Raw genomic sequence first — 113,758 nt, forward strand, 5'->3', positions numbered from 1 at the left:
AGAGCCGGCGCGGTCTTCCGCCCCGCCTCCGGCCGCGAAGTCCGCTCCGGGTTCGGTCCCGGTCCCGGGCTCGGACCCGGCGACGGGATCCGCGCCGGGGGCGTCTGACGGACCGGATGGGCCGGGGGCGAAGGCGCCCGCACCGGCCGGGGCCGGTGCGGATGCCGACGGGCAGGACGCCCAGTCCGCAGACGCGCCGAAGTAGCGAACCACCCCCTTCCCCTTCCCTCTCCCAGGAGTTCCCGCCATGTCGTCCATCCGCCGCCCGATCTCCCTCGCGGCCGCCGTCCTGACCGCCGCCGCACTCGGCGCCACCGCCTCCGCACTGCCGGCCACCGCCGCGGGCCGCCCCCCGACCGGGCCGGTGAAGATCGTCGGAGGTTCCCTCGACTGGGGCGTCCTCGCCAGCTACCGCGCCTACGTGACCGGCATGGCCAAGGGCACCATCACCGTCGCCGACGGCGCCCGGCAGAACGCGGACGGCACCCTGCGGTTCGTCGAGCCGACCGGCCAGTACGACCCGGCCGGCGGCCACGTGGTGAAGGCGGCCTTCAAGGGCAGCGTCACCTTCTCCTCGCCCGCCCCGCCGACCGGCCACGGTTTCGAGGTCAAGCTCTCCGACATCCGGATCGACACCGGTACCCAGAAGCTGACCGCGGACGTCACCAAGTCCGGCGCCACGGCCCAGGACGTGCCGCTGGCCACGGTGGCCTTCGCCGGCCAGTCGATGACAGGCCTCGCGACGACCCTCACCAAGGAGGCCGCGGACGCACTCGGTTCCCCGGGCTACGAGGGCAGGGCCGGCGACCCGCTCACCGCGAGCCTGAAGTTCGAGGAGCCCCCGGCCCCCGAGCCGACCCCGACGAAGCCGACCCCCACCAAGGACCCCGCCCCGCCGGCCGACGGGACGCAGAAGGCCCTCAACGGCAAGCTGACGTGGGGCGTGAAGGAGTCCTTCCGCCGGTACGTGCTGGGCGCGGGCTCGATCACCCCCGCCGGCGGCGCCGCCAAGAACGGCGACCTCTTCGACTTCGCCTTCGGCAAGGGCGAGCTGGACGTGGCGAAGCAGAAGCTGAACGCCTCCTTCGAGGGCAACCTCCGCTTCCAGTACGCAGCCCACGGCATCGACATGACCTTCGCCAACCCCCGCGTCGACACCACCGGAAGGACCGGCACCCTCTACGTCGACGTCAAGAACTCCGCCGGCAGCAGGACGGGCGTCGCCTTCGCCACGCTCGACCTGTCGAAGACCGACTACAAGACCAAGAACGGCGTGCTGTCGCTGAACGCCGTACCCGCGGCCTTCACCGCCGACGGCGCGGCCGCCTTCGCCAACGACACCACCGGCTCCATGTACAAGGCCGGCGACGCGATCGACCCGCTCACCTTCGCGGTGGCGGTGGACAAGGACGCGACCCTGCCGTCCACGGGCGGCAGCATCAACGGCGGGGCCACGGGCGGCAGCGCCGGCGGCAGCTCCGGCGCAACCGCCGGAGGGAGCGCCGGCGGTACGGGCGGCACCGCGGGCGGCGGTTCGGGCGGCGGTTCGGCCGGGGGCGGCTCCGTCGGCGGCAACCTCGCCGACACCGGGGCCGAGATCCCGGCCGGGGCCCTGCTCACCACCTCCGGTGTCGTGATCGCGGCCGGCGCGGGCGCGCTCCACCTCGCACGCAGGCGGCGTACGGCCCACGTCTGAACCGTGCTTGAATTTCCGCGTGAACGATCTCGATGTGCTGAGGGTCTTCTGCGCGGGTGACGGCCGGTACGGCAACCTGCTCGGTGTCGTGCGCGACGGCCGGACCTGCCCCGACGACGAGTCCCGGCAGGCGCTGGCCGCCGAACTCGGCTACAGCGAGACGGTGTTCGTCGACGACCCCGAGCGAGGGGTCGTCGACATCCGCACCCCCGGCACGCGGATGTCCTTCGCGGGACACCCGCTGGTCGGGGTCGCGTGGCTGCTGGACATCGAGGAGCTCCAGCCGCCCGTCGGCTCCGTATGGGCCCGTGACGACGGCGAGTTCACCTGGATCACGGCCCGGCCCGAATGGGTCGAGGGCAAGCGCACCCGGCAGTACGACAGCGTCGCCGAGGTCGAGGCGCTCCCGGCGCCGCCGCAGGGCGAGGGCTGGCTGTACGCCTGGGCGTGGGAGGACGAGGCCGCGGGCCGGGTACGGGCCCGGGGCTTCCCGCGGCGCCCCGACGGGGTCATCGCCGAGGACGAGGCCACCGGTTCGGCGGCGATCCTGCTGACGGCCGAGCTCGACCGCGCCCTGAACATCACCCAGGGCGCCGGTTCCCAGATCCTCACCGCCCCCGGTGCGGACGGCACCATCGAGGTCGGCGGCCGCGTCCGCTTCGCCCCGCCCGCGACCCCCTAGGGCTGTCCGGTAATCCCCGGCGGGCGCACGACGTACGGCACCTCGCCGCGTTGGCGGACGCCCGGATACGGCCCAGTATCAGGACGCTCCTCCGCCTGGCGGTGCACCGCATCCGACGCGGCGCGCCGACCCACCGGGGTCGAGGGGACAGCCTTCTGGTACCCCGTTGCGTACCCCGTCCGGGAGAAATGAGTACGCGGGCCCTGACGCGGGCGCCGGTCGGCGTCGTGCAATGGCGTCATGACGACGCCGACGCCCCCGACGACCCCGACGATCCCGACGACCCCGACGACCCCGACGCCCGCGCACCCCGACGAGCGGCGGCCGTGGCTGCCGGTGGCGGTGATGTTCACCGTGCTGGCGCCGGCCGCCGCGTGGCTCGGCCAGGCGCTCTCGTACGGGCCGGGTGCCCCGGGCCCCTACGCCCTGTTCTACGTCGTGCCGTTGGCGCTGGTGGCCGCCACCTGGATCCCGCCGCGGACCGGCGCGCAGCGCAGGCGGCGCCTCGCGCTGGGGAGCGCCGGCTGCCTCATGGCCCTCTTCTACCCGAACGTCCTGCTCGTCACCTGGCTCGTCCTCTGGGCGCTCACGGCGGGACCCTGAAACAGCCGCGGGGCCGGGCCAGGTGCACTGCGCACCCGTCCCGTACCCGTTCCCGTTCCCCTCCCCGGGGTCACGCGCTGAGGGGGAACTCCTCGCCCAGCTCGCGGAAGACCGCGCCGTTGAAGTCGAAGGCGCGCTTGCACTCGTCGATGATGCGCTGCTTCTCCAGGTCGTCCGCGGCGATCGCGTCCAGCAGCTCGCGGTAGGTCCGCTTGAAGGCCGCCGGGTTGGAGATGTCCGCGAAGACGTAGAAGCGGACGCCGTCGCCCTTGCGCTCGAAGCCCCACGTCCGCTCCGCCTTGTCGCGGATGATCTGTCCGCCGGAGAGGTCGCCCAGGTAACGGGTGTAGTGGTGGGCGACGTACCCGCCCGGCCACTCGGCCGCGCACTGGGCCACCCGTGCGGCGTAGGCCTCGGTAGCGGGCAGCGCCACCACGGTCTCGCGCCACCGCGGGCCCAGCAGGTGCGCGAGGTCCCGCTCTATCTCCGCGACGCGCATCAGCTCGGGCCGGATGAACGGGCCCGCCACGGGGTCGTCCTTGAGGGACTCGGCCGCCTCCTCCAGGGCCCGGTACACGAACCACAGCTGCTCGGTGTACCGCGTGTACGCGTCCACGCCGAGCCGTCCGCCCAGCAGGTCGCTCATGAAGGTCGACGTCTCGGCCTCGGTGTGCTGCTCGTGCGACGCGACGCGGATGACCGTAGAGAAGGCGTCCAAGGCGGACCTCCAGAAAGAGGAAACAGGCGCGGCGGCAGTGCCGCCACGCCCGATACTCCTACTTAGGCATGCCTAAGTCAATGAGTTCCCGACGCGGTGTCGGTAAAAAATCCGGTCGGGTAACCGGCTAGGGAAGGGTCAGGATGTCCGCCCCGGAGTCCGTCACCACCAGGGTGTGCTCGAACTGTGCGGTGCGCTTGCGGTCCTTCGTGACGACCGTCCAGCCGTCGTCCCACATGTCGTAGTCGTGGGTGCCCAGGGTCAGCATCGGCTCGATCGTGAAGGTCATCCCCGGCTCGATGACCGTGGTCGCGTGCGGGCTGTCGTAGTGCGGGATGATCAGGCCGGAGTGGAAGGACGAGTTGATGCCGTGGCCGGTGAAGTCCCGGACCACGCCGTAGCCGAAGCGCTTCGCGTACGACTCGATGACCCGGCCGATGACGTTGATCTGGCGGCCCGGCTTGACGGCCTTGATCGCCCGGTTCAGTGCCTCGCGCGTGCGCTCCACCAGCAGGCGCGACTCCTCGTCCACGTCCCCGCACAGGTAGGTGGCGTTGTTGTCGCCGTGCACCCCGCCGATGTACGCCGTCACGTCGAGGTTCACGATGTCGCCGTCGCGCAGGACGGTGGAATCGGGGATGCCGTGACAGATGACCTCGTTCACGGAGGCGCAGAGCGACTTCGGGAAGCCCCGGTAGCCGAGCGTCGAGGGGTAGGCGCCGTGGTCGCACATGTAGGCGTGGGCGACCCGGTCGAGCTCGTCGGTGGTCACCCCCGGCGCGATCAGCTTGGCGGCCTCTTCCATCGCCTGGGCGGCGATCCGGCCGGCGATGCGCATGGCCTCGATGGTCTCGGGCGTCTGCACCTCCGGTCCGGTGTACGGAGTGGGCGCGGGCTTGCCGACGTACTCGGGTCGGCGGATGTTTCCGGGAACGGAACGGGCGGGAGAGAGCTCGCCTGGTACGAGCAGCGACTGACCGGACATGCAAGCGAGTGTATCCAGCGGTGATGGGGCAGCATGGCGGGATAGAGCGGCACACAGCGGCTTGCGGAGGCATCGAGAGGAGCCCGGACGGCGATGGCCCTGTTCAAGAAGCGCCAGGTGGGCAAACCCGGCGAGTGGTACTACTGCCTGGTCCACCACAAGGTCGAGGAAGGCCCCGAGTGCCCGGCCAAGGACCGGTTCGGCCCTTACGGAACGCCCGAGGAGGCCGCCCACGCCATGGAGACGGCGCAGGAACGCAACCTGGAGTGGCAGAACGACCCCAACTGGAACGACAAGACCCGCGAGGAAGAAGAGGGCACGGGCACCGCCGGCTGACGGGCCCGTAGGCGGCTACCAGCGGCTGGGCGGCGGCGCGGTCAGCCGGTCGACGAGCCCCGCCAGCCGGTCCCGCAGTCGGCGGGACCCGCGCGGCGCCGGCGGGCCGTTCTCCCCGGCCGCCGCGCTGACCAGGTGCTGCACGGTGTCCAGGTCCAGCTCGGCGCCGCCCTCCGGCACCGACAGGGCGTCGTGCGCGAGCGCGGCCAGGTCCCGGTCCCCGCCGTCCAGGGACAGTACGGTCGCCCCCGCGCGCCGCGCGTCGTGCACGCGCTCCAGCAGCCCTTCGCCGGGGTCCCGGGGCGCCACCACCAGCACCGTGTGCCCGCGCCCGGCCGCCGCCAGCCGGCCCAGTCCCACCGACAGGTGCGGCGGCTCCCCGGGCCGTACCCGGTGGCGCACGAGCGTCGGCGACAGCTCCGGGCTGCCCGACCAGGCGGCCTCGTCCACGAGGTGCGCCGCCAGGTGCCACGGCTCGTAGCCCTCGGTCCCCACGAGCAGCAGGTTCCCGCCGGCCGGAACGACGGACCGGCGCAGCGAGCCGGCGAAGCGGCGGGCGTCGCCCGGCCACTGCGTACCGGCGAGCACCTCGCGCAGCAGGGCGACCCTGACGGCATCCATGGCGGCATCCTGCCGCATCACGCCGACACGGGGGGCGCTTCCCCGCTCTTCGACCGTGGGCTACCCGGCAGTACCCTCGCCCCCATGACTTCCTCAGACAGCACGCAGAAGCCGCCGGCCAAGGACCCCTGGGACCTGCCGGACGTGTCCGGCCTCGTCGTCGGCGTCCTCGGCGGCACCGGCGACCAGGGCCGGGGCCTCGCCTACCGGCTCGCCCGCGCCGGCCAGAAGGTGATCATCGGCTCCCGTGCCGCCGACCGCGCCCGGAGCGCCGCCGACGAACTGGGGCTCGGAGTGGAGGGCGCCGACAACGCCGAGTGCGCGCGCCGCAGCGACATCGTCATCGTCGCGGTGCCGTGGGAGGGCCACGCCAAGACCCTCGAAGCGCTGAGCGAGGACCTCGCGGGCAAACTCGTCGTGGACTGCGTCAACCCGCTCGGCTTCGACAAGCAGGGCGCCTACGCCCTCCAGGTCGAAGAGGGCAGCGCCGCCCAGCAGGCCGCCGCCCTGCTTCCGGACTCCCGCGTCACCGCGGCCTTCCACCACCTCTCGGCGGTCCTCCTCCAGGACGAGTCGATCGACGAGATCGACACCGATGTCATGGTCCTCGGCGAATCCCGCGCCGACACCGACGTCGTCCAGGCCCTGGCCGCCCGCATCCCGGGCATGCGCGGCATCTTCGCGGGCCGCCTGCGCAACGCCCACCAGGTCGAGGCCCTCGTGGCGAACCTGATCTCCACCAACCGCCGCTACAAGGCCCACGCGGGCCTCCGCACGACGGACGTCTGACCGGTCCGTACCCGGCCGGGTCCTTTACGGCACCACTGCGGGGCATGGGGGACACTGGAGGGGCTCGACCCCCTTACGTGTTCCCGAGGAGCTCTTCCCATGCCCCGCCTTGCCGTCTTCGCCGTTGTCGTCTGCGCCCTTGCCGTGGCCGCGGCCGTCGTCGCCTTCGTGGAGGGCAGCTTCCTCGGGATCGTGTGGGTGCTGCTGGCGGGCCTCACGTCCAACATGGCCTGGTACTACATGCGCAAGGCCAAGGCCGAGAAGGCCGCCACCGCCCGCAACGTCTGAGCCGCGGCGGCCGCCGCCGCTCAGTGCAGCCAGAAGAAGACGGTGTCCTCGGTGCGGCCCGCCTTCTTCGTCCGCTCCCACTCCTCGGCCTCGACCCGCATGGGCCCCAGGAGCACTTCCGCCGTCTCGCGCACCTCGGGGTCGAGGCGGTCCAGGACCGCCTGGTACGCCCGGACCAGCTCCGCGGCCCGGGAGGCCGGGAAGGTGCCCATGGACGGGAGGACGTCGCCCGGGTGCGGGAGGCGGATCGGCGGGCCGGAGAAGAGGAGCGCGGCGGGCGCCAGGTCGGCCGGGACCCCGTGGCGGGTCATCTCCTCGTCGACGGTGTGGAACCAGGAGGGCCGCCGCCAGTGGCCGAGGTCGTAGGTGTCGGAGAAGTTCACCGCCACCAGCGCCTGGAAGGCGTACCTGTAGCCGGGCTCCATGTCCGTGCTGGGGCCGTCGGCCAGCAGTTCCTCCAGCGCCTGGGCGACCGGCACGCCCAGTGTGATGCCGTGGCCGTCGAGGCGGGCGTCGATCCGGGCGCACCGCTCCCGCGCGACGGCCAGGACGCGGTCCTGTTCGGGCGTCCGCTCCACCGCCGTCAGCAGCCGGATGACGACCCGCATGTCGCCGGTGCTCATCTCCAGGTTTCCCATGGCTCCATTCCCTCCGTATGTCGGCGACGTTCATGATCGCCGACTGTTGAGGTCCGCCGCCCTCAGTCCTGCGGGACCTCGCACAGGCCGGTGCCCTCCTGCCAGAAGCGGTAGAGGTCGCGGCCGCAGTAGGTCTCCAGGTCCGACACGCCCAGCGCCGACAGCACGCCGTCCACCGCGTCGAAGAAGACGGCGTTGACCGCCGGGATCCACAGCAGCGCGAAGACGGCGATCAGGCCGAACGGCGCCAGCGGCTCCACCTCGCGCCGCACCCGGTACGACAGCCAGGGCTCGATCACCCCGTAGCCGTCGAGGCCCGGCACCGGCAGGAAGTTCAGGATCGCCGCCGTCACCTGGAGCATCGCGAGAAAGCCCAGGGCGTAGCGGAAGGCGAGCGGTACCCCGTCCAGCGCGTCCAGCCAGAACGGCGCCGTGCAGACGACCGCGAAGACCACGTTCGTGAGCGGGCCCGCCGCCGAGATCAGGCTGTGCTTCCAGCGGCCCTGGATCCGGTCCCGCTCGATGAAGACGGCGCCGCCCGGCAGACCGATCCCGCCCAGGATCACGAAGACCACCGGCAGGACGATGCTGAGCAGCGCGTGCGTGTACTTGAGCGGGTTCAGCGTCAGGTAGCCCTTGGCGCCGACCGTGAGGTCGCCGCCGTGCAGGGCGGTCCGGGCGTGCGCGTACTCGTGCAGGCAGAGGGAGACGATCCACGCCGACGTCACGAAGAGGAACACCGCGAGCCCGGTGCTCGTCGAGTACCCCGTCCACACCGCCCAGCCCGTGACGGCCATGACGGCGAAGATGCCGAGGAATACCGAACTGATCCGCCGCTCGTGGCGGGCACCCTGATGACCCATGCGGGGAAACCTATCCCGGGCCGCGTACGGAAAACGGTTCGGGGCCGGGCCGGGGTCCGGGGACAATGGGCCGGTGCGTTATGCGATTCTCGGCTCCGCCCAGGCCCACCGCGACGACGGGACCCCCGTAACCGTCGGCGGGGCACGCCTGCGTGCGCTCCTGACGGCGCTCGCGCTGCGCCCGGGGCGGGTGGTGCCGGTGCGGCTGCTGGTCGACGAGGTGTGGGACGCCGACCCGCCGGCGGACGCCGTGGCCGCCCTGCAGGCACTGGTCGGCCGGCTGCGCCGGGCGCTGGGGCACACGGCCGTACTGTCCGCCGAGGGCGGCTACCAGCTGGCCGCCGAGCGGGAGGACGTCGACCTGTACCGCTTCGAGCGGCTGGCCCGGGCCGGCGCCGAGGCGCGGGACCCGGCCGAGGCCGCCGCCCTGTACGAGGAGGCCCTCGCCCTGTGGCGCGGCCCGGCCCTCGCGGACCTGCCCGACCCGGCCGCGGAGGCGGCGCGCTGGGAGGCCGTACGGATGGACGCGCGCCGGGGCCGGCTCACGGCGGCCCTGGCCCTGGGCCGGCCCGAGCAGTGCCTGCCGGAGCTGACCGCGCTGTGTGCGCGGCAGCCGCTGGACGAGCCGCTCCAGGCACTGCGGATCCGGGCCCTGCGCGACGCGGGCCGCCCGGCGGAGGCCCTGTCCGCCTACGACGAGGTACGCCGGGACCTGGCCGACCGGCTCGGCACGGACCCCGGACCGGCCCTGCGCGCCCTCCACGCCGAACTCCTGGACCCGGCGGATCCCGCCCCGATGACCTGGTCGGCGGCTGCGGGGCCGGGGTTCGCACCCGCCGGCCCGGAACACCCGGCCGACGCCCCGGGCCGCTCCCCGGCCCCGGGCCGTGCCTCGGCCCCGGCCCACGGCATGGCCCGGGGCCGAGGCACGGCCCAGGGTCAGGCCCATGCCCAGGGCCAGGGTCAGGCCCCGGCCCCGAGCCACGGCACGGACCCGGCCCAGGCCCATGGCCCGGCCCCGGCCCATGGCCCGGCCATGGCCCACGGCACGGCCCCGGCCCCGGCCCACGGGGCGGCCGGCGGCCGCGGTCCCGCCTCCCCGGCCCCCGGCCCGCAGACCGGGCCCGGTGCGGGCAGGGGCACCGGATCCGCGCCCGCCCCCGCAACCGCCCCGCCCGGCCAGGGCAACGGCAACGGCAACCTGCGGGCGCGGCTGACCACCTTCGTCGGCCGGGAGGACGACATCCGCGTCATCGGGGACGACCTCGCGCGGGCGCGGCTCGTCACGCTCCTCGGACCCGGCGGCGCCGGCAAGACCCGGCTCTCGCAGGAGGCCGCCGAGGCGCACGCGGCACGCGGCGGCTGGCCCGACGGCGTGTGGCTCGTCGAGCTGGCCCCCGTCGACGACCCGGAGGACGTCGCCGAGGCCACCCTCGCCGCGGTCGGCGCACGGGAGACCAAGCTGCGCGGCGCCGCCGCCGAGGAACTGCGGGCGCTGACCGACCGCAAGGGCGACGACCCCACCACCCGCCTCGTCGAGCACTGCGCCCACCGCAGCCTGCTGCTCGTGCTCGACAACTGCGAGCACGTCGTCGAAGCCGCCGCCGAGCTCACCGAACGCCTCCTCACCCACTGCCCGGGCGTCCAGATCCTGGCCACCAGCCGCGAACCCCTCGGAGTGCCCGGGGAGTCCCTGCGCCCCGTCGAACCGCTGCCCGACCCGATAGCGCTGCGCCTGCTCGGCGACCGCGGGGCGGCGGCCCGCGCCGGATTCACCGTGGACGAGGACCCGGCCGCCGCCGCGGAGATCTGCCGCCGTCTCGACGGGCTGCCGCTCGCCATCGAGCTGGCCGCGGCCCGGCTGCGGTTGCTGACCCCGCGGCAGATCGCGGACCGGCTCGACGACCGTTTCCGGCTGCTGACCAGCGGCGCCCGTACCGTCCTGCCGCGCCAGCAGACCCTGCGGGCCGTCGTCGACTGGTCCTGGGACCTCCTCGACGAGGCCGAGCGGACCGTCCTGCGCCGCCTGTCCGTCTTCGCCGGCGGCTGCGACCTCGCCGCCGCCGAAGCCGTCTGCGCCGACGGGGACGCCGACCGTGACGCCGCCTTCGACGTCGCCGACACCCTCGGCTCCCTCGTCGACAAGTCCCTCGTCGTCGCCGCCCCCGGCCCCGGCGCCTCCGGCATGCGCTACCGCCTCCTGGAGACGGTCGGCGAGTACGCCGCCGAGCGCCTCGGCGAAGCCGGCGGCGACCGCGAGGAAACCGCCCACCGCCACCTCGTCCACTACCGCGAGCTCGCCCGGACCAGCGACCCCCTGCTCCGCGGTCGCCGCCAGCGCGAGGCGGCGGAGTTGCTCGCCACCGAGTACGAGAACCTCCGTACGGCCCTGCGCCGGGCCGTCACCACCCGCGACGCGGACGAGGCGCTGTGCCTGGTCCACTCCCTGGGCTGGTACTGGCACCTGCACGACCAGCGGACCGAGTCCCGGCACTGGGCGGAGGCGGTCGCCACGCTCGGACCCAACCCCTTCGCGGCTCCGGTCGTCCCCGCCGAGCCGGTGTACGGGCAGCTCGTGGACGCGCCGCCGCCCTACACCGGTGAGGTGCTCGCCGAGGCCTGGCGCGCCCTGCACCTGGTCCGGCTGGCGGCCCGGGACCAGACCAACAAGGACTGGGACGACCCCGAGGTCCGGGCCCTGGTCGACGGGGTGATCGCCACCTACCGGCCCGGACTCCCGCAGACCTGCCGCACGCCGGCCTCCCTGTGGATCTACGCCGTCATGATCGCGGGCGACGCCGGGCTGCTCAAACAGGTCGTCGACGCGACCGTGGCCACCACCCGCGCGCTCGGCTACCGCTGGGAGCTCGCCTCCGCGCTCCAGCTGCGCGCCAACATCCTCGCCAACCGTGCCGACTGGGCGGGCGACGCCTCCCGCGACGCCGACGAGAGCCTGGAGCTCTTCCGGGAACTGGGCGACGACTGGGGCTGCGCGGAGGCGCTGTCCGCCCGCGCCGAGTCCCGGGAGCGGCGCGGCGAGCACGCCCTGGCCGCCCGCGACTACCGCGAGGCGATCGCCTACGCCGAACGCCTCGGTGCGAAGGCGCAGGTGACGGTGTTGCGCGTCCGGATGGCCGGGACGCTCACCGAGACCGGCGAGATGGCGGAGGCCGAGCGGATCCTCAACGAGATCACCGCCACGGTGCAGCGGTTCGGCAACGAGGCGATGCCCGCGGCCCGGATGTTCCTCGCGGGCATCCTCGGACGTACCGGCCGGATCGCCGAGGCCCGCGTCCAGATCCAGGTGCTGCGCGAGGAGTTCGCCTACGGCGCCTACGCCATCTTCGACGTGTTCCTGCTGGCCACGTCGGCCTGGCTGGACAACCAGGACGGCCGCTACGAGGACGCCCTACAGGGCATCCGGGACGCCGCGGCGGCCTTCCGGCACCCGCTGGCGCTGATGGTCGCCCCGCACCTGCCCGCCACCTTCCTGCTGACGGCGGCCGTCTCCCTCGTGTCGCCCGGCGGCCCGCGGCGGGAGTACGACGGCGCCCGGCTGCTCGGCGCCTACCGCGCCCTGCTGCCGCCCGACCACTTCCCGGTGACCACGGAACGCGAGGACTTCGCCCTCGCCGAGAAGCTGGCGCGGTCGGTGCTCGGCGACACCGCCTGCGAGGCGGCGTACGCCGAAGGCGGCGGCCTCACCCTGGAGGAAGCCACCGCCCTCATCTGACCCGGCCCCCGGCCGGTGCCCGTCCGGGACGCGATCCGGAGTGGACCGGTCCGCGGGTCAGGTCTTCTGGCGGAACTTGCGCACCGCGAGCGGCATGGTGACCGCCGTGATGGCCAGTGACCAGGCCAGCGTCATCCACACCGAGTCGCCCACGGGCGTCCCGTTGATCAGGGCCCGGGCCGCGTCGGCCAGGTTCGACAGCGGGTTGTAGTCCGTGAAGGACTGCAGCCAGCCCGGCATCGTGGACGGCGGGGCGAAGATCGAGCTGCCGAACTGCAGCGGCATCAGGACCAGCATGGCCATGCCCTGGACGGCCTGCGCGCTCTGCATGGTGAGACCGAGCAAGATGAAGATCCACATCAGGGCGCTGCCGAAGACCGCGGACAGTCCGATGGCGAGGAACAGGTCGAGCACCGAGGACTTGATCGACAGGCCGAGGATGAAGCCCACCGCGAGCAGGATGGCGATGGCCACCATCATGCGGCCGAGCTCGACGACGATCTTGGCGAGGAGCACGGACGACCGGGCGATCGGCATGGACCGGAACCGGTCCATCACGCCCTTCTTGAAGTCGTCGTTGACCCCGGTGCCCACCGCCATGGCGATGTTCATGCCCATCATGGCCATGAGGCCCGGCACCACGTAGTTGACGTAGTCAGCCTGGTTGCCCTTGCCGGAGATCGCGCCGCCGAAGACGAACACGAACAGCAGCGTGAAGATGATCGGCATGAACAGGACGTCGAACATCGACTCCGGGTCCTGCTTGATCTGCAGGGCGTTGCGGCGCACCAGGGCGCCGATGTGCCGCAGGTTGGCCCGCAGGCCGATCCGGCCCTCCCCGCGCGGGGCGGCCACCGAGGGCCGACCGGGCGCTGTGGGCGCGGGCTTCGTCGTGGTTACGGTGCTCATGCCGCGACCTCCTCGGTCTTCTCGGTGGGGACGGTGTCCCCGACGAGGGTGGGCTTCTGGCCGGTGATGGCCAGGAAGACCTCGTCGAGGCTGGGCAGGTAGGTGCCGAGGTCGGCGATCGCGTACCCGCGGGCGGCCAGCAGGCCGACCACGGCGGTCAGCTGCTCGTCGCTCAGGATCGGTACGAGGAGCACGCCCTCGTCCGGCACGGCCTGGGAGCCGGCCACGCCGTCCAGTCCGGCCTCGGCCAGCGAGCGGGCCATGCCCGGCAGGTCCGAGGAGGACACGGGACGGACCTTCAGGGTGCGGCCGCCGACGCGGGCCTTCAGCTCGTCGACCTTGCCACTGGCGATGACCTTGCCGCGGTCGATGACCGTCAGCTCGCTCGCGAGCTGCTCGGCCTCCTCCATGTACTGCGTGGTGAGCAGCACGGTGGCGCCCTCCGCGACCAGGCGCTGGACCTCGTCCCACACCTCGTTGCGGGTGCGCGGGTCGAGACCGGTGGTCGGCTCGTCCAGGTAGATCACGGCCGGGCGGCCGATCAGGGAGGCGGCCAGGTCGAGCCGGCGGCGCATGCCGCCGGAGTAGTTCATGGCGGCCTTCTTCGCCGCCTCGGTCAGGGAGAAGCGCTCCAGCATCTCGTCCGCGCGCAGGCGGGCGTCCTTGCGGGAGAGGTCGAGCAGCCGCCCGATCATGTAGAGGTTCTCCCAGCCGGAGAGCTTCTCGTCGACCGAGGCGTACTGGCCGGTCAGGCCGATCGTGCGGCGCAGCTGCCGCGGCTGGCGGACCACGTCGAAGCCGGCGACGGTCGCCGTCCCCGCGTCGGGGACGACCAGGGTGGAGAGGCAGCGCACCAGCGTGGTCTTGCCGGCGCCGTTGGGCCCGAGGACCCCGAGGACCGTGCCCTCACGGACATCCAGGTCGACACCGTCGAGGGCCTTGGTCTCGCCGTAGTGCTTGACCAGCCCCCGCACCTCCACGGCGTTGGGGTTCTTGTCGTTTCGCGTCATGCCCACCATGGGACCAGGCGCCACTGACAAAGCACCGACAGGCGACCGACAAACGTACGACAGACATACGACAGCCCGCCGACGCGCGGTCGGCGGGCTGTCGGAGCGGTTCACCCCACGTCAGCGGGGCGCTTCACGGGGCGCTTCAGTGGAACGCGTGCTGCTCCTGCGGGAAGGTTCCGCCGACGACGTCCTCGGCGAAGGCCTTCGCCGCGTCGGTCATCGTCTCCCGCAGCTTCGCGTACTGCTTGACGAACTTGGGCATCTTCCCGCCGGTCAGGCCCATCATGTCGGTCCACACCAGGACCTGCGCGTCGCACTCCGCGCCGGCGCCGATGCCGACCGTCGGGATGTGCAGGGACCGGGTGACCTCGGCGGCCAGCTCGGCCGGGACGAGCTCCAGCACCACCGCGAAGGCGCCCGCGTCCTGCGCGGCCTTCGCGTCGCGCAGCAGCTGGTGCGCGGCCTCGTCGCCGCGGCCCTGCACCCGGTACCCCATGGCGTTGACCGACTGCGGGGTCAGACCCAGGTGGGACATGACGGGGATGCCCGACTGCACGATCAGCTCGGTCTGGGCCAGCGAACGCTCGCCGCCCTCCAGCTTCACGGCGCCCACTCCGGCCTCCTTGACCAGGCGGGTCGCGCTGCGCAGCGCCTGCACGGGGCCTTCCTGGTACGAGCCGAACGGCATGTCGCCGATGACCAGCGCACGGCTGGTGCCGCGCACGACGGCCGCCGACAGCATGGTCATGTGGTCCATCGTCACCGGGACGGTGGAGTCGAAACCGAGGTGGCAATTGCCCATCGAGTCGCCGACGAGGATGACCGGGATGCCGGACTCGTCGAAGACGGAAGCGGTCATCGCGTCGTAGGCGGTGAGCATGGGCCACTTCTCGCCGCGTTCCTTGGCGAGGGCCAGGTCGCGGACGGTGATGCGCCGGGTGCCCTTGCCTCCGTACAGGGTGGGGGAGGCGGCGGCTGCGGGTTCGCGGGCAGGCGAAACGGCGTGCGTCATTGCAACTGCTCCTTGTGTCATCTCGAGGCACCCTCACGGTGTCCCCGGACTCACCCACCATGGTGGCATCCCCGGGGGCGTGGGCGGAAGTGGTCCGCAGGGCCCGCCGGTCCGGTGGCGCCAATGTGCGCGTTTCGTGACAAGCGGAACCCCTTGCGTTCAGCCGTTCGTCCTCCCGTACGTGCGACCGTGACGGACGGTCGTGACATACGGCACGGAAGGCTCCGCTTCATCGCCTAGGGTCAAGGGGCGGGGACGGAGCGCGAGCACGGCAGTGAGGGCAGTGGCATGGCACAGGCGTACAGGACGGAACCGGGGAACGGCGGCTCGGAGCCCGAGCCCTCCGAGCCCCGCTTCGTGCGCCGGTTGGCCGAACTGCGCGGGGACCCCGGGATCTGGCGGCGCGGATGGGTGCTGGCGTCGATCGCGGCACTGCTGTCGCTGATCATGATCTTCCACGCCGAGCTGCCCAACGACGTCGGCAACCTCGGCAGTCTCACCGAGACCTTCCTGCCCTGGCTGGGCCTGGCCGTCCCGGTCCTGCTGGGCGGCGCAGTCCTGCGGCGGTCGGCCACCGCGCTGATCGCGGTCGTGCTGGCCGCGGTGGTCTGGCTGAACCTCTTCGGCGGTCTGGTCTTCGACAAGTCGGGCACCGGCGGCAACCTCGTCGTCGCCACCCACAACGTCGACGCCGACAACCCCGACCCGCGCGGCACCGCCGCCTCGGTCGCCCGCTCCGGGGCCGACGTCCTGGCCCTCACCGAGCTCAAGGGCGGGGTCGTCCCCGTCTACGAGAAGGCCCTGGCGAGCACGTACAAGTACCACTCGGTCGAGGGCACCGTCGGGCTGTGGAGCAAGTACCCGCTGAGCGGCAGCGCGCCCGTCGACATCCGGATGGGCTGGACCCGGGCCATGCGGGCCACCGTCGCCACCCCCCAGGGCGACGTCGCGGCCTTCGTCGCCCACCTGCCCTCGGTCCGCGTCAAGCTGAATGCCGGCTTCACCGCCAACCAGCGCGACGACAGCGCCGACGCGCTGGGCGCCGCGCTCGCCGCCGAGCCCCTGAAGAAGGTCGTCCTCCTCGGCGACCTGAACGGCACCATGAACGACCGCGCCCTGTCCGAGGTCACCTCGCAGATGCGCTCCACCCAGGGCGCGGCCGGCGACGGCTTCGGCTTCAGCTGGCCCGCGCAGTTCCCGATGGCCCGCATCGACCAGATCATGGTCCGCGGGATCCGGCCCGAGGCGTCCTGGACCCTGCCCCGCACGGGCAGCGACCACCTGCCGGTCGCCGCGCGGCTGACGGTCCACAAGTAGCGGCGCACCCGGAACGCGCCAGGGGCCTCACCACGACGGTGGTGAGGCCCCTTCCTGCTCCTGCCGCGGTTCCTGCCTGCCCGCGGTTCTTACGCCTGCTCGCGCCAGCCGTTCGTGATCGGCAGCCGGCGGTCCTTGCCGAAGCCCTTCGCGGAGATCTTCGTACCCGGCGGGTACTGGCGGCGCTTGTACTCGGCCGTGTCGACCATCCGCAGGGTCTTCGCGACCAGCTCGGCGTCGAAGCCGGCGGCCACGATCTCGTCCAGCCCGTGGTCCCGGTCCACGTACAGGGCGAGGATGGCGTCGAGCACCGGATAGTCCGGCAGCGAGTCGGTGTCCACCTGCCCCGGGCGCAGCTCGGCGCTCGGCGGCTTCACGATCGAGTTCTCCGGGATCGGCGGGGTCTCGCCGCGCTCGGCGGCGGCCCGGTTGCGGTACCGGGCGAGCCGGAATACGTCGCTCTTGTAGACGTCCTTGATCGGGCCGTACGCGCCCGCCGAGTCGCCGTACAGGGTGGAGTAGCCGACGGCCAGCTCCGACTTGTTGCCGGGGGCCAGCACGATGTGGCCCTCCTGGTTGGAGACCGCCATCAGCATGGTGCCGCGCAGCCGGGACTGGAGGTTCTCCTCGGCCAGGCCGGTGAGGCCCAGCGAGCCCATGTAGGCGTCGAACATCGGCTCGATCGGCGTGGTGCGGAAGTTCAGGCCGGTGCGCTCCGCCAGGTCGGCCGCGTCGCCCTTGGAGTGCTCCGAGGAGTACTTCGAGGGCATCGAGACGCCGTACACGTTCTGTGCGCCGATCGCGTCGCAGGCGATGGCGGCGACGAGCGCGGAGTCGATGCCCCCGGAGAGCCCGATCAGGACCGAGCGGAACCCGTTCTTCTTCACGTACGCGCGCAGGCCGACGACCAGCGCGTCGTAGACCTCCTCGTCATCGTCGAGCCGGTCGGCGTAGCCGCCGGGCACGACCGGCTCGTACGGTTCCACCGGCTCCGCGGACAGCACGACGCGGTCGATGCGCAGCCCGTCGTCGACCACGCCCTCGGGGGCGTCGGCCCGGGCGGCCGGCAGGTCGAGGTCGACCAGGACGCAGCCCTCGGAGAACTGCGGGGCGCGCGCGATGACCTCGCCGTCGGCGCCGACGACGATCGAGTCGCCGTCGAAGACCAGCTCGTCCTGGCCGCCGATCATCGCCACGTACGCGAGGGTGCAGCCGGCCTCCTGGGCGCGCTTGCGCACCAGTTCGAGGCGTACGTCGTCCTTGTCCCGCTCGTACGGGGAGGCGTTGATCGAGACCAGCAGCCCGGCCCCGGCGGAGCGGGTGGCCGGGACGCGGCCGCCCTCCTGCCAGAGGTCCTCGCAGATGGCCAGGGCCACGTCGACGCCGCGCACGCGGATCACCGGCTGCGTGTTGCCCGGCACGAAGTACCGGAACTCGTCGAACACGCCGTAGTTGGGCAGGTGGTGCTTGGCGAAGCGGAGCACCACCCGGCCGCCGTGCAGGACGGCCGCCGCGTTCTCCGGGGAGCCGGCCGGGCGCCCGAGGCGGGGCGCGGCCTTCTCGCTCCGGTCGAGGTAGCCGACGACGACCGGCAGCTCGCCGAGCCCCTCGGCGGCCAGCCGCTCCGCGAGTTCGCGCAGTGCGCTGCGGGAGGCCTCGACGAAGGAGCCGCGCAGGGCGAGGTCCTCGACGGGGTACCCGGTCAGCACCATCTCCGGGAACGCCACCAGGTGGGCGCCCTGCTCGGCGGAGTGCCGGGTCCAGTGGACGACCGAGTCGGCGTTGGCGGCGATGTTGCCGACGTGCGAGTCGATCTGATTCAGAGCGAGGCGTAGTTGAGGCACGGGGCCCAGTCTAATCGTCTTTCTGACGCGATGTCCTGGGCCCCGCGTGTTTCCGGGGTTTCCGGCGTGCCGCCCGGGCCCGCCGTACGGCTGTGTCAGCCGATCGGGCCGACGTACTTCACGTCGTCGAGCAGTGTCCCGGCGGAGATGTCCGCGGTGATGCTCTTGGTGCCCTCGGGGATCTCGAACGCCACGACGCCGCTGGCGGATTCGCCCGGCAGGATCGATCCCTTCACCATCTTCGGGACGCTGCTCCCGCCGCCGCTGTCGAAGACCATCTCGGCCGTCATGCCCTTGTCGTCGCGGACGTTGGGCACGGCGTAGATCACCTCGTGCGGTGCGTTCGAGCCGTTGGTGATGGTGATCGTGAGCTGGATCGCGTTCTTGACCTGCTCGCGGGCGATGATGCCCTTCGGCTCGTACTTCTTCGGCGTCGACAGGCTCACCTTGACGCCGTTCGGGTACGTGAAGGTCTCGCCGAACAGCAGTGCGCTGGTCAGGCCGGGGACCTGGGAGGGCGAGGGAGACGCCGAGGGCCGGGGCCCCCCGCTGGGGTACAGGCCGTCCAGGTCCGGCTCGTTGTCCTCGATGCCCGCCTCGACGCGGTCGGCGGCCCGCTCGAAGACGGCGACGGTCAGGAAGAAGCCGCCGATGGAGGCGAGGATGCCCGCCCCGGCGAGAACGGTGCCGACGATGGCCATCGTCTTGTTCGGGGCGCCCTTGTTGGCGCGCGCGATGGCGCCGATGCCGAGGCCCACGCCGATCAGGGCGAGGATGCCGCCGAGCCAGAACAGCAACGGTACGAAGCCGAAGACGATGCCGAAGCCGCCGACGATCAGGGCGGCGACGGCCAGGCCGTTGGTGGCCGGGGTGGCGGCCTGCGGGTAGCCGGGGTACGGGGCGGCGCCGAAGCCGGCGGCCGGCTGTCCCCACGGACTCACGGGGCCGCCGGGGCCGGGAGCCCCCGGAGCGGTGGGCGCGCCGAACGGCGCGGCCGGGGTCGCGAAGGCAGGGGCGGGGGCGGGGGCGGAGGCGGGCGGGGCGAACGCCGAGGGGGCCGCAGCCGGTTCGGCGGCGGGGCCCGCGGGGGCGGCGGGCCGGGCCGCTTCCGGCTCGGGGGTCGGTTCGGAGGTCCGCCCGGCCGGCTCCGCGGCAGGTTCGGCGGCAGGTTCGGCGGGTTCCTCGGCAGGTTCGACGGCGGGGGTCTTTTCGAGCGAGAGCGGCTGCGCGGGCGCCGGTATCGGGGCCGCCCCGGAAACGGGCGTGCCCGCCGGTTCCGTCGGCGGGCCGGTGGGGGAGCTGGGCGTGTTCGGCGGGGTGGTCATACCGGCGGAAGCGTCCTTTGTCGCGGCTGTCGTGATCAGAGCAAGGGTGCCATGCCGGTGGCGAACGCCCTTCCGAATTCGCGTGCGGCTCCCAGGTCGCTCCCGGGCCGCCCCTACGGCTGGTAGCCGATCAGACGTCGTGGCAGTGCGGCAGTGCGCCGTCCGCAGCCCCGGGTTGTCGGCGTCGAACACTCCTTGTCGTAGGAGAGCGGCTCCTTCGGGTCCTCGACGATCACGGGGCGTACGGGCCGCGGTCCCGCTGGACCCCGGTGTGCGGGCCGCATCGGCCCCGGACGGCGCCGCCCGGGCGGCCCTCGCCGGCTCCGGAGCCGGTTCCCGGGCAGGTCCCCGCATCTGCGGCAGGGCGGCCGGACTGTGGTGAGCACCACCGCGCACGGCAGCACCGGGAGCCCCGGCCGAGGCAACGCAGCGGGTCGCGGACACGTCCTCCATGGCGTGGGACTCAGTCGGACGGCCCGGGGACAGCATGGTGACGGTGCCCAGCAGCAGCGCGGCGAGCAGCAGCAGCTTCAAGCCCCGGGGCGACTCGCTGAGCCCTGCGCGTCATGGCCGGAACCCTACCCGGGGTGGGTATCCGATCGGAGGATCGCCCCCGGGCCTGCCTAGGATCAGTCACACTATGTCCCCACATGGGCTCACTGAGCGCACCGCCTGGCCGGTCGCCCTCCTGATCGGCCTCGCCGGCGCGGCCTACACCGCGTGGGTGCTCGAAGTCGTCCTCTCCACGGGCCTCAACCCCATCGAGACGTACGTCAGCGAACTCGCCGCCCAGGACCAGCCGCTCGGCGGCCTCTTCCGGGCCACCGACTTCACCGCCGGGCTGTTCGCCTTCGCCGGAGGCCTGCTGGCCCTGATCCGGCTGCTGAAGTACGCCGAGTCCCGCCGCATCTGGGCCGTCGTGGGCTGGGCCGGTGTGACCCTCTTCGGCGCGGCCACCGCGGCCGACGCCTGGCTCCCGCTGAGCTGCACGCCCACCGCGGACCCCGAATGCGCCGCCCGCGAGACCGCCGGGCTCGTCCCCGCCACCCATCAGGCCCACGCCGTGAGCAGCACCCTCGCCATGACCGGGGCCCTCGTGGGGCTGGTGGCCCTGACCGTCGCCGCCCGCCGCTACGGCTGGTTCACCCCGCTCGCCCGCTACGGCCCCGCGCTGGTCGCCCTGGAGCTGCTCGCCACCGCCTGGACCCTGTCCTCCATCGCGATGTTCACCGCCGGACGCGGCACCTGGGCCCTGGGCGCCGGTCAGCGGTTGCAGGTCCTGCTCGTGGCGATCTGGCTGGGCCTGCTCGCCCACTCCGTCCACAAGGAACGCCGCACATGACCGCGCCCGAGCCGCCGAACCCGCGAAGCGCAGGAACGGGCCGAACGGGCCGAACAGGCCGAACGGGGCTTTTCGTGCGCGTCGACGGAACTGCGCTGCACGTCCTCGTCGAGGGCCGGGGCCCCGTCTGCGTCCTGAGCGCCGGACTGGCCATGGCCTGGTTCGACTGGGACGCGGTCGCCGCGCTGCTCGCCGCCGAGGGCCGCACCGTCGTCCGCTTCGACCGCCCCGGCCACGGCCTCAGCGGCCCGGCCACCGCACCGCCCACCACCGCCGGGGAAGCCCACCGGATCGCCGGCCTGCTCGACGCGCTGGGGTACGGCGGGCCCGCCGCCGACCCGGTCACCGTCGTCGGGCATTCGATCGCCGCCTTCCACGCCGAGGGATTCGCCCGCCTGTACCCGCGCCGCACCGCCGGCCTCGTCCTCGTCGACGCCAGCGTCGAGGAGGACCCCCGTACGTTCCTGCCGGCCGCGCTGCGCACCGCCGCGGCCCGCGCCCTCGGCCGGGCCGTGACCGCCGCGGGGCTGCCGGCCGCGCTGGGCCCCGCGGCCCGCCGGGCCGCCGTACGGGCCTCACGCACGGGCGGCGGCGACCCGGCCGCGCGGGACCTCGTACGCCGCTGCTACCGCACCGGCCGCGTCTGGCGCGGCGCCCTGCTGGAGAACTCCCGATACCTGGACATGGCCGCCGAACTGGCGGCGCTGCGCCGGACCCGCCCGCTGACCGCCCCCGCCACCGTCCTCGCCGGTCACGACGGATCGGCCGGCCGCGGCGCACTGCGCTGGCTGGGCCGCCAGGCGGACCTCGCCGACGGGCTCGGCGCCCGCTTCGAGGTCGCCGAGCCCGCCGGCCACCTGGTCATGCACGACCGCCCGGACCAGGTGGCCCGGGCGGTCGTGGAGACGAGTGAGCGGAAGCGGCGGGCCGGCCGGCCGGCCGGTCCTGGGCCGGGCCCTGGTCCTCGTCCTGGTCCGGATGCCGGTCCCGGTCAGCGCCGGGCGTAGACCTTCTCGACGAAGCCGGCCAACTGGTCCTCGGACAGGTGCTGGGCCAGATCGGCCTCACTGATCATCCCGACCAGCTTCTTGTCCTTGATCACGGGCAGCCGCTTGATCTGGTGGCTCTCCATCTCGTCGAGCACCGCGGTCACGTCCGCGTCGGCGTCGATCCAGCGCGGAGTGCCCCGGGCCATGTCCCCGCACGTCATCTTCGACGGGTCCAGGCCCTTCGCCACGCAGTTCACGACGATGTCGCGGTCGGTGACGATCCCGCACAACCGCTCTTCGGTGTCGCTGATGGGCAGCGCACCCACATTGAGCCGGGCCATCAGCTCGGCGGCCCGGTCGACCGTCTCGTGCGCCGGTATCCACTGGGCCCCGGGGTGCATGATCTCTGCGGCGGTGGTCATGACCGAACCTCCTGAGCGCGCCGTTCACGGCCGGGTGCGGGCGCGCCCGGCCCGGCGCCCCCACCGGAGTGCGGCCGTTCGGCCCACCCGACCGCCCCAGGACGGGAACCCGGACGGTGCCCCGGGCGGGGCCCCGAACGGCGGAGCACACGCCCGTAGGGGTGAGAGGGCGCCTCCCCCCACCGTACGAGCGTGTCCCGTCACCCGCGCGGTGTGGCTCCGCGCTGCTTCAGCATGTCCGCCATCAGCGTGAGCTCCGAGCGCTGCCCGTCGACCATCCCCTGCGCCAGCTCCCGCTCGACGGGGGTCCCGCACTGCTGGGCGCACCCCTCGGCCATCGTCACGCCGCCCTTGTGGTGGTCGGTCATCAGCTGGAGGAAGAGCACTTCCGCGTCCCGCCCGGAGGCGGCGCCGAGCTGCTCCAGCTCCTCCTTGGTGGCCATGCCGGGCATCAGCGCGCCGGGCTTGGCGGGGCCGTGCCCGGCGTGTCCGCCGTGGCCCGCGGAGCTCCCCATCCACGACATCGGCGGCTCGTCGGCCACCACCTTCGGCAGTCCCCACAGGTCCAGCCAGCCGAGCAGCATGCCCCGCTGATTGGCCTGCGTGTTGGCGATGTCGTAGGCGAGGGTGCGCACCGCCTCGTCCTGGGTGCGGTCCCGCACGATGAAGGACATCTCCACCGCCTGCTGGTGATGGACCGCCATGTCCCGGGCGAAGCCGGCGTCGGGGGAGTGCAGTCCCGGCGTCCGGGGCGCGGCCGCGGGCGGGGCCGCCGATCCGCCGTTCGCCGCGGCGACCGTGGCCGCCGCCGCGAACAGCAGCGCCAGCAGCACGGCCGTGCCCGCGACCCAGTACGTACGGGGGACCGCGCGGCTCACTTGGCCGCCAACCCGTTCGTGCAGGCCGCGCCCGGCTCCGGGGTCTGCTCGCCCTGCACGTACTTGGTGAAGAACTGCTTGACCCGGGGGTCGTCCGCGCTGTCCACCGTGAGCTGCTTGCCCCACGCGCTCAGCATGATCGAGCCGCTCTGCTCCTTGACCGGGCTCATCAGCGTGTACGGGGTCTTGCCGACGGTCGCGGCGAGCTTGTCCACGTCGGCCGGGGCGGCCTTCTCGTTGTACGTCACCCAGACGGCGCCGTGCTCCAGCGAGTGGACGGCGTTCACCTCGGGCAGCGGGGTCTTGTAGACGTCGCCGTTGCAGTTCATCCAGCGGGGGTGGTGGTCACCGCCGACCGGCGGGTTCATCTCGTACTTCACCGGCGTCTCGACGTGGTTGCGGCCGAGCTTCTTCGCGTCCCAGAGCTGCTCGCCCTCGACCGGCTTCTTGCGGATCTCCTCGGCCTCCTTGCGGAGCTGCTCCGCGGCCTCCTGCTTGCGCTGCTCGGCCTGCTTCTGGTCGATCAGCACCCAGGCGCCGAAACCGACGAGACCGACGACGACGGCCGACGAGACGGTGATCGCGACGGCCTTGTTGCGACGCTCCCGGGCCTTCTCGGCGCGGCGCATCTCGGCTATGCGCGCCTGGCGGGAGTTCGGGTCGGTGTGCTGGGGGGTACTGCCGGACTTGCTGGCCATGTGCCCTGGTTCCTTCTTCTGATGAGGGGGGTGGACGGAACGCAAAACCGGACCCGTCAGGTCCGCAGCACCTGGAGAACATGCAGGTCGGGGGCGCGCGCCAGCGGCTCGGGCGGCCGGATCCGCCCCGCGGCCCTCGTGGGGGCGCAGGGCAGCGGCCCGCCGCCGCCCGTCACGGTCACGGCGGGCGGCGGCACGGGCAGCACGGCCGGGGTCACGTGCGCGAGGGGGGAGCAGCCGGGCAGGTCGTACGGGGCCACGCAGACGGCGCGCTCCGCACCGTGCGTCGCACGGTATGCCGCACCCGGAGCCCGGGCCTCGGAGGATACGTCCGGATCACCGGATCGCGCGCAGAGGAACAGCGCGCCGGTCAGCGCTGCGAGCACGGTCAGCACGGCGGCGCGGCGGAGCACGGAACGTCCCCGACGCCTCCGCTGCGTGTACTGCCGGCCCCCCATGGGCGCAGATGGTAATGCTCATGACCGGGCCGAGGTCAGTGCGGGGGTGCCGTGAGCTTTCCCGGGTGCGTAATGTGGCGGAAACCACCACTGGCGATACTGGGTCGACCCGACTGTGCCGCGGCCCTTCAGGCGGTGGTGCACAGGCCGTCTGAACTGCGAGGATGAAGGCATGGACAAGCAGCAGGAATTCGTCCTCCGGACGCTTGAGGAGCGCGACATCCGCTTCGTGCGCCTGTGGTTCACCGACGTACTGGGCTTCCTCAAGTCCGTCGCGGTCGCCCCCGCGGAGCTGGAGCAGGCCTTCGACGAGGGCATCGGCTTCGACGGCTCCGCCATCGAGGGCTTCGCACGGGTCTACGAGTCCGACATGATCGCCAAGCCGGACCCGAGCACGTTCCAGATACTGCCGTGGCGCGCCGAGGCACCCGGCACCGCCCGCATGTTCTGCGACATCCTCATGCCGGACGGCTCCCCGTCCTTCGCGGACCCGCGCTACGTCCTCAAGCGCATCCTCGCCAAGACCTCCGACCTGGGCTTCACCTTCTACACCCACCCGGAGATCGAGTTCTTCCTGCTGAAGGACAAGCCGCTGGACGGGACCCGCCCGGTCCCGGCCGACAACTCCGGCTACTTCGACCACACCCCGCAGAACGTGGGCATGGACTTCCGCCGCCAGGCGATCACCATGCTCGAATCGATGGGCATCTCGGTGGAGTTCAGCCACCACGAGGGCGCCCCGGGCCAGCAGGAGATCGACCTGCGCTACGCCGACGCCCTCTCCACGGCCGACAACATCATGACCTTCCGCCTGGTCATGAAGCAGGTCGCCCTCGAACAGGGCGTCCAGGCCACCTTCATGCCGAAGCCGTTCTCGGAGTACCCGGGTTCGGGCATGCACACCCACCTCTCCCTCTTCGAGGGCGACCGCAACGCCTTCTACGAGTCGGGCGCCGAGTACCAGCTCTCGAAGGTCGGCCGCTCCTTCATCGCGGGCCTGCTCAAGCACGCCGCCGAGACGGCCGCGGTCACCAACCAGTGGGTCAACTCCTACAAGCGCATCTGGGGCGGCTCCTCGCGCAGCGCCGGCGCGGGCGGCGAGGCCCCGTCGTACATCTGCTGGGGCCACAACAACCGCTCGGCCCTGATCCGCGTCCCGATGTACAAGCCGGGCAAGATGGGCTCCTCCCGCATCGAGGTCCGCTCGATCGACTCGGGTGCCAATCCGTACCTCACGTACGCGGTCCTCCTGGCGGCCGGCCTCAAGGGCATCGAGGAGGGCTACGAACTCCCGGCGGGCGCCGACGACGACGTCTGGGCCCTCTCCGACGCCGAACGCCGCGCGATGGGCATCGAACCCCTCCCGCAGAACCTCGGCGAGGCCATCTCCCTGATGGAACGCAGCGAACTGGTCGCCGAAACCCTCGGCGAACACGTCTTCGACTTCTTCCTCCGCAACAAGAAGCAGGAGTGGGAGGAATACCGCTCGGAGGTCACGGCCTTCGAACTCCGCAAGAACCTCCCGGTCCTGTAACCCCAGAGCACCCAGCACTCCGGGCCGGTGGTCGACGACCACCGGCCGGTGACGGCTGCCCGTGGCACTCCATCCCCGGCGCTAGGGGTGCACAAGGGGGACGCATAGGGGGCGGGAGTTGGTGAAACGATACTGCCGCGGGCATTGGAGTGAACTGCCGTTCCCGGCGGTGTCCCCAGGCGTTGGACCGGCCGACGCGCACATCGACCAGCGCGTCGTCGTTCCACTGATCCTTAGGGGAGTCATGCGTATTCGTTCTGCTGTCACCGCGTCCGTCCTGGCCGCCGGCATCCTGCTGGGCGGGGCCGGTGCGGCTCTGGCCAACGACGGGGTCGACATCGACTACTTCTCCGGCGGTCGTGCGGGCCTCTCGTCGAAGTGCTCCTCGCTCGCCGCGGTGCCCGCCACCAAGCCCGGCTTCACGGGCCCGATCTACACCTCCACCTGCCTCACGGACGGCGAGCGGGAGTGGGCGAAGGGTCACCACCTGGGTGCCTGATCCGGCGGCCCGCGCCGCGGGGGGCGGACCGACGGCGACGTCGGTCCGCCCCCGCAGCGTTCCCGGCCCCGCACGGGCGGGACCACCGGCGGGACCACCGGCCGGACCACCGGCGGCTTGGTCGCTTGGTGGCTTGGGCAGAACTTTGCCCGACAAGCCGCATACGTTCCGCCCGGCACGTGCAGGCGCACTGGTGGAACCCGCGTCGCTCAGCCCCGAGGACCCGTGCATGGCCGTACACACCGTTCGTCCGCTCACCCGGACGATCCCCGCCCCCCAGCGCGTCTGGTACGCCTCCTACGGCTCCAACATGCACACGGACCGCCTCGCCGCGTACATCGCCGGCGGCGCCCCGCCGGGAGCGACGCGCGCCCACCCGGGCTGCCGCGACCGGCGGGCGCCCGAGCGCTCGGTCCCGGTCGAGCTCGACGGCCGCCTGTACTTCGCCACCGAGTCCCTGGTGTGGACCGGCGGACGGGGCTACTACGACCCCACCGCCCCCGGCCGGATCCGCGGGCGGGCACACCTGGTGACCACCGGCCAGCTGTCCGACATCGCCGCGCAGGAGATGGCCCGGGAACCGTGCGCGGACCTCGACCTCACGAGCGTCCTGCGGGACGGCCGCCACGCCCTGGGCCCCGGCCGGTACGAGACACTCGTCTGCCCGGGCACGATCGAAGGGATCCCCGTGGTGACCTTCACCGCGCCGTGGACCCTCCGCGACGTCGAACTGCGCACCCCGGCCGCCGCGTACCTGCGCCACCTGGCCACCGGCCTCCTGGATTCCGGCCCCTGGACGCAACAGGACACCGCCGAATACCTCTCCACCTGCCCCGGCGCCGCCGGCACCTGGACCCCCGACCGAATCCACGCCCTCCTGCCCGCCGTCCCCTGACGCCCGCCGCCCGCCCCACGGGGCTGAGGCCGGCCCTTCAGCGGACTGCGCGGTGCCAGGTGGGGCGGGTGGGGGGCGCGGGGGTGGTGGAGGTGTGGAGTTCGGCGTCCAGGCCGAGGACCGTCGTGGTGGTGGTGCCGTCGGGTTCCTGGACGGCCGCCGGGGCGCCCGCGAAGAGCATGCGGGACTCCGCCCAGGCCGGCGGCCCGCCGAGGCCCGAGGTGCTGACCGTGCCGCTGTCCGCGCGGCCCGCCACGTGGCGGCCCGCCGCGCCGACCGCGCCGTAGCCGGCCCGGCCGCCCGCCTCCGTGACGCTGGAGACCTGGGGCCGGGTCGCCGGCCCCGCGGTGACCACGGCGGTGCGCACCACCCCCGAGTCGGGCCGCCGGAAGTACAGGCGGACGCCCCCGCCGTCCGGGGACGCCGTCAGCGGGACCGTCGTGGCCGGCAGGCCCGTCGGCGAGGGCCCGCGCAGTGGGCCGTCCGGGTCGGCCTGGGTCCAGGCCAGCACTGACGTCGTGGTCGTCGCGTACACGTGCCGCCGCCCGGCGGAGTCGACCGCCGTGACCGGGTCGCTCTGCAGGTCCTCGCCGCCCAGCCGCTGCCAGGGCGAGAACCCGCCGTCCGGCTGCTGAACGACGGCGCGCAGCGTGCGGCGGGAGTCGCGGAGGTAGACCGTGAGCAGGCCCCGCCCGTCCACGCCGACCGCGGGCGCGCTGATCGCCGAGGTGCCGTCGTCGTCGCTCTTCTCGGGGGTGCCGAGCGACTGCCACGCGCCGAACGCCCCGTCGGGCGCGACCTGGACGGCGTACACGACCTCGCGCCGGTAGTCCGCAGGGGCGGGGCCGAGGACGGTGCGGGTGGCGAGGACGGCGACGCGGCCGTCGGGCAGCCGGGCGGCGGTCGCGCCCGGGTCGATGCCCGTGCCCGCCAGGAAGACCGGCTTCTCCCAGGCGCCGCCTGCGGCGCGCGTCCAGTAGGCCATGCGGCCGTCCAGCACCGTGAACGCCCAGAGGCGGCCGGGCGTCCCCTCCGTCAGCCAGGACGCGTTGTCGGCGCGGGTGTAGCGCAGCGACTGGGCCCAGTTGCGCCCGGTCGGGTTGCCCGCGACCTTGCGGTCGCCGCATCCCGAGGGGCTGCCGCAGTAGTCCTGGTGGTCCTGCCAGGCGTAGGTCCGCAGGTAGCCGGTCTTCGTCTCGGCCGTCTGCGGGTCCAGCGAGTGCGGGAGCGTGCTGTTGTGGTAGCCGAGGTAGCTCTGCACCGAGAAGTGCGGGCGCCGCTGCACCTGTTGGGCGTAGGCGGCGGTGGCGGCCTGCACGAAGCGGGCGCCGTACATGTGGTCCTGGTGGTCGGTGTAGCGGCCGTTCTCGCCGTACCGGCCGGGCGTCGGGTCCTGCATCCGTACCGTCGTGGGCCGGTACTGCTCCAGGACCCCGGCTATCGCCTGTATCAGCTGGTCCTTCGTGTACGAGAAGCCCTGCTTGACCGGGGTCCCGGTGGTCAGCTGGGACTCCAGCGCGGGTATCCGGCCGTTCCACAGGCCGCGCAGGCTCTCGGGGGTGTCCTCGCCGGTGCTGCGGGCCTCGCGCAGCATCAGCCACACCAGGTTGACCTGCGGCTTCGCTATGAGGACGTCGACCTCGGCGCGGCCTCCGCCGGCCGTGGGCACGACCGTACGCCGCCACGCGCTGGTGCGGTCGCCGGTGGCCATCTGGGCGTAGGCGGAGCGTATGCCGTTCTGCCGGGCCTCCGCGTAGTGGGCGCGGTCGGCGGGCTGTTCGGGGTCCTTGGCGGCGTTGCCGTGCGCCTCGTTGCGGCCGTCGGACTCGCCGGACGTGAGGTACGCGGTGGTGACCTGGGTGCCGGAGACCAGGGAGCGGCTGAGGTCGGGGTTCATGAAGAACAGGTCGTCGTCGGGGTGCGCGACGAGCTGGACGACCGACCCGGAGGTGACGCTCGCGGGCTGGACGACGGTCGGGTTCTTCTCCTGTGCGGTCCCGGCGGCGGTCTGCTGGCCGGAGGCCACGGAGAGTACGGAGAGCACGCCGGTGGTGCCGGCTGTCAGCACGGTGAGCAGGGCCGCGAAGCGGCGACGGGTCACGGGCATCGGGCACGCCTTGGGGTCGTTCCGGGCAGGAGAAAACACTGAGCAGTCAGAGAGAGTCCGAATCGGCGAACTTGGTTCACCGAAGCGGCCGATGACTCCTGCTTTCCGGAGAAGACCGGGTAAGTGCCGCCAAAGTGGAGGCAATTCGTCCGGTCCGGGCGTGGCGAGGGTGTGGAGTGCTATGGGGTGATATGGGGTCGCGTGGCGGAAGTCGGTCCGGGCTGCGGAGATCGCGCCGCGCTACGGAGATCGCGCGGCGGGGAACGCGCCGCGCTACGGAGAACGCGCCGGGCTGGGGCCTGTCCGACGGATCATGTGACCTGTCCCGGATTCAAGTCGTTGGCATGTTCACGGGGCGGGGAGATCTCACGAATGAGGAATCGTCGCGGCTGAAGCGGCATCTGCCGAAGTGCGGCCAGCGGGGGGGGGGGGGGGGAGATTCATCGCAGGGTGATCAACGGGATTCTCTTCCGACAGCGCGCACAGGGGTGCCGTGGCGGGATCTGCCTGCGCGTTTCGGCAAGTGGAAGACTGTCTACGAGCGGCACAGGCGCTGGTCTGCGGACGGCACGTGGGACAGGATCTGCAAGGCCGTCCTGGCCGACGCGGACGCGACGGGCTGCATCGACTGGTCGATGGTGAGCGTGGATTCAACGTCCTGCCGCGCTCACGAGAACGCCGCCGGAGCACGCAAGAAGCCACCCCGGGTTCCGGGAAGACGGACGCCCCGGCAGCACCGCCCCCGATGAGGGGCTCGGACGCTCCGGGGTGGGCTGACATGCAAGATTCATCTGCTTGGTGAGGGGGTCGCCGGCCTCTCGCCTTCCTCGTCACGCCGGGTCAGTGGGGCGGCGCACCGCAGCTCGTTCCCGTGATGGAGCGTGTCCGTGTCGCCCGCCCGGACGGTGGGCGCCCCCGGACCCGGCCCGATCATCTCGGCGGTGACAAGGCGTACTCATCCCGGCGGAACCGCCGCTACCTGCGCCGACGCCAGATCAAGCACACCATCCCCGAACCGAAGAACCAGCGGGCCAACCGCCAGCGCGGCGGCAGCAGGGGCGGCCGGCCCACCGGCTTCGACACGACGATCTACCAGCGCAGGAACGAAGTGGAACGCACCATCAACGCGCTCAAGAACTCCCGGGCGGTCGCGGCGAGATACGACAAGAGGGCCTACATCTTTCACGGCACCGTCACCGTCGCAGCCGTTCGGCCCTGGCTCCGGTCCCTATCGGAGCGAAGGAGCTGGCACCCGTCACGAGAAAATGGCGTGCACCTGATCGACCGCCTCGGGTCCGTAGCCGACCGCGCCCACGGGGACTGCGCCGTTGATCGCCTCGATCACACGCCCGGCCCATACCGGCCCGAACCCCCCGCACAGTTCAATCAGCTGCACACCCTCGTCCACCAGGCGGCGCGCGGCCTCGATGCCCTCCTCGGGCTTCTCCACCCCGACGAACACACTGCGGCACGTACCCGTGTCCACGACGCTGACATCGCCACCTGCCGCGCTGCCGTCCGCCGTGTAGATGAACCCCCAGTGTGTGAGCGCCATACGTATCGACCTCCTGTGATCGTCAGAGCCACCAGCCAAGCAGAGCCAGGGCGGGAATGGCCTGGAACGGAGACAAGCCGTGAGTGATCTACGCCGCACTCCGGATGCCCGCACCGTCCGAGTACAGCAACACGGCCCGCTAGCGCATGATCCGCCGGACAGCACCTAGGGGAGAACGCGCCGCGCTACGGAGCCGCGTTGCGCGGGCCCACCGGCTGCCACGGCGCCAGGTACGCGTCCGGGGCGTCCGCCGAAGAGGTCACGTACAGGCGGGCGTCGAGCCCCACCACCGCCAGGCTGACCATGTTCCTCCCGGTCATCGTCGACGACGGCGCGCCGACGAACATCAGCGGGGACCGCCCCCACGGACGTCCCGGCCCGACCTCCGAGCCCAGCTGTCCGCCCGCCGCGCGGCCCGCCAGCACGTGCCCGCTCGCCGTGACCGAGCCGAAGCCGTTCAGCCCGCCGAGGTCGGTCATGTGGTTGACCTTCAGCCCGCCGTCGGCCGTCAACAGAGCCGTACGGACGTTGCCCGAGCCGGGCTTGCGGAACCACAGCCGTACCCCGCCCTCGCGGCCCTCCGCCGTCAGCGGGAGCGTGGTGTCGGGCAGCCCGGTGGCCGTGGCCCGGCCCAGCGGGGCACCCGGCTTCGGCTGCGCCCAGCCGACGACCGTCTTCGACGTCGCGGACAGCACCATGCGCCGCCCCGCGCCGTCGGTCGCGGTGACCGGAGCGCCGTGCAGGTCCTCGCCGCCGTGCTTCTCCCAGGGGCCCCAGCCGCCGTCGGCCTGCTGCACCCGGCCGCGCAGGCCGTACGCGCCGTCGCGGACGTACGCCGCCAGCAGGCCGGTGCCGTCGACCGAGACGGCCGGCGCGCTGATGTCGGAGGTCCACGTCTCGTCCGCGGTCTCGGGAGTGCCGAGCGACTGCCACTCCCCGAACCCGTCCGCCCCGGGCTCCTTCTGCACCGCGTGGACGACCTCGCGCTTGTAGTCGGCGGGCCGCGCCCCGAAGGAGGTACGGGTGCCGAAGACCGCGATGCGGCCGTCCTTCAGCGTCACGGCGGACACACCGGGGTCCATTCCGGTGCCGGGCAGCAGGTCGGGGCCGCGCCAGGCGCCGACCGGGCCGGGCCGGTGCCAGACGGCGACCTGGCCGTCGAGCACCTTGAAGGCCCACAGGCCGTGGTCCTTGTCGGAGGTCAGCCAGTTGGTGCCGGTGCCGCGGGCGTAGTTGATGGAGTCCGTCCAGCGGTTGCCCGCCGGGTGGTCGGAGACCTTGAGGTCGCCGCAGCCCGCGTCGCTGCCGCAGTGGTTCTGCCGGTCGAGCCAGGCGTAGGTGTCGAGGCTGTCGAGCTTCTCCTTCGCCTCCTGCGGGTCCAGTGCGCTGGGGAGGGAGCCGTTGAAGTACCCGACGTAGTTCTGCACCGCGAAGTGCGGACGGTCCTTGACGTCCTTGGCGTAGGCGGCCGTGGCCATCTGCACGAAGCGGGCGCCGTAGAAGTGGTCCTGATGGTCGGCGTACTGCTTGGTGTCCGGGTACCGGCCGGGGGTCGGGTCCTGGAAGCGGACGGTGGTCGGCGTGTACTGCTCCAGCACGCCGACGAGGGTCTGGACGACCTGGTCCTTCGAGTACGCGAACCGCTGCTTGACCGGGGTGCCGGAGGAGAGCATCGACTCCAGACGGGCGACCTTGCCGTCCCAGAGGCCGTGCAGGCTGTCGGGCACGTCGGCGTAGCCGTGGCCGGCCTCGCGCAGCTGCAGCCAGACCAGGTTGACCCGGGGGTTGGCGACGAGGACGTCGACCTCCGCGTGGCCGCCGCCCTTCGTCGGGACGACGGTGCGCTTCCAGGCGCTGCTGCGGTCGCCGGTGGCCATCTTGGCGTAGGCGGCGCGGATGCCGTTCTGGCGGGCCTCGGCGTAGGCGGGCTTGTTGGGTGCGGTGGTCGCTCCCTTGGCGGGGGCGGCGTTGACGCCGTCGGCCTCGCCCGCGGTGAGGTAGACGGAGGTCACGGGGTGGCCGGCGGATATGGAGTAACGCAGGTCGGGATTCATGAAGTACAGGTCGTCGTCGGGGTGCGCGACGATCTGGACCACGCGGCCGGGGTCGGGTACGGCGCCGGCCGCCAAGGGTGCGGGGTCCGGACCGTGCGGGGCTGCGGGGGAGCCGCCGCCCAGGCCCTCGACGGCTGTGCCGGCCCGGAGTACGAGCATGCCGGCGGCGGCGACGGCGGCGCAGAGTGCGACGGCCTTGACGAGGCCGGCCCACCGGTGGTTCCGCTGCGGGCCCTGCCCGGCCGCGCCCCCGCCGCCCCGCCGCCGCTGCGCCCGCGGCACGGCCCCGCCTCCGCGAGCCGCCCTGCGGCTGCCGCCGCGGCCTGGGGCCGAGGCGGACGCCTCTGCGCGCCCGCGAGCCTGGTCGGTGGCCCGGGCTTCGCGGGCCAGCCGTGCGGCCTTGCGGCCGGCCGCTGTGCCCTTGCGGCCGTCGGCCGCGCGTGCGGGGCCGTCCGGTGCCCCGGCTTCGCCGGCCAGCCGTGCGGCCCGGCGGCCGCCGGCCGGATCCGGGGCAGCGGTGGTTGTCCGGGCGGGGCCGGGAGTGCCGTCGGCGGCTGCGGCCGTGCCGGCTTCGCGGGCCAGCCGTGCGGCCTTGCGGCCTCGCGGGGCGCGCGGCGCCTCCGCTTCGCGGGCGAGCCGTGCGGCCCGGCGGCCGCCCGCCGGATCCGGGGCAGCGGTGGTTGTCCGGGCGGGGCCGGGAGTGCCGTCGGCGGCCGCGGCCGTGCCGGCTTCGCGGCCGTCGGCAGGCGCCCGGGAGGCGGTGGGCGGTCCGGCGGTTTCGGCGTCGGCCGGGTGGCGGGGTTCGGGGAACCCCGGGTGCTGGAACTCGTAGGCCTGCTGCGGCAGGACGGGAGCGTCTGTCCGCTGGAATCCGTCGGTCTGCTGAGGCAGGAAGCGCGCGTGGGGCTCGTGGAACTGCTGCGGCTGGTGGGGCCGGTCGTCCGCCCCGCCGGTCCAGCCGCTCCACCCGGCCTGCGGGGCATGGTGAAACTCACGTACGGGCTCGGGGTGTTGATGCTGGTGGGGCAGGTGGGCTTGGTGGTACTGCTGGGACTGCGACTGCGACTGCGACTGCGACTGGGAATCCTGGTTCCACGCGTACTGCCCGTACTGCCCGAACGGCTCGTACTGCACGGCCTGTCCGTACCGGTGCGTCGGATCAGGGTCCGGGCCCGGGGCTCCGCCCGCCGGGGGGCCGGGGCGGGGGTGTCCGTCGGACATGGGGCTCCTCGTGGCCGGTCGGCGGGGAGCGGGCCCCATCACGCGATAAGTATTCAGATAATCCGATAATCCACGCCATGGTACGTCCCGGTGAGTCGAACGCCTGCTCCGGCTAGGCTCGACCCAGGCAGGTCAGGGCAGTGCAACGAGAGCCAAGGCAGTGGCAGCGACGACCGCGGGAGGCGGCGGGATGACGGTCCCGGGACGCAGGAGCAGCACCTTCATCCGGCTGCTCCGCAGCGGTTTCACCGACCCCTCCGCAGCCGCCCGGCTGCTCGACGCCGGCGCGCTCGCCGCCGTCCGCGCCGATCCCGTGCTGCTCGACGCCCTCGGGGCGACCGCCGATCCCGACCTGGCCCTGCGCGGGCTGGTCCGGCTCGCCGAGGCCCAGCCCTCCGGCGAGCTCCCCGGGCTCCTCGACACCCTCGTCAGCGCCAAACCCCTCCGCGACCGCCTCCTCGGCGTGCTCGGCGCCTCCGAGGCCCTCGGCGACCACCTCGCCCGCCACCCCCGCGACTGGATCGGCCTCGTCACGTACGAGGCCGCCGACCTGCACCCCGGACTCCCCGAGTTCGAGCGCGGCCTCGCGGACGCCCACGACCCCGTCGCCCTGCGCGTCGCCTACCGCCGCTGCCTGCTCTCCATCGCGGCCCGCGACGTCTGCGGCACCATCGACGTCGCCCAGACCGCCGCCGAGCTCGCCGACCTCGCCACCGCCACCCTCCGCGCGGCCCTGCGGATCGCCACCGCCGCCGCCCCCGAGGACGCGGCGCTCTGCCGCCTCGCCGTCATCGCGATGGGCAAGTGCGGCGGCAACGAGCTCAACTACGTCTCCGACGTCGACGTGATCTTCGTCGGGGACGCCGTCAACGGCACGGACGAGGCCAAGGCCCTCCAGGCCGCCACCCGCCTCGCCTCCCACCTGATGCGGATCTGCTCCGAGACCACCGTCGAGGGCACCATCTGGCCCGTCGACGCCAACCTCCGCCCCGAGGGCCGCAACGGACCCCTCGTCCGCACCCTCGCCTCCCACATGGCCTACTACCAGCGCTGGGCCAAGACCTGGGAGTTCCAGGCGCTCCTCAAGGCCCGCGCCGTCGCCGGCGACGAAGCCCTGGGCGCCGCCTACATCGACGCCATAACGCCCCTGGTCTGGCAGGCGGCCGAACGCGAGAACTTCGTCCCCGACGTCCAGAAGATGCGCCGCCGCGTCGTCGACAACATCCCCGCCGCCCAGGTCGACCGCGAACTCAAGCTCGGCCCCGGCGGCCTGCGCGACGTCGAGTTCGCCGTCCAGCTCCTCCAGCTCGTCCACGGCCGCAGCGACGCCACCCTGCACTCCCGCACCACCCTCGACGCCCTCCACGCGCTCGCCGCCGGCGGCTACGTCGGCCGCGCCGACGCCGCCCAGCTGAACGACGCGTACCGCTTCCTGCGCTCCATGGAGCACCGCATCCAGCTCTACCGGTTGCGCCGCACCCACCTCGTCCCCGAGGACGAGAACGACCTGCGGCGCCTGGGCCGCTCCATGGGCCTGCGCACCGAACCCGTCGCCGAGCTCAACAAGGCCTGGCGCCGGCACGCCTCCGTGGTGCGCCGCCTCCACGAGAAGCTCTTCTACCGGCCGCTGCTCGACGCCGTCGCCCAGCTCACCCCCGGCGAGACCCGGCTCTCCCCGCGCGCCGCCGGCCAGCGCCTCGAAGCCCTCGGCTACGCCGACCCGGCCTCCGCCCTGCGCCACCTCGAAGCCCTCGCCTCCGGCGTCACCCGCAAGGCCGCCATCCAGCGCACCCTGCTGCCGGTGATGCTGGGCTGGTTCGCCGACTCCGCCGACCCGGACGCCGGCCTGCTGAACTTCCGCAAGGTCTCCGACGCCCTCGGCAAGACCCCCTGGTACCTGCGCCTGCTGCGCGACGAGGGCGCCGCCGCCGAGAACCTCGCCCGCGTACTGTCCGCCGGTCGCCTCGCCCCCGACCTGCTGATGCGGGCCCCGGAGGCGGTGGCCCTGCTCGGCGACCCCGAAGGCCTGGCGCCACGTACGCACGAGGCCCTGGTCCAGGAAGTCCTCGCCGCCGTCGGCCGCGCCGAGAACCCGGAGACCGCCGTCGCCGCCGCCCGCGGGGTGCGCCGCCGCGAGCTGTTCCGCACCGCCGCGGCCGACATCATCGGCTCCTACGGTACGGAGGACAGCCCGGCCGAGGAGGACCACGGAGCCCTGGTCGACCGGGTGGGCGGGGCCGTCTCCGAGATCACCGCGGCGACCATCGCGGGCGCCCTGCGCGCCGCCGTGCAGTCGCAATTCGGCGACACCCTGCCCACCCGCTTCGCCGTCATCGGCGTCGGCCGCTTCGGCGGCCACGAACTCGGCTACGGATCCGACGCCGACGTCCTCTTCGTCCACGAACCCCGCGAGGGCGTCGACGAGCAGGAGGCCGCCAAGGCCGCCCAGACCGTCATCGCCGAGATGCGCAGGCTGCTCCAGCTGCCCACCGCGGACCCGCCGCTGCTCATCGACGCCGACCTGCGCCCCGAGGGCCGTTCCGGCCCGCTGGTGCGCACCCTGGCCTCCTACGCCGCCTACTACCGGCGCTGGTCGCTGACCTGGGAGAGCCAGGCGCTGCTGCGGGCCGAGCCGGTGGCGGGCGAGGAGGAGCTGGGACGCCGCTTCATCGAGCTGATCGACCCGCTGCGCTACCCCGCCGAGGGACTCGGCGACGACGCGGTGCGCGAGATCCGCCGGCTGAAGGCCCGTATGGAGTCGGAGCGGATGCCGCGCGGCGCCGACCCGACCCTGCACACCAAGCTGGGCCGCGGCGGTCTCAGCGACGTCGAGTGGACCGTGCAGCTGATGCAGATGCGGCACGCCCATGCCGAGCCGGGCCTGCGGACCACCCGGACCCGCGAGGCCCTCGCGGCCGCCCACGCGGCCGGGCTGATCCCGACCGACGAGGCGCAGATCCTGGACGAGGCCTGGGTGCTGGCGACCAGGGTCCGCAACGCGGTGATGCTGGTGCGGGGCCGCGCCGGGGACACCTTCCCGTCCGAGGCCCGGGAACTGGGGGCGGTGGGCCGCTACCTCGGCTACGCCGAAGGCACGGTCGGCGAGCTGCTGGACGACTACCGCCGCATCACGCGCCGCGCCCGCGCGGTGGTCGAGGAACTCTTCTACGGAGGCTGACCAGCCTTCTGCCGCCCGGCGGCCGGGGGCCGTGGGCCGTGGACACGGAACAGCGGAGCGCGGACCCGGGGAAGGGTCCGCGCTCCGCTGTTCCGTAGTGGCGCGGGCGTCAGCGGGCCGTGCCGAAGTCCTGGGTCCAGTAGTGGTTCGGCTGGGCGAGGCCGATGCCGATCTCCTTGAAGGAGCAGTTCAGGATGTTCTCGCGGTGGCCGGGGCTGTTCATCCAGCCCTCCATGACCTTCTCGGGCGTGCTGTAGCCGTAGGCGACGTTCTCGCCGTACGTGCTCCACGCGTAGCCGGCGCGGGTGATGCGGGCGCCGGGGTCCGAGCCGTCGGAGCCCGTGTGGGACATGTTGCTGTTGGCGGCCATGTCCGCGCTGTGGTCCTGGGCGGCCTTCGTGAGCTTCGCGTTCAGGGTGACGGCCTGGCATCCGGCAGCGGCGCGCTCCTGGTTGACCAGGGCGAGGACGGCGGCGACGGAGCCGGAGGCGGCCGGCGCGGGCGAGGTCTTCGGCGGCTGGGGCGCCTGAGGCTTCCTGGGGAGCGGCGGCTTCGCGGGCTGCGGCGCGGCCTGCGGCGGCTGCGCCTGCGAGGGCGGCGCCTGCGGCGGCTGCGCGGGCTGGGAGGTCTCCGCGACCGGCTGCTCGGGCGCCGGTGAGCTGCTCGGCGCCGTCGGGACGTCCACCGGAACCGTGGTGTTCGGGACGGCCGTGGGCACGTACTGCCACGGGCGCTGCGCCTGGTGGCTCACCGTGCGCGTCCGGCCGGTGTCGTCGCCGCCGGTGTCGAAGCAGGCCATGGCGGCCGTGGGGACACCCACGATTCCGAGAGCGCTGACGCCGATGATTATCTTCCGGTACTGCTTCTTCTTCCGATGCTTCTGCATGCGTGACCTCATTCGGTGATCGCGAAGCTTCCGGCGCCGGAACTGCGGGACGCCGGAATGGTCGACATTCTTAGAAGCCCGCCATTGGCCTGGCAAGTTTCCGTTTCGCGCTCACGCGGAGGATTCGGCACGCCGCTTGAAACGGGCCGTTGATCGTGCATGGTCACGATCAGGTCACTTGCACAACCATGTGATGTGTCTTCAGGAGCGGCCGTGACCAGGGAAGTAGGGGGCAGGTCAGGCGGCAGCCGGGATTCCGTTCCCGTAGGTGAGGGGAATGTCGAATCCAAAACGGACAAATATCGAAATGTCGATGGGCTGGCGCGCCGGGGAAGCCCTCCGGCGCTGGGGTTCGTGTCGTGACGCATGTCACGCAACCAGGTGCCGGACCGCGGCGTCGGGGCCCGTGCCCTGACGGGGGCGGTCCAGGGCGCGGCCCAAGGCGAGGTCCTGGCTGCGGGGGAAAGGGCCCGGCGGAGGGTGCCGGAACAACCTGCCCGCATTCTCCGCGGACCATTCGGAGGAATTGACGGGGCCCGGAAAAGATCAGGACGACGGTCGGCATGATCGGCCCGTAGCAATTCCTTCGCGCGACTGTGCGTGTTCGTGCCTACAGGTGGTTGCAGGCGCCGAGCCGGTCCGGCCGCGGTAGGGGTACTGCCGTGACGCAGAAGAAGGACAGGGCCGGTGACCAGACGAGCGAACGTCCGAGACAGCGGAGCGCCGTGACCGCCACGACCGCCGCGCTCGCCGGAGCGCTGATCGGCGCCCTGGCCGGTCTGACGGGAAGCACGCTCGCCTACTTCGAGGCCAAGGACACGCGCCGGGAGGAGGCCCACGCCCGCCGTTCGGACATCCGCCGGGCGGCCTACGTGGAACTCGCGGCGGCCGTGAACGAGTACCTGCAGCAGGCCACCCAACTGCTGAGCGTGAGCCTCGACCCCACCAAGACCCCGCAGGAGAGGCGGCGCCAGTTCGAGGGCGGATACGCGCCGGCCAACACGGACCTCTCCCGGGCCCTCACGACGGCGCGCCTCGTGGCACCGTCCGAAGGGCGGCGGGACCTGGCGGCGATCGACACCCGCTCCGCGCGCGTGGGGGAGCTGGCGACGGACCGGTACGCCAAGGGCCCCGAAGGTGTCGACCTGGCGAAAGCCGACGCCGAATTCGCCGAGGCGGTGAAGGCGCAGCTCGCCGCACTGCAGTCGTTCATGGACCGGGCCGCCGACGAATCGCTGTAGCGCGCGGGCACCGCACCGCAGGGTTCAGGCGACGGCGGTGGCCGTCCCGCCCGTCGGCGGCGCGTAGCTCCGGCAGCGGCCGGGGGTGGGGGAGCGGAAGGCGAGTTCGCAGCCGTCGCATGTGCGGAGGGGGTGGACGGTACGGTCCGGGCCGGCCGGGTGGGGTGTCCAGGGGTGGTCCGGCAGGCGGGGCGGCAGCAGTTCCCGCAGGCGGTGGGCGAGCAGCGCGGCGGGGGAGTGGATCGGCGGCGTCGGCAGCGAGCGCGTGAGAGCCGCGGTCACGGCGCTCGGGGTCAGTCCGCGCTCCAGCCAGACGGCCGCGGCGGGCGCCAGCCGTACGGTGTCGCGCTCGGACAGCAGCAGCCGCGGATCGCGCAGGCGCAGCCGGGCCAGCAGTTCCCGCGCCGCCAACTCGACCTCGGACGGAATGGGTTCGGGCGCGAGTGCGCCTGCGGGCGCGGGCTCCGGGCCGGGCTCGGGCTCCGCTTCGGGCTCCGGATCCGGGTCCCGTCGGGGGACGGGCTTCGGCTCGGACCGCTGGGACGGGATCCGCCGCTCGCGGGTGGCGTCGGCCATCGCGGGCGGGTTGTTGTACGACACCGTGCAGGTCACGACGCGGCCCGTGGGAAGCCGCTCCTGGAAGCGGGCCAGGTAGCCGTGCCGCTCCAGCTCGCGCAGGGCGGTGGCGATACGGACCTCGCCCTCCGGGAAGCGTTCGGCGAGGGCCTTGATGGTCACCTTGGAGCCTGTCGGGAGCGACTGGATGTGCGTGGCCAGGCCGATCGCCGCCATGCTCAGCTCGCGGTGCTGGGCGAGATGGTTGCCGATCTTGACGTAGCCGCGGCGGTGGTCGTGGTTGACGTGTCGGATCCCCGACGGGACGCGCACAGGCGCGCTAAGCTGCTGGTCAGCCATGGGGAAGGTGCTTCTTCCGCTGTGGTCAGGCCCTCGACCGGGATTGCCGTCCCGGCCGGGGGCCGAATGCGTTTTGGGGTTGTCGGGATTCAGAGTGCCCGGCGAATTGCCCTGCCCGCCAGCTCGGTTGGGGTGATTCACCCGACCGGGTGAGAGGGGAGGGGGAGGTATGGAAGGTCATTTCCCCCGGTTATTGGTCTTTAGGCGTCGTGCGGCACCGGATATTGATCCACCGGGTCGTGGAAACCTCGATCCGGTGAAATCGGACTCGCCAGATCCATTTCCGCCCACACCGTCTTCAGCGGTGCCGGCCCTAAGGGCTGTCCCGTAATCCCCGGTGGATCAGCGCGCGGCGTCAGACGCGGTGCATCGCAAGGCGGAGGAGCGTGCTGATACTGGGCGTATCCGGGCGTTCCGACAACGCGGCGAGGTGCCGTGACTGTCGTCGTGCGCCCGCCGGGGATTACGGGACAGCCCTTAGATCCGTCCCCCACCGCACGGCGAGCGCGGACACCAGCACCAGTCCCCGCCCCGACTCCGCCTCGGCGTCCGGTGCGCCGCCGGTTGCGAGCGGCCCGAACTCCCTGCGAGTGTCGGACACTTCGATACGCAGCGTAGGCCCCGGCGCGAGGCGCAGCGCGAGCCGGAAGTCCCGCCCGCTCACCCTGCCGTGGGTCACGGCGTTCGCGGCGAGCTCGGCGACGACCTGTGCCGCATCCTCGAACGGAAGCTTTCGCTCCGTGAGTTGGTCCACCCCGAGCGCGCGTGCGGCGCGGGCTCCGCGCGGGGTGGAAGGGAGCGTGGCGACGAGGGAGATTTCCTGATTCACGTGACTCAGCGTGGCCATCCGTGCGTACGCTGAACAGAGTTGAGGGCGCTGTGTACGACGGCTGTCCAGGGCGGTCCGGTGGTGTCCTCGCGGTCCAAGGGGAGGCGGATGTGAACACGGACGGCGCCGACGAGTCGAGCTGGGAACTCGACCCGGAGGACGAGTCGGGGGCGGTCATCGCCACGGTGGGACGCCAGCTGAAGATGTGGCGCGAGGCGGCAGGGCTCGACCGGGCGAAGTTCGGTGAGGGGATGGGATACGGGGCGAACCTGATCTACAAGATCGAACGCGGAGCCCGTATTCCGCGCCCGGAGTTCCTGGACAAGGCGGACGAGGTCCTTGGGGCGGGCGGGAAAATCGCCGCGATGAAGGCCGACATCGAAAGGGCCCGCTATCCCAAGAAGGTCCGGGATCTGGCCAAGTTGGAATCCGAGACGGTCGAGATCGGCGCGTACGCCAACATCGTCGCGCATGGGCTCCTGCAGACGGAGGAGTACGCCTGTGCCCTGTACGGGCTCCGGCGTCCCGCCTACCCCGAGGAGGTGGTCGAACGCCTCGTCGCCGCTCGCATGGACCGTCAGAAGGTTCTCCGCCAAACCGCGGCCCCGTTGCTCACCGTTGTGCAGGAAGAAGCGGTGCTTCGACGGCCCATCGGGGGCAGGATGGTGTTGCGCCGCCAACTGGAGCACCTGCTTGAGGTGGGCAGGCTGCGGCACGTCGAAATCCAGGTGATGCCCACGGCCGTCGAGGAGCACGCCGGTCTCGCCGGATCGCTCCAGCTGATGCGTCTCAGGGATGGAACGACGGTAGGACACAACGAAGTTCAGCTGGTCAGCCGTTTGATCACTGACCCCAAAGAGGTCCAGGTCCTGGACATGCGCTATGGCATGATCCGAGCACAGGCTCTGACGCCTCGGGAATCGCTGGCGTACATCGAGAAGGTACTGGGGGAGACATGAGCATCAAGCCGTCGGGCGAGGGCCTCTCCGCACTGAAGTGGGTGAAGAGCAGCTACAGCACCAACGACGGGCCTGAGTGCATCGAGGTCGCCTGGACCAAGAGCAGCTACAGCGCCAGCGACAGCAACGAGTGCATCGAGGTCGCCCACACCCCCGGCACGGTCCTCGTCCGGGACTCCAAGCGTCCCGAGGGCGCGCGCCTCGCCGTCGGTCCGGACGCCTGGAACGGGTTCGTCGCTCACGCCGCCGCGTGATCCGACTCGCGGAAGCCATCAAGGCTGTCTTCCGCCACCGGCGGCCCGAGCCGTGGTGCTGGGCGGTCGTGGTCGAGGCCGCCTGCGACGGCACGCACACCAGCCGGGACGCCGATCAGGCGGTGTCGCAGGCCGGCCCTGCCGTCTCCGCGCACGCCGACCTGATCGCCGAGTCCCTCGGCCGGGGCTCCGTGTACCGCGACAACGTGCTCGCGCTCGCCCTTGCCGGGATGGGTGACGTCCGGGCGCTGCCCGCCCTGCGGCGCCTCGCCGACGACAACCGCCTCCCGGGGGACCGTCCCCGCGTACGCATCCTGGCCGCGTTGCCCGCCGCGGAGCTGCTCCCCGTGGTGCGGCCCGCCCTGCGGCGCGAGCCGGAACGCACCGCCCTCCTGGAACTCCTCGCACTGTGGGGACCTGCCGCCGCGCCCGCCGTGCCCGAGGTGATGCGGAGCCTGGATACCCCGTACGCCTACGACGCCCTGCGCGCCCTCGGGCGGATCGGCCCCCCGGCCGCGGTCGCCGCCGACCGGCTGGCCGCGTACGCCACCGGTCGTGACCCGGGAGCCGGCCGCCCCCACACACGCCTGGCCGCCTGGGCGCACTGGAAGGTGACCGGCGACCCGACCCTCGCCCTCGACGTGTGCGCGGCGGTCGTGCGGTCGGGGACGGCGAGCCACGGCCTGCCCTTCCTCGCCGACCTCGGCCCCCTGGCCGCGGCGCACGCGGACCCCGTTCTCCGCATGACGGAATCGGCCGGCGCGTGGACGCGGGTCGCCGCCGCGCACGCGTACTGGCGCATCACCGGGGACCCCGCGCCCGCGATACCGGTTCTGCTCGCGGAGGTGGACCCGGCATGGACGGGCAGCCCGGCCATGCCGGTGCGGGAAGCCGTCCACCGCCTCGGAGGGATGGGAGCCCCGGCCGGTTCGGCGGCGTCCCTGCTGCGAGGGCTCCTGGCGCGGGAAGAACGGCTCAGCCGGCCCTTCGCCGGGGTAAGGATCCTCGCCGACCAGGCATATGTCCGCACGCTCACCGAGGCCCTGGAGAGGATCGCCCCGGGCGATGAGGCGGCCCCGCTCAGAAGGTGGTGGAAATGAAGTTCACGGTTCGTCGCGCTCGCCCATACGACGGGGACGTCCTCGGCGAGATCCACGCCGCCGCCTGGGAGGCGGCGTACGCGCCCTTCTTCGATCCTGGGTTCGCCGCGGACGGGGTCGCGAGCAGGCGTACCCGCTGGCACGCACGGCTCGCGCAGCAGGACTCCGCGATCCTGTTGGCCGAAGGGGACGGCCGTCCGGTGGCCATGTCCGCCTACCGCTCGTCCCCGACCCGGCCGGGCCTGGCCGAGATCCTCTCCTTCTACAGCCACCCCGACAGCTGGGGCAGCGGCGCCGCGGCCGCGCTCATGGCGGGAACGCTGGAGGAGCTGAGCGGCGCGGGGTTCGCCCGGGCGCACCTGTGGACGCTGCGCGACACCCACCAGTCCCGGCGCTTCTACACCAAGGCCGGCTTCACCGAGAGCGGCGCCACCCGTAGCCACGACTTCGGTGACGGGCGGCCACTGACCCAGGTCGAATACGAGCGCACGACCTAGGCGCGGGTGCGGAAGCGGTTCAGCATCTGCGCCGCGGGGTGCGGGCCCGTGTGCTCGGGGTGGCGGGGCAGGCGGTGCGGCATCGCGCCGTACCAGGTGCGCGAGACGGTGTAGCCGAAGGCCAGACAGATCATGCCGCCCACGGCGTCGAGCCAGAAGTGGTTGGCGGTGGCGACGATGACGACGAGGGTCGCCGTGGGGTAGAGCAGGCCCAGGATCCGGGCCCAGGGGGCCGAGGCGACCGCGAAGATCGTCAGGCCGCACCACAGCGACCACCCTATGTGCATGGACGGCATCGCAGCGTACTGGTTCGACATGTGCTTGAGGTTCCCGGAGGCCATGGAGCCCCAGGTGTGGTGCACCAGCACGGTGTCGATGAAGTCCTGCCCGTTCATCAGCCGGGGCGGCGCGAGCGGGTAGAAGTAGTAGCCGACCAGGGCGACGCCGGTGGTGGCGAAGAGGACCAGGCGCGTGGCGGCGTACCGCCCCGGATGGAAGCGGTAGATCCACACCAGCACGCCGATGGTCACGACGAAGTGGAGCGTGGCGTAGTAGTAGTTCATGCCCACGATCAGCCACGTCACGGAATTGACGGCGTGGTTGACCGACTGCTCGACGGCGATGCCGAGGGTCCGCTCGACACTCCAGATCCAGTCGGCGTTGGCGAGGGCGATCGACTTCTGCTCGGGCACCGCGTTGCGGATCAGCGAGTAGGTCCAGTAGCTGACCAGAATCAGCACGATCTCGAACCAGATCCGCGGTCGGCGCGGGGCGCGCAGCCGGGAGAGCAGGGCGCGGTCGGACTCCGGGCGGGTCTCGGTCTCGACCACTTCGGGTGAGGAGACGTCCGTCCGGGTTTCCAGTGTCTTCACGCTCGATTCACCCATGGGGAGAGAGTCTGCCAGATGAGCTCTCGCCTCCGATCATCCCCCGGGACGGTCTTCGGCGCAGCCGGTCCGCCTCAGGTACGAGACGGGCCGCGCCGCTGACCGGGGCCCGAGGCCGTGGAGCCGCGCACCACCAGTTCCGGCAGGAACACGAATTCACTGTGCGGGGCCGGCGTACCGCCGATCTCCTCCAGCAGGGTCCGCACCGCCGCCTGCCCCATCGCCTGCACGGGCTGGCGGATGGTGGTCAGCGGCGGGTCGGTGAACGCTATGAGCGGGGAGTCGTCGAAACCGACGACGGAGACGTCCTGCGGCACCCGCAGTCCCTGCTGGCGGGCCGCACGGATCGCACCGAGCGCCATCATGTCGCTCGCGCACACCACTGCCGTGCAGCCGCGCGAGATCAACGCGGAAGCGGCGGCCTGGCCGCCTTCGAGCGAGTAGAGGGAGTGCTGGATCAGTTCCTCGGTCTCGGCCTCGTCCAGGCCGAGACGCTCCTTCATCCCGGCCCGGAAGCCCTCGATCTTGCGCAGCACCGGCACGAACCGCTTCGGTCCGACCGCGAGGCCGATCCGGGTGTGGCCGAGCGCGGCGAGGTGCGTGACGGCGAGGTGCATTGCCGCACGGTCGTCGGGGGAGACGAAGGGGGCCTGCACCTTGTCGGAGAAGCCGTTGATCAGGACGTAGGGGACGCCTTGGCCACGGAGTTGGTCATAGCGCCCCATATCGGCCGTGGTGTCGGCGTGCAGGCCGGAGACGAAGATGATCCCGGAGACGCCGCGGTCGACGAGCATCTCGGTCAGCTCGTCCTCGGTGGACCCGCCGGGCGTCTGCGTGGCCAGCACCGGCGTGTATCCCTGGCGGGTCAGCGCCTGGCCGATGACCTGGGCGAGCGCCGGGAAGATGGGATTGTCCAGCTCGGGTGTGATCAGTCCGACGAGGCCGGCGCTGCGCTGGCGCAGCCGTACGGGGCGTTCGTAGCCGAGCACGTCGAGCGCGGCCAGCACGGATTCGCGGGTGCCCGCGGCCACACCGGGCTTGCCGTTGAGCACGCGGCTGACTGTGGCTTCGCTGACCCCCGCCTGGGCTGCGATGTCGGCTAGCCGTGCGGTCACGGGATTGGACTGTACCGGCCGCCACGTCAAAATGCCCACCACGTGCACGAATCCGGGGGAAGACGGACGGTGCGGCCGTCGGTCTCGACGGGGGCGCTGGAGAGTACGGGGCGACCGGGCGCGGGGAGTTCGACGGGCTCCGGGCGGGTGTTGAGGGTGCAGGCGAAGCCGGGGCGGGTGAAGAGGAGGACCCCGTCGGGGGAGGGGAGCCAGTGCATCCCGCGGGGGTCGGGGGACGCGCCGGCCTCGGGGGCGCCCAGTCCCGGCATGGCGCGGCGCAGTTCCAGGGCGGCGCGGTAGAGCTCCAGCGTGGAGTGGGGGTCGCCGGTCTGGGCGGCGACGCTGAGGCCGGCCCACTCGGGGGGCTGCGGCAGCCAGCTGCCGCCGGGCCCGAACCCGTACGGGGGCTCGGCCCCCGCCCACGGGAGGGGTACGCGACAGCCGTCACGCAACCCGTCCTGCCCGTCCGCCTCCGGCGCGGTCGGCAGGTCGGGCGCGGGCGCGGTCCCGGTCGCGGCCTGCGGACCGGCGGCGGTTTCGGCCTCCGGCCGGGTGGGGGTGTGGGCCTGTGGTGCGGGGTGGTCGCCGGCGCGCGGGGCGATGACGGTCGGGCGGCGGACGCGGCGGAAGGCCGGGTCCTGGCGGCATTCCGGGGGGAGGGCGGTGACCTCCGGGAGGCCCAGTTCCTCGCCCTGGTAGAGGTAGGCCGAGCCGGGCAGGGACAGCATCAGCATGGCCGCGGCCCGGGCTCGGGCCAGGCCCTGCGCCCCGCCGCCGTAGCGGGTGACATGGCGGACGACGTCGTGGTTGGACAGCACCCACGTGGTCGGGGCGCCGACCGAGGTGGTGGCGGCCAGGGACTCGTCGATCACGGTCCGCATCGCCGCCGGGTCCCAGGGGCAGTTCAGGAAGCGGAAGTTGAAGGCCTGGTGGAGCTCGTCCGGGCGGACGTACAGGGCGAGCCGCTCCGAGGACGGGGCCCACGCCTCGGCGACCCCGATGCGCGCCCCTTCGTAGGAGTCGAGCAGCCGGCGCCACGAGCGGTGGATCTCGTGGACCCCGTCCTGGTCGAAGAACGGCAGCGGCTCGGTGCCGATCAGCGTGGCCTGGGCGCCGCGGCCGATGTCCGGCAGGCCGTCGGCCTTGACCATGCCGTGGGCGACGTCGATGCGGAAGCCGTCGACGCCGAGGTCGAGCCAGAAGCGCAGGACGGAGTCGAACTCGGCGGCGACTTCCGGACGGCTCCAGTCGAGGTCCGGCTGCTCGGGCGCGAAGAGGTGCAGATACCACTCGCCGTCCGCGACGCGGGTCCAGGCAGGGCCGCCGAAGACCGACTCCCAGTCGTTCGGCGGGAGGCTCCCGTCCGCGCCACGCCCGCGGCGGAAGAGGTAGCGCTCCCGAGCCCGCGGCTCCCCGGCGAGCGCGGCCCGGAACCACGGGTGCTGTTCGGAGGTGTGGTTCGGCACCACGTCGACGATGACCCGCAGCCCCAGCCCATGGGCCGCCCGGAGGAGGTCCTCGGCGTCGGCGAGGTCGCCGAAGAGCGGGTCGACGGCCCGGTAGTCGGCGACGTCGTAGCCGCCGTCCGCCTGCGGGGAGGCGTAGAACGGGGTGAGCCACACGGCATCGACCCCGAGGCGGGCGAGGTGGGGGAGGCGGGATCGGACGCCGCGCAGGTCGCCGATCCCGTCACCGTCGCTGTCGGCGAAGGAGCGTACGTACACCTGGTAAATGACGGCATCGCGCCACCAGTCACCGCTCGCAGCCGCGGCGTTGCTGTAAGCGCTTGCAAGGCCGACGGCCGTCGACTCGTGGGTCATATCGGGGTCAACGCGGCTACTACCCCCCTGGTTGCGGGCTCGGACAGTCGAACGTGCCTCGAACTAACAGCAAGCTGCGGACACCGTCCGGACACACGGATGTAACGATCGCCTCCGCTTGCAGAAAGTTTGCGCAAGCCCTTTCGGTCCTCTTTCAGTCTTGTTACGTTCCTGGCAACTCGGGACCGCGAGGGCGCGGCCGGGATCATCGAAGGAGTTCATATGCGGCGTGGCATAGCGGCCACCGCGCTGGTCGCGGCCCTGGCGCTCGCGGCGACGGCTTGCGGCGGTGACGACAAGGGCAACGGCGGGACCGACGCCGGCGGCGAGCTTTCCGGCACGGTCACGTGGTGGGACACCGCGAACGACGCCGAGAAGGCCAGCTTCCAGAAGATCGCCGAGGGGTTCACGGCGAAGCACCCGAAGGTCACAGTCAAGTACGTCAACGTCCCGTACGGCGACGCGCAGAACAAGGTCAAGAACGCCTTCAGCAGCGGCTCCGACGCTCCTGACGTGATCCGCGCCGACGTCGGCTGGGTCGCGGACTTCGCCTCCCTCGGCTACCTCGACGAGGTCCCGGCGGACATGGCGAAGAAGGTCGACAGCGAGTTCCTGCCGCAGGCCGCGGCCAGCGGCAAGTACGAGGGCAAGACCTACGCCGTGCCGCAGGTCATCGACACCCTCGGCCTCTTCTACAACAAGAAGATGCTCGCCGACGCCGGCGTCCAGCCCCCCAAGACGCTGGCGGAGCTGAAGACCGCCGCCGAGGCGATCAAGGCGAAGACCGGCAAGGCCGCCCTCTACCTGCGCGGCGACGACTCCTACTGGTTCCTCCCGCTGATCTACGGCGAGGGCGGCGACCTCGTCGACGCGAAGAACAAGACGGTCACCGTCGACAACGAGGCGGGCGTCAAGGCCTTCAAGACCGCCCGCGACCTGGTCGCCTCCGGTGCCGCGGTCACCAACGCCACCGACGGCTACGCCAACATGCAGACGGCCTTCAAGACCGGCGAGGCCGCCATGATGATCAACGGTCCGTGGGCCGTCGCCGACACCTACGCCGGCGACCAGTTCAAGGACAAGGCCAACCTCGGCATCGCCGCCGTCCCGGCCGGCTCGGCCAAGGCCGGCGCCCCGCAGGGCGGCCACGACCTCGGCGTCTACGCCGGCTCGAAGAACCGCGCCGCCGCCCACGCCTTCGTCGAGTACATGACCTCCCAGGAGGTCCAGGTCCAGTCCGCCAAGGAGCTGAGCCTGCTGCCGACCCGTACCGCCGCCTACGAGCAGCCGGACGTCAAGAGCAGCGAGATGGTCCAGTTCTTCAAGCCGGCCGTCGACAAGGCCGTCGAGCGCGCCTGGATCCCGGAGAACGGCTCCCTCTTCGAGCCGCTGAAGGTCGAGTACACCAAGGCGATCACCGGGGCGTCGAGCCCGGAGGACGCGGCCAAGGCGGCCGGCATCGAGTTCCGCAAGATCCTCAAGGGCTGGAAGTAACGAAACGATGGCTGCTGACACCAGCCAGTCTGTGGTGAAGGCCGCGGACGACGGAGTCGGGAACGACTCCGCCGTCCGCGGCCGGAGCCGCTGGACTGACAGCGGGAACACAGGGAACACACGCAACACAGGTGGCCTGAGGCGCGCCCTCGCCACCCACTGGTACGCCTGGGCCATGGTCGCCCCGGTCGTGCTCGTCCTCGGCGTGATCATCGGCTGGCCGCTCGTCCGCGGCATCTACCTGTCGCTGACCGACGCCAACGAGCGCAACGTCGCCCGTGACATCGGCGCCCGCCACATCGACGCCACGTACGAGTTCATCGGACTCGACAACTACACGGCGGTGCTCGGCGACCCGGTGTTCCTGCAGCGGCTGGTGTGGACGGTGGTCTGGACCGTCGCGTGCGTGTCCATCACGTTCGTGCTCGGACTGACCCTCGCCAACATGCTGAACCGGCAGTTCCGGGGCCGCGCCGCCTACCGCATGGCGCTCATCCTGCCCTGGGCCGTGCCCGGCTTCGTCTCCGTCTTCGCCTGGCGGTTCCTCTTCAACCGCGACAACGGCATCCTCAACAAGGTCCTCGACGGCGGCGGCATCGCCGCCGTGCCGTGGCTCGACGACCCGACCTGGGCCAAGTTCTCGGTCATCGCCGTCAACGTCTGGCTGGGCATCCCCTTCATGATGGTCGCCCTCCTCGGCGGCCTGCAGTCGATCCCCGGCGAGCTGTACGAGGCGGCCGAGATGGACGGCGCCAGCGCCTGGCAGCGCTTCCGGCACATCACCCTGCCCGGGCTGCGCGCGGTGAGCATGACCGTGATCCTGCTCTCCACCATCTGGACCTTCAACATGTTCCCGGTGATCTTCCTGCTCACCCGCGGCGGACCGGGAGACTCCACCGAGATCCTGGTGACCCAGGCCTTCCGGGAGGCCTTCATCACGAGCCCGCGCGACTTCGCCGTATCCGCGACGTGGGGCGTACTGATCCTCCTGCTGCTCATGATCTTCGCGCTGGTCTACCGGCGCTCGCTGCGCAAGCAGGGAGAGGTGTGGTGACCATGACCAGCACGCGTACCCGGGGCAGCCGCTCCCCGCTCGCCTCCGTCGGCCTGCACGCGACGCTCGTCGTCGCGTCCGTCATCGCCGTCTTCCCGGTCCTGTGGATCCTGCTGACCTCGCTCAAGCCCGCGCAGCACGCGATCACCACGGACTTCGTCAAGGAACCCACCCTCAGCAACTACGAGTACCTGCTGGAGTCGAGCCACTTCCTCGACTGGTTCCTCAACTCCGTGCTGGTCGCCGGCGTCACCACCGTCCTCGGTGTCTTCATCGCCGCCACCACCGGATACGCGGTCAGCCGCTTCAAGTTCCCCGGCATGAAGCCGCTCATGTGGACCCTGCTCATCACGCAGATGTTCCCCATGGCCATCCTGATCGTCCCGCTCTACAACCTGATGGGACAGCTCGGGCTGCTCAACCAGCCCGTCGGCCTGATCATCACCTACCTCACCATCGCCGTGCCGTTCTGCGCATGGATGATGAAGGGCTTCTTCGACACCATCCCCGTCGAGATCGACGAATCCGGCCGCGTCGACGGACTCAACCCCTTCGGCACCTTCTGGCGGCTGATCCTCCCGCTCGCCAAGCCCGGCCTCGCCGTCACCGGCTTCTACGCCTTCATCACCGCCTGGGGCGAGGTCGCCTACGCCTCCGCCTTCATGGTCGGCGACGAGAACCTCACCCTGGCCGGCGGCCTGCAGACCTTCGTCACCCAGTACACCTCCAACTGGGGTGCCATGAGCGCCGCCTCGGTCCTCATCGCCATCCCCGCGGCGATCTTCTTCGTATTCGCCCAGCGTCACCTCGTCGCCGGGATGACGGCAGGCGCCACCAAGGGCTGACCACCCGAGCCTGCCCGTTCCACCTCCCGGCCCGACCTCTTCAAGGACGACATGACCCAGCACCTCGCCGACGCACTTCCCACCACCACCGGCACCCTGCCCGGCTGGTGGAGAGACGCGGTGATCTACCAGGTCTATCCGCGCAGCTTCGCCGACTCCAACGGAGACGGCATGGGCGACCTCGAAGGCATCCGCAGCCGCCTGCCCTACCTCAAGGACCTGGGCGTCGACGCCGTCTGGCTCAGCCCCTTCTACGCCTCCCCGCAGGCCGACGCCGGCTACGACGTCGCCGACTACCGGGCCATCGACCCCATGTTCGGCACCCTGCACGACGCCGACGCCGTGATCCGCGAAGCCCACGGACTCGGCCTGCGCATCATCGTCGACCTCGTCCCGAACCACTGCTCCGACCAGCACGAGTGGTTCAAGCAGGCGCTGCGCGAAGGCCCCGGTTCCCGACTGCGCGAGCGCTTCCACTTCCGTCCCGGCAAGGGTGAGGACGGCGAACTGCCGCCCAACGACTGGGAGTCGATCTTCGGCGGCCCGGCCTGGACCCGGGTCGCGGACGGCGAGTGGTACCTGCACCTCTTCGCGCCCGAGCAGCCCGACTTCAACTGGGACCACCCCGCCGTCCAGGACGAGTTCCGCTCCATCCTGCGCTTCTGGCTCGACCTCGGCGCCGACGGCTTCCGCGTCGACGTCGCCCACGGCCTGGTCAAGGCCCCCGGGCTGCCCGACCTCGGCGCCAGGGACCAGCTCAAGCTGCTCGGCAACGACGTCATGCCCTTCTTCGACCAGGACGGCGTCCACGAGATATACCGCTCCTGGCGCCGCATCCTCGACGAGTACGAGGGCGACCGCGTCCTGGTCGCAGAGGCATGGACCCCGACCGTCGAGCGCACGGCCCGCTACGTCCGCCCCGACGAGATGCAGCAGGCCTTCAACTTCCAGTACCTGACGAGCGATTGGGAGGCGACCGCGCTCCGCGAGGTCATCGACGGCTCGCTCGCCGCGATGCGCCCCGTCGGCGCCCCCACCACCTGGGTGCTGTCCAACCACGACGTGACCCGGCACGCCACCCGCTTCGCCAACCCCGCCGGCCTCGGCACCCAGCTGCGCGAGCCCGGAGACCGCGAGCTCGGTCTGCGGCGGGCCCGCGCGGCGAGCCTGCTGATGCTGGCGCTGCCCGGTTCGGCATACGTCTACCAGGGCGAGGAACTCGGCCTGCCCGACGTCACCGACCTGCCGGACGAGGTCCGCCAGGACCCGTCGTTCTTCCGCGCGGCCGGACAGGACGGCTTCCGCGACGGCTGCCGGGTCCCCATCCCGTGGTCGGGCACCGAGGCCCCGTACGGCTTCGGCACCGGCGGCAGCTGGCTCCCGCAGCCGGACTCCTGGGCGGAGCTGAGCGTCGAGGCGCAGACCGGCGACGCGTCCTCCACCCTGGAGCTGTACCGGGCCGCCCTGCGGCTGCGCCGCGAGCACCCGGACCTGGGCGCGGGCGAGTCCGTGGACTGGCAGGAGGCTCCCGACGGCGTCCTGGTCTTCCGCCGCGGCGACTTCCTCTGCACCGCCAACACCACCGGCACGGCGGTACGGTTCCCCGTCGCGGGCAAGGCCCTGCTGTCCAGCGGTGCGACGGTGGAGGACGGCGTGCTGCCGGCCGACACCACGGTGTGGTGGCAGGTGACGGCGGGGTGACGTCCCCCCTCCGGCTGACGGACATCGCCGCGCAGGCCCAGGTCAGCGAGGCGACGGTCAGCCGCGTGCTCAACGGCAAGGCGGGCGTCGCGGCCGGCACCCGGCACAAGGTGCTGGCCGCGATGGACCTGCTCGGCTACGAGCGGCCCGTCCGGCTCAAGCGCCGCAGCAACGGCCTGGTCGGACTGCTCATCCCGGAGCTGACCAACCCGATCTTCCCGGCGTTCGCCCAGGTCATCGAACAGGCCCTGGCCGGGCACGGCTACACCCCGGTGCTGTGCACGCAGACACCGGGCGGGGCCACCGAGGACGAACTGGTGGAGCAGCTGGAGGAGCGGGGGGTCACCGGCATCGTCTTCCTGTCGGGGCTGCACGCCGACTCCCACGCCGACCCCGCCCGCTACCAGCGCCTCGCCTCCCGCGGGCTGCCGTTCGTGATGATCAACGGCTTCAACGAGCACGTGAACGCCCCCTTCATCTCCCCGGACGACCGGGCGGCCGCCGAGATGGCCGTACGGCACCTGCAGGACCTCGGGCACGAACGGATCGGACTGGCCATCGGGCCGACCCGCTACGTGCCCTCGGCCCGCAAGGAGCAGGGCTTCCGGTCCGTCGTACCGGACGCGCAGGACGAGGGGCGGATCCAGCGCACCCTCTTCACGGTCGAGGGCGGGCACGCCGCGGGCGGCGCCCTCCTCGACCGCGGCTGCACCGGCATCGTGTGCGGCAGCGACCCGATGGCGCTCGGGGTGATAAGGGCCGCGCGCGAGCGCGGCCTGCGGGTGCCGCAGGACGTGTCGGTGGTCGGCTTCGACGACTCGCCGCTGATCGCCTTCACGGACCCGCCGCTGACCACGGTCCGCCAGCCGGTACGGGCGATGGCGACGGCCGCGGTCGGCGCCCTCCTGGAGGCGGTCTCCGGAACCCCGGTCCAGCGCACGGAGTACGTCTTCCAGCCGGAACTGGTGGTGCGCGGCTCGACGGGCCAGGTGCCGGTGTAGGGGGGGCGGGTCGGGGGTGCGGCGGGGTCGGGGGTGCGGGCGGGGCCGGGGGTGCGGGGCCACGGGGGCGGGGCCTTCACCCCCGCGGCCCCACCGCCCCGGGTCGGCGGTTTCCCACCCACCTCCCGGCGCGGGGTGGTGTGGGAGGAGCGGGATCCGCTCGGGCGGGATCAGGGACGTGCTGCGGGTTTCCCGTCAGTCCCATCGTCTCTCCGTGTCGGGCCGGCCCGTCAAGGGCGCTCCTTCGTCGCGTCACTTCGTGATGGCCTTCGGCCACCCTTGACCGACCGTCCCGCCCCGGAAATCCGAAAGACTGCCGGGAAGCCCCCAGAGGAACGGGCCGGGACCAGTTTTCAGGGACGGGGCGTCGGATGCGTCCGGGCGGAGCCCGGGGCGCGTCAAATCGCTACGCGCTCCTGCCGGACGGCGTCTGCGAGCCCCGTGGGCTGGGCATAGGCCGCCATCGATCGCTACGCGCTTCTCGACGACCGCGTCCGCCCCTCATCTCGGGTCGTTAGGGGCCCTATCGCGGGGCGGAGGGGCGATCCATCGGCTCAGCCGAACCCAACCCCCATCAAGACCACCATGAGATCCCAGCCGCCGGTACAGACGGGTGCAATTGGGGCGAATTGACGGCTCTTTGAGGCGCACACCCGCCCAGACATGGATTGGCATCGCTCCAGCCGTCATCTGACGCTTTTCCGCCCCACGCAGGGGCCGGACGCCGACCACGAAGAGTCGGAGAAGGTTTCTGCGGCCCGCGACCAGCCCCAGACGGATCGCAGACGCCTGATCGAGCAGCGTGCATCGATCTGCGGCGGCTTATGTCCGGCCCAAATGGCTCGCTGACGCCGTCTCGCAGGAGCGCGTAGCGATCTGTCGCGCCTATGACCAGCCCATATGGCTCGCTGACGCCGTCAGGCAGGAGCGCGTAGCGGTTGGTGGCGGCTTATGCCCAACCCGCGGGGCTCGCGGACGCCGTCTTGCAGGAGCGCGTAGCGGTTGGTGGCGGCTTATGCCCAGCCCAGGGGGCTCGCAGGCGCCGTCAGGCAGGAGCGCGTAGCGATCTGACGCGCTCCTGGCTTTGCCCGGGCATGCCACCGCCCTCGTCCCTGAAATTCCGTCCCGGCCCGTTCCTTTGGGGGTTTCCCGGCTGTCCTCGTATTTCCGTGGCGGGACGGTCGGTCAAGGGTGGAGCGCAGCGACATCGCGAAGCGACGCGACGAAGGAGCGCCCTTGAGGGACCGGCCCGACACGGAGAGACGATGGGACTGACGGGAAACCCCCAGGACGTCACTGACCGCCGAGTTCTCGGTTCCCGCTCCCCGGAGCCGCCGCGGGCTTTCGGTTTCCGTCCGTTCGGTTCCCGCTCCCCGGGGCTGCCCCCGGCTTTCGGTCTCCGTCCGTTCGGTTCCCGCTCCCCGGAGCTGCCCCGGCTTTCGGTTTCCGTCCGTTCGGTTCCCGCTCCCCGGAGCCGCCCCCGGCCTTCGGCCTCCGAATGACCGGCCCCGCCCCACCCGGAGCCCCCCCGCGCCTTGGTCCTCGCCTCCGGCCGCTTTCGGTGCGCGGCACGGGGTGTCGTGTGGGTTCCTGAGGGGTGAACTCGCCTCTGGGGGGCCCTAGTCGAGGTGTCTGTCCAGCAGGACACGCCTCGGAAACAATTCTGCAATCTCTTGCGCAAACTCTTGCAGGGCTCCTACCTGGGACCTACGGTCGCTCCAATCCCCACCTCTCCCCCCAGGAGGACCCCGCATGCCTGCCAGGGCCGTCAGAGCTGCAACCCTTTTCAGTACCGCCACCGCACTCGCCGCCGCCGCCGCGCTCACCGCCGTCGCGCCGCAGGCAGCCGCCACGCCCCCGGGCGACAAGGACGTCACGGCCGTTCTCTTCGAGTGGCGCTTCGACTCCGTGGCCAAGGCCTGCACCGGCAGCCTCGGCCCCGCCGGGTACGGGTACGTCCAGGTGTCGCCCCCGCAGGAGCACGTGCAGGGCAGCCAGTGGTGGACCTCGTACCAGCCCGTCAGCTACAGGATCGCCGGCCGGCTGGGCGACCGTACGGCCTTCAAGGCCATGGTCGACACCTGTCACGCCGCGGGTGTGAAGGTCGTCGTCGACTCGGTCATCAACCACATGGCGGGCCCGGCGGACGCGGGCGCCACCCTCACCGGGACGGGCGGGAGTTCGTACACGAAGTACAACTACCCGGGGATCTACTCCGGCTCGGACCTGGACGACTGCCGGGCGACGATCTCCAACTACCAGGACCGCGGCAACGTCCAGAACTGCGAGCTCGTGCAGCTCGCGGACCTGGACACGGGCCAGGACCACGTGCGGGGCCGGATCGCCGGCTACCTCAACGACCTGCTGTCGCTGGGCGTCGACGGCTTCCGCATCGACGCCGCCAAGCACATGCCCGCCGCGGACCTCGCCGACATCAAGTCCCGGCTGACGAACCCCGGGGTCTACTGGAAGCAGGAGGCGATATACGGCGCCGGGGAAGCCGTCCAGCCGAGCGAGTACCTCGGCAGCGGTGACGTGCAGGAGTTCCGGTACGCCCGGGACCTCAAGCGCGTCTTCCAGAACGAGAACCTGGCCCACCTGAAGAACTTCGGCGAGGCCTGGGGCTACATGCCGTCCGCCCAGAGCGGCGTCTTCGTCGACAACCACGACACCGAGCGCGTCGGGGACACGCTGACGTACAAGGACGGGTCCGCCTACACCCTCGCCACGGTCTTCACGCTGGCCTGGCCCTACGGCTCCCCGGACGTGCACTCCGGCTACGAGTGGACCGACAAGGACGCCGGCCCGCCGAACGGCGGCACGGTCAACGCCTGCTACTCGGACGGATGGAAGTGCCAGCACGCCTGGCGGGAGATCTCCTCCATGGTCGGCTTCCGGAACGCGGCGCGCGGTCAGGGCGTCGTGAACTGGTGGGACAACGGCGGTGACCAGATCGCCTTCGGGCGCGGCTCCAAGGCCTACGTGGCGATCAACCACGAGGGTTCGGCCCTGACCCGGACGTTCCAGACCTCGCTCCCCGCCGGCGACTACTGCGACGTGCAGAGCGGACGCACCGTCACCGTCGGCTCCGGCGGCCAGTTCACCGCCACGCTCGGCGCCGGGACCGCCCTCGCCCTGCACGTCAACGCCCGTACCTGCGCCGGCACCCCCGCGGGCCCCGGCGGCGCGGCGTTCGCCGTCAACGCCACCACCGTGCCGGGCCAGAACATCTACGTCACCGGCGACCGCGCCGAGCTCGGGAACTGGAACACCGGCGCCGCGCTCAAGCTGGACCCGGCCGCCTACCCCGTGTGGAAGCTCGACGTCACGCTCCCGGCCGGCACGTCCTTCGCGTACAAGTACATCCGCAAGGACGCCTCCGGGAACGTCACCTGGGAGAGCGGCGCCAACCGGACGGCCACCGTCCCCGCGAGCGGCAAGGTCACGCTGACCGACACCTGGCGCAACTGAACCCGCCCCACAGACCAGGGCCGCCCGGCACCACCTTCCCCGCCCCCGCCGGGCGGCCCTCATCCATGCGACACGTACACAAGGAGACCCGCCTTGATACGCCCTGCCGCAGGAGTGCTCGCCGCCGCCCTGGCCGTGACGCTCCTGCCCGCCCTCCCCGCCGCGGCCGCCGAGGCCAAGGCGCCCGCTCCGCCCTCGGACGCGAAACTGGCCGCCGAACCGGCCCGCAACGACCTGACCCGCGAGCAGTTCTACTTCGTGCTCCCGGACCGGTTCGCGAACGGTGATCCGCGCAACGACCGGGGCGGACTGACCGGCTCCCGCCTGGAGACCGGCCTGGACCCCACCGACAAGGGCTTCTACCAGGGCGGCGACCTCAAGGGGCTCACCGACCGGCTCGACTACATCAAGGGGCTCGGCACCACGGCCATCTGGATGGCGCCGATCTTCAAGAACCAGCCGGTGCAGGGCAAGGGGAACGACGTCTCCGCCGGCTACCACGGCTACTGGATCACCGACTTCACCCAGGTCGACCCGCACTTCGGGACCAACGCGGACCTGGAACGGCTGATCGACAAGGCGCACGCCAAGGGGATGAAGGTCTTCTTCGACGTCATCACCAACCACACCGCCGACGTCGTGGACTACAGGGAGGCCTCCTACTCGTACCTGTCGAAGGGTGCGTTCCCGTACCTGACCAAGGACGGCGTGCCGTTCGACGACAAGGACTATGCCGACGGGAAGCGGAAGTTCCCGAAGGCCGACGGGGAGTCCTTCCCGAGGACCCCGTTCGTGCCGGACGCGAAGAAGAACCTCAAGGTGCCCGGCTGGCTCAACGACCCGACGATGTACCACAACCGGGGCGACTCCACCTTCGCCGGCGAGTCCTCCGAGCAGGGCGACTTCTTCGGCCTCGACGACCTGTGGACCGAGCGTCCCGAGGTCGTCAGCGGGATGGAGAAGATCTACGAGAAGTGGGTCAAGGACTTCGACATCGACGGCTTCCGCATCGACACGGTCAAGCACGTCAACACGGAGTTCTGGACCCAGTGGGCGACCGCCCTCGACGAGTACGCGGCCGAGCGCGGACGCGACGACTTCTTCATGTTCGGCGAGGTCTACTCCGCCGACACCGCCGTCACCTCCCCGTACGTGACGCGCGGCCGCCTGGACGCCACCCTGGACTTCCCGCTCCAGGACGCGATCCGCGCGTACGCCTCCCAGGGCGCGGCGGCCTCGCGGCTGGGCTCCGTCCTCGCCGACGACTACCGCTACACCTCGGGCAAGGCCAACGCCTACGAGCAGGTGACCTTCCTCGGCAACCACGACATGGGCCGCTTCGGCGCCTTCCTGAAGCAGGACCGGCCGGGCGCCGCCGAGCAGGAGCTGCTGGGCCGCTACCGGCTCGCCAACGAGCTGATGTTCTTCTCCCGGGGCAACCCGGTGGTCTACTCCGGTGACGAGCAGGGCTACACGGGCGCGGGCGGCGACAAGGACTCGCGCCAGCCGCTGTTCGCCTCGAAGGTCGCCGACTACCTGGACGACGACCAGCTCGGAACGGCTCGCACGCACGCGAGCGACGCTTACGATCCGGAGCACCCCCTCTACAAGGAGATCAGTGCTCTCGCGAAGCTGACCAAGGCCCACCCGGCCCTGCGCGACGGCATCCAGAGCGAGCGCCTCGCCGACGGCAGCGTGTACGCCTTCGCGCGCACCGACGCCCGTACCCGTACCGAGTACCTGGTCGCCGCCAACAACGGCGCCGAGTCCCGCACCGTCGAGATCGACGCCCCGGCGGGCGCCCAGTACCGCACCCTGTACGGCGGCACCGCCCTGATCCGCGCCTCCGCCGCGGGCAAGCTCACCGTCGTCGTCCCCGCCCTCGGCTCGGTGGTCCTCCAGGCCGTCGCCCCCCTCGCCGCCCCCACCGCCAAGCCCGTCCTGACCCTCAAGGCCCCGGCCCCCGGCGCCGCCGGCACCGTCGAGCTGTCCGCCGACGTCAGCGGCGGTGGCCTGAACCGGGTCGTCTTCGCCGCGCAGACCGGCAACGAGAAGTGGCAGGTCCTCGGCTCCGCCGACCACGCCCCCTACAAGGTCACCCAGCACGTCACCGCGCCCGCCGGGACCCCGCTGCGCTACAAGGCCGTCGTCGTCGACTCGGCCGGCCGTACCGCGAGTGCCCTCGCCGCGTCCGCCGCCGGACAGGCCCCGCCCGTCGAGGTCCCCACCGCCACGCAGCGCGACTACGCGGTCGTCCACTACAACCGGCCCGACGGCGACTACACCGACTGGCGGCTGTACGCCTGGGGCGACATCGCGGACGGCGAGGCCACCCCGTGGCCGGCCGGCCACGGCTTCACCGGCCGTGACGCCTACGGCGCCTTCGCGTACGTCAGGCTCAAGCCGGGCGCCTCCTCAGTCGGTTACCTCGTCATCGACAAGGACGGCAACAAGGACGTCGCCGCCGACCGCACCATCGACGTGACGAAGACCGGCGAGATCTGGTTGGAGCAGGGCAAGGAGCCCGCCCGCACCGACCGCCCGGCCCATCCGCCGCAGGACCAGGGCAAGGCCGTACTGCACTACCAGCGCCCCGACGGCGCCTACGACGGCTGGGGCCTGCACGTCTGGACCGGGGCCGCGACACCGACCGACTGGTCCAAGCCGCTGCTCCCCGCCCGTACCGACTCCTACGGCGCGGTCTACGAGGTCCCGCTCGCCGCCGGCGCCACCAGCCTCAGCTACATCCTTCACAAGGGCGACGAGAAGGACCTGCCCACCGACCAGTCCCTGGACCTGAAGGCCACCGGCCACGAGGTGTGGATGCTGGGCGGCCGGCAGAAGTACCTCCTGCCGCAGCCCGCCGGCTCCTCCGCCGCCCTCGACCTCACCAAGTCGCAGGCGGTCTGGATCGACCGCGACACCATCGCCTGGAACGCCCCCGCGACGGCCGCGTCCGTCCAGCTCCTCGCCTCACGTGACGGCGCCGTGAAGGCGGAGAACGGCGCGCTGACCGGCCCGGCCCAATGGCTGCGGCTGGCCCGCGCCGAACTCACCGCCGCCCAGAAGCAGAAGTTCCCGCACCTCTCGGCGTACTCCGCGTTCAGCGTGGACCCGCGCGACCGGGACCGCGTACGGGAGGCCCTGCGCGGGCAGCTCGTCGCCTCCGCCCGCGCCGCGAACGGCGCCGTCCTCGCCGCCACCGGCGTCCAGCTCGCCGGGGTCCTCGACGACCTGTACGCGACGACCGCGGCCCTCGGCCCGGTCTTCAAGGACGGCCGCCCCACCCTGTCCGTGTGGGCGCCCACCGCCCAGCAGGTGTCGCTCGAACTCGACGGGCGTACCGTCGCCATGCGCCGCGACGACGCCACCGGCGTCTGGTCGGTGCGCGGCGAGCGCTCCTGGACCGGGAAGCCGTACCGCTACGCGGTGACCGTGTGGGCCCCCAGCACCCGCCAGGTGGTCCGCAACCTCGTCACCGACCCCTACTCCACCGCCCTGACCGCCGACTCCACCCACAGCCTGGCCGTCGACCTCGCCGACCCCAAGCTCGCGCCGCCCGGCTGGAAGTCCCTGCGCAAGCCCGCGGCCGTGCCCTTCACCTCCGCTCAGATCCAGGAGCTGCACATCCGCGACTTCTCCGTCGCGGACCGCACCAGCGGCCACCCCGGCCAGTACCTCGCCTTCACCGACACCGGCTCGGCGGGCATGCTCCACCTGCGCGACCTGGCCACCGCCGGCACCTCCTACGTCCACCTGCTGCCCGCCTTCGACATCGGCACCATCCCCGAGAAGGCCGCGGACCGCACCCAGCCCGCCTGCGACCTCGCGGTGTACGCGCCGGACTCGCAGGAGCAGCAGGCGTGCGTGGCGGCGGCCGCCGCGAAGGACTCCTACAACTGGGGCTACGACCCGCTGCACTACACCGTTCCCGAGGGCAGCTACGCCAGTGACCCCAACGGCACGGCCCGTACCGTCGAGTTCCGCAGGATGGTCCAGTCCCTGAACGGGTCCGGGCTGCGCACGGTGATGGACGTCGTCTACAACCACACCGTCGCCGCCGGTCAGTCGGACAAGTCTGTCCTCGACCGCATCGTCCCCGGCTACTACCAGCGCCTGCTGGCCGACGGCAGCGTCGCGACCTCCACCTGCTGCGCGAACACCGCTCCCGAGAACGCCATGATGGGCCGCCTGGTCGTCGACTCGGTCGTCACCTGGGCGAAGGAGTACAAGGTCGACGGCTTCCGCTTCGACCTGATGGGCCACCACCCGAAGGCCAACATCCTGGCCGTCCGGGCCGCGCTGGACGCGCTGACGCCCGCCAAGGACGGCGTCGACGGCAAGAAGATCATCCTCTACGGGGAGGGCTGGAACTTCGGCGAGATCGCCGACGACGCCCGCTTCGTGCAGGCCACGCAGAAGAACATGGCCGGGACCGGCATCGCCACCTTCTCCGACCGGGCGCGCGACGCGGTCCGCGGCGGCGGCCCCTTCGACGAGGACCCGCGCGTCCAGGGCTTCGCGTCGGGCCTGTTCACCGCCCCGAACGGCTCGCCCGCCAACGGCACCCCCGAGCAGCAGAAGGCCCGCCTCCTGCACTCCCAGGACCTGATCAAGGTCGGCCTCTCCGGCAACCTCGCCTCGTACGCCTTCACCGACACCTCCGGGCGCCGCGTGAAGGGCTCCGAGGTGGACTACAACGGCGCCCCGGCCGGCTACGCGGCCGCGCCCGGCGACGCCCTCGCCTACGCGGACGCCCACGACAACGAGACCCTCGCCGACGCCCTGACCTTCAAGCTCCCGCCCGCCACCGGCAACGCCGACAAGGCCCGCATGCAGGTCCTGGCCATGGCGACGGCCACCCTCTCCCAGGGCCCGGCCCTCTCCCAGGCCGGCACGGACCTGCTGCGCTCGAAGTCCCTGGACCGCAACTCCTACGACAGCGGCGACTGGTTCAACGCCATCCAGTGGGACTGCCGCGCCGGCAACGGCTTCGGCCGCGGCCTGCCCCCGGCCGCCGACAACGCCCCGAAGTGGCCCTACGCGAAGCCGCTGCTGACGGGGCCGGCGCCCACCTGCACCGACATCAACGCCACCGCGGCGGCCCACCGCGACCTGCTGAAGATCCGCACCACCGAGCCGGACTTCTCCCTCGCCACGGCGGAGGCCGTCCGGTCCCGGCTGGCGTTCCCGCTCTCGGGCCGGGAGGAGACCCCGGGCGTGATCACCATGACCCTGGGAGACCTGGTGGTGGTCTTCAACGCCACCCCCACCGCCCAGCCCCAGCGCGTCACCGCCCTCGCGGGCACCGGCTACCGCCTGCACCCGGTGCAGGCGGCGGGCTCCGACGCCACCGTCAAGCAGTCCGCCTACGACGTACGGACAGGAGAGTTCACCGTCCCGGCGCGCACGGTGGCCGTCTTCACACGACGGTGAGCCGGTCGAGCCGCTTCTCCAGCAGGATCACCCCGTAGGTCCTGCCGTCCTTCCCCCGCTTGTCGGGGAGCTCCCCGACCACCCGGTAGCCCGCGTCCAAGTAGTACGCGAGCAGCCGGGGGTTGGTGGAGACGCAGTCCAGTCGCGCCCGCTCCCGCCCGGTCCTGGCCGTCCGCCGTTCGGCATGTTCGAGCAGCCGGCGCCCCGCTCCGGCGGGAGCGGTCTCGCGCGACACCATCAGCCGGTGCACGTAGCCCGCGACGGGCGGCTGGATCCCCCAGGCCTCCTCGTCGGACCACCACAACTCGTAGGCCCCGCACACCCGCCCGTCGGCGTCGCCGGCGAGCCACACCTCTCCGTCGTGCATCTTCGACCGGAAGTGCGCGGCGTCCTTGTCGCCGGGCTTCCACTGCTCGATCCCGTGCTTCACCATCCAGCGGGCGGCCTCGTCGTACAGCCGCACCAGCGTGCCGGCGTCCTTCTCCACGGCCGGCCGGAACAAGATCCCGTCGTCAATGATCACGCGGGCATTATCGGTGATCACCACCGGTCGTGATCAAGAGAGGGCGCGGTATGCGCGCCGGTCACACCGCGGGGGCCGCGCCACCCGGAACGAGCCCCACCAGACGCCCGACCAGCTCCCCGAAGGGCCCGTCGGCGGGCTCGTCGGCCAGGATCCGTACGAGGATCCCCGCCATCTCCAGGTCGTACGCGGCGCTCACCGCGGCCAGCGCCGCGAAGTCGTGCACCAGTTGGAGCTCCAGCTCGCCCCGCGGGATCCGGCGCCCGTCCAGCCAGATCAGCGCCGTGGACTCGGCGAGCGACACCCAGGAGCGCACCACGAGTTCGAGCCGGGCCGGCACCTGGTCGAGCCCGATCCCGAGGTGCGTGAGGATCTGTTCGTACGCCGCCTGCCGGACCTCGTCGATCATCGCGTTGGCACGGCTGCTGCCGGCCGCGGGACCGCCCCGCATCAGGGCCGAGAAGCCCGGCCCGTGGTCCTCGACGAACGCGAAGAACCGCCCCATCACCCGCAGCAGGCGCGCCCCCAGCGGCCCCTCCCGCGGCTCCACGAACCGCTGCGCCAGCTCGTCGGCGGCCCGCCGCAGCGCCGCCTCGTACAGGCTGAGCTTGCCGGGGAAGTAGTGGTAGACCAGCGGCCGGGATATCCCCGCGGCCGCCGCGATCTCGTCGATCGACACATCGTCGGGCGACCGGTGGCTGAACAGCTCCAGGGCAACCCCGATCAGCTGTTGCCGCCGCTCCTCGACACCCATTCTGCGCCGCACTCCGGTCGTCATGCGGACACCCTACTGGGGAGCGTTCACAGGTCCAGGGCGAGGCGGTCCCCCTTCGCGCGCGAGACGCACAGCAGCATCGACTCCCCGCGCTCCTGGTCGGTGAGCAGGTCGTCGCGGTGGTCCACCTCGCCCGCGAGGACGCGGTGTTGGCAGGTCCCGCAGAACCCCTGCTCGCACGAGTACGGGGTGTCCGGCAGCTCCCTGCGCACCGCGGCGAGCGTGCTCTCCCCGGCGCCGACCTCGACGACCCGTCCCGAGCGGCGCAGTTCGACCGTGAAGGCCCGCGCCGCACCGGGCGCGGCGGACGGCGCGAAGCGCTCCAGGTGCACGGCCGCCGGATCCTGAACGGCCTCCGCGACGGCCAGCATCAGGGGTTCCGGCCCGCAGCAGTAGACCAGGGTGCCGGGCGCCGCCGTGGCGAGCGGGGTCAGGTCCGGCAGGCCCACCTCGTCCTCGGGATGGACCGTGACCCGGTCGCCGTAGGCCGCGAGGTCGTCCAGGAACGGCATCGAGTCGAGGGAGCGGCCCCCGTACAGGAGGGTCCAGTCGGCGCCCGCCGCCGTGGCCGCGCGGAGCATCGGCAGGATCGGGGTGATGCCGATGCCGCCCGCGACGAACGCGTACGACGGAGCCGGGAGCAGCTCGAAGCGGTTGCGCGGACGACGCAACTCCAGCTCTGCTCCCTCGACGAGCTGTGCGTGCGCCTCGCGGGAGCCGCCGCGGCCGTCCTCGACCAGCCGGATCGCGATCCGGTAGCGGCCCTCGTCCGCCGGGTCGCCGCACAGCGAGTACTGGCGGACCAGGCCCGAGGGCAGGGTGACGTCCACGTGCGCACCCGGCGTCCACGCGGGCAGCTCCCGGGACTCCAGGGTCAGTTCCATGACGTCCTGCGCCGGCTCCGCACGGGCGACGATCAGCGCACGCAGCGCTCGGCGCGGGGAGTGGCCCGAGACGGGTACCTCCAGGGCCGGCAGCGGCCACAGAGGGGACTGCCCGATACGGCGGTTCAGTGCCCGCCGCGCCGCCCAGGCCGCACCCGCGACCGCCGTGGCCGCCGTGACCGCGAGGGCGCGCCTCACGCCCGCCCCCCGCCGTTCGCGCCGGGGGAGGAGGCCAGGTAGGCCACCGCCCGGGCGGTCGAGCCCTCCTGCGAGGGGTGGTACGTACGGGAGAGGTACTTCGGGATGGACTTCAGCATGGAGCCCGTCGACGGGAGCACGCCCTGCTGCCCGGCCAGGAAGAACTGCCCGAAGGAGGCCTTGCCGCCGACGAGGTGGGGGTCGTTCTCCATGAAGAAGCGCACCCCGCGCTGCCAGAGGAAGACCAGGGCGGTGAAGGCGGTCGCCCAGGTCCGGGCCCGGCGCCGGTAGCCGCCGTCGACGTGCATGAAGAGGTCGAAGGCCACCGAGCGGTGCTCGACCTCCTCCGCGCCGTGCCAGCGCAGCAGGTCCAGCATGGTGGGGTCGGCGCCCCGCCGGTCGAGTTCGTCGGCGCCCAGCACCCAGTCGCCCAGGAACGCCGTGTAGTGCTCGATCGCCGCGATCATCGCGACCCGTTCCATCAGCCACCAGTGCCGGGCCCGGCCCGGCGGCAGGGTCCGGTCGCCGAGCAGTTTCTCGAACAGCCAGTCCACCTGCGCGGTGTAGGGCGTCGGGTCGAGGCCCAGCCGCTTCAGGTGCGGGAGGACGTCGTCGTGGGCGGCGGCGTGCATGGCCTCCTGGCCGATGAAGCCGACGACGTCCTCCCGCAGCCGCTCGTCCTCGATGTACGGGAGCGCCTGCTTGTAGACGTGCACGAACCACCGCTCGCCGGCGGGCAGCAGCAGGTGCAGCACGTTGATCATGTGCCCGGCGAAAGGTTCGCCGGGCAGCCAGTGCAGCGGGGTGTCCTCCCAGCCGAAGGACACGTTCCGGGGCCTGAGGTCCACGTGTTCCGACGCCACGGGGGCGGGCGCGAGCGGCGTATTAGACATGGCGTCAATGTACTGATGGGTACAGGGAGTGAGAAGACCCCTGCGCCCACTTCTCGCGCCCGCCGCCGCCCGGCGGGTGGGCCTGTCCGGCTACCGACCGGTGCTGCCGCTCGCGAGGGCCCACTCGCGGTTCAGGGAGCCCAGCGGGATCCGGCGCTCGAAGACGGGCGTGCCGAAGAGGGAGAGCTGCAGCTGGAGCTGACCGCTCAGGTCGAACCCGCCGTACAGCGCCCAGGCTCCGCTGACGGAGGCCTTGCCGTCGCTGGACGCGGCCGCCTTCACGTCGGCCTCGCCGCGCAGGTAGGGTGCGAAGTCGCCGGTGACGCCGACGGCGCCGTAGAGCCCGACGGACGCCTCGGCGCCGAGCGCGCCCTTGACCCGCCCGGCGGCGGTGACGGTCGCCCGGACCGGCGTGCTCTTCACGTTCGAGGAGCTGACCGGGGTCCAGCCCTTGCCGAAGGCGTAGCTGCCGCCGACCTTGAAGTCGCCCTGGACGTCCTGCTGGACGTCGAGGGTGACCTTGCCGTCGGCCTCCACCTGGATGTAGCAGGTCAGGCCGAGGTTGACGACGACCGGCACCGGACCGACCTGGATGACCGGCGAGGCGTGCAGCTTGGCGAAGGGGATCCGCTTGGGTGCTCCGGTGCTCGCGGCGGCGCGGCCCTGGAGCTTCCACTGCGAGGACCAGTCGCCGCTCATCCCGAGGAACGCGCCGCGCGGGCCGGAGCCGCCGCCCTGGGTGCCGTCGTAGGAGAACTCGACCTGCGGGGCGAGCTGGACGAAGCCGGAGACGGAGGCGCCGGCCGAGGCGGGGGCGTCCGGGGCGGTGTCGACGGAGGCGTTCACGTCGAGCCGCAGGTTTCCGAGCGGCAGCTTCGCGCCCTCGGGGCCGAATTTCAGGCCCTCGCTCTTGGCCCAGGAGAAGGTGACGCCCTTCATCAGGGGCTCGACGACCACCGACGACGGGTCGACGGGGACCTTGCCGTCGGCCTTGTCGTCGTTGAGGACGGCGGCCAGTGTCGTCGAGGCGGTTTTGACCTCGGTGCCCCGATCGGTCTTGCCGACGACCTCGGTGACCTTGGCGAGCAGGCCGTTCGGGGCGCCGGGCGCCGGGGCGCTGGCGATGACGTCACCCGCGGCGACGGGCTTGTCGGCCTCGGGCGACTTGTCCTTCGAGGGTGCTTCGGAGGGCCCCTTCGGCGGGGCCTTGGCTATGACGGCCCGTCCGGTGGCCGCGTCGTACGAGGCGACCTTCAGCGTGGACTTCTGCGTCCTGCCCTTGGAGCCGCCGCGGGCGACGGCCGCGGGCGTGGGCTCGCCCTGGGGTGCGGCGGCCACGTCCAGCTGCTGTGACGTGCCGTCGGCGGACGGGGTGAGGGGGGCGGGCGCGGCCGGTTCGGCGGCGCCGGTGTGGGATGTCGATGCGCAGCCGGTGGCGGTGAGCGCGAGGGCGGTCAGACCGGGGAGGAGGAGGCTGCGGGCAAGCGTGCGCACGTGGTGGACCTTCAAAAGGGGCGGGGTGTGGGGGATTACCAAGCGGTAACCGGTATCCGATCATGCCATGCGTGCGCAGTGACCGTCATGTCCGGATCCCGCCAACTCCCTTCAGCTGCTTGGTCGTTGAATCTTCACGCGACTTCGCGGCTGTCCCGGCACGCGCCCATGGCCCGCCCCGGCGGTCAGCGCAGCACGCCCGCCTTCGTCCCGTCCGTGAGCTTCCCCGACAGGTCGACCTGCGCACCCGCCGGCGCCTTGACCGCCAGCCGGTTGCCGTTCGCCGAGCCGCTCACCCCGCCGCCCGACACCGACAGCGAGGTGAACTGCGCGCTGCCCGCCGCCAGGACGTACCACTGACCCGCCCGCGACTTCCACAGCACGCCCGCCAGCACCCGCGGCTCCCGGGGCCCGCACGCCGCGGCCCCTTCCGCGGCCGCCGCCTGCGCCGCCGCGGCCGAGCCCGGCGCCAGGAACTGGGCCTGCACACGGTCCGCCGCGCCCTGCCAGGTCTCGGCCCGCGTACAGAGCCAGGTCGCCGTCCCGTCGCCCTCCGGCAGCGGCTGCTTCGCGTACGTCCAGGCGTTGACCGCGCGAACCCCGTGCGAGCGGACCGACGGCAACAGGCAGGCGATCCTCGACCAGTCCGCGAGCTCCGCGGCCTCCGTCACGTTCCGCTCGGCCCCCGGCGCCCCCGAGGTGAGCCGGGCCGGGGTCAGCTCGCCCAGGTCGGTGATCAGCCGGGTGGCTCCGTCCCCGGTCAGGGACAGGGCGTTCCAGCTCGTGCAGTCGCCCGTGGGCGCCGGACCCGGCACCGGCGGGGTCACACCGTCCTGGGTCGGCTTCAGCACCGTCGCCGGGCCGCCGGGCTTGAGCAGGTCCCGCAGGGCCGCCCCCGTCACCCAGGGCGCGGTCAGGTAGCGGACGTTGCCGTCGACCCGGCTCACGACCAGCGCGGTCGCGGTGTCCGCCGAGGCGCCGTCGGTCCGGGCGAAGTCCAGGGCCGCGCCCGAGGGCCCGGAGCGCGGTTCGGCGTAGCGGACCACGCGCAGGCCGTCGTACAGCAGGACCACCACGGCCTGGTCGACGGTGCCCGCGAACAGCAGCTGCGCCGGTCCCATCGGCGGCCCCGACGGGGTCCCCGGGGTGGCCGACACGACCACGGAGGAACCGGGCCGCGCCCAGACGGCCAGCGCCCGGCGCAGCAGCGCCGTGTCGTCCGTGCGGTCCCCGCGGGCCGGCCAGGTCGAGAAGTCCGTACGGGAGGACGTGTGCCAGAGCGCGGGCGCGGCCCGGACCAGCTTCGCGGGATCCAGGGCCTGTTCGGCGGCGGCGTTGCGCGCGTACGGCGGCGCGGCCGCCCCGTCCGCGCCCCAGCCCCCGCCGGGCAGCGCGAGCAGCGCCCCGCACACGGCGAGGGCGGCTCCGGCGGCCAGCGCGGCCCGCGTCAGGCGGCGACGCCGCAGCAGGTCGGTGGGCCGGGCCTGGAGCACGCACGGGTCGAACTCGGGGGAGGCGAACAGCGCGTCGTTCGCCGGATCCCCGGACTCCCGGACCGCCGCGGCCGGATCCGGGACACCGGCCTCGTCGAGCACCCGCAGCACATCCGTCTCGGGCAGCCGCTCCAGGGCCCGCAGCACGCAGGCGGCCCGGCCGGGGCCGTCGAGGGTGGCCAGCCACTGGTCGAGGGCGAGCTCCTCGGCCCCGCCCGAGCGGGGGAACAGCCGCAGGCCCCACACCTGGGGCAGCACCGGCGGGAGCTGCGCACGCCGCGGCAGCGCCCGGAACGTCATCGGGAGCCCCGCCTCCAGGGCCGCGCGGAGCACCCGCAGCCGGACGTACGCGTACCCGGAGTCCTCGGGGCCGCCCCGCTGCCCCGGGACCCCGCCCTGCACGGCCGCGGCGCCGGCCGCGGCGTCCCGCCGCCCGCGTGGCAGCGCCCGCTGGACCAGCGAGTGCGCGGTGAGTACCCGCCGGTTGCGGCCGAGGGTGGGGGGCAGCACCAGATAGGCGAGCCGCACCAGCCGCGGATAGTGCTCGACGATGGCGGCCTCGGCCTGCTCGACGTCCGGCGGCACGGACACGGGGGGCAGGGGGCGGGTGGCGGTATCCGGCGCAGTCACGTTCAGCAGAACGAGCGAATCGTCGGATGGTCACCCCCTGCGCGCCCGGGGCGGGCTCAGCCCGCCAGGCGGCCCCGCAGCGCCTCGACCGTCTCGTCGGGGACGCCGAGTCCCTCGCGCGCGTACTTCTCCATGGAGCCGTAGCGGGTCTCGACCTCGTCGAGGGCGGCCTCCAGGTAGGAGGGGAAGACCCCGATCAGCGCGAGCGCGATGTCCGGGTTGCCGCCGGCCGCCGTGAAGCCCTCGATCATCGGGGCGAAGGCCTGCTTGACCGCCGGGTTCACCGAGAGGTACTCGGCCATCAGGGTGTCCTCGTCAGCGCCGAGCAGCGACAGGATGACGGTCGCGCCCCAGCCGGTGCGGTCCTTGCCGGCCGTGCAGTGGAACAGCAGCGGGCCGGCCTGCGGGTCGGCGGCCTCGGTGAGCAGCATGCGGTAGGCGGCCTGCGCGGAGCCGGAGTGCACGAAGGACCGGTAGGTGTCGGCGAAGAGGGCCTGCGCCTTGCCGCCGCCCAGGCGCTCCTCGGCCACCACGGGGTCGGAGAGCAGGTCCTTGAGCTGCGCGGCGGCGGGCTTCCTGCCGGCGTCCCGCAGCTTGTCCGCCAGGACGTCGCCGATGAGGAGCCGGGCCCCGGCCGGTATGCGGTCGGGGTGGTCGGCGCGCTCCGCGTCGGTGCGGAGGTCGATGACGGTACGCACGCCCAGCGCCGCCACCACCGGGTCGGCGTCGAGGTCGAGCCGGTCGAGCTGGCCGGAGCGCAGGACCAGGCCGTGTCGTACGGTGCGGCCGCCGGAGAGCGGGGTGCCGCCGAGGTCGCGCAAGTTGGCGACGGTGGTGGACGGGGTGGCGGTCATCGTGGCGGCTCCAGCGGTGTTCGAGTTACTCGTGTCATGCGGTGTCGCGGTGCTGCGGTCGTACGCGCGGCTCGGTGCGACGGTGGGACGATTCAGGTCATTTTCTGATGTTTCGCACCAGGGAGACAGTCGAGGGCCAGCGAGACCCCTATGCCGATCCCGAGCGCCGCGAGGTGCCCCGCGTCCGTGAAGGTCCGGCCCCGTCTGAGGGCCGGCGCCGCCGCGAGCGCCAGCAATCCGGCCCGGGCGGTCGTGCGGACGGCCCCGCGGGGCAGGGCGGAGGTCAGCGCGCCGAGGACGGCGTTGAATCCGTAGCTCGTCCCCACGTCCAGGGCGCGCCGGGTCGCGGAATCGGTGGTACCGCGCAGCGCCCCGTACACGAGGAGGGTCGCGGAGGCGTGCCCGAAGAGGAACACGGCGGCCGTCCACCAGGCCCCGTAGGCGTATTCGGCGTAGCCGAGCACCGCGACCAGCAGCAGTGCGTACGGCAGGGGCATCGGTTCTTCGACGACGAGGGCACTGCTCAGCAGGGTCTCCCAGCGCCCGGCGGCGAGATTGTCGACGTTCGTCGAGCAGTCCCGGAGCAGCCGCTCCCGATCGGCCGGTCCGGTGCGCTCCAGGGCGTACGCCCCGAGCTGGACCGCGCCGGCGTACACCGCGCCCCATGGAATTGGATTCACATGCTCATGATCGGATAAGCCCCTGGTGGAAGCCAAGGGGCGGCGTGCGAACATGTCCCGGCCATGTTCGAATCCTTCGCGCCGCTGCGCGCCACCCGAGCCGCGATGTTCGCGGCGGTGTGCGTCGTCCTGGGCGCGGTGGGGCATTCGTACATGTCCGGCAAGGACATCCCCTTCTTCGGCCTTCTGGGTGCTTTCGCGGTGACCTTCGGCCTCGCCCGGCTCGCCGCCGGACGACGGCGGGGACCCGTCGGGATCGCCGCGGCGGTACTCGCCGTCCAGGGCGTGCTGCACCTCGTCTTCTCCGGCAGTCATGCGGCGGGGACCGCCACCGGGCCCGGCGCCGTCCAGCACCACCACGACATGTCAGCGGCCGACGCGGGCCTGACCGCCGCCGGGGCCCCCGGCGTCGCCGATGTGGCGGGCACGGCCGACATGACCGCCATGGCCGACATGGCCGGGACGGCCGGTCACGGCGGCGCCGGGATGATCGCCGCGCACGTGCTCGCCGGGCTGCTCTGCGCCGCCTGGCTCGCGCGGGGCGAAGCCGCCGTCTTCCGGCTGGCCCGCGTCCTGGGCGCCGTCGCCCTGCATGCCGCCCGGCCGCTCGCCCGCGCGATCGACCTGCTGCGGGCCCGGGTGGCGGCCGTACCGGCCCCGCCCGCCTCCCCCGCCCCGCACCCGCACCGGCGGGCGCGCCGACTGCGCGGAGCGGTCCACGCCCACGCCGTGGTGCGCCGCGGGCCGCCCCGGAGCGGCAGTGCCCACCGCTCCACGGCCCCCGGCCGTCCTGCCCGCGCCTGATCCGGCGCACCTCCACGGCGCGTCCGTGAGAGGGGAGGCGAGGTCCGGGGCCGCAGTCCCCATGCCTTCGCCAACCCCTAGGACCAACATGTCCCTTGACGAGGTTCAGGACGTCCGCACCCCGGACTCCGATCCGCCCGCCACATCCAAGAGCCCCAGCGGCAGCTGGGCGGCCGTACGCCCGCTGCTCCTGCGCATGCACTTCTACGCGGGCCTGCTCATCGCCCCGCTGCTGTTCCTCGCCGCCGCCACCGGGCTCCTGTACGCCGCCTCCTGGCAGGCCGAGAAGATCGTCTACGCCGACGAGCTGACCGTCGCCCGCGTCGGCGACGGCACCCTGCCGCTCAGCGCCCAGATGGAGGCGGCCAAGGGCGCCGCACCGCAGGGCGAGGTCGTGTCCGTGTGGCCCGGCCCCGACGCCGAGGCCACCACCCGGGTGATCATGGACAATCCGGGCCTCGCGGAGGGCGAGACCCTCACCGTGTTCGTCGACCCGTACACCGCCGAGGTGCGCGGGCAGCTCACCACCGTCGGCGACGCGCTGCCGCTGCGGGCGTGGCTGAGCACGTTCCACTCCAACCTCCAGCTGGGGGAGTTCGGCCGCAACTACAGCGAGATGGCCGCCAGCTGGATGTGGGTGGTCGCGCTCGGCGGCCTCGCCCTGTGGATCGGCCGCCGTCGCAAGCGCACGGCGCAGCTCGTCCTCCCGGACCGGGGGGCCACCGGGCGGCGCCGGACCCTGTCCTGGCACGGGGTCGTCGGCCTCTGGTCCGTCGCCGGACTCGTCGTGCTCTCCGCCACCGGCCTGACCTGGTCGAAGTACGCCGGTGAGAACATCGGGCAGCTCCAGGACGGCCTCGGCGGGGCCACTCCCGCCGTCTCCGCCAAGCTGAACCCGGGAGCGGGGGCCGGCGGCGCCGACGAGCACGCCGGCCACCACATGCCCGAGGGCACGCAGATGCCCCCGCCCGCGTCCACCGCCGACGTCGGCATAGACCGCGCCGTGGCCGCCGCCCGTGACGCCGGCGTCACCGAGGCGATCCGCGTGACCCTGCCCGCAGAGGGCAAGGGGTACGTGATCAAGGAGCAGGACAAGCAGGTGCCGGTGCACCTCGACACGGTCGCCGTCGACCCCGCCGACGCCCGGATCATGGACGAACTGCGCTTCGCCGACTATCCCGTCCTCGCCAAGATGACCCGCTTCGGCATCGACCTGCACATGGGCCAGACCTTCGGCCCCGCCAACCAGATCGTGCTCGGCGCGCTGGCCGTCGCCGTGATGTTCCTGATCTTCTGGGGCTACCGCATGTGGTGGCTGCGCCGGCCGACGAAGGACCGCACGCTGTCGGTGGGCCGCCCCCAGCCGCGCGGCGCCTGGCGCAAGCTGCCCGTGACCGTGCTGCTGCCGCTGGCCGCGGGGACCGCGCTGGTGGGCTGGTTCATCCCGCTGCTCGGCGTCAGCCTGGCCGCCTTCCTGGTGGTGGACCTGCTGCTCGGTTTCGTGGCGCGCCGTCGGGCGGCGGCGGCCGCGGCCGCGTAGCGCGGGACCGGTGAACGCGGTGGGCCCGTACTCCCCAGGGGAGTACGGGCCCACCGTCGTCGTCGGGTCGGTCAGGGGGCGGGGGTCAGGGCGCGTACTTGTAGCCCACCCGGCGCACGGTCTGGATCGCACCGCGGTGGGAGCCGCCCAGCTTGCGCCGCAGCCGGGCGATGTGGACGTCCACGGTCCGGCCGTCGCCGACGTGGCCGTAGCCCCAGACCGTGGTGACCAGCTGGTCCCGGCTGTGCACCCGGTGCGGGTGCTGCACGAGGTGGGCCAGCAGCTCGAACTCCAGGTACGTCAGGTCGAGTACGCGCCCGTCGACCTCGGCCGTCCGCTGCGCCGCGTCGATCCGGATCAGGGCGTCGTCCTCGTCGGGAGCGCCCGCCGGGCCGGGGACGGACTGCACCGGGGCGGCCACGGCCTGCGGCGCGAAGGCGATCGGAGGCTGCTGGTCGGCCGGTACGAGGACCAGGTAGCCGACCATCGGCGGCTGGCCCGGCAGCGCCGGAAGGGTGTGCTGGGGCGCGGGCAGCCAAGTGGCGCCGGGCGGTAGGAAGTCCACGACCCGGGCCACCTCGTCCCGGTCGACGGCGCGCAGCCGGTGGCGGGGACTGGGCGGATGGGCAAGGGAAGCGGCGGTCGCAGCGGAGGTCAGGGAGCGGGTGTTCGCCATGAGTGGTCAGCTCTTTCACGCGGAGTGGTCGGCAGGAGACGTGCGTGCGTCATCGATGTCGTACCGCGCAGACCGAAGGCCTCGGGGAAACCCGGAGGAGAGGTCCCGGAGGCTTTAGAGGGCCGGCGCGTTCTTCGCGCGGCAACACTCACGATCGAAGTCGTGGTCCTGACGGGACGGCCAGAACGGCTCGAGGTCGCTGCGACCTGACGAGGTGTGCGGGTGGCTGGCCATGGCCCCATTCAAGCAGAAGTGCCGGCTCCGGGGCAGGCCGCGTCTCGTATCGCGGACCAATGTCTCGCCATTCGATCCCCATGCCCGGCAAACCGGGGCAATCTATCAACTGGCCAACCGCTTCCGCCAGTCCAGTCCCGTCACCCGTATCGCATCGTGGGCAGAGCCGCCCCACGCCCACGCGAGCCCCTCGGCGGTGAGCGCCGCGACGACCTCCCGGCCGACCGAGGCCGTGAGGGCCTCGTCGGACTCGAACCCTCCGTACAGCAGGAACAGGTCCTGTCCGGCGGCCGCCCCCTCGGTGGCCTGAGAGTGGAAGAAGACGAACCCGCGCGCGTCCTGCGAGCCGACCGCCCGGATCTCGCCGAGACCGCAGCGGCGACAGCACGTGAAGTTCTCCCGCGCCGTGATGCCGGAGGCCTCCAGGGCGGCGAAGGCGCGGGTGATGCGCTCCGGATCGGTCGTGCCCTCCCACTCGGCCTGCTCGGCCACCCGCTCCCGCCACAGCCGCTCCACGAGCTGTGCGGCCTGGTCGCGGGAGACGGGCCGGACGTCACCGTCGACGAGGTGGTCCTCGGCGGACTCGGTGAGTGCGTCCCGACTGTCGTAGCCGCAGCGCAGCCATTCTCGGACGGCCTGCGCCAACTCCCTTTCCACCTGCGGATCGAGCGGCGCTGCGTCGGCGCCGGCGGGCTCCGGTGGGAAGTCGAGGCGCTCCCAGCGCGGGCCGGTGTCCCAGTCCTCCTCCCCGCGGGCCCAGCGGGCCATGACCGTCGCCGCCTCGGCCGCCGTGGGCAGGTACGCCCGGAAGTGCCGGTCGGCGGAGCCGGCGCGGTGCTCCAGCTGGTAGTCCCCGCCCTCGTCGTGCCACACCTGTATGTACTCGTCCGGATCCGCCGTCAGCCGCTCGACGATGACGAAGTGGTCCCCGTCCGCGCCGATGCGCGCCACGAGTTCGGACAGAAGGCCGAGCGCGGGCCGTTCGTACGACTCGCCGCGCTCCGTGTGGAGCCTGATCGCCAACATGGGTCCACCGTGCCACCCGGCACTGACAACGCCCGCCGGGCCTCGGGAGGCTCGGCGGGCGTCGCTGTCGGCGTCGTGTCGGTGTCGGCGCCGGGCGCGGCCGTCAGGCCAGGCCGTCCTTCTCCAGGCCGGTGCAGCAGGTGTCCGTGATCAGGCGGGTCACCACGTACGGGTCCACGTTGGCGTTCGGGCGGCGGTCCTCGATGTAGCCCTTGCCGTCCTTCTCCACCTGCCACGGGATGCGGACCGAGGCGCCGCGGTCCGAGACGCCGTAGCTGAACTCGTTCCACGGGGCCGTCTCGTGCAGACCCGTCAGGCGCTCGTCGATGCCGGCGCCGTAGTTCTTCACGTGGTCGAGCGGCTTGCTGCCCTCGCCCAGTGCCTCGCACGCGGAGATGATCGCGCGGTAGTCCTCGCGCATCGACTTCGTGGAGAAGTTGGTGTGCGCGCCCGCGCCGTTCCAGTCGCCCTTGACCGGCTTCGGGTTCAGCGTCGCGGAGACGCCGAAGTCCTCGGCCGTGCGGTAGAGCAGCCAGCGCGCGATCCACAGCTGGTCGGAAACCTCCAGCGGGCCCACGGGGCCGACCTGGAACTCCCACTGGCCGGGCATGACCTCGGCGTTGATGCCGGAGATGCTCAGGCCCGCCGCGAGGCAGTGGTCCAGGTGCTTCTCGACGATCTCGCGGCCGAAGATCTCGTCCGAGCCGACACCGCAGTAGTAGCCGCCCTGCGCGGCCGGGAAGCCGCCCACCGGGAAGCCCAGCGGACGGGCGCCGTCGAAGAAGGTGTACTCCTGCTCGATGCCGAAGATCGGCTCCTGGCCGGCGAACTTCTCGGCGACCGGACGCAGCAGCGCGCGGGTGTTCGACTCGTGCGGGGTCATGTCGATGTTCAGGACCTCGCACAGCACCAGGACGTTGTCGCCGCCGCGGATGGGGTCCGGGCAGGAGAACACCGGCTGCAGGACCCGGTCGGAGGCGTGGCCCTCGGCCTGGTTGGTGCTCGATCCGTCGAAGCCCCAGATCGGCAGCTCGGCGCCGTCGGCCAGGATCTTCGTCTTGGAGCGAAGCTTCGCCGTCGGCTCGGTGCCGTCGATCCAGATGTATTCAGCCTTGTAGCTCACGGGGCCCCATCCTCAGACTCTGCGGGTGCTGCTTCATCGCTGCGGTGTTGACCGCAGCGTGCCCGCCCGCGATTTCTCTTCCGTTGCCCGTGTGTGAACCCCGTGTTACCGAGGTTTACGCCGCTGGTCGGCCGACGTGTGCGGGTTGACGGTCGAGCACCCGTCCGAGTGGGGCACACTGGCCGCGTGAGCATTTCGTCTGATGTGAGCCCCGCCGGAGACCGTGCCGGAGGTCCCTCCGGGTCCGCCGCCGAGACCATCGCCGCGACCGCAGCCGGTCGGGCCCCCGCAGGCCCCCGCCCCCGGGTCGGACTGCTGGGCACCGGCCCCTGGGCGCACCGCACCCATGCCCCCGCCCTCGCGGCGCACGCCGGCTCCGAGTTCGCCGGCGTGTGGGGCCGCCGGCCCGAAGCCGCGGCGGAGCTGGCGAACGAACACGGCGTGAAGGTGTACGAAGACCCCGACGCGCTGTTCGCCGACTGCGACGTCGCCGCCTTCGCCCTGCCGCCCGACATCCAGGCCCCGCTCGCCGTGCGCGCGGCCGCCGCCGGATGTCATCTGCTGCTCGACAAGCCCGTCGCGACGACGCCGCAGGACGCCCGGGCCGTCGCCGACGCGGTCGCCCGCCACGGGGTCGCCTCCGTGGTCTTCCTCACCCTGCGCTTCGCCGAGCCCACCGCGGGCTGGGTCGCCGAGCAGGCCGGCCGCACCGGCTGGTTCACGGCGGCCGCGCACTGGCTCGGCGCCGTCTTCCCGCCCGACGGCACGCCCAGCGCCTACGCCGACTCGCCCTGGCGCAAGGCCAAGGGCGGGCTGTGGGACGTCGGGCCGCACGCCCTGTCGGTCCTGATCCCGATCCTCGGGGACGTCACCGGGGTCAGCGCCACCCGCGGCCCCTCCGACGTCGTCCAGCTGGCGCTGCGGCACGCCTCCGGCGCGGCCAGCACCGCCGTACTCAGCCTGGGCGCGCCGAGCGCGGCCGCCGGGGTGGGGCTGGAGCTGCGCGGCACCGAGGGCGTGCACGAACTGCCCGGCTGGAGCGACGTACCGGGTGCCTACGGGCGGGCCCTCGACGCGCTGCTCACCGCCGCCCGGACGGGCGTGCCCGATCCGCGCGGAGCGGAGTTCGGCGCCCGGCTGACGGAGATTCTGGCGGAGGCGGAGGCGCAGCTGCCCGTGTGAGGCCCGGCTCTCCGTGTGAGGCCCGGCCCCCTGTTTGACGAGGGCGTTGGCGATGATGACGGCGAGGCCGATGGCGGCATCGGCCAGGCCGATCAACAGGGCCGAACCGGGCGGGCATCCCACGCGGAAGCGCCACGACCGAGCCCCGGGCGGACAGCAGGGGCCGTGCGCGAGCACGGCCGCCGCCGCTGTCACGAGCACCCGGCCGGCGTCGTGGTACGGGGTGAGGTCCCCGCCCTTCTGATCGAGCGCGGCCGGCAGACCACTGGCCAGGACCGTCCCGCACACCCCGCCGAGCATCCGGTCGACCCCCCGCCGTGACGGGGGGAACGGGTGCGGGGTGGGGCGAGAGGAAGGCGACCGGCCGGGCCGCCCGCTTCCGGCGTGCCCCCTCCGGCTCTACCGGCCCGCCACCGCTCGGCGGGCCACCTCCGCCAGGGCGTCCAGGGCGCGGCCGAAGGCCGCGTCCGGGGGCGCCGCGTAGCCGACGACGAGGCCCTCACGGGGCGGGGCCGGGTCGGCGGGGTGCCGGTAGGAGGAGAGGCCGTCCAGGGCCAGCCCCAAGGCGTCGGCCGCCGCGAGGGCCCGGGCCTCACGGCCCGGCGGGAGTTCCACCACGGCGTGCAGTCCGGCCGAGATGCCGGTGACCCGGACCTCCGGGGCGCGGGCGGCCAGTACGGAGACCAGCTGGTCGCGGCGGCCGCGGTAGCGCAGGCGCATCCGCCGCACGTGCCGGTCGTACGCCCCGCAGTCGATGAAGTCGGCGAGGGCCAGCTGGTCCAGCGCGCTCGCCCAGGACTCCCGCAGCCCCTTCGCCGCCAGCACCTGCCCGAGCAGGTGGTCCGGCAGGACCAGCCAGCCCAGGCGGAGCGCGGGGGAGAGGCTCTTGCTGAGCGAGCCCGCGTACACCACGTGCTCCGGGGCCAGGCCCTGCACCGCGCCGACCGGTTTGCGGTCGTAGCGGAATTCTCCGTCGTAGTCGTCCTCCACGATCACGCCGCCGGTGGTACGGGCCCACTCCACGGCGGCGGCGCGCCGGGCGGGCAGCAGGCGGCTCCCGGTCGGGAACTGGTGCGCAGGTGTGAGCAGCAACGTACGGGCCCGGGAGGGGAGTTCCTGGGTCCGGGCGCCGTCCTCGTCGACCGCGACGGGGTGCGGCCGGACCCCCGCGGCGTCGAGGATGCCGTGGTGGAAGGGGAGTCCGTACGCCTCCACGGCCCAGTCCCGGGGGCGCAGGGACGCGAGGAGCCGCAGCCCGTTGGCGAAGCCGGAGCAGATCACGATGTTCTCGGGGCCGGTACGCACGCCCCGCGTCCGGGACAGGTAGCCGGCCAGGGCCCGCCGCAGCTCGGGGCGGCCCCGTGGATCGCCGGGCCCGAAGGCCTCGGTGGGCGCCTCGGCCAGGGCCCGCCGGGCGCTGGTGGCCCAGGGGCCCGCGGGAAGGAGGCCGGGTCGGGCTTGCCCTGGAGCAGGTCGTGCCGGGGCGGTTCGGGTGGCGGGCCGGCCCCGGTGGCCGGCGCGGGCGGGCTCGCCACCCCCTCCGCGACCCGGGTGCCGGAGCCCTGCCGGGCCGTGAACCAGCCCTCGGCGACCAGTTCGGCGTAGGCGTCGGCGACGGCGTTGCGGGCCAGCCCGAGGTCGGCGGCCAGGGCCCGGTACGGAGGCAGCCGCGTCCCGCCGGCCAGCCGTCCGCTGCGCACGGCGCTGCGCAGGGCCCGGGCGAGGGCGGTGCGCCGGGCACCCTCGGCGGGCAGATCCAGGTGCAGGTCGGACCCGGAGGCGGAGGCGGAGGCGGAATCGGATCCGGGGGCGGAACCGAATCCCGGGGAGCCGGATACGGATTCGGATGCGGTCACGGGCGGGGCTCCGACGCGAAGACGGCATGGGTGGCCGTCAGGAAACGGCGGACGGTGTGCCGTTCGGCGGGGGCGAAGGAGTCCAGCACCTTCAGCACTCCGTCGATCAGCGGCCCGAAGAACTCCCGGCCCAGGCGGATCGCCCCCGGCTCCACCCGCAGCAGGATCCGGCGCCGGTCCTGGTCGTCACGGATCCGGGCCACGTGGCCGAGCCGCTCCAGCCGGTCGATCACGGCGGTGGTGCCGGCCGAGTTGAGGCCGAGCCGGGCGCCGAGCAGGCCCGCCGTGGCCGGCTCGGCCGCGCGGTCCGCGTCCAGCAGGCAGATCAGCGCCCGTACGTCGGTGGGGTGCATGCCGTTGCGGGCCGCGAACTCCGCCTGGCGCAGGCCGAAGTCGACGGTCACCGCCCGCAGCAGGTGCACCAGTTGCAAGTTGTCCGGTTCGCGATCGAGCGGGCCGGGCTCGGCCGGCTCGTGGTTGTCGGGCACGTCGCCTCCCCTTTAATATCTCGTTGAGCGAGATTATCGCCTGGCGAGACATTGGAGCAGCCCGTGTCCTCCCCCTCCTACTCCCCTTCTTTCCGCGCCGCCTACGACGAGGTGCTCGGCGGATGGCCCGGCCCCGTCGAGGCCGTCGACCTGCCGACTCCCTACGGGGTCACCCGCGTCAACAGCTGCGGCCCGGTCGGCGCCCCGCCGCTGGTCCTGCTGCCGGGCGGCGGGGCCACCTCCGCGGTGTGGGGCGCCTGCGCCGCCGCCGGGGCGGCCGCCACCCACCGGGTGCACGCCGTGGACCTGGTGGGTGAACCGGGGCTCGCCGTCCCGGAGCCGGGGCAGGCCCTGCGGACCGCCGAGGACCTGGCCGACTGGCTCGACGCAGTGCTCGACGGGCTCGGCCCGCGCGGACCGGTGACCCTCGGCGGGCACTCGTACGGGGCCTGGATCGCCGCGCACCACGCCGCGCGGCGGCCCGCCCGGCTCGGCCGCCTCGTCCTGCTCGACCCGACCCAGGTCTTCGCGGGACTGCGCCCCGGCTACGTCCTGCGCGCCCTGCCCGTGCTGCTGCGGCCCACTCCGCGGCGGATCCGCTCCTTCCTCGCCTGGGAGACCCGCGGTGCGGCCCTCGACCCGGCCTGGCTCCGGCTCCAGGACGAGACCGCCCGCTTCCCCACCGCCCGGCCGGTCACCGGTCCGCGCCCGGACCTCGGCCCGCTCGCGGAGCCGCCCGGCGGGCGGTCGGGGATCCGGGTGGACGTCCTCTTCGCCGGGCGGGCGCGCTGCCACGACCCCCTCCGGGCGGCCCGCGCCGCGCGCGGGGCGCTGCCGGGCGCGCGTGTCGAGGTACTGCCCGGGGTCTCGCACCACGCGCTGCCCCTGACGGCCGCCGCCGAGATCGCCCGTCTGCTCGCCGACTAGAGGCCCGCGCGTCAGCGGCGTTTCGATCCGGAGAGTCGCTATTTTCCTGACATGTCCTCCGGCCCGGCCCTCACGGCCCCTTCCGCCACCACCCCGCTCGCGTCCCCCCAGCCGCGCCTGCTGTACGACGCCTGTCCGCTCTGCTGCCACGCCGAGATCTCCGTCCTGAGGACCGGGGACTGCTCGCGCCACCCGCTCTACAAGCCCGTCGTCGCACCGGTCATGACCTGGATGCGCTGCGCCGCGTGCGGGCACGTCTTCACCGACGGCTACTTCTCGGACGAGGTCTCGGCCGAGATCTTCTCCGCGACCAACCCGAACCAGCAGCCCGGCGCCGGCTTCGAGCAGAACCGCTACACCTCGGCGCGCATCGTCGAACGCGTCGCGCGCTACGTCCCGGACGGCCGCTGGCTCGACGTCGGCTTCGGCAACGGATCGCTGCTGTTCACCGCCGAGGAGTGGGGCTTCGAGCCGCAGGGCCTCGATCTGCGGCCGTCGACGGCGGAGGGGCTGCGCCGGCTCGGCATCGAAGCGCACTGCGCCGACCTCACGGCGCTCGACGCCCCCGGCCGGTACTCCGTCATCAGCCTGGCCGACGTGCTGGAGCACATGCCGTACCCCGGCGAGGGCCTGGCCGCCGCGCACCGTCTGCTGCGCGACGGCGGCGTGATCTTCGCGTCGATGCCCCACTACGACTGCCCGGTCTGGCGCCTGCTCGACGCCGGCGAGGCCAACCCCTACTGGGGGGAGCTGGAGCACTTCCACAACTTCAGCCGCCGGCGCCTCTACGCGCTGATGGAGGAGCACGGCTTCGAGCCCCTCCACTACGCGGTCAGCGAGCGCTACCGCGCCTGCATGGAAGTCATCGCCCGCCGCGTCTAGGGAGTGCGGGACAGGGCGTCGCGGACGGCCTCTTCGGAGCGGGCGACCACGGCCGTGCCGTCCTCGGCGGTGATGATCGGGCGCTGGATGAGCTTCGGGTGCGCGGCCAGGTGGGCGATCCACCGGGCCCGTGCCCCGTCCGTCGCCTCGCGCGGCAGGTCCCGTACGCCGGTCTCCTCGGCCAGCGGGTCCGACGTGCGGGTGATGTCCCACGGCTCCAGCCCGAGACGGCCCAGCACCTCGCGGATCTCGTCCTCGGACGGCACGTCCTCCAGGTAGCGGCGCACGGTGTACTCGGCGCCCTCCGCGTCGAGCAGGGTGAGCGCGCTGCGGCACTTGGAACAGGCGGGATTGATCCAGATCTCCATGGCCCCGACCCTACCCGGGGCCCGTCTGGCCAGGGTCTTCTGTCAGTGGTCCCCGGTAAAATCGAGGGAGAACGACAGGAAGCCAACTACCGTTTGGGAGGCTGTAGATGGCCACTGCCAGCATCGTCCGGCCCGTCCAGAAGAAGCCGCTGCCGGCGGGCCTGCCCCGCGAGTGGTACGAGAGCCACAACCGCCGTCTGAAGGCGATGCGGCTGGCGATATCCCTGCTCGACTCGGGGACGTATGACGCCAAGCGCGCCACCAACCGGAAGATCCGGACGATGGCCGTCCGGACGGGGATCCACCGGCCGTCCAACGTCACCTGCAAGATGGTGCGCGCTTTCATCAAGGAGTCGTGACGGCTCGTCACCGCATGCCCCGGTCCTGCCCGTGCCCCCGCCCCTGACCACGGGCGGGGGCAGGGCCGGGGTCCTCACGGGCGGCCGTCGGGGGAGAGCAGCAGCAGCGCCACGTCGTCGCCCGGCCCGCCGTTCGTGAAGGCCGACAGGTCCCGCCACACCGCGCCGACCAGGCCCACCGGGTCCCGGGCCAGGACGGGCACCCGGGTCGCCAGGGGGTAGAAGTGCCCCGTCGCGTCCCGGGCCTCGGTCGCGCCGTCGGTGTGCAGCAGGAACTGGTCCCCGGGGAGCACCGGCAGCTCCACCACCTTCGGCGGATCCGGTCCGGCGAGCCCCAGGCCCAGCGGAGGGCCCGGCTCCACCGTCACCTCCTCCACCACCGCCCCGCGCAGCCGCAGCGCCGGCGGATGCCCGCACGACACGAACCGTACGAGGTCCAGCCCCGGCGGGAACTCCATCAGCACCGCCGTCGCGAACAGCTCCGGATGGTCCACATGGGCGTCGGCCGCGTCCGCCAGCAGCCGCCGGTCCAGCCGTAGCGCCACCGCCGCGAGCTCCGCGTCGTCGAGCACGGCCTCGCGGAAGGCCCCGAGCAGCGCCGCCACCGTGGCCACCGCCGCCAAGCCGTGCCCCTGCACGTCCGCGACCAGCGCCCGCACCCCGAACGGCCCCACCCGTACGTCGTACAGGTCGCCCCCCACCAGCGTGCCGCGCTGCGCCGCCCGGTAGAGGCCCGAGCAGCGCACCGCACCCACCCGGTCCGGCACCGGCGGCAGTACCGCCAGCTGGGCCGCCTCCGCCACCGTCCGCACGCTGACCAGCTGTTCGTCCCGGCGCTGGCGGACCCAGGCGATGACCACGCTGAGCACCCCGACGACGGCCACCGTCGCCAGGTCCGCGCCCCGGGCATGGGCGACGCCGATGTCGTGCACCCCCAGCAGCAGCAGGACGATGGCGGCGAAGGCCGCGGTCCCGGCCGCCCCGTAGGCGAACGCGGCCACCGGGGGCAGACCCGCCAGGAAGAACCCCAGCTCCACGTCTGTGGTGAGCGCCTGCGCCAGGACGAGCGCCACCAGAGCCGCCGCGGGCGCGATACGGGCCCAGCGCGGCGGTGGCTCGCCGCGCAGCCGGCCCGGCTCATCGCGTCCGCGTCTCACCCCTCCACCCTGGTACGGGGGCCGGGCCCGCGCACCCCGGAACGGTCCGCCGGGTGGCTCCTGGGGCTCCGGGCCGCGACAGTGGTGGCGTGACGGGAAACGAAGGCCCGGGCAGGGCGCCCGGCCGGGCCCACGTCGAGGCGCACGGCGCCGGTGACGGCGCCGCGAGCGCGCAGATGAGCACGCGGCTGAACTGGCTGCGCGCGGGGGTGCTCGGCGCCAACGACGGGATCATCTCCACCGCGGGCCTGGTGGTCGGTGTGGCCGGGTCCACCACCTCGCGCGCCACGATCCTGGCGGCGGGCGTCGCCGGACTGCTGGCGGGCTCGCTGTCCATGGCGGCGGGGGAGTACGTCTCGGTGAGCTCCCAGCGGGATTCGGAACGGGCCGCCCTCGACATGGAACGCCGGGAGCTGGCCGAGGAGCCGGAGGCGGAGCTCGATGAGCTCACCGGCCTGCTGGCGGAGCGGGGCCTGAGCCGGGACGTCGCCCGGGAGGCCGCCGAGCAGCTCACGCAGCGGGACGCGCTGCGGGCCCACGCCCGGGTGGAGCTGGGGATCAACCCGGACGAGCTGGCCAACCCGTGGCACGCGGCCTTCGCGAGCCTCGTCGCCTTCACGGTGGGGGCGCTGCTGCCGCTGCTGGCGATCCTCCTGCCGGGGCCGTCGGAGCGGGTGCCGGTGACGGTGGTGGCGGTGCTGGCGGCGCTCACGCTGTGCGGGGTGCTCAGCGCACGGCTGGGCGGGGCGCCGGTGCCGCGGGCCGTCGCCCGCAACGTGGCGGGCGGCGCGCTGGCCATGGCCGTCACCTACGCGGTCGGCACCTGGCTCGGTACGGCCACGACCTGACCGGGCCTCCGCCCCGGATGTGTGACGCCCGCCAGGGCACGCGGTCCGGCGAAGGACGACGACGCGGCCCCGAATCCGCCGAAGCCGGCGCAGCGACCCGGCAGGATGGGGGCATGCGCATCGCAGTCACCGGGTCGACCGGGCTCATCGGCAGTGCTCTCGTGCGGTCCCTGCGGGCCGACGGCCACGAGGTGGTGCGGTTCGTGCGGCGGGAGCCGGCCGGCGCGGACGAGGCGCGGTGGGATCCGGAGCGCGGCCACGTCGACCGGGCCGCCCTGGCCGGCTGCGGCGCCGTCGTGCACCTGGCCGGCGCCGGGATCGGCGACCACCGGTGGACCGCCGCGTACAAGCGGAAGATCCGCGACAGCCGGGTGCTGGGCACGGCCGCGCTGGCGGACGCGCTCGCCGGCCTCGACGAACCGCCCGGCGTCCTGGTCAGCGGCTCCGCCGTCGGCTACTACGGGGACACCGGCGACCGCGTCGTGGACGAGGACGCCCCGGCCGGACACGGCTTCCTGCCCTCCGTCTGCCTGGAGTGGGAGGCCGCCGCCGCCCCGGCCCAGGAGGCCGGGATCCGCACCGCGTTCGCCCGTACCGGACTGGTCGTCGCCAAGGAGGGCGGGGCCTGGGGGCGGATGTTCCCCCTCTTCCGGGCCGGCGTCGGCGGCCGCCTCGGCGACGGCCGACAGTACTGGCCGTTCATCTCCCTCCACGACGAGGTCGCGGCCCTGCGCCACATCATCGACACCCCGGCCCTCAGCGGCCCCGTCAACCTCACCGCCCCCGAACCGCTGACCAACCGCCAGGTCACCGCCGCCATGGCCCGGGTGCTGCGCCGGCCGGCGGTGCTGCCCGTACCGGCCGTGGCCCTGCGCGCCGTGCTCGGGGAGCTCTCCGAGGACGTGCTGGGCGGTCAGCGGGCCCGCCCCACCCGGCTGCTGGGGTCCGGGTTCGTCTTCCGCGACCCCGGCATCGAGCAGGCCATCCGCGCCGCACTCCGATAGTCGGCGTGCGACCGTGTGCGACCGTTCGTGACCCGGATGCGACCGTCGTGCGACCGGAGTTGTCCGTAATACCCCGCCGAACTCGGGTTCCCGCGCAGCCGGTTGAGGGAAGGAGGATCCCCACACAGCCGCGCCGACCTCGGGGAGGGGCACGTGCTCAGCAGCGCACCCAATGCCGCACACCATGCGGACGTCGTCATCGTAGGAGCCGGAGTCTCAGGACTCGCGGCCGCGCACCACCTGATCGCAGCCGGGGTCACGGTCACCGTCCTGGAGGCCGCGGACGACCCCGGCGGGCGGATGGCCACCGAAACGGCCGACGGGTTCCGGCTCGACCGGACGGCCCCATTGCTCAACACCGCGTACGGCGAACTCGAACGCACCCACGCACTGCGCGCCCTGGTCCTGCGCCCCTTCACGCCCGGGGTGCTCGTCCACACCGACGGCAGGCAGTTGCGGGCCGGGTCCCTCACCCCCGCCCGCGCGCTGGCCAGCGGATCCCTCGACCAGGCCCGGCTCAGCGCCGCCCTCGGCAGGCTCGCCACGCTGCCCGAGGACAAGCTGCTCGCCCGGCCCGAACGCACCGCCTCCGCCGCCCTGCGCACCCGCGGCCTGCCGCAGCGCACGCTGAGCGGCGTCCTGCGGCCACTTCTCGCCGCCCTGCTCCGGGACCCGGAACTCACCACCTCCAGCCGGGTCGCCGACCTCGCCCTGCGCACCTTCGCCCGCGGCCGCCTCGCCGTGCCCGAGGGCGGCGCCGCGGCCCTGCCCGACCTGCTCGCCTCCGGGCTGCCGCCCGGCACCGTACGGACCGGCATCAGGGTCCGGTCGGTGGCCACCAACCTGGTCACCACCGAGGAGCACGGCGACTTCCGCTGCCGCTCCGTCCTGCTCGCCACCGGCGCCCGCGCCGCGGCCGAACTCCTGCCCGGCCTGCGCGTGCCCGCGTTCCACGAGGTCACCGTCCTGCACCACGCCACCGCCACCCCCCTGCCCCGGGACGGCTCGCTGATCGTGGACGGGGACCCCCACTGGCCCGTCTCCCACACCGCCGTCATGAGCGCGGTCGACCCGACCCGGGCCCCGGCCGGCCGCAGCCTGGTCACCACGACCGTGCTCGGCCCGCCCCCGCCCGTGCGCACCGTCGCCTCGCGCCTCGCCCGCCTCTACGACGCCCCCACCCGCGAATGGGAGCTGCTGGCCGTCCACCACACCCCGGAGGCCGTCCCCGCCATGCCTCCGCCGCACGACCGGCGCCGCCCGGTCCGGGTACTGGCCGGGCTCTACGTGTGCGGCGACCACCGCGACACCAACACCGTCCAGGGGGCCCTGCACTCGGCCCGCCGCGCCGCCGGCGCGATCCTGCGCGACTTCGGCATCCCGCTCCCGGTCGCCCCGGAGCCCGCACTTCCGGTGGCGGCCTGAGAACCACAGAAGCCACAGGGGCCCGGTCCACCGCCTCGGGACCGGGCCCCTGCCACCCCCCGGGGTGCCTCGCAGATCAGGCCGGGCGCGCTACCTCGGCACCGCGCCTCGCCGCGTTGCCCACCGTGCGCCGCTCCCTGATCCGGCCTGATCGACAAGACACCCCTAGGACAGCGCCGCCACCCGGTCCCGGTACGTCCGCACCGCCGCCGCGTCCCGGAACGGCTCCAGCCGCCGCTCGAAGTCCCGTACGTACTCCACCGCCCGCACCGAGCGCATCTCCATCGCCTGCTGCGCCGCCTCCGCGCCCAGCGCGCACGCCTGGTCCAGCTCGCCCAGCCCCAGCCGGGCCGTGGCCAGCACCACCCGGCAGAACAGCCGCGACCGCGCGAACCCCGGCGCCCTCAACTGCAGGGACCGCTCCGCGTGCTGCGCCGAGGCCCGGTACTGCTGAAGGTCCCGGTGGCAGTGCCCGAACTCGTCCGCCAGCTCTGCCTCGTCGTACAGGCGCGCCCAGTGCGGTACGTCGTCCCCCTGCCGGGCGGCGCCCAGCGCGCGCTCGGCCCGCACCAGGCAGGCCGTCGCCGCCCGGACCTCGCCGAGGACCGCGTGCCCCCGGGCCTCCGCCGCGTGCAGCATCGCCTGCACCACCGGCGGCGGGCCGGAGCCGACGCCCTGCTGGGCCACCCGGGCCAGCTGCACCGCCTCCCGGCCGTGCCCGAGGTAGACCGCCTGCCGGCTCATGGTCACCAGCACGTACGAGCCGTAGGGGCGGTCCCCGGCCGCCTGCGCCAGCCGCAGGGCCTGCACGAAGTACCGCTGGGCTAGCCCGTGCGCTGCGATGTCGTACGAGGTCCAGCCCGCGAGCCGGGTCAGGTCCGCGGCGGCCGCGAACAGCCGCCGCCCCGTGGTCTCGCCGTAGGTGCCCCGGAGCATGGGCTCGGCCTCGTGCTCCAGGTACCGCACGAGCGCCTGGCGGGCGTGCCCGCCGCCGTAGGCCTGGTCCAGGGTTCGGAAGAGCTCGCTCACCGATCTCAGCGCGGCGATGTCGCCGGCCGTCACGCGCTGCCCGGGGCCGCGGTCGATCTGGCGCTGCCGCGGCACCGTGGCCCGGCCCTGGAGCGGGATGCGGGCGGCCGCCGGCTCCGCGCCCCGGGCCACGCGCTCGTCGGGCCGCCCGATCAGCCAGTCCCGGCTGGGCACGACCAGGCCGGCCGGGGTGAAGGCGATCTTCCGGAGTTCGGCGTGGGAGCCGGAGTCCTTGCGCCACAGGCCGCTCGCGATGTCCACGGCCTCCTCGGGGGTGGCCGCGAACTCCAGACCCGCGTACACCGGGGCGCAGGCGTCGAGACCCAGGTCCTGTGCGGAGAGCCGGCGGCCCAGGCGCCGGGTGAAGACCTCGGCGATCAGCGCCGGGGTGGTCCCGCGGGGTTGCTGGCCGCGCAGCCAGCGGGTCACGGACGTCTTGTCGTACCGCAGGTCGAGACCGTGTTCCAGACCGAGCTGGTCGACGCGGCGGGCGAGCCCGGCGTTGGAGAACCCGGCTTCCGCGATCAGCGCCGCGAGCTGCCGGTTGGGGACACGCTGGGCAGGTCGTTCCGTCATCGGCTCCACGGTTTCCTGACGTGACGGACCGGAGTCCCGGCCCTTGAACGGCGTGAATGTAGCGGCGAACTCCGCTCAGGCCGCCCTCTCTGCCCCACATTCATCCGATCGTGTGCAGAATCGGTAGGGCTCTTTACGGACTCGACTCCTCCGCCCGCGTACGCTGCGGGCCATGACCCGCCGGCACCACCGGTCGCACCTGCCCGAGGAGCGACCCGAATCCACCGCTCCGCTGCCTCCGCCCGAGCTCACGGAGGCCGAGTGCCGGCGCTGCGGCACCTACATCGCGGGGCTCGACGGGCGCTACGCGTGCGGCGTGTGCGGCTGGGTGAACGACCACTCGGAGGGCCACCGGCGGCTGCCGCGCGCGGACGAGGACCCCGACCGCCCGCCGAAGGGCCGCCGCCGGCCGAAGCAGCTGCCGTGGCGCATGCCGGAGCCGGGGCCGGGGCCGGGGCCGGACGCGGGGCCCTGAAGGGGCCCGTAGGGGCAGCCGTACCCTTGCTCAGTGAAGTGCGTGCACACAGCAGGTTCAATGAGGAGGCGCTGCGGTGGCTGAGCTTGGGTTTGTCCGTCTGGGCTTCGGAGCGGAATCCGTCGAGTACACCGAGGCCTGGGAAGAGCAGCGCAGGGTGCACGCGGCCCGCTTCGCGGACGAGATCGAGGACACCTGCCTGCTGCTGGAGCACCTCCCGGTCTACACGGCGGGCCGGCGCACCGACCCCAGCGAGCGCCCGCTCGACGGCACCCCCGTGGTGGACGTCGACCGCGGCGGCAAGATCACCTGGCACGGCCCGGGCCAGCTGGTCGGCTACCCGATCATGAAGCTGCCCCGCCCGGTGGACGTCGTGGCCCACGTCCGCCGTCTGGAGGAGGCGCTGATCCGCACCGCCGCCGAGTTCGGCCTGGAGACCACCCGGGTCGAGGGCCGCTCCGGCGTCTGGGTGCTCGGCGACCCGACAGAGGACCGCCCGAAGATCGGCGGACTCTCCCTGGAGCTGGACCCCCGCATGCACGACGAGGAGTTCGACCCCCGCCTCAACGGCCCCGAGTACGCCCCCTCCAACGCCGGCCAGCGCCGCGAGGACCGCAAGCTCGCCGCCATCGGCATCCGGGTCGCCAAGGGCGTCACGATGCACGGCTTCGCGCTCAACGTGAACCCGGACAGCACCTGGTTCGACCGGATCATCCCCTGCGGGATCCGGGACGCCGGTGTGACCTCGCTCTCGTACGAACTGGGCCGGGAGATCACCATCGCCGAGGTGCTCCCCGTCGCCGAGCGCCACCTGAAGGACGTACTGGAGCACGCCGAGTTGCGGCCCCGCGAGATCGAGACCGCCTAGCCGTCCGGGAAGCCCCGGGAGCCCCCGGGAATGAGTCCGGCCGCTCGCAGGTTGGGCGACGTAAGAGCGTACGAAATTACGGGCGTACCCTGGTGGGCGCCCGAACAATCGAAGTCACAGGGAGCCGGTCGTGTCCGCAGTCGCACCCGACGGACGCAAGATGCTGCGCCTGGAGGTCCGGAATGCCCAGACCCCCATCGAGCGCAAGCCCGAGTGGATCAAGACCCGGGCGAAGATGGGCCCCGAGTACACCAAGATGCAGGCCCTGGTGAAGGGCGAAGGACTGCACACGGTGTGCCAGGAGGCCGGCTGTCCCAACATCTACGAATGCTGGGAGGACCGCGAGGCCACCTTCCTCATCGGCGGTGACCAGTGCACCCGGCGCTGTGACTTCTGCCAGATCGACACGGGCAAGCCCGAGGCGCTGGACCGCGACGAACCGCGCCGCGTCGGCGAGTCCGTCGTCACGATGGACCTGAACTACGCCACCATCACCGGCGTCGCGCGCGACGACCTCGCCGACGGCGGTGCCTGGCTGTACGCCGAGACCGTGCGCCAGATCCACCAGCAGACGGCGGGCCGCGAGGCCGGCCACACCAAGGTCGAGCTGCTGGCCCCCGACTTCAACGCGGTGCCGGAGCTGCTGGAGGAGGTCTTCGCCTCCCGCCCCGAGGTCTTCGCGCACAACGTCGAGACGGTGCCGCGGATCTTCAAGCGGATCCGCCCCGGCTTCCGCTACGAGCGCTCGCTCGACGTGATCACCAAGGCCCGCGCCTACGGCCTGGTCACCAAGTCGAACCTGATCCTCGGCATGGGCGAGGAGCGCGAGGAGGTCTCGCAGGCCCTGAAGGACCTGCACGAGGCCGGCTGCGAGCTCATCACCATCACCCAGTACCTGCGGCCCTCGCCGCGGCACCACCCCGTCGAGCGCTGGGTGAAGCCGGCCGAGTTCGTGGAGCTGGCGAAGGAGGCCGAGGAGATCGGCTACTCCGGCGTGATGTCCGGTCCGCTCGTCCGCTCGTCGTACCGTGCGGGCCGTCTGTACCAGCAGGCGATGGAGAAGCGCAGCGGAGCCGTAGCGTAGGTTGCGGGCCGCCCGAGGTACGAGGGCGGGCGCGCGGCCGCAGCGGTGGCGAGGCGCAGCTCGACCGAGGGAACGAGAAGCGCAGCGGAGCCGTAGCGTAGGTTGCGGGCCGCCCGAGGTACGAGGGCGGGCGCGCGGCCGCAGCGGTGGCGAGGCGCAGCTCGACCCGGGAGAACGAGCAGTGCGCGACCGCCTGACGGGCGGCGCGACTGTCCGTGTGAAGTCGCGCACAAAGTGCTACCAACGGGTAATCCCGCACCGACGCGGCCCCTAGGCTCTTTCCTGAGGAAAGAACCCGGCGGGCCGCGTCGGCGTCTGCAACGTGTCCATCACATTTGACCGACCGGTCATGCCCTGGTAACACCAGTCAGTGACGCTTGGTCCACGCACCGTACACACCGCCCACCTCGCCCAGACGTGAGCATCGCGAAAGGGATCGACATCATGCAGGCCGCGCCAGTACGCGCAATCGCCATCCCGACGCTCTCCGACGCCTTCCGCGGCATCGAGTCCCTCCTCATGAGCGGGGCCCGCCGCAACGCCTGGACGGCCGTCCTGGAGGACCGCAAGAGGGCCAAGGACCGGGTCGAAACCGAACACGTACTTGAGGCCGCGGCGACCCGGACCCCGCAGGCCACGTAAACTTCGCTGTATGGCGAGGAAGTCAAACGCAGAGACTGCTGCGAACCCCGGGCGACTGAAGCAGATCGCCCTGACGTACAAGATGACGCGCAAGGCCGACCCGAAGGTCGGTCTGATCGTCGCGGGCGTGGGAATCGTCACCTTCGGTGTCTTTCTTGCGATCGGCTTCCTGATCGACCACCCGGTATACCTGGGCATCCTGGGCTTCCTGGTGGCGTTCCTCGCGATGGCGATCGTCTTCGGGCGACGGGCCGAGCGGGCTGCCTTCGGGCAGATGGAGGGACAGCCGGGAGCGGCCGCGGCCGTACTGGACAACGTGGGACGGGGCTGGACGACCACCCCGGCGATCGCGATGACCCGGCAGCAGGACATCGTCCACCGCGCCGTGGGCAAGGCCGGCGTCGTGCTGATCGCCGAGGGCAACCCGAACCGCGTGAAGCCGCTGCTCGCGAACGAGAAGAAGAAGATGGCCCGGATCATGCCGGACGTGCCGGTCCACGACTTCATCGTGGGCACGGGCGAGGGCGAGGTGCCGCTCAAGAAGGTGCGCACCACCCTGCTCAAGCTGCCGCGCGTACTGTCGGGCCCCCAGATCACCCAGGTCAACGACAAGCTGCGGGCCATGGGCGACCTCATGAGCAACATGCCGCTGCCGAAGGGCCCCATGCCCAAGGGCATGAAGATGCCGCGCGGCGGAAAGATGCGCTGACGCGCCGACGCGCTATCAGCTGATTTTCGTATACGACACAGGGGTGCCCCCCGAGCCGTCCGGCTCGGGGGGCACCCCTGTGTCCGCTCGCGCCGTGTCAGATGCGGACCTGGACGGCGCGCGCGAGGCGGTCGTGGAGGCCGCGGCCGTCGCGGTCCCAGATCAGCGCCGGGACGACCAGTGCCAGCAGCAGCGTGCGCACGACCACCCGGACGATGCCGAGCCTGCCGCCGTCCTCCGCGACCACCCGCAGGCCCAGGGCCCGCTTGCCGGGTGTGAAGCCCACGGTGCCGACCGTCAGGATCGTCAGGGCCACGAAGAGCCCGAGGGTCCAGTTGCCCGCGGCGCCCAGGTTCCCGCCGGTGATCAGCCCGTACGCGATGAGCTGGCAGCCGATCCAGTCGAGGGCCACGGCGGCGATCCGGCGCCCGAACCGTGCCACCGAGCCGGGCCCCTCCTGCGGCAGGCCGAGCCGCTGGCCCGGATAGCCGAAGTCGACACCCATCTCCTCGGCGGCCGCCTTGGGGCCGGAGAGCCAGGATCCGATTGCCTGTCTGTTGTCCACCCGACCACGGTACCGGTGGCGCCTCACGGCGCTCCGGCCGGACCCTGGTTAACTTGTGCGAAACAAATGGGTCATGCTTGGGAAATCCCGTCTGCTTATGGTCGGGTCAGCGTGCGGCACCGCACTGACGCACCACGAGCTATAAAGCCCGTCCCTCCCCCGGGGCCGGGAGTAGGAGGAGTTGGATGTTCCAGAACGCCGACGAAGTCAAGCAGTACATCGAGGAGAACGACGTCAAGTTCGTCGACGTCCGCTTCTGCGACCTGCCTGGTGTGATGCAGCACTTCACGATCCCGGCGCGGGCATTCGACCCGGCGGAGGAGCTCGCCTTCGACGGATCCTCGATCCGCGGCTTCCAGGCGATCCACGAGTCCGACATGGCCCTGCGCGCCGACATCACCACCGCGCGCCTGGACCCCTTCCGTCGCGACAAGACGCTGAACATCAACTTCTTCATCCACGACCCGATCACGGGTGAGGCCTACAGCCGCGACCCGCGCAACATCGCGAAGAAGGCCGAGGCGTACCTCGCCTCCACCGGCATCGCCGACACCGCGTTCTTCGGTCCCGAGGCCGAGTTCTACATCTTCGACAGCGTGCGCTTCGCGACCACCGCGAACGAGGGCTTCTACCACATCGACTCCGAGGCCGGCGCCTGGAACACCGGTTCCGAGGAGAACAACCGCGGCTACAAGGTCCGCTACAAGGGCGGCTACTTCCCGGTCGCCCCGGTCGACCACTTCGCGGACCTGCGCGCCGAGATCTCCCTGGAGCTGGACGCCCAGGGCCTCCAGGTCGAGCGCCAGCACCACGAGGTCGGCACCGGTGGCCAGGCCGAGATCAACTACAAGTTCAACACGCTGCTGGCCGCGGCCGACGACCTGATGCTCTTCAAGTACATCGTGAAGAACGTCGCCTGGAAGAACGGCAAGACCGCGACCTTCATGCCGAAGCCGATCTTCGGTGACAACGGCTCGGGCATGCACGTCCACCAGTCGCTGTGGGCCGGCGGCGAGCCCCTCTTCTACGACGAGGCCGGCTACGCGGGCCTGTCGGACACCGCCCGCTACTACATCGGCGGCATCCTCAAGCACGCCCCGTCGCTGCTCGCCTTCACCAACCCGACGGTGAACTCGTACCACCGCCTGGTGCCGGGCTTCGAGGCGCCGGTCAACATGGTGTACTCGCAGCGCAACCGCTCCGCCGCCATGCGCATCCCGATCACGGGCTCGAACCCGAAGGCCAAGCGCGTCGAGTTCCGCGCGCCGGACCCGTCCTCGAACCCGTACCTGGCCTTCTCGGCCCTGCTCCTCGCGGGCCTCGACGGCATCAAGAACAAGATCGAGCCGATGGAGCCGATCGACAAGGACCTCTACGAGCTCTCCCCGGACGAGCACGCGAGCGTCCCGCAGGTTCCGACCAGCCTCGAGGACGTCCTCAAGGCCCTGGAGGAGGACCACGAGTACCTCCTGGCCGGCGGTGTCTTCACCCCCGACCTCATCGAGACCTGGATCGACTACAAGCGCACGCACGAGATCGCCCCGATCGCGCAGCGCCCGCACCCGCACGAGTTCGAGCTGTACTTCGACCTCTAAAAACGCCTGATGGGAGGCCCCCCGCCACGCTCCACGGAGCGAGGCGGGGGGCCTTTCCGCTTTGACAGGCCGCCCGGGCGGAGTGAGGGTGGAAATGACCTAAAGGCACAATAAGCGAGACATGTTCGGAGGTGCATGAGAATGCGCCGTAGGATCGTTGCGGCAGCCATGACCGGAGCCGCAGGTATTGCCATCGGTCTGCTGCCCGTCGCCGCCTCGGCCGCGGCCGTCACCGGTGGTGGCGGCGGCGGGAACGGCGGCTACGACTGCTACCGGTACCCCTCGAACCGCTCCGACGCCCGCTGGGACTACTGCTGCAACCGCGACTGGCGCGACCGGCCCAGCTGGTGCTGGGACAACGCGGGCGTCGGCGGCGACCGCGGCCACTGGCGCGACAGCAACTGGAACGACTCCGACTGGCGCCGCAACAACTGGCACGACGCCAACTGGAACGACTCCGGCCGCGGCGGCAACGGCAACTGGAACGACTGGGGCAGCGGCCGCGGTGGCAACGGCGACTGGGGCAGCGGCCGCGGTGGCAACGGCGACTGGGGCAACGGCCGCGGCGGTAACGGCGACTGGGGCAACGGCCGCGGTGGTGACGGCAACGGCGACTGGGGCGGCCGCGGTGGCGGCGGCAACGGTGACTGGGGCGGCGGCAACGGCGGCGGTGGCGGCGGCCACGGTGACTGGGGCGGCGGCAACGGTGGCGGCGGTGGTGGCAACGGTGGCGGTGGCGGCTGGGGTGGCGGCCGCTGAGACCCTGACACCCGTCTGACCGCGGAGGGCCGTGGGGCCGGGGCGATGCCCCTGCAGCGCTGGTTCAGCGCAGCAGGGGCATCGCTCCTGTGAGGTCGCGCAGGCACAGGACCGCGAGCTCGGCGGGGGAGCCCGGCCCCGACACCGGGACGTCCGTCGCCGACCACAGCTCCAGCGCCACCCGGATCGCGTCCGTGGCCGCGGCGGCCAGCAGCCGTACCTCCCGCAGGTCCGCGTCCGGCCCCGCCAGCCTGCCGATCACGGGCACCAGGCCCTCCTCGGAGTCCTGGTTCACGCGGTACCAGACCGCGCGCAACGCCTGGTCGTCCGCCGCCGCGCGCAGCAGGCCGCGGGTCACCTCCAGGCCCTCCTCGACCGCTTGAGGACCGCTCAGTGACCGGGTGACGGCACGCTCCAGCGCCTCCGCGAGGGGCGTTCCCGGGTCCTCCTGCGCGAGCAGCGCGCGCCAGGCGTCGCCGCCGCCCGCCAGCAGCGGGGCCACGGCCTCCTGCTTGTTGCGGAAATAGCGGTAGAAGGTGCGCAGCGCCACGCCCGCGCGGTGGGCGATGTCCTCGGCGGTGGTGCCGTCGGGGCCGTGCTCGGCGAACAGCTCGCAGGCGGCGCGGGCGATGTCGAGCTGCGTCGCCGCCTTGCGGCGCTCGGTCAGGGACTGGGCCCCGGGGCCGCCCTGGGGGGCGTACGGGCGAGGGGATTTCACGCGGTGAAGCCTACCGTCCACCCCTTCGGCCTGGCCTTCTTTGTCACCATGACAAAACGTGCCACTTCTTCGGTACCCTCACGCCATGAACCGTTACGAAGGACGACGCGTCCTCATCACCGGCGGCGGCTCCGGCATCGGCCGCGCCACCGTCCACCGCCTCCTCGCCGAGGGCGGCCGGGTCCACGCGGTGGACATCAGCGAAGCGGGCCTCAAGGCCACCGCCGAACACGCCGCCGCCGCGGGCCACGCGGACCGGCTCACCACCGCGCTCCTCGACATATCCGACGAGAACGCCGTCAGGGAAGGCGTCGCCGCCGCGACCCGCGCCCTCGGCGGGATCGACGTACTCGTCAACGCGGCGGGCATCCTGCGCTCCGCGCACACCCACCGGACCACGCTCGACCTGTGGAACCAGGTCATCGCGGTCAACCTGACCGGCACCTTCCTGATGATCCGCGAGTCCCTCCCGGCACTCCTCGCGGGCGACCGGCCGGTCGTCGTGAACTTCAGCTCCACCTCGGCGTCCTTCGCCCACCCCTACATGTCCGCCTACGCGGCCAGTAAGGGCGGCATCCAGTCCATGACCCACGCGCTGGCCGCCGAGTACAGCAAGCAGGGCCTGCGCTGCGTCAGCGTCGCGCCCGGCTCCATCGAGAGCGGCATGACCACCGGCAACGGCCCCGGCCTGCCCGAGGACACCGACTGGTCCCTCTTCGGCAAGCTCGCCCCGGCCATCGGCCAGGGCTTCGCCGGCCCCGAGACCGTCGCAGGCGTCGTCGCCATGCTCGGCTCCGAGGACGGCGCCTTCATCACCGGCACCGAGATCCGCATCGACGGCGGCACGCACTACTGATCAGGCAGGCTCATCAGGCGCGGAACCGGTCCCACAGCCGGGGGAAGCGCTCCGCGAGCACGGCTTCGTTCTCGAAGTCCAGCGGGGTGCCCTCCGGCTCCGCCGCCTGCAACGGAACGCCCAGATCCGGGGCCACCGCCCCGGTCAGCTGCTCGTACGCCTCGTCGGCCGCGTACCCGAGCTCCTCGCCGTCCCCGTCGATCTCCTCGTCGAAGTCGCCCAGCAGCTCCGCCAGATGGTCCGGATCGTGCACCCCGCCCTCGAAGACCTCCCGCCCCTGGCCGATCAGCCAGCAGCGGAAGTAGTCGAAGGCGTCGTCGCTCGCGCCGTCGAGCAGCACCCAGGCCGCACCCCACAGGTCCCAGGTGTACGCCCGGTTGTACCGGGACTCGAAGTGCCGGGCGAAGTCCAGGACGGAATCCGGATCGAGCTGCAGCAGCCGCTCCACGAGCAGCTCGGCATGCTCCTCGGCGTCGCCGTCGGCTGCCTCGCGCGTACGGTCGACGATCTCCCAGAACTCCGTCTCGTCCATCACGGGATCCAGCATCATGGGTGGGGGCGCGCACCGCCACCGCGAGATTCCGCCGCGGGGGGCGGGACCGGGGCGAGGGGGACCGATGGAAAGGACGACGCTCGGTGGCCGCTACCACCTGAAGCGCCGGCTCGGCAGTGGCGGAATGGGCGACGTCTGGGCCGCCGAGGACGAACGGATGCACCGCCCGGTCGCCCTGAAACTCGTACGCATGCCGCCCGGCGCGGAGGCCGAGGAGGCCGAGCGGCGGTTCGCGCACGAGGTCCGCTCGCTGGGCAACCTGCCCCACCGGCACACGGTCACCGCGCACGACTGGGGCGAGGCCGCCCTGGCGGGAGGCCGCGTGCTCTACCTCGTGATGGAACTCCTCCGCGGCCGCACCCTGGCCCAGGTGTTCCGGGAGGACCGACCGGTGCCGTGGTACGACCTGGTGAACTGGGGCTGCCAGACGGCCGAGGCGCTGGCCGCGGCGCACCGCCGCGGCATCCTGCACCGGGACATCAAGCCGCAGAACGTCTTCCTCACCGACACGGGTGTCGTCAAGGTCCTGGACTTCGGCCTCGCCAAGATACTGACCGACTCGCTCAGGGTGGGGCCGAAGACCGCGGACGGCAGCGCGATGGGCACCTTCGCCTACACCTCGCCCGAACAGTGCGCCGGGTACGCGGACATCGGCCCCCGGACCGACCTCTACAGTCTGGGATGCATGCTGTACGAGGGGCTGACGGGGCGGCCGCCCTTCGCCGGGGAGCGCATCGCGCTGCTCTTCCAGCAGGTGCACACCCCGGCCCCGCCGCTGACCGCGGAACTGGCCCCGGGCGTCCCCGAGGGAGTCGTCGCGCTGGTGATGCGTCTGCTCGCGAAGGACCCGGCGGAACGTCCGGAGAGCGCCGCCCGGGTCGTGGCCGAATTACGTGCGCAACTGGACGCTCACGCCCCCGCCGAGGGGTGCCTCCCGCCGGCCGCGGCGCAGCTGCGCCGCCGCGCCGAGGAGGAGGCTGCCGTCGTGCGCGGCGAGGCGGAGCGGGCCGCGGCGGAGATCCGCGAGAACGCGGAGCGCGCCGCCGAAGCCCTGCACGAGCAGGCCCGGGCCGTGCTCGCGCAGGCGCGTTCCGCCGCCGTCCGGGCCGTCGATGTCGCCGAGGAGGCCGTCGGGAGGGCGCGCGCCCGGCAGGCCGAGGCGGAGGAGGCTGCCCGCCGTACGGTGGTGGCCGCGCGCCGACGGGCCGACGGCCTCCTCGGAAGAGCTGTGGTCGATGCCGTGGACACCCGGATGAGGGCATTGATCGAGGCGTGGGTCCGGGAACGCGAGAAGGACGGGCCGGGCGGCAGCCTGTGGGACGGCGGACCCTCGGCACCTGCCGTACGGCCCGGGGACGGGCCGCCGCCCCCGGAAGCCGGCGAGTACGCCCGCAGGCTCCACGTCCGGATGCAGGGCGGAGGCGTCCGCACCGGCCTGCGTCGCCAAGGCGGCTCCCGCCCCCCGACACCGCCGGCCGACAGCAGGACCGACAGCAGGGCCGACGCGCGGGGAGAACCTGCCGAAACGCCGTGAGGCGGCCCGTCCCCTCCTGGGCGGGCCGCCTCACGGGCGGGTCGTACCGGTCTGCCGGGGCCCACGGGGTGTCTTGTTGATCAGGCCGGATCAGGCCCCCGCGAGCCCGGCATGATCGGCGAGACACTCCCTACAGGCCGTAGCGCTCCCGGGCCTCCTTGACCGCGGAGGCCGGAACCTCGCCGCGGCGGGCGAGCTGGGCCAGCGCGGCCACCACGATCGACTGGGCGTCGACGCCGAAGTGGCGGCGGGCACCCTCACGGGTGTCGGACAGACCGAAACCGTCCGTGCCCAGCGAGGTGTAGTCCTGCTCCACCCACTGGCTGATCTGGTCCGGTACCTGACGCATCCAGTCGGACACGGCGAGGACCGGTCCCTGGGCGCCTTCCAGCGCACGGGTGACGTACGGGGTGCGCACCTCGCCGCGCAGCAGCGCCTCGTCGCACTCCAGCGCTTCGCGGCGCAGCTCGCCCCAGGAGGTGGCGGACCAGACGTCGGCGGCCACGTTCCACTCGGCGGCGAGCAGCTTCTGCGCCTCCAGGATCCAGTGGATCGCCGTACCGGAGGCCATCAGCTGGATCTTCGGGGCGTCGGCGGCCGGGGCCGCCTCCGCCAGGTCGGCCGCCGTGTTGAAGCGGTACAGGCCCTTGAGGATGCCTTCCTCGACGCCCTCGGGCATCGCGGGCTGCGGCTTCGGCTCGTTGTAGACCGTCAGGTAGTAGAAGACGTCTTCCGGCTTCTCGCCGTACATCCGGCGCAGACCGTCCTTGACGATCACCGCGATCTCGTACGCGAAGGCCGGGTCGTAGTTGAGCGACGCCGGGTTCGTGGACGCGATCAGGTGCGAGTGGCCGTCCGCGTGCTGCAGGCCCTCACCGGTCAGCGTGGTGCGGCCGGCGGTCGCGCCGACGATGAAGCCCTTGCCGAGCTGGTCGGCGAGCTGCCACATCTGGTCGGCGGTGCGCTGCCAGCCGAACATCGAGTAGAAGATGTAGAAGGGGATCATCGGCTCGCCATGCGTCGCGTACGACGTGCAGGCGGCGATGAAGTCGGCCATGGCGCCGGCCTCGGTGATCCCCTCGTTGAGGATCTGGCCGTCCTTGGCCTCCTTGTAGTACATCAGCTGGTCGCGGTCGACCGGCTCGTACGTCTGGCCCAGCGGCGAGTAGATGCCGGCCGACGGGAAGAGGGACTCCATACCGAAGGTACGGGCCTCGTCGGGGACGATCGGCACCCAGCGCTTGCCGGTCTCCTTGTCCCGCATCAGGTCCTTGACGAGGCGGACGAAGGCCATGGTCGTGGCCATCTCCTGCTTGCCGGAGCCCTTGAGGAGCGGGGCGAAGGAGCGCTCGGCCGGGGCGGGCAGGGCCACGTGGTGGACCTTGCGGGCCGGGGCCGGGCCGCCGAGGGCCGCCCGGCGCTCGTTGAGGTACTGCACCTCCGGGCTGTTCGCGCCCGGGTGGCCGTACGGGACCTTGCCGTCGGCGAAGGCGCTGTCCGGGATCGGAAGTCCGAGCAGGTCGCGCATGCCCTTGAACTCGTCGATCGTCAGCTTCTTCATCTGGTGGTTCGCGTTCTTCGACTCGAACCCGGCACCCAGCGTGTAGCCCTTGACGGTCTGCGCCAGGATGACCGTCGGCGCGCCCTTGTGCTCCAGGGCGGCCTTGTACGCGGCGTAGACCTTGCGGGGCTCGTGGCCGCCGCGCGAGGTGTGGAAGCACTCGGCGATCTTCGCGTCGGAGAGCAGGCCGCCGAGGGCGACGAGCTCGGCGTTGGCGCCGAAGAAGTGCCGGCGGATGTAGGCCACGTCGCGGGTCGCGTAGGTCTGGAACTGCGCGTCCGGTACCTCGCGCAGGCGGCGTACCAGGGCGCCGGTGGTGTCGAGCTGGAACAGCTCGTCCCAGGCGGAGCCCCACAGGGTCTTGATGACGTTCCAGCCGGCGCCGCGGAACTGGGCCTCCAGCTCCTGGACCACGCGGAAGTTGGCGCGGACCGGACCGTCGAGGCGCTGCAGGTTGCAATTGATGACGAAGGTCAGGTTGTCGAGCTGCTCGCGGGAGGCCAGGGCCAGGGCGGCGGTCGACTCGGGCTCGTCCATCTCGCCGTCGCCGAGGAAGGCCCAGACGTGCGAATTGGCGGTGTCCTTGATGTTCCGGTTCTGCAGGTAGCGGTTGAAGCGCGCCTGGTAGATCGCGGAGAGGGGGCCGAGGCCCATGGAGACCGTGGGGAACTCCCACAGCCACGGCAGGCGCCGCGGGTGGGGGTAGGACGGCAGGCCGTTGCCGCCGGACTCCTGGCGGAAGTTGTCGAGCTGCTGCTCGGAGATGCGCCCGTCGAGGAAGGCGCGGGCGTAGATGCCGGGGGAGGCGTGGCCCTGGATGTAGAGCTGGTCGCCCGATCCGTCGGCCTCCTTCCCGCGGAAGAAGTGCTGGAAGCCGGTCTCGTACAGCCACGCGGCGGAGGCGAAGGTGGCGATGTGGCCGCCGACGCCGTACTTCGAGCCGCGGGTCACCATGGCGGCCGCGTTCCAGCGGTTCCACGCGGTGATCCTGGCTTCCATCTCCTCGTCGCCGGGGAACTCGGGCTCCGCGGCGGTGGGGATGGTGTTGACGTAATCCGTCTCCAGCAGCTTCGGCAGGGCGAGGCCGGCGGCCTCGGCGTGCTGGAGCGTGCGGCGGAGCAGGTATTCGGCGCGGCGCGTACCGGCGGCCTGTGCGACGGCGTCGAGGGAGGCCGCCCATTCGGCGGTCTCCTCGGTGTCGCGGTCCGGGAGCTGGTCGAGCTCGCTCGGAAGCTTTCCTACGGGGTCGGACATCGCTGTGCGCCGCCTTCCGGACAAAGGAGAGGTGGTGAAGAAAATCCCTGACGGGGCAGGACAGGGTCGATGGACCTGGTTGAGGTCCGCGACGACTGTAAATCCCTGATCGATGATCGATCAAATAAAAGTGACGAAGAAACGTCGATCCGACAAAAGTCGGCACCGGGTGCCATTCAAACGGGCACGCGGTGCCGGTCGAACCGGGGTGAAACGGTCGCTCAGGCGCGGGGCGCGCATCCCAGGACGTGCCGCTTCACCAGTACGCCGATGTCCGGATCCCGGCTGCGGAAGGCCTCGACGAGCGCCTCGTGCTCCTCCGCGTAGGACTTCTGGACGGTTCCCAGCCAGCGGATGGACAGGGCCGTGAACACCTCGATGCCCAGGCTCTCCCACGTGTGCAGCAGCACGCTGTTCCCGGCGGCCCGCACCATCTCCCGGTGGAAGCCCACCGTGTGGCGCACCTGCGCCGTGCCGTCCGAGCTGCGGTCGGCCTCCCACAGGGCCGCCACGTGCGGCTCCAGCGCCGAGCAGTCGGCCGCCAGCCGCGGCGCCGCCAGCTCGGCGGCGATCTGCTCCAGACCGGCCCGGACCGGGTAGATCTCCTCCAGGTCGGCGGCGGAGAGGTTCCGTACGCGCACGCCCTTGTTCGGCGCGGACTCGATCAGCCGCAGCGTCTCCAGCTCGCGCAGCGCCTCCCGTACGGGGGTCTGGCTGACCTCCAGCTCCACGGCGATGCGCCGCTCCACGATCCGCTCACCGGGCTTCCAGCGCCCGCTGACGATCCCCTCCACGATGTGCTCGCGGATCTGCTCGCGCAGCGAGTGCACGACGGGTGGGGTGATCATCGGGGCTTCATCTCCTGGTGGCTGTGCAGGGACACGGCGGGGCCTGATGCGTAGACAATACGGCGGCGCCCCCGCCCGGGAGTATCCCGGACGGGGGCGCCGACAGTGAGGCTGGTTACAAGCCGTTCGGCTCAGAGGCCGAGCTCGACCTCGAACTCGCCGGCCTCCAGGATGGCCTTGACCGCGGTGAGGTACCGGGCCGCGTCCGCGCCGTCCACCAGGCGGTGGTCGTAGGACAGGGTCAGGTACGTCATGTCGCGGATGCCGATGTTGGTGCCCTCGGCGGTCTCGATGACCACCGGGCGCTTCACCGTGGCACCGATGCCCAGGATGGCGACCTGGTTCGGCGGCACGATGACCGTGTCGAACAGCGCACCGCGCGAACCGGTGTTGCTGATGGTGAAGGTCGCGCCCGACAGCTCGTCCGGCGTGATCTTGTTGCCGCGGACCTTGGCGGCCAGGTCGGCGGTCGCCTTGGAGATGCCTGCCAGGTTGAGGTCGCCCGCACCCTTGATGACCGGGGTCATCAGGCCCTTCTCGGAGTCCACGGCGATGCCGATGTTCTCCGAGTCGAAGTAGGTGATGGTGCCCTCGTCCTCGTTGATCCGGGCGTTGACGACCGCGTGGGCCTTCAGCGCCTGGGCAGCGGCCTTGACGAAGAACGGCATCGGGGACAGCTTGACGCCCTCGCGGGCGAGGAAGCCGGCCTTGGCCTTCTCGCGCAGCTTCATGATCTTGGTGATGTCCACCTCGACCACGGAGCTGAGCTGCGCCTGCGAGTGCAGGGCCTTCATCATGTTGTCGCCGATGACCTTGCGCATGCGGGTCATCTTGACCGTCTGACCGCGCAGCTCGGACACCGCGGCGGCCGGAGCCTTGGCGGCGGGAGCGGCAGCGGCCGGAGCCGGAGCGGCGGCAGCGGCCTTGACGGCCTCGGCGGCGGCCAGGACGTCCTGCTTGCGGATACGGCCACCGACCCCGGTGCCGGAGACAGCGGACAGGTCCACGCCGGACTCCGAGGCGAGCTTGCGCACCAGCGGGGTCACGTACGCGCCCTCGTCACCGGCGGAGGCCGGGGCGGCGGCGGGCGCGGCCGGAGCCGGGGTCACCGGAGCCGGAGCGGCCACCGGGGCGGCAGCCTGGGCCGGAGCCGGAGCCGGAGCCGGAGCCGGAGCCGGAGCCGGAGCGGGCTGAGCCGGAGCCGGAGCCGCGGCGGGAGCCGGGGCCTCGGCCGGAGCCGGGGCGGCCTCGGCCGGAGCCGGGGCGGCGGCCGGAGCCGCAGCGGCCGGGGCGGCACCGGCGACGCCGATGACGGCCAGACGCGCGCCGACCTCGGCGGTCTCGTCCTCACCGACCACGATCTCCAGCAGCGTGCCGGAGACCGGCGCGGGGATCTCGGTGTCGACCTTGTCCGTGGAGACCTCGAGCAGCGGCTCGTCGGCCTCGACCGACTCGCCGACGGCCTTCAGCCAGCGGGTGACGGTGCCCTCGGTGACGGACTCGCCCAGGGCGGGGAGCACCACGTCCGTGCCGGAGGCTCCAGTGGAGCCGGTGCTTGCACCGGTGGTGCCGGAGGCGGCAGGGGCGGCGGCCGGAGCCTCGGCGGCCGGAGCCGGGGCCGCGGGGGCCTCGGCGGCCGGAGCCGCAGCGGCCGCGGGGGCCTCGGCGGCGGCCGGCTCGGCGGCCGGAGCCGCAGCGGCCGCCGGAGCGCCGGAGCCGTCGTCGATGACGGCCAGCTCGGCGCCGACCTCGACGGTCTCGTCCTCGGCGACCTTGATGGAGGCCAGGATGCCGGCGACGGGCGACGGGATCTCGGTGTCGACCTTGTCGGTCGAGACCTCGAGCAGCGGCTCGTCGGCCTCGACGTGCTCGCCCTCGGCCTTCAGCCAGCGGGTGACAGTGCCCTCAGTGACGCTCTCGCCGAGCGCCGGAAGGGTTACGGAAACCGACATGGTTTCTGTTGCTCCTTACGAAAGTGCGGAAGTGGTCGTCGCGCCCGGGACGAACTAGTCGTGGGAGTGAAGCGGCTTGCCGGCCAGGGCCAGGTGGGCCTCGCCGAGCGCCTCGTTCTGGGTCGGGTGCGCGTGGATGAGCTGCGCGACCTCGGCCGGCAGGGCCTCCCAGTTGTAGATCAGCTGGGCCTCGCCGACCTGCTCGCCCATCCGGTCACCGACCATGTGGACGCCGACCACGGCACCGTCCTTGACCTGGACGAGCTTGATCTCGCCCGCGGTCTTCAGGATCTTGCTCTTGCCGTTGCCCGCCAGGTTGTACTTGAGGGCCACGACCTTGTCCGCACCGTAGATCTCCTTGGCCTTGGCCTCGGTGATGCCGACGGAAGCGACCTCGGGGTGGCAGTAGGTGACGCGCGGGACACCGTCGTAGTCGATCGGGACGGTCTTGAGACCGGCCAGACGCTCCGCGACCAGGATGCCCTCGGCGAAGCCGACGTGCGCGAGCTGGAGGGTCGGGACGAGGTCGCCCACGGCCGAGATCGTCGGCACGTTGGTCTGCATGTACTCGTCGACCAGGACGTAGCCGCGGTCCATCGCGACGCCCTGCTCCTCGTAGCCCAGGCCCTGGGAGACCGGGCCGCGGCCGACGGCGACCAGCAGCACCTCGGCCTCGAAGGTCTTGCCGTCGGCGAGCGTCACGCGGACGCCGTTCTCCGTGTACTCGGCCTTGTCGAAGAAGGTGCCGAGGTTGAACTTGATCCCGCGCTTGCGGAAGGCGCGCTCCAGCAGCTTGGAGCTGTTCTCGTCCTCGACCGGCACGAGGTGCTTGAGGCCCTCGATGACGGTGATGTCGGAGCCGAAGGACTTCCACGCCGAGGCGAACTCGACGCCGATGACGCCGCCGCCCAGGACGATCGCGGACTCGGGCACGCGGTCCAGAACCAGCGCGTGGTCCGAGGAGATGATGCGGTTGCCGTCGATGTTCAGGCCCGGCAGCGACTTCGGCACGGAGCCGGTCGCCAGCAGGATGTGGCGGCCCTGGACACGCTGGCCGTTCACGTCGACGGAGGTCGGCGAGGAAAGGCGGCCCTCACCCTCGATGTACGTCACCTTGCGGGAGGCGACCAGGCCCTGCAGGCCCTTGTACAGGCCCGAGATGACCTCGTCCTTGTACTTCTGCACACCCGCGATGTCGATGCCCTCGAAGGTGGCCTTCACACCGAACTGGGCGGCCTCGCGCGCCTGGTCCGCGATCTCACCCGCGTGCAGCAGAGCCTTCGTGGGGATGCAGCCGTTGTGCAGGCAGGTGCCGCCGAGCTTGTTCTTCTCGATCAGGGCAACGTCCAGACCCAGCTGGGATGCGCGCAGCGCCGCGGCGTAACCGCCACTGCCACCGCCGAGGATCACTAGGTCGAAAACGGTGCTGGCGTCGTTCGCCACGTCACGTCCTCCATGCATGTGCGCCGGGCACCGGTCCTCTGTGACCGGGCGGCGGCTGGTAATCGGCCGCTTGCTTCTTCGGCCCTGTGGTGGGGGCCCTGTCCTGCCGAGAACCCATCTTCGCATTTGTCGGGGGAACGCGGGACGCCGGGCCCACGTTGTGAGAGGGCGTTCTCTCCGAAGCGAGAGTTACCGCTGCGTAGAAACCTACGGATTTCGTTGTCGGCAGAACACACCCCGGGACCCGACCGGGCCCCGGGGTGCGGTGCGCGTCACACCGGGTGCGTCAGCCCAGGTCGCCCGTGGCCGTCCGCTCGGCCAGCCGCACCAGGGTGCGCACGGCGGAGCCGGTGCCGCCCTTGGGGGTGTAGCCGTGGGGCGCGCCCTCGTGGAAGGCCGGGCCGGCGATGTCGAGGTGGGCCCAGGTGATGCCCTCGCCGACGAACTCCTGGAGGAAGAGGCCGGCGACCAGGCCGCCGCCCATGCGGACACCCATGTTCGCGATGTCGGCGGTGGGGGAGTCCATGGTCTTGCGCAGCTCCGCGGGGAGCGGCATCGGCCAGGAGGACTCGCCGACCTCCTCGGCGATCTCGTGGATCGACGTGCGGAAGGCGTCGTCGTTCGCCATGATCCCGAAGGTGCGGTCGCCGAGGGCCAGCACCATGGCGCCGGTCAGGGTGGCGACGTCGACGATCGCGTCCGGGTTGTCCTCGGAGGCCTTGGTCAGCGCGTCGCCGAGGACCAGGCGGCCCTCGGCGTCCGTGTTGAGGACCTCGACGGTCTTGCCGCTGTACATGCGCAGGACGTCACCGGGCTTGGTGGCGGAACCGGACGGCATGTTCTCGGCGAGCGCGAGCCAGCCGGTGACGTTGACCCGCAGGCCCAGCTTCGCGGCCGCGACGACGGAGGCGAAGACGGCGGCGGCGCCTGCCATGTCGCACTTCATCGTCTCGTTGTGGCCGGCCGGCTTCAGGGAGATGCCGCCCGAGTCGTAGGTGATGCCCTTGCCGACGAAGGCCAGGGTCTTCTCCGCCTTGGGGTGCGTGTAGGTGAGCTTCACCAGGCGCGGCGGGTTCTCGGAGCCCTTGCCGACGCCCATGATGCCGCCGTAGGCGCCCTTGACCAGTGCCTTCTCGTCCAGCACCTGGACCTTGATGCCGTTCTCCTTCGCGGCCGCGGAGGCGACCGCGGCGAAGGCCTCGGGGGTCAGGTCGTTCGGCGGGGTGTTCACCAGGTCACGGGCGACGTTGACCTCGGCCGCGACGACGGCGGCGCGCTCGGCGGCGGCCTTGTGCTCCTTGTCGCGCGGCTTGGCACCCAGCAGGGCCACCTCGGCGAGCGGCTGCTTCGGACCGGAGTCCTTGCCGTTGCCGGCCTTCTTCTCGCCGCCCTGGTACGCGGTGAAGGCGTACGCGCCCAGCAGTGCGCCCTCGGCGACGGCGGTGACGGCGGAGGCGTCCTCCAGGGGGAGCGCGAAGCCGGCCTTCTTGCTCCCGTGCAGCGCGCGGGCGGCGGCGCCGGCGGCGCGGCGCAGCACCTCCTCGTCGAACGACTCGTCCTTCTCCGGGACGGAGCCGAGCCCCACCGCCAGCACGACCGGGACCTTGAGGCCCGCCGGGGCCGGCAGCTTGGTGACCTCGCCTTCGGCACCCGAGGCGCCGAGTGCGTCGAGGACACCGGCGAGCTTGCCGTCGAACGCCTTGTCCACGGCCTCGGCGCCCGCGGCGACGATCGCGCCCTTGGGGCCCTTGGCGACACCGACGACGAGGGCGTCGGCGCGCAGCGTCGCCGCGCCGGCAGTGCTGAGAGTCAGAGCAGTCACGGTGGTGAAGTCTCGCTTCCGTTTGTGTGTGTGGGCCGAGTGGGTGGACGGCCGTCCGTAGCGATCGTATTCGGGGCCCGACGGCCGCCTGAAAGGAGCCTACGCGCACGGGCTCGCCCGTACGCCACTCGAAGGTTTGGCAAGTTGTTCGATCGAGCAGCCGTCGGGTTCACCCATCCGTGGACTCTGCTCCAGGTTTGCCTCGTAGACCTGACGAGGTCCGAAAGACTCGGTCCACTCTCGCAAGGGGACGCGGGGTTCCTTTGCATGATTTCCACAGAGCCTCCCCGGCCCGGCCGACCGCCAAGGGCCGTGTCGAGGGACGCCTGCGGGGGGAAAGGCCGAAATGGTCAACAAGAACCGGATGAACAGGCTGGCCGCCGTCATGGCAGCGGCCGCCCTGGTCTCCGTGGCAGTACCCGCCGCGACCGCCCGGGCGGCCGTGACACCACCGCGGATCGACCTCAAGGTGCTCGTCGTCGACGACGGCGGCAGCTCGGTCGAGGCGATCACCGCGGAGCTCCGGGACACCGGAGTGCCCTACACCCGCGTCCAGCTGGGCAGCGCGGGCCGTCCCGTCATCAACGCGGCGTTCCTCAGCGAACCCGCCGACAGTGCGACCGGGCGGCCGCGCGCCAAGTACCAGGGCGTGGTCCTGCCCAACGAGAACCCCTTCGGCGAGGGCTCCGCCGAGATGGCCGCGCTCGCCGCGTACGAGACGACGTACGGGATCCGCCAGGTCGACGCCTACACCTGGGCGCACCCGGGCGTCGGGCTGGAATACACCGACAACGGCGGCTACAGCGGACAGCTCGACGGCACCCAGGCAGCCGTCACCACCGCCGGCAAGGCCGGCCCCTTCGCCTACCTCGGCGGCCAGGTCACCTTCGAGGACAACTCCGCCCTGGTACCCGAGAGCTACGGGTACATGGGCAGGCCCCGCCCCGGCTACACCAGCTACGTCGACGCCCCCGTCGGCTCCGGACGGGCGTCCCTCGTCGGCGAGTACGCCCACGACGGGCGCAGCGAACTGGTCGTCACCTTCGGCTACAACCAGCACCAGCAGCAGTTCCGGCTGCTCGCCCGCGGCATCGTCGACTGGCTGACCCAGGGGGTGCACCTCGGCCAGAGCCGCAACTACTTCGCGGTCCACGTCGACGACGTCTTCGCCCCCGACGCCCGCTGGAACAAGGACCTCAACTGCACGCCCGGCGACTACGCCTGCGCGGGCGGCGAGGGCAAGGAGAGCACCATCCGGATGTCCGCCGCCGACGCCGTGTACGCGGCGCAGTGGCAGACCTCCAAGAACTTCAAGCTCGACATGCTCTTCAACGGCGGCGCCGGCGAGGAGTGGAAGGCCGAGAACGGCGGCGTCGACGCGCTGACCGCCCAGCTCGTCGCCGACCGCGCCAAGTACCGCTGGATGAACCACACCTACACCCACCCGTTCCTCGGCTGTGTCCAGAACACCGCCGTCACCCCGTGGACGTGTGCGAAGAACGCCCAGGGCGCGATCCAGTACATGAGCCGCGCCGAGATCTCCGCCCAGATCCGGGACAACAACAACTGGGCCGCCTCCAAGGGCATCACCCTCGACAGGACCGAACTCGTCACCGGCGAGCACTCCGGTCTCAAGACCGCTCCCCAGCAGCCCGTGGACAACCCCAACCTGGCGGGTGCCCTCGCCGACAACGGGGTCAAGTGGGCCGGCAGCGACAACTCCCGCGAGCCCGCCCAGCGAGCGGTCGGCTCGGCCCTCACCGTCCCCCGGCACCCGATGAACGTGTACTACAACACGGGCACCAACGCCGAGATGGCCGACGAGTACAACTGGATCTACACCAGCCGCGCCCACGGCGGAAGCGGCGTCTGCGAGGACAACCCGGCGACCTCCACCTGCCTGCCGGCCCCGCTGGACGTCAACACCGGCTACGTCGACCACATCGTCCCGGCCGAGGCCCGCACCGCCCTGCGCCACGTCCTGGCCAACGACCCGCGGCCGCACTACGTCCACCAGTCCAACCTCGCCGAGGACCGGACCCTCTACCCCGTCCTCAACCAGGTCCTCGACACCTACCGCGCCCTCTACGCGCCCAGCGCGCCGATCGTCAACCAGTCGATGAAGGACACCGGCGTCGAGCTCCAGCGCCGCACGGCCTGGGACAAGGCCCTCGCCGACGGCAAGGTGACCGCCTACCGCATCGGCCAGGACGTCACCATCAAGGCGCCCTCCGGAGTCGTCGCCCCGGTCACCGCCCCCAACGGCACCAAGAAGCAGATGCTGCTCGGCACGGCGGACTTCGGCACCGCCTACGCCGGCAACCGCTCCACCTGGACCGGCCCCGAGCTGCTGCAGAGCGCCGTCACGCTCAAGCTGCCCAGCTGACCGTCCAGCACGACACCACCGAGTAGCACCCAGCGCCGGCGCTCCGCGAACCCACGGGCGCCGGCCCCTTTTCCGTCCTGGGGGGACACACCGCATGAGTCATGGGCGTCACGTCACCATGCTCACCGAAGGCACCTATCCACACGTCCACGGGGGCGTCAGCACCTGGTGCGACCAACTGGTCCGCGGCATGCCGGAGGTCGACTTCAACGTCATAGCCCTGACCGGCTCCGGACGCGAGCCGGTCACCTGGGAACTGCCCCGCAACGTCTACCGGCACACGGCCGTCCCGCTCTGGGGGCCACCCCCGTCGAAAGGCGGTCGCGGCCGCCGGTCCGCCCTGCGCGGCAGGGCCCACCGCCGCTTCACCCAGGTCTACGAGAGCTTCCTGCTCTCCCTGCTCGACCCGGCGGCCGACCCCGCCGACCGCGCCTTCTCCGAGGCCCTGACCGAACTGGCCGTCCTGGCCCGCGCCGGGAAACTCGCCCCGGCCCTGCGCTCCGAATCGGTTCTGCGCCTCCTGATGAACGTCTGGACCCGGCCCGGACTGTCCACCGCCGAGGCGGCGCCCACCATCCACGACGCGCTCACCGCGACCGACCTGCTGGAACACGCGCTGCGCCCGCTCGCGGTGCGCATCCCGCCCGACAGCGTCGCGCACGCTGTCAGCAGCGGCCTCGCCACCCTTCCCGCCCTCGCCGCCAAACACCTCGACGGGGTGCCCTTCCTCCTCACCGAGCACGGCATCTACCTGCGCGAGCGCTACCTCGGCTACCGCACCGCCGAACAGCGCTGGCCCGTCAAGGCGCTCATGCTCGGCTTCTACCGCGAGCTCAACACCGAGGGCTACCGCCAGGCCGACCTGATCACCCCCTGCAACCAGTACAACCGCCGCTGGGAGGAGCGCGGAGGCGCCGACTCCGAACGGATCCGCACCGTCTACAACGGCGTCGACCCGCACGCCTTCCCCGAGGCGGGCCCCGAACCCGACGTGCCCACCCTCAGCTGGTGCGGCCGCATCGACCCGATCAAGGACCTCGAAACCCTGATCCGGGCCTACGCCTTCATGCGCGAGGAACTGCCCGCCCTGCGGTTGCGCCTCTTCGGTCCCGTCCCGGCCGGCTGCGAGGCCTACAAGCTGCGCCTGGAGAAACTCGCCGCCGAACTCGGCGTGATCGACGGGATCACCTACGAGGGCCGCATCGAGCAGGTGGCCCGGGCCTACGCCGCCGGCAGCGTCGTGATGCTCTCCTCCATCAGCGAGGGCTTCCCCTTCAGCATCATCGAAGCCATGTCCTGCGGCCGCACCACCGTCTCCACCGACGTCGGCGGGGTCCGCGAGGCCGTCGGGGACACCGGCCTGGTCGTCCCGCCGCGCGAGCCCGAGACCATGGCCCGCGCCACCCTCGCCCTGCTCCGCGACGACGAACGCCGCGCCGAGCTCGGCCGGATGTCGCGCCGGCGGGTCGTGGAGAAGTTCACCCTCCACCAGTCCGTTGACGGCTTCCGCCACATCTACCGGGAACTCGCCGGCCAGCCCGTCCTGCCCGTCCACGCGGGCGACGCCTGGACGCAGCGGCTCGCCGACCCCTGGTACCGCGAACTCGCGGCCGACGGGAGCCTGTGGTGAGCGGATCCCTCTGGCTCAAGCCGCCCGGCCCCGGCTCCGGCCCGGGCTCCGGCTCCGGCACGCTCCCGGCGATCCCCAGGCCGCGTGCCGGGGATCCCGGGCCCGCCGCCGATCCGATGGACGAACTGGCCGTACGGCTCGACGTGTTCATCGCCTCCGCCGTCCACCCCGACGAGATCGCCGCCGTCCTCGAATCCGACGGCATGACGGACGAGTACATCCGGCTCACCTACGGCCGCCACGACTCCTTCGCCCTCGCGGAGGAGCTCTACGCCCGCGTGCCCCGCTCCTTCCCGGAGCCGGGGCCCGCCCCCGACCCCTGGAAGGTCTCCCTCTCCGCCTGCCTGCTGCGCGGGGTCGTCTTCGCCCTGCCCGGCCTGGCCTACCTGCTGGGCGCGCCCCTCCTGGAAGGCCCCCAGGACCGGCTCGGCCTCCCGGCCGGGACGCTGACCCTGCTCGCCGGGGCGCTCATCGGCTGGGTCTGGGACCAGACCCTGTCCCACCGCGCCTACTCCTGGCTCGGCCTCGGCGACCGGGCCGCCGCCGGGCGGACCCTGCTCGTCGGCGCCCCCGTCGGAGCCGTACTGGGCACCGCCGCGGCGCTGGCCGTGCCCGGCGGGCCGCCGTTCTCCTACGCCTTCGCCGCCGGACAGGCCCTCTACGTGGGGGCCGCCACCGTCCTGCTGGTCCTCGGCCGGGAGCGGCTGCTCCTCGCCGCCCTCGCGCCGATGGCCGCGGGCGCCCTGGCCGTGCTCGTCGTCGACCTGCCCGTGCCGGTCCGGGTGGTCCTGCTCGTGGTGTCCCTGCTGGCCGCCTGCACCCTGGCCGTACGGGAACTGCCGCTGGCCGAGGGGCTGCGAACCGCCGCGCACCGGGCCCGGGGCCGGGCAACCCGCAGGCCCGCCAGGGTCGGCCCCGTGCGCTGGCAGATGCTGCGCGGAGCCGAGGAGGAGCACACCCCCCGCGGGCCCCGGCTCGGGGACTCGGTGCCGTTCGGGGTCTTCGGCCTCGGCACCGGTCTGCTCGTGCTCTACGCCGCCCTGGGCGAGGTACTCGCCGGAGGCCCCGCCGAGGCCGTCGCCGCGCCTTCGGCGGTGGCCCTCACCCTCAGCATGGGGCCCGCCGAGTGGCTGCTGCACCGCTTCCGCAGCGGCAGCCTCTCCGGGCTCCAGGGGGCCCGCTCGACCCGGCAGTTCCGGGCCCGGATGCTCACCACCCTGGCCCGCTGCCTGAGCACCTACCTGGCGGTGCTGCTGGCCCTCGGAGTGACCGGAACCCTGCTGTGGCCCGGAGCACCCGGGCTCACCGCGGTCCGCGTCGCCACCCTGCTGCTGCTCGGGGCGGTGATGTGGAGCGGACTGCTCCTGCAGTCCTTCGGTGCCGTCCGGCCCGCGGCCGTGGTCTGCGCATCGGCCGCCGTCGCCCAGAGCGTGGCTCTGCTGACGGGGCTGGGCCAGCCCCGGGTCGTCCAGCTGGTCGTGGCGGGCACGGCCGCGGCGGCCCTGGCCACCCTGGTCTGCCTGCTCCTCGGCCGCGCGACCGCCCACCGATGACGCACGAGACGCACGAGACGTACGACACGGACGAGAAGAAGGACCCCATGCTGCTGGTGCCCCTCTACGAGCATCCCGCCGACCGGCCCGACGCCTGGGAGCGGCTCATCCGCTGCGCGGACCGGCTGCACTCGGTGGTGCTCAACCCCGACAGCGGGCCCGGCGCCGCCCGCGACGAGCGGTTCGCCCTCGTCGCCGAGCGGCTCCGGGAGGCCGGCGTACCGGTACTGGGCTACGCCGACACCGACTACGGGCGGCGCCCGCACGCCGCGGTGGTGCAGGACCTGCTGCGCCACCGCGACTGGTACGCCACCGA

Annotated in this window: 96 protein-coding genes and 2 pseudogenes (2 of these 98 running past the window's edge); 51 read left to right on the forward strand and 47 right to left on the reverse strand. The window is 72.5% G+C overall.

All coding sequences use genetic code 11. The features are described from left to right. From ACZ3X1_RS06390 to ACZ3X1_RS06405, 4 genes are all read left to right on the forward strand, one after another. Nucleotides 1-205 carry the final stretch of an HtaA domain-containing protein gene (locus ACZ3X1_RS06390; RefSeq protein WP_467277177.1) on the forward strand. Its footprint begins 1,490 nt before the window's first position, so 205 of the gene's 1,695 nt are visible here — the last part of the coding sequence; its start codon lies off the left edge, out of view; it ends in the stop codon at nt 203-205. A 42-nt stretch (nt 206-247) separates the two neighbouring features. Beyond that, entirely contained in the window at nt 248-1,696 is a 1,449-nt protein-coding gene (locus ACZ3X1_RS06395) for an HtaA domain-containing protein (RefSeq protein ID WP_467277180.1), read from the forward strand. 19 nt (nt 1,697-1,715) lie between these two features. Further along, a complete protein-coding gene (locus tag ACZ3X1_RS06400; RefSeq protein WP_362627343.1) occupies nt 1,716-2,378 on the forward strand; it encodes a PhzF family phenazine biosynthesis protein in 663 nt (220 codons plus the stop codon). A 240-nt stretch (nt 2,379-2,618) separates the two neighbouring features. Next, entirely contained in the window at nt 2,619-2,981 is a 363-nt protein-coding gene (locus ACZ3X1_RS06405; RefSeq protein WP_467277185.1) for a hypothetical protein, read from the forward strand. A gap of 70 nt (nt 2,982-3,051) precedes the next feature. On the opposite strand, the gene ACZ3X1_RS06410 is transcribed toward ACZ3X1_RS06405, so the two are convergent. Then, nucleotides 3,052-3,699, reverse strand: coding sequence for a biliverdin-producing heme oxygenase (locus ACZ3X1_RS06410; RefSeq protein WP_356814218.1), 648 nt, complete (start codon nt 3,697-3,699; stop codon nt 3,052-3,054). Between the two features lie 127 nt (nt 3,700-3,826). Then, a complete protein-coding gene (gene map, locus ACZ3X1_RS06415; protein ID WP_356814217.1) occupies nt 3,827-4,684 on the reverse strand; it encodes a type I methionyl aminopeptidase in 858 nt (285 codons plus the stop codon). A 93-nt stretch (nt 4,685-4,777) separates the two neighbouring features. On the opposite strand from map, the gene ACZ3X1_RS06420 reads away from it, so the two are divergent. Further along, nucleotides 4,778-5,020, forward strand: a complete 243-nt coding sequence (locus ACZ3X1_RS06420; protein ID WP_356814216.1) for a hypothetical protein — start codon at nt 4,778-4,780, stop codon at nt 5,018-5,020. Between the two features lie 15 nt (nt 5,021-5,035). Here the strand turns inward: ACZ3X1_RS06420 and ACZ3X1_RS06425 are convergent, their stop codons facing one another. Next, nucleotides 5,036-5,641: a hypothetical protein gene (locus tag ACZ3X1_RS06425; protein ID WP_467277193.1), complete on the reverse strand. Its 606-nt coding sequence runs from the start codon at nt 5,639-5,641 to the stop codon at nt 5,036-5,038. An 84-nt stretch (nt 5,642-5,725) separates the two neighbouring features. On the opposite strand from ACZ3X1_RS06425, the gene npdG reads away from it, so the two are divergent. Both npdG and ACZ3X1_RS06435 read left to right on the forward strand, forming a co-directional pair. Further along, entirely contained in the window at nt 5,726-6,430 is a 705-nt protein-coding gene (gene npdG / locus ACZ3X1_RS06430; RefSeq protein ID WP_467277195.1) for an NADPH-dependent F420 reductase, read from the forward strand. Nucleotides 6,431-6,529: 99 nt separating this feature from the next. Continuing rightward, a complete protein-coding gene (locus tag ACZ3X1_RS06435) occupies nt 6,530-6,718 on the forward strand; it encodes a hypothetical protein (RefSeq protein ID WP_030659233.1) in 189 nt (62 codons plus the stop codon). A 20-nt stretch (nt 6,719-6,738) separates the two neighbouring features. Here the strand turns inward: ACZ3X1_RS06435 and ACZ3X1_RS06440 are convergent, their stop codons facing one another. Together ACZ3X1_RS06440 and ACZ3X1_RS06445 are read right to left on the reverse strand one after the other, a co-directional pair. Then, a complete protein-coding gene (locus ACZ3X1_RS06440; RefSeq protein ID WP_356814212.1) occupies nt 6,739-7,356 on the reverse strand; it encodes a DUF7691 family protein in 618 nt (205 codons plus the stop codon). 62 nt (nt 7,357-7,418) lie between these two features. Next, nucleotides 7,419-8,219, reverse strand: coding sequence for a site-2 protease family protein (locus tag ACZ3X1_RS06445; RefSeq protein ID WP_356814210.1), 801 nt, complete (start codon nt 8,217-8,219; stop codon nt 7,419-7,421). Between ACZ3X1_RS06445 and ACZ3X1_RS06450 the strand changes: the two genes are divergently transcribed. Continuing rightward, a complete protein-coding gene (locus tag ACZ3X1_RS06450) occupies nt 8,218-11,952 on the forward strand; it encodes an AfsR/SARP family transcriptional regulator (protein ID WP_467277200.1) in 3,735 nt (1,244 codons plus the stop codon). The genes ACZ3X1_RS06445 and ACZ3X1_RS06450 overlap by 2 nt on opposite strands. A gap of 57 nt (nt 11,953-12,009) precedes the next feature. On the opposite strand, the gene ACZ3X1_RS06455 is transcribed toward ACZ3X1_RS06450, so the two are convergent. The 3 genes from ACZ3X1_RS06455 to panB all read right to left on the reverse strand — a co-directional run bounded on the left by ACZ3X1_RS06455 (nt 12,010) and on the right by panB (nt 14,886). Further along, entirely contained in the window at nt 12,010-12,861 is an 852-nt protein-coding gene (locus ACZ3X1_RS06455) for an ABC transporter permease (RefSeq protein WP_356814208.1), read from the reverse strand. Beyond that, on the reverse strand, nt 12,858-13,871 hold the full coding sequence (locus tag ACZ3X1_RS06460; RefSeq protein WP_467277203.1) for an ATP-binding cassette domain-containing protein: 1,014 nt from the start codon (nt 13,869-13,871) through the stop codon (nt 12,858-12,860). Before ACZ3X1_RS06460 ends, ACZ3X1_RS06455 begins: the two co-directional genes overlap by 4 nt. Before the next feature lie 145 nt (nt 13,872-14,016). Further along, nucleotides 14,017-14,886, reverse strand: a complete 870-nt coding sequence (gene panB, locus ACZ3X1_RS06465; protein ID WP_467277206.1) for a 3-methyl-2-oxobutanoate hydroxymethyltransferase — start codon at nt 14,884-14,886, stop codon at nt 14,017-14,019. A 288-nt stretch (nt 14,887-15,174) separates the two neighbouring features. Between panB and ACZ3X1_RS06470 the strand changes: the two genes are divergently transcribed. Further along, on the forward strand, nt 15,175-16,203 hold the full coding sequence (locus tag ACZ3X1_RS06470; RefSeq protein ID WP_467277208.1) for an endonuclease/exonuclease/phosphatase family protein: 1,029 nt from the start codon (nt 15,175-15,177) through the stop codon (nt 16,201-16,203). Nucleotides 16,204-16,292: 89 nt separating this feature from the next. Here the strand turns inward: ACZ3X1_RS06470 and ACZ3X1_RS06475 are convergent, their stop codons facing one another. Both ACZ3X1_RS06475 and ACZ3X1_RS06480 read right to left on the reverse strand, forming a co-directional pair. Then, a complete protein-coding gene (locus ACZ3X1_RS06475; RefSeq protein WP_467277210.1) occupies nt 16,293-18,047 on the reverse strand; it encodes an NAD+ synthase in 1,755 nt (584 codons plus the stop codon). Nucleotides 18,048-18,142: 95 nt separating this feature from the next. Continuing rightward, nucleotides 18,143-19,372: a DUF4190 domain-containing protein gene (locus tag ACZ3X1_RS06480; RefSeq protein ID WP_467277213.1), complete on the reverse strand. Its 1,230-nt coding sequence runs from the start codon at nt 19,370-19,372 to the stop codon at nt 18,143-18,145. A gap of 640 nt (nt 19,373-20,012) precedes the next feature. Here ACZ3X1_RS06480 and ACZ3X1_RS06485 point away from each other — a divergent pair. Both ACZ3X1_RS06485 and ACZ3X1_RS06490 read left to right on the forward strand, forming a co-directional pair. Then, nucleotides 20,013-20,714, forward strand: a complete 702-nt coding sequence (locus tag ACZ3X1_RS06485; protein ID WP_356814200.1) for a DUF998 domain-containing protein — start codon at nt 20,013-20,015, stop codon at nt 20,712-20,714. Between the two features lie 74 nt (nt 20,715-20,788). Next, nucleotides 20,789-21,721, forward strand: coding sequence for an alpha/beta fold hydrolase (locus tag ACZ3X1_RS06490; protein WP_467277216.1), 933 nt, complete (start codon nt 20,789-20,791; stop codon nt 21,719-21,721). On the opposite strand, the gene ACZ3X1_RS06495 is transcribed toward ACZ3X1_RS06490, so the two are convergent. From ACZ3X1_RS06495 to ACZ3X1_RS06510, 4 genes are all read right to left on the reverse strand, one after another. Next, a complete protein-coding gene (locus ACZ3X1_RS06495) occupies nt 21,706-22,125 on the reverse strand; it encodes a CBS domain-containing protein (RefSeq protein WP_391696984.1) in 420 nt (139 codons plus the stop codon). The two genes, ACZ3X1_RS06490 and ACZ3X1_RS06495, sit on opposite strands and share 16 nt — an antisense overlap. A 200-nt stretch (nt 22,126-22,325) precedes the next feature. Further along, on the reverse strand, nt 22,326-23,003 hold the full coding sequence (locus tag ACZ3X1_RS06500; RefSeq protein ID WP_356815704.1) for a DUF305 domain-containing protein: 678 nt from the start codon (nt 23,001-23,003) through the stop codon (nt 22,326-22,328). After that, a complete protein-coding gene (locus ACZ3X1_RS06505) occupies nt 23,000-23,701 on the reverse strand; it encodes a DUF3105 domain-containing protein (RefSeq protein ID WP_356815703.1) in 702 nt (233 codons plus the stop codon). The genes ACZ3X1_RS06500 and ACZ3X1_RS06505 overlap by 4 nt, the downstream gene beginning before the upstream one ends. A gap of 56 nt (nt 23,702-23,757) precedes the next feature. Beyond that, entirely contained in the window at nt 23,758-24,114 is a 357-nt protein-coding gene (locus ACZ3X1_RS06510) for a hypothetical protein (RefSeq protein ID WP_356815701.1), read from the reverse strand. 217 nt (nt 24,115-24,331) lie between these two features. On the opposite strand from ACZ3X1_RS06510, the gene ACZ3X1_RS06515 reads away from it, so the two are divergent. From ACZ3X1_RS06515 to ACZ3X1_RS06525, 3 genes are all read left to right on the forward strand, one after another. After that, nucleotides 24,332-25,693, forward strand: coding sequence for a glutamine synthetase family protein (locus tag ACZ3X1_RS06515; RefSeq protein WP_030659205.1), 1,362 nt, complete (start codon nt 24,332-24,334; stop codon nt 25,691-25,693). 244 nt (nt 25,694-25,937) lie between these two features. Then, entirely contained in the window at nt 25,938-26,192 is a 255-nt protein-coding gene (locus tag ACZ3X1_RS06520; protein ID WP_356815700.1) for a hypothetical protein, read from the forward strand. 229 nt (nt 26,193-26,421) lie between these two features. Continuing rightward, complete coding sequence (locus ACZ3X1_RS06525) at nt 26,422-27,087, forward strand: histone deacetylase (protein ID WP_356815699.1); 666 nt, start codon at nt 26,422-26,424, stop codon at nt 27,085-27,087. A 37-nt stretch (nt 27,088-27,124) separates the two neighbouring features. Here ACZ3X1_RS06525 and ACZ3X1_RS06530 read toward each other — a convergent pair whose 3' ends face one another. Continuing rightward, on the reverse strand, nt 27,125-29,194 hold the full coding sequence (locus ACZ3X1_RS06530) for a PIG-L family deacetylase (protein ID WP_467277227.1): 2,070 nt from the start codon (nt 29,192-29,194) through the stop codon (nt 27,125-27,127). A 344-nt stretch (nt 29,195-29,538) separates the two neighbouring features. Here ACZ3X1_RS06530 and ACZ3X1_RS06535 point away from each other — a divergent pair, with 344 nt between their 5' ends. Together ACZ3X1_RS06535 and ACZ3X1_RS06540 are read left to right on the forward strand one after the other, a co-directional pair. Beyond that, nucleotides 29,539-29,943, forward strand: coding sequence for a transposase (locus ACZ3X1_RS06535; protein ID WP_467277229.1), 405 nt, complete (start codon nt 29,539-29,541; stop codon nt 29,941-29,943). A gap of 119 nt (nt 29,944-30,062) precedes the next feature. Further along, nucleotides 30,063-30,305: pseudogene (locus tag ACZ3X1_RS06540) on the forward strand (IS5/IS1182 family transposase); the annotation flags it as partial. Between the two features lie 144 nt (nt 30,306-30,449). Here the strand turns inward: ACZ3X1_RS06540 and ACZ3X1_RS06545 are convergent. Then, nucleotides 30,450-30,749, reverse strand: coding sequence for a DUF6506 family protein (locus ACZ3X1_RS06545; RefSeq protein WP_356815694.1), 300 nt, complete (start codon nt 30,747-30,749; stop codon nt 30,450-30,452). Nucleotides 30,750-30,934: 185 nt separating this feature from the next. Then, the gene (locus ACZ3X1_RS06550) at nt 30,935-34,024 is read right to left on the reverse strand and encodes a PIG-L family deacetylase (protein WP_467277232.1); all 3,090 of its coding nucleotides are present in this window, start codon (nt 34,022-34,024) and stop codon (nt 30,935-30,937) included. A gap of 190 nt (nt 34,025-34,214) precedes the next feature. Between ACZ3X1_RS06550 and ACZ3X1_RS06555 the strand changes: the two genes are divergently transcribed. Continuing rightward, on the forward strand, nt 34,215-37,202 hold the full coding sequence (locus ACZ3X1_RS06555; protein ID WP_356812139.1) for a bifunctional [glutamine synthetase] adenylyltransferase/[glutamine synthetase]-adenylyl-L-tyrosine phosphorylase: 2,988 nt from the start codon (nt 34,215-34,217) through the stop codon (nt 37,200-37,202). A 109-nt stretch (nt 37,203-37,311) separates the two neighbouring features. On the opposite strand, the gene ACZ3X1_RS06560 is transcribed toward ACZ3X1_RS06555, so the two are convergent. After that, nucleotides 37,312-38,088 carry a CAP domain-containing protein gene (locus tag ACZ3X1_RS06560; protein WP_467277237.1) on the reverse strand — a complete coding sequence of 259 codons (777 nt, stop codon included), beginning with the start codon at nt 38,086-38,088 and terminating at the stop codon, nt 37,312-37,314. A gap of 725 nt (nt 38,089-38,813) precedes the next feature. Here ACZ3X1_RS06560 and ACZ3X1_RS06565 point away from each other — a divergent pair. Continuing rightward, nucleotides 38,814-39,329: a hypothetical protein gene (locus ACZ3X1_RS06565; protein WP_467277239.1), complete on the forward strand. Its 516-nt coding sequence runs from the start codon at nt 38,814-38,816 to the stop codon at nt 39,327-39,329. A 24-nt stretch (nt 39,330-39,353) separates the two neighbouring features. On the opposite strand, the gene ACZ3X1_RS06570 is transcribed toward ACZ3X1_RS06565, so the two are convergent. Both ACZ3X1_RS06570 and ACZ3X1_RS06575 read right to left on the reverse strand, forming a co-directional pair. Beyond that, the gene (locus tag ACZ3X1_RS06570; protein WP_467277242.1) at nt 39,354-40,244 is read right to left on the reverse strand and encodes a helix-turn-helix domain-containing protein; all 891 of its coding nucleotides are present in this window, start codon (nt 40,242-40,244) and stop codon (nt 39,354-39,356) included. Between the two features lie 463 nt (nt 40,245-40,707). Then, the gene (locus tag ACZ3X1_RS06575) at nt 40,708-41,073 is read right to left on the reverse strand and encodes an ATP-binding protein (RefSeq protein ID WP_467277244.1); all 366 of its coding nucleotides are present in this window, start codon (nt 41,071-41,073) and stop codon (nt 40,708-40,710) included. A gap of 110 nt (nt 41,074-41,183) precedes the next feature. Between ACZ3X1_RS06575 and ACZ3X1_RS06580 the strand changes: the two genes are divergently transcribed. Genes ACZ3X1_RS06580 through ACZ3X1_RS06595 form a run of 4 tightly spaced genes read left to right on the forward strand, consistent with a single transcriptional unit; the run spans nt 41,184 to nt 43,883 of the window. Then, nucleotides 41,184-42,032, forward strand: a complete 849-nt coding sequence (locus ACZ3X1_RS06580) for a helix-turn-helix domain-containing protein (protein WP_467277598.1) — start codon at nt 41,184-41,186, stop codon at nt 42,030-42,032. Continuing rightward, nucleotides 42,029-42,286, forward strand: a complete 258-nt coding sequence (locus ACZ3X1_RS06585; protein WP_467277247.1) for a DUF397 domain-containing protein — start codon at nt 42,029-42,031, stop codon at nt 42,284-42,286. The genes ACZ3X1_RS06580 and ACZ3X1_RS06585 overlap by 4 nt, the downstream gene beginning before the upstream one ends. Beyond that, a complete protein-coding gene (locus ACZ3X1_RS06590) occupies nt 42,283-43,386 on the forward strand; it encodes a hypothetical protein (protein WP_467277250.1) in 1,104 nt (367 codons plus the stop codon). The genes ACZ3X1_RS06585 and ACZ3X1_RS06590 overlap by 4 nt, the downstream gene beginning before the upstream one ends. After that, entirely contained in the window at nt 43,383-43,883 is a 501-nt protein-coding gene (locus ACZ3X1_RS06595; RefSeq protein WP_467277253.1) for a GNAT family N-acetyltransferase, read from the forward strand. Before ACZ3X1_RS06590 ends, ACZ3X1_RS06595 begins: the two co-directional genes overlap by 4 nt. Here ACZ3X1_RS06595 and ACZ3X1_RS06600 read toward each other — a convergent pair. The 3 genes from ACZ3X1_RS06600 to ACZ3X1_RS06610 all read right to left on the reverse strand — a co-directional run bounded on the left by ACZ3X1_RS06600 (nt 43,880) and on the right by ACZ3X1_RS06610 (nt 47,705). Continuing rightward, entirely contained in the window at nt 43,880-44,770 is an 891-nt protein-coding gene (locus ACZ3X1_RS06600; RefSeq protein WP_362627207.1) for a phosphatase PAP2 family protein, read from the reverse strand. The two genes, ACZ3X1_RS06595 and ACZ3X1_RS06600, sit on opposite strands and share 4 nt — an antisense overlap. A 74-nt stretch (nt 44,771-44,844) precedes the next feature. Next, nucleotides 44,845-45,885, reverse strand: a complete 1,041-nt coding sequence (locus tag ACZ3X1_RS06605) for a LacI family DNA-binding transcriptional regulator (protein WP_030659145.1) — start codon at nt 45,883-45,885, stop codon at nt 44,845-44,847. Nucleotides 45,886-45,911: 26 nt separating this feature from the next. Next, nucleotides 45,912-47,705: a glycoside hydrolase family 13 protein gene (locus tag ACZ3X1_RS06610; RefSeq protein WP_467277259.1), complete on the reverse strand. Its 1,794-nt coding sequence runs from the start codon at nt 47,703-47,705 to the stop codon at nt 45,912-45,914. Between the two features lie 222 nt (nt 47,706-47,927). Between ACZ3X1_RS06610 and ACZ3X1_RS06615 the strand changes: the two genes are divergently transcribed. From ACZ3X1_RS06615 to pulA, 7 genes are all read left to right on the forward strand, one after another. Further along, a complete protein-coding gene (locus tag ACZ3X1_RS06615; RefSeq protein WP_362627201.1) occupies nt 47,928-49,199 on the forward strand; it encodes an extracellular solute-binding protein in 1,272 nt (423 codons plus the stop codon). A 7-nt stretch (nt 49,200-49,206) separates the two neighbouring features. Next, a complete protein-coding gene (locus ACZ3X1_RS06620) occupies nt 49,207-50,253 on the forward strand; it encodes a carbohydrate ABC transporter permease (protein WP_356812153.1) in 1,047 nt (348 codons plus the stop codon). Between the two features lie 2 nt (nt 50,254-50,255). Next, a complete protein-coding gene (locus ACZ3X1_RS06625; protein ID WP_356812154.1) occupies nt 50,256-51,098 on the forward strand; it encodes a sugar ABC transporter permease in 843 nt (280 codons plus the stop codon). Between the two features lie 51 nt (nt 51,099-51,149). Beyond that, nucleotides 51,150-52,799 carry a glycoside hydrolase family 13 protein gene (locus tag ACZ3X1_RS06630; protein WP_356812155.1) on the forward strand — a complete coding sequence of 550 codons (1,650 nt, stop codon included), beginning with the start codon at nt 51,150-51,152 and terminating at the stop codon, nt 52,797-52,799. After that, entirely contained in the window at nt 52,796-53,800 is a 1,005-nt protein-coding gene (locus ACZ3X1_RS06635; protein WP_356812156.1) for a LacI family DNA-binding transcriptional regulator, read from the forward strand. The genes ACZ3X1_RS06630 and ACZ3X1_RS06635 overlap by 4 nt, the downstream gene beginning before the upstream one ends. A 1,752-nt stretch (nt 53,801-55,552) precedes the next feature. After that, nucleotides 55,553-57,271, forward strand: a complete 1,719-nt coding sequence (locus ACZ3X1_RS06640; RefSeq protein ID WP_467277269.1) for a carbohydrate-binding module family 20 domain-containing protein — start codon at nt 55,553-55,555, stop codon at nt 57,269-57,271. Nucleotides 57,272-57,364: 93 nt separating this feature from the next. After that, the gene (gene pulA, locus ACZ3X1_RS06645; RefSeq protein ID WP_467277272.1) at nt 57,365-62,707 is read left to right on the forward strand and encodes a pullulanase-type alpha-1,6-glucosidase; all 5,343 of its coding nucleotides are present in this window, start codon (nt 57,365-57,367) and stop codon (nt 62,705-62,707) included. Here the strand turns inward: pulA and ACZ3X1_RS06650 are convergent. From ACZ3X1_RS06650 to ACZ3X1_RS06685, 8 genes are all read right to left on the reverse strand, one after another. Continuing rightward, nucleotides 62,694-63,230 (reverse strand): GNAT family N-acetyltransferase, encoded by a 537-nt coding sequence (locus ACZ3X1_RS06650; RefSeq protein ID WP_030828561.1) that lies wholly within the window; start codon nt 63,228-63,230, stop codon nt 62,694-62,696. The two genes, pulA and ACZ3X1_RS06650, sit on opposite strands and share 14 nt — an antisense overlap. A gap of 61 nt (nt 63,231-63,291) precedes the next feature. Further along, nucleotides 63,292-64,008 (reverse strand): TetR/AcrR family transcriptional regulator, encoded by a 717-nt coding sequence (locus ACZ3X1_RS06655; protein ID WP_356812158.1) that lies wholly within the window; start codon nt 64,006-64,008, stop codon nt 63,292-63,294. A gap of 23 nt (nt 64,009-64,031) precedes the next feature. After that, nucleotides 64,032-65,087 (reverse strand): PDR/VanB family oxidoreductase, encoded by a 1,056-nt coding sequence (locus ACZ3X1_RS06660; protein WP_467277278.1) that lies wholly within the window; start codon nt 65,085-65,087, stop codon nt 64,032-64,034. After that, entirely contained in the window at nt 65,084-65,980 is an 897-nt protein-coding gene (locus ACZ3X1_RS06665; RefSeq protein WP_356812160.1) for a metal-dependent hydrolase, read from the reverse strand. Before ACZ3X1_RS06665 ends, ACZ3X1_RS06660 begins: the two co-directional genes overlap by 4 nt. A 90-nt stretch (nt 65,981-66,070) precedes the next feature. After that, on the reverse strand, nt 66,071-67,474 hold the full coding sequence (locus ACZ3X1_RS06670) for a hypothetical protein (protein WP_356812161.1): 1,404 nt from the start codon (nt 67,472-67,474) through the stop codon (nt 66,071-66,073). A gap of 185 nt (nt 67,475-67,659) precedes the next feature. Next, entirely contained in the window at nt 67,660-69,597 is a 1,938-nt protein-coding gene (locus ACZ3X1_RS06675; RefSeq protein WP_467277281.1) for a hypothetical protein, read from the reverse strand. Nucleotides 69,598-69,653: 56 nt separating this feature from the next. Next, the gene (locus ACZ3X1_RS06680; protein ID WP_467277283.1) at nt 69,654-70,451 is read right to left on the reverse strand and encodes a tyrosine-protein phosphatase; all 798 of its coding nucleotides are present in this window, start codon (nt 70,449-70,451) and stop codon (nt 69,654-69,656) included. Nucleotides 70,452-70,543: 92 nt separating this feature from the next. After that, nucleotides 70,544-71,131 (reverse strand): rhomboid-like protein, encoded by a 588-nt coding sequence (locus tag ACZ3X1_RS06685; RefSeq protein WP_467277285.1) that lies wholly within the window; start codon nt 71,129-71,131, stop codon nt 70,544-70,546. A 63-nt stretch (nt 71,132-71,194) separates the two neighbouring features. On the opposite strand from ACZ3X1_RS06685, the gene ACZ3X1_RS06690 reads away from it, so the two are divergent. Continuing rightward, on the forward strand, nt 71,195-71,935 hold the full coding sequence (locus ACZ3X1_RS06690) for a hypothetical protein (protein ID WP_467277287.1): 741 nt from the start codon (nt 71,195-71,197) through the stop codon (nt 71,933-71,935). 88 nt (nt 71,936-72,023) lie between these two features. Then, nucleotides 72,024-73,475 carry a PepSY-associated TM helix domain-containing protein gene (locus ACZ3X1_RS06695; protein ID WP_467277289.1) on the forward strand — a complete coding sequence of 484 codons (1,452 nt, stop codon included), beginning with the start codon at nt 72,024-72,026 and terminating at the stop codon, nt 73,473-73,475. Between the two features lie 85 nt (nt 73,476-73,560). On the opposite strand, the gene ACZ3X1_RS06700 is transcribed toward ACZ3X1_RS06695, so the two are convergent. From ACZ3X1_RS06700 to glnII, 3 genes are all read right to left on the reverse strand, one after another. Continuing rightward, nucleotides 73,561-74,151, reverse strand: a complete 591-nt coding sequence (locus tag ACZ3X1_RS06700; protein ID WP_356812167.1) for a winged helix-turn-helix domain-containing protein — start codon at nt 74,149-74,151, stop codon at nt 73,561-73,563. 339 nt (nt 74,152-74,490) lie between these two features. Beyond that, nucleotides 74,491-75,411 (reverse strand): DUF6891 domain-containing protein, encoded by a 921-nt coding sequence (locus ACZ3X1_RS06705; protein WP_467277292.1) that lies wholly within the window; start codon nt 75,409-75,411, stop codon nt 74,491-74,493. 103 nt (nt 75,412-75,514) lie between these two features. Continuing rightward, nucleotides 75,515-76,534 (reverse strand): glutamine synthetase, encoded by a 1,020-nt coding sequence (gene glnII / locus ACZ3X1_RS06710; protein ID WP_356812169.1) that lies wholly within the window; start codon nt 76,532-76,534, stop codon nt 75,515-75,517. Nucleotides 76,535-76,792: 258 nt separating this feature from the next. Between glnII and ACZ3X1_RS06715 the strand changes: the two genes are divergently transcribed. Then, complete coding sequence (locus ACZ3X1_RS06715) at nt 76,793-77,716, forward strand: Gfo/Idh/MocA family protein (protein WP_356812192.1); 924 nt, start codon at nt 76,793-76,795, stop codon at nt 77,714-77,716. A gap of 399 nt (nt 77,717-78,115) precedes the next feature. On the opposite strand, the pseudogene pdxR reads toward ACZ3X1_RS06715, so the two are convergent. Together pdxR and ACZ3X1_RS06725 are read right to left on the reverse strand one after the other, a co-directional pair. Further along, nucleotides 78,116-79,482 (reverse strand): annotated as a pseudogene (pdxR, locus tag ACZ3X1_RS06720) (MocR-like pyridoxine biosynthesis transcription factor PdxR). A gap of 86 nt (nt 79,483-79,568) precedes the next feature. After that, the gene (locus ACZ3X1_RS06725) at nt 79,569-80,060 is read right to left on the reverse strand and encodes a MarR family transcriptional regulator (RefSeq protein ID WP_362631286.1); all 492 of its coding nucleotides are present in this window, start codon (nt 80,058-80,060) and stop codon (nt 79,569-79,571) included. Nucleotides 80,061-80,123: 63 nt separating this feature from the next. Here ACZ3X1_RS06725 and ACZ3X1_RS06730 point away from each other — a divergent pair, with 63 nt between their 5' ends. Further along, nucleotides 80,124-80,987, forward strand: a complete 864-nt coding sequence (locus ACZ3X1_RS06730) for an alpha/beta fold hydrolase (protein ID WP_356812171.1) — start codon at nt 80,124-80,126, stop codon at nt 80,985-80,987. A gap of 51 nt (nt 80,988-81,038) precedes the next feature. Continuing rightward, nucleotides 81,039-81,869 carry a class I SAM-dependent methyltransferase gene (locus ACZ3X1_RS06735; protein ID WP_356812172.1) on the forward strand — a complete coding sequence of 277 codons (831 nt, stop codon included), beginning with the start codon at nt 81,039-81,041 and terminating at the stop codon, nt 81,867-81,869. On the opposite strand, the gene ACZ3X1_RS06740 is transcribed toward ACZ3X1_RS06735, so the two are convergent. Then, complete coding sequence (locus ACZ3X1_RS06740; RefSeq protein WP_362631280.1) at nt 81,866-82,237, reverse strand: ArsC/Spx/MgsR family protein; 372 nt, start codon at nt 82,235-82,237, stop codon at nt 81,866-81,868. The genes ACZ3X1_RS06735 and ACZ3X1_RS06740 overlap by 4 nt on opposite strands. 107 nt (nt 82,238-82,344) lie before the next feature. On the opposite strand from ACZ3X1_RS06740, the gene ACZ3X1_RS06745 reads away from it, so the two are divergent. Further along, nucleotides 82,345-82,596, forward strand: coding sequence for a hypothetical protein (locus tag ACZ3X1_RS06745; protein ID WP_356812174.1), 252 nt, complete (start codon nt 82,345-82,347; stop codon nt 82,594-82,596). Between the two features lie 74 nt (nt 82,597-82,670). Here ACZ3X1_RS06745 and ACZ3X1_RS06750 read toward each other — a convergent pair whose 3' ends face one another. Further along, nucleotides 82,671-83,753, reverse strand: coding sequence for a PP2C family protein-serine/threonine phosphatase (locus tag ACZ3X1_RS06750; protein ID WP_356812175.1), 1,083 nt, complete (start codon nt 83,751-83,753; stop codon nt 82,671-82,673). A 176-nt stretch (nt 83,754-83,929) separates the two neighbouring features. Between ACZ3X1_RS06750 and ACZ3X1_RS06755 the strand changes: the two genes are divergently transcribed. The 3 genes from ACZ3X1_RS06755 to ACZ3X1_RS06765 all read left to right on the forward strand — a co-directional run bounded on the left by ACZ3X1_RS06755 (nt 83,930) and on the right by ACZ3X1_RS06765 (nt 87,030). Further along, nucleotides 83,930-84,601, forward strand: coding sequence for a VIT1/CCC1 transporter family protein (locus tag ACZ3X1_RS06755; protein WP_467277603.1), 672 nt, complete (start codon nt 83,930-83,932; stop codon nt 84,599-84,601). A 113-nt stretch (nt 84,602-84,714) separates the two neighbouring features. Further along, on the forward strand, nt 84,715-85,605 hold the full coding sequence (locus tag ACZ3X1_RS06760) for a TIGR01777 family oxidoreductase (protein WP_356812176.1): 891 nt from the start codon (nt 84,715-84,717) through the stop codon (nt 85,603-85,605). A 153-nt stretch (nt 85,606-85,758) separates the two neighbouring features. Beyond that, the gene (locus tag ACZ3X1_RS06765; RefSeq protein WP_467277307.1) at nt 85,759-87,030 is read left to right on the forward strand and encodes an NAD(P)/FAD-dependent oxidoreductase; all 1,272 of its coding nucleotides are present in this window, start codon (nt 85,759-85,761) and stop codon (nt 87,028-87,030) included. Between the two features lie 165 nt (nt 87,031-87,195). On the opposite strand, the gene ACZ3X1_RS06770 is transcribed toward ACZ3X1_RS06765, so the two are convergent. Further along, the gene (locus ACZ3X1_RS06770) at nt 87,196-88,635 is read right to left on the reverse strand and encodes a regulator (protein ID WP_467277309.1); all 1,440 of its coding nucleotides are present in this window, start codon (nt 88,633-88,635) and stop codon (nt 87,196-87,198) included. Between the two features lie 172 nt (nt 88,636-88,807). On the opposite strand from ACZ3X1_RS06770, the gene ACZ3X1_RS06775 reads away from it, so the two are divergent. The 5 genes from ACZ3X1_RS06775 to ACZ3X1_RS06795 all read left to right on the forward strand — a co-directional run bounded on the left by ACZ3X1_RS06775 (nt 88,808) and on the right by ACZ3X1_RS06795 (nt 92,413). Then, on the forward strand, nt 88,808-89,110 hold the full coding sequence (locus tag ACZ3X1_RS06775) for a hypothetical protein (protein WP_356812179.1): 303 nt from the start codon (nt 88,808-88,810) through the stop codon (nt 89,108-89,110). A gap of 76 nt (nt 89,111-89,186) precedes the next feature. Then, the gene (lipB, locus tag ACZ3X1_RS06780) at nt 89,187-89,978 is read left to right on the forward strand and encodes a lipoyl(octanoyl) transferase LipB (protein WP_356812180.1); all 792 of its coding nucleotides are present in this window, start codon (nt 89,187-89,189) and stop codon (nt 89,976-89,978) included. Between the two features lie 130 nt (nt 89,979-90,108). After that, entirely contained in the window at nt 90,109-91,062 is a 954-nt protein-coding gene (gene lipA, locus ACZ3X1_RS06785) for a lipoyl synthase (protein ID WP_356812181.1), read from the forward strand. A 444-nt stretch (nt 91,063-91,506) separates the two neighbouring features. After that, the gene (locus tag ACZ3X1_RS06790) at nt 91,507-91,704 is read left to right on the forward strand and encodes an SCO2195 family GlnR-regulated protein (RefSeq protein WP_030010916.1); all 198 of its coding nucleotides are present in this window, start codon (nt 91,507-91,509) and stop codon (nt 91,702-91,704) included. A 10-nt stretch (nt 91,705-91,714) separates the two neighbouring features. After that, complete coding sequence (locus tag ACZ3X1_RS06795) at nt 91,715-92,413, forward strand: DUF4191 domain-containing protein (protein WP_390074890.1); 699 nt, start codon at nt 91,715-91,717, stop codon at nt 92,411-92,413. A 97-nt stretch (nt 92,414-92,510) separates the two neighbouring features. Here ACZ3X1_RS06795 and ACZ3X1_RS06800 read toward each other — a convergent pair whose 3' ends face one another. After that, nucleotides 92,511-92,978, reverse strand: coding sequence for an RDD family protein (locus ACZ3X1_RS06800; RefSeq protein WP_030961647.1), 468 nt, complete (start codon nt 92,976-92,978; stop codon nt 92,511-92,513). 185 nt (nt 92,979-93,163) lie between these two features. Between ACZ3X1_RS06800 and glnA the strand changes: the two genes are divergently transcribed. Further along, complete coding sequence (gene glnA, locus ACZ3X1_RS06805; protein WP_030654817.1) at nt 93,164-94,573, forward strand: type I glutamate--ammonia ligase; 1,410 nt, start codon at nt 93,164-93,166, stop codon at nt 94,571-94,573. A 168-nt stretch (nt 94,574-94,741) separates the two neighbouring features. Beyond that, the gene (locus ACZ3X1_RS06810; RefSeq protein ID WP_467277325.1) at nt 94,742-95,332 is read left to right on the forward strand and encodes a hypothetical protein; all 591 of its coding nucleotides are present in this window, start codon (nt 94,742-94,744) and stop codon (nt 95,330-95,332) included. A gap of 64 nt (nt 95,333-95,396) precedes the next feature. Here ACZ3X1_RS06810 and ACZ3X1_RS06815 read toward each other — a convergent pair whose 3' ends face one another. Beyond that, entirely contained in the window at nt 95,397-96,050 is a 654-nt protein-coding gene (locus ACZ3X1_RS06815; RefSeq protein ID WP_356812184.1) for a TetR/AcrR family transcriptional regulator, read from the reverse strand. Between the two features lie 85 nt (nt 96,051-96,135). Here ACZ3X1_RS06815 and ACZ3X1_RS06820 point away from each other — a divergent pair, with 85 nt between their 5' ends. Beyond that, nucleotides 96,136-96,906, forward strand: coding sequence for an SDR family NAD(P)-dependent oxidoreductase (locus ACZ3X1_RS06820; RefSeq protein WP_356812185.1), 771 nt, complete (start codon nt 96,136-96,138; stop codon nt 96,904-96,906). 13 nt (nt 96,907-96,919) lie between these two features. Here the strand turns inward: ACZ3X1_RS06820 and ACZ3X1_RS06825 are convergent, their stop codons facing one another. Then, a complete protein-coding gene (locus ACZ3X1_RS06825; protein WP_356812186.1) occupies nt 96,920-97,438 on the reverse strand; it encodes a DUF4240 domain-containing protein in 519 nt (172 codons plus the stop codon). A gap of 85 nt (nt 97,439-97,523) precedes the next feature. Between ACZ3X1_RS06825 and ACZ3X1_RS06830 the strand changes: the two genes are divergently transcribed. Next, nucleotides 97,524-98,993 (forward strand): serine/threonine-protein kinase, encoded by a 1,470-nt coding sequence (locus ACZ3X1_RS06830; RefSeq protein ID WP_467277330.1) that lies wholly within the window; start codon nt 97,524-97,526, stop codon nt 98,991-98,993. 130 nt (nt 98,994-99,123) lie between these two features. Here ACZ3X1_RS06830 and aceE read toward each other — a convergent pair whose 3' ends face one another. The 5 genes from aceE to ACZ3X1_RS06855 all read right to left on the reverse strand — a co-directional run bounded on the left by aceE (nt 99,124) and on the right by ACZ3X1_RS06855 (nt 107,873). Beyond that, nucleotides 99,124-101,808, reverse strand: a complete 2,685-nt coding sequence (gene aceE, locus ACZ3X1_RS06835) for a pyruvate dehydrogenase (acetyl-transferring), homodimeric type (RefSeq protein ID WP_467277333.1) — start codon at nt 101,806-101,808, stop codon at nt 99,124-99,126. A gap of 221 nt (nt 101,809-102,029) precedes the next feature. Then, the gene (locus ACZ3X1_RS06840) at nt 102,030-102,653 is read right to left on the reverse strand and encodes a GntR family transcriptional regulator (protein WP_030654838.1); all 624 of its coding nucleotides are present in this window, start codon (nt 102,651-102,653) and stop codon (nt 102,030-102,032) included. Between the two features lie 134 nt (nt 102,654-102,787). Beyond that, entirely contained in the window at nt 102,788-104,608 is a 1,821-nt protein-coding gene (gene sucB, locus ACZ3X1_RS06845; RefSeq protein ID WP_467277335.1) for a 2-oxoglutarate dehydrogenase, E2 component, dihydrolipoamide succinyltransferase, read from the reverse strand. 54 nt (nt 104,609-104,662) lie between these two features. Then, complete coding sequence (lpdA, locus tag ACZ3X1_RS06850; RefSeq protein WP_356815264.1) at nt 104,663-106,051, reverse strand: dihydrolipoyl dehydrogenase; 1,389 nt, start codon at nt 106,049-106,051, stop codon at nt 104,663-104,665. Nucleotides 106,052-106,337: 286 nt separating this feature from the next. Further along, a complete protein-coding gene (locus ACZ3X1_RS06855; protein ID WP_356815263.1) occupies nt 106,338-107,873 on the reverse strand; it encodes a leucyl aminopeptidase in 1,536 nt (511 codons plus the stop codon). A gap of 346 nt (nt 107,874-108,219) precedes the next feature. On the opposite strand from ACZ3X1_RS06855, the gene ACZ3X1_RS06860 reads away from it, so the two are divergent. The 4 genes from ACZ3X1_RS06860 to ACZ3X1_RS06875 form a co-directional block, all read left to right on the forward strand. Beyond that, nucleotides 108,220-110,259, forward strand: a complete 2,040-nt coding sequence (locus tag ACZ3X1_RS06860; protein WP_356815262.1) for a hypothetical protein — start codon at nt 108,220-108,222, stop codon at nt 110,257-110,259. Nucleotides 110,260-110,353: 94 nt separating this feature from the next. After that, nucleotides 110,354-111,889: a GT4 family glycosyltransferase PelF gene (gene pelF, locus ACZ3X1_RS06865; protein ID WP_467277344.1), complete on the forward strand. Its 1,536-nt coding sequence runs from the start codon at nt 110,354-110,356 to the stop codon at nt 111,887-111,889. Continuing rightward, complete coding sequence (locus tag ACZ3X1_RS06870; RefSeq protein WP_467277348.1) at nt 111,886-113,442, forward strand: hypothetical protein; 1,557 nt, start codon at nt 111,886-111,888, stop codon at nt 113,440-113,442. The genes pelF and ACZ3X1_RS06870 overlap by 4 nt, the downstream gene beginning before the upstream one ends. Beyond that, a protein-coding gene (locus tag ACZ3X1_RS06875) for a spherulation-specific family 4 protein (RefSeq protein ID WP_362631247.1) crosses the window boundary here: on the forward strand, nt 113,439-113,758 show its start. It continues 394 nt past the right edge of the window; the window shows 320 of its 714 coding nt (coding positions 1-320); its start codon is at nt 113,439-113,441; its stop codon lies off the right edge, out of view. Before ACZ3X1_RS06870 ends, ACZ3X1_RS06875 begins: the two co-directional genes overlap by 4 nt.

The sequence above is a fragment of the Streptomyces sp. NPDC023541 genome (assembly GCF_055559995.1).

What these genes read in the sequence shown, in the direction of transcription:
- ACZ3X1_RS06395 (WP_467277180.1), top strand. Translation starts at nt 248, where the DNA reads ATGTCGTCCATCCGCCGCCCGATCTCCCTCGCGGCCGCCGTCCTGACC.
- ACZ3X1_RS06405 (WP_467277185.1), top strand. Translation starts at nt 2,619, where the DNA reads ATGACGACGCCGACGCCCCCGACGACCCCGACGATCCCGACGACCCCG.
- map (WP_356814217.1), bottom strand. Translation starts at nt 4,684, where the DNA reads ATGTCCGGTCAGTCGCTGCTCGTACCAGGCGAGCTCTCTCCCGCCCGT.
- ACZ3X1_RS06420 (WP_356814216.1), top strand. Translation starts at nt 4,778, where the DNA reads ATGGCCCTGTTCAAGAAGCGCCAGGTGGGCAAACCCGGCGAGTGGTAC.
- ACZ3X1_RS06425 (WP_467277193.1), bottom strand. Translation starts at nt 5,641, where the DNA reads ATGGATGCCGTCAGGGTCGCCCTGCTGCGCGAGGTGCTCGCCGGTACG.
- npdG (WP_467277195.1), top strand. Translation starts at nt 5,726, where the DNA reads ATGACTTCCTCAGACAGCACGCAGAAGCCGCCGGCCAAGGACCCCTGG.
- ACZ3X1_RS06435 (WP_030659233.1), top strand. Translation starts at nt 6,530, where the DNA reads ATGCCCCGCCTTGCCGTCTTCGCCGTTGTCGTCTGCGCCCTTGCCGTG.
- ACZ3X1_RS06440 (WP_356814212.1), bottom strand. Translation starts at nt 7,356, where the DNA reads ATGGGAAACCTGGAGATGAGCACCGGCGACATGCGGGTCGTCATCCGG.
- ACZ3X1_RS06450 (WP_467277200.1), top strand. Translation starts at nt 8,218, where the DNA reads ATGCGGGGAAACCTATCCCGGGCCGCGTACGGAAAACGGTTCGGGGCC.
- ACZ3X1_RS06445 (WP_356814210.1), bottom strand. Translation starts at nt 8,219, where the DNA reads ATGGGTCATCAGGGTGCCCGCCACGAGCGGCGGATCAGTTCGGTATTC.
- ACZ3X1_RS06455 (WP_356814208.1), bottom strand. Translation starts at nt 12,861, where the DNA reads ATGAGCACCGTAACCACGACGAAGCCCGCGCCCACAGCGCCCGGTCGG.
- ACZ3X1_RS06460 (WP_467277203.1), bottom strand. Translation starts at nt 13,871, where the DNA reads ATGACGCGAAACGACAAGAACCCCAACGCCGTGGAGGTGCGGGGGCTG.
- panB (WP_467277206.1), bottom strand. Translation starts at nt 14,886, where the DNA reads ATGACGCACGCCGTTTCGCCTGCCCGCGAACCCGCAGCCGCCGCCTCC.
- ACZ3X1_RS06470 (WP_467277208.1), top strand. Translation starts at nt 15,175, where the DNA reads ATGGCACAGGCGTACAGGACGGAACCGGGGAACGGCGGCTCGGAGCCC.
- ACZ3X1_RS06480 (WP_467277213.1), bottom strand. Translation starts at nt 19,372, where the DNA reads ATGACCACCCCGCCGAACACGCCCAGCTCCCCCACCGGCCCGCCGACG.
- ACZ3X1_RS06485 (WP_356814200.1), top strand. Translation starts at nt 20,013, where the DNA reads ATGTCCCCACATGGGCTCACTGAGCGCACCGCCTGGCCGGTCGCCCTC.
- ACZ3X1_RS06495 (WP_391696984.1), bottom strand. Translation starts at nt 22,125, where the DNA reads ATGACCACCGCCGCAGAGATCATGCACCCCGGGGCCCAGTGGATACCG.
- ACZ3X1_RS06505 (WP_356815703.1), bottom strand. Translation starts at nt 23,701, where the DNA reads ATGGCCAGCAAGTCCGGCAGTACCCCCCAGCACACCGACCCGAACTCC.
- ACZ3X1_RS06515 (WP_030659205.1), top strand. Translation starts at nt 24,332, where the DNA reads ATGGACAAGCAGCAGGAATTCGTCCTCCGGACGCTTGAGGAGCGCGAC.
- ACZ3X1_RS06520 (WP_356815700.1), top strand. Translation starts at nt 25,938, where the DNA reads ATGCGTATTCGTTCTGCTGTCACCGCGTCCGTCCTGGCCGCCGGCATC.
- ACZ3X1_RS06525 (WP_356815699.1), top strand. Translation starts at nt 26,422, where the DNA reads ATGGCCGTACACACCGTTCGTCCGCTCACCCGGACGATCCCCGCCCCC.
- ACZ3X1_RS06530 (WP_467277227.1), bottom strand. Translation starts at nt 29,194, where the DNA reads ATGCCCGTGACCCGTCGCCGCTTCGCGGCCCTGCTCACCGTGCTGACA.
- ACZ3X1_RS06535 (WP_467277229.1), top strand. Translation starts at nt 29,539, where the DNA reads ATGTTCACGGGGCGGGGAGATCTCACGAATGAGGAATCGTCGCGGCTG.
- ACZ3X1_RS06545 (WP_356815694.1), bottom strand. Translation starts at nt 30,749, where the DNA reads ATGGCGCTCACACACTGGGGGTTCATCTACACGGCGGACGGCAGCGCG.
- ACZ3X1_RS06550 (WP_467277232.1), bottom strand. Translation starts at nt 34,024, where the DNA reads ATGTCCGACGGACACCCCCGCCCCGGCCCCCCGGCGGGCGGAGCCCCG.
- ACZ3X1_RS06555 (WP_356812139.1), top strand. Translation starts at nt 34,215, where the DNA reads ATGACGGTCCCGGGACGCAGGAGCAGCACCTTCATCCGGCTGCTCCGC.
- ACZ3X1_RS06560 (WP_467277237.1), bottom strand. Translation starts at nt 38,088, where the DNA reads ATGCAGAAGCATCGGAAGAAGAAGCAGTACCGGAAGATAATCATCGGC.
- ACZ3X1_RS06570 (WP_467277242.1), bottom strand. Translation starts at nt 40,244, where the DNA reads ATGGCTGACCAGCAGCTTAGCGCGCCTGTGCGCGTCCCGTCGGGGATC.
- ACZ3X1_RS06585 (WP_467277247.1), top strand. Translation starts at nt 42,029, where the DNA reads ATGAGCATCAAGCCGTCGGGCGAGGGCCTCTCCGCACTGAAGTGGGTG.
- ACZ3X1_RS06595 (WP_467277253.1), top strand. Translation starts at nt 43,383, where the DNA reads ATGAAGTTCACGGTTCGTCGCGCTCGCCCATACGACGGGGACGTCCTC.
- ACZ3X1_RS06600 (WP_362627207.1), bottom strand. Translation starts at nt 44,770, where the DNA reads ATGGGTGAATCGAGCGTGAAGACACTGGAAACCCGGACGGACGTCTCC.
- ACZ3X1_RS06610 (WP_467277259.1), bottom strand. Translation starts at nt 47,705, where the DNA reads ATGACCCACGAGTCGACGGCCGTCGGCCTTGCAAGCGCTTACAGCAAC.
- ACZ3X1_RS06615 (WP_362627201.1), top strand. Translation starts at nt 47,928, where the DNA reads ATGCGGCGTGGCATAGCGGCCACCGCGCTGGTCGCGGCCCTGGCGCTC.
- ACZ3X1_RS06620 (WP_356812153.1), top strand. Translation starts at nt 49,207, where the DNA reads ATGGCTGCTGACACCAGCCAGTCTGTGGTGAAGGCCGCGGACGACGGA.
- ACZ3X1_RS06625 (WP_356812154.1), top strand. Translation starts at nt 50,256, where the DNA reads ATGACCAGCACGCGTACCCGGGGCAGCCGCTCCCCGCTCGCCTCCGTC.
- ACZ3X1_RS06630 (WP_356812155.1), top strand. Translation starts at nt 51,150, where the DNA reads ATGACCCAGCACCTCGCCGACGCACTTCCCACCACCACCGGCACCCTG.
- ACZ3X1_RS06640 (WP_467277269.1), top strand. Translation starts at nt 55,553, where the DNA reads ATGCCTGCCAGGGCCGTCAGAGCTGCAACCCTTTTCAGTACCGCCACC.
- ACZ3X1_RS06655 (WP_356812158.1), bottom strand. Translation starts at nt 64,008, where the DNA reads ATGACGACCGGAGTGCGGCGCAGAATGGGTGTCGAGGAGCGGCGGCAA.
- ACZ3X1_RS06665 (WP_356812160.1), bottom strand. Translation starts at nt 65,980, where the DNA reads ATGTCTAATACGCCGCTCGCGCCCGCCCCCGTGGCGTCGGAACACGTG.
- ACZ3X1_RS06680 (WP_467277283.1), bottom strand. Translation starts at nt 70,451, where the DNA reads ATGACCGCCACCCCGTCCACCACCGTCGCCAACTTGCGCGACCTCGGC.
- ACZ3X1_RS06690 (WP_467277287.1), top strand. Translation starts at nt 71,195, where the DNA reads ATGTTCGAATCCTTCGCGCCGCTGCGCGCCACCCGAGCCGCGATGTTC.
- ACZ3X1_RS06695 (WP_467277289.1), top strand. Translation starts at nt 72,024, where the DNA reads ATGTCCCTTGACGAGGTTCAGGACGTCCGCACCCCGGACTCCGATCCG.
- ACZ3X1_RS06700 (WP_356812167.1), bottom strand. Translation starts at nt 74,151, where the DNA reads ATGGCGAACACCCGCTCCCTGACCTCCGCTGCGACCGCCGCTTCCCTT.
- ACZ3X1_RS06705 (WP_467277292.1), bottom strand. Translation starts at nt 75,411, where the DNA reads ATGTTGGCGATCAGGCTCCACACGGAGCGCGGCGAGTCGTACGAACGG.
- ACZ3X1_RS06735 (WP_356812172.1), top strand. Translation starts at nt 81,039, where the DNA reads ATGTCCTCCGGCCCGGCCCTCACGGCCCCTTCCGCCACCACCCCGCTC.
- ACZ3X1_RS06740 (WP_362631280.1), bottom strand. Translation starts at nt 82,237, where the DNA reads ATGGAGATCTGGATCAATCCCGCCTGTTCCAAGTGCCGCAGCGCGCTC.
- ACZ3X1_RS06745 (WP_356812174.1), top strand. Translation starts at nt 82,345, where the DNA reads ATGGCCACTGCCAGCATCGTCCGGCCCGTCCAGAAGAAGCCGCTGCCG.
- ACZ3X1_RS06755 (WP_467277603.1), top strand. Translation starts at nt 83,930, where the DNA reads ATGAGCACGCGGCTGAACTGGCTGCGCGCGGGGGTGCTCGGCGCCAAC.
- ACZ3X1_RS06760 (WP_356812176.1), top strand. Translation starts at nt 84,715, where the DNA reads ATGCGCATCGCAGTCACCGGGTCGACCGGGCTCATCGGCAGTGCTCTC.
- ACZ3X1_RS06770 (WP_467277309.1), bottom strand. Translation starts at nt 88,635, where the DNA reads ATGACGGAACGACCTGCCCAGCGTGTCCCCAACCGGCAGCTCGCGGCG.
- ACZ3X1_RS06775 (WP_356812179.1), top strand. Translation starts at nt 88,808, where the DNA reads ATGACCCGCCGGCACCACCGGTCGCACCTGCCCGAGGAGCGACCCGAA.
- ACZ3X1_RS06790 (WP_030010916.1), top strand. Translation starts at nt 91,507, where the DNA reads ATGCAGGCCGCGCCAGTACGCGCAATCGCCATCCCGACGCTCTCCGAC.
- ACZ3X1_RS06795 (WP_390074890.1), top strand. Translation starts at nt 91,715, where the DNA reads ATGGCGAGGAAGTCAAACGCAGAGACTGCTGCGAACCCCGGGCGACTG.
- glnA (WP_030654817.1), top strand. Translation starts at nt 93,164, where the DNA reads ATGTTCCAGAACGCCGACGAAGTCAAGCAGTACATCGAGGAGAACGAC.
- ACZ3X1_RS06810 (WP_467277325.1), top strand. Translation starts at nt 94,742, where the DNA reads ATGACCGGAGCCGCAGGTATTGCCATCGGTCTGCTGCCCGTCGCCGCC.
- ACZ3X1_RS06820 (WP_356812185.1), top strand. Translation starts at nt 96,136, where the DNA reads ATGAACCGTTACGAAGGACGACGCGTCCTCATCACCGGCGGCGGCTCC.
- ACZ3X1_RS06825 (WP_356812186.1), bottom strand. Translation starts at nt 97,438, where the DNA reads ATGGACGAGACGGAGTTCTGGGAGATCGTCGACCGTACGCGCGAGGCA.
- ACZ3X1_RS06830 (WP_467277330.1), top strand. Translation starts at nt 97,524, where the DNA reads ATGGAAAGGACGACGCTCGGTGGCCGCTACCACCTGAAGCGCCGGCTC.
- aceE (WP_467277333.1), bottom strand. Translation starts at nt 101,808, where the DNA reads ATGTCCGACCCCGTAGGAAAGCTTCCGAGCGAGCTCGACCAGCTCCCG.
- sucB (WP_467277335.1), bottom strand. Translation starts at nt 104,608, where the DNA reads ATGTCGGTTTCCGTAACCCTTCCGGCGCTCGGCGAGAGCGTCACTGAG.
- ACZ3X1_RS06860 (WP_356815262.1), top strand. Translation starts at nt 108,220, where the DNA reads ATGGTCAACAAGAACCGGATGAACAGGCTGGCCGCCGTCATGGCAGCG.
- pelF (WP_467277344.1), top strand. Translation starts at nt 110,354, where the DNA reads ATGAGTCATGGGCGTCACGTCACCATGCTCACCGAAGGCACCTATCCA.